This is a genomic window from Mesorhizobium sp. DCY119 (genome assembly GCF_003590645.1).
Classification (GTDB): Bacteria; Pseudomonadota; Alphaproteobacteria; order Rhizobiales; family Rhizobiaceae; genus Mesorhizobium_M.
Genome location: NZ_CP031834.1, coordinates 3,163,988 through 3,279,330 on the forward strand (window position 1 = coordinate 3,163,988; position 115,343 = coordinate 3,279,330).

Consider the following 115,343-nt stretch of genomic DNA (forward strand, 5'->3'; position numbering starts at 1 on the left):
GAAACAATCACGCAAGGAAAACTGCCATGCTCGAACAGTCGAACGAACTCGCCGCCTGGGATCGCGACCACTTCTTCCATCCCTCGACCCATATGGGCACCCATGCGCGCGGGGAATCGCCCCAGCGCGTGATTGCCGGCGGTGAAGGCGTCTACATCACCGACACCACGGGCAAGCGCAGCCTCGATGCCTTCGCCGGGCTCTACTGCGTCAATGTCGGCTATGGCCGCCAGAAGATCGCCGATGCGATCGCCGAGCAGGCAAAGAACCTCGCCTATTACCACGCCTATGTCGGCCACGGCACGGAAGCCTCGATCCGGCTTTCCAAGATGATCATCGACCGCGCGCCCGCCGGCATGAGCCGCGTCTATTTCGGCCTCTCCGGCTCGGACGCCAACGAAACCAACATCAAGCTGATCTGGTACTACAACAACGTGCTCGGCCGGCCGGAGAAGAAGAAAATCATCTCGCGCTGGCGCGGCTATCACGGCTCCGGCGTCATGACCGGCTCGCTCACGGGATTGGAACTCTTCCACAACGCCTTCGACCTGCCGCGCGCGCCGATCCTGCACACCGAAGCGCCATACTATTTCCGTCGCGCCGACCGTTCGATGAGCGAGGAGCAGTTCTCGCAGCACTGTGCTGACAAGCTCGAGGAAATGATCCTGGCCGAGGGACCGGAAACCGTTGCCGCCTTCATCGGCGAGCCGATCCTCGGCACCGGCGGCATCGTGCCGCCGCCCGCCGGCTACTGGCAGAAGATTCAGGCCGTGCTGAAGAAATATGACATCCTGCTGGTCGCCGACGAGGTCGTCACCGGTTTCGGCCGGCTCGGCACCATGTTCGGCTCCGACCATTACGGCATGAAGCCGGACCTCATCACCATCGCCAAGGGACTGACCTCGGCCTATGCGCCGCTGTCGGGCGTCATCGTCGCGGACAAGATGTGGCAGGTGCTCGTCCAGGGCTCGGACAAGCTCGGCGCGCTCGGCCACGGCTGGACCTATTCGGCGCATCCGATCTGCGCGGCTGCGGGTGTTGCCAATCTGGAACTCATCGACGAACTGGATCTGGTGACGAATGCCGGCGAAACCGGCGCTTATTTCCGCAAGGGCCTCACGGATGCTCTCGCCGGCCACAAGCATGTCGGCGAAGTGCGCGGCGACGGCATGCTGGCTGCGGTGGAATTCGTCGCCGACAAGGATGACCGGGTGTTCTTCGAAGCCTCGCAGAAGATAGGCCCGCAGGTCGCAACCGCCCTTGCCGAGCGCGGCGTCATCGGCCGCGCCATGCCGCAAGGCGACATCCTCGGCTTTGCGCCGCCGCTCTGCCTGACAAGGGAAGAGGCGGATAAGGTGATCGCCGCTGCTGCGGACGCGGTGAAGAGCGTGTTTGCGAATAACTAGTTCTTGAAAGCCAGCGCCGCCCCTCATCCGCCTGCCGGCACCTTCTCCCCGTAAACGGGGAGAAGAAGGAAGCGGAAGCGTCGCGGGCAGCCTTCCTCTCCCCGTCACTATACGGGGAGAGGATGCCGGCAGGCAGGTGAGGGGCAGCGCAAAAACCAATCAGGAAGCATCAACATGCCCACCACATCCTCCCTCCCCGCCACCATGCGCGCCGTGCTGCTCACCGGGCACGGTGGTCCTGAAAAGCTGGTCTATCGCGAGGACGTACCCGTTCCCGCCCCCGCTCCCGGCGAGGTGCTGATCGAGGTCACCGCCTGCGGCATGAACAACACCGACGTCTGGGTTCGTCAGGGCGCATACGGCACGGAGGAAGACGCCGGCGCGGTTTCCACATGGCGCCGGCAAGGCAATACGCTGACCTTCCCCCGCATCCAGGGAACCGACAGCGTCGGCAGGATCGTGGCGGTCGGTGACAGCGTTTCGCCCTCCCGCATCGGCGAGCGCGTGATGGTCGATTTCTCGATCTACAACCGCGACGACGATAGCCTCGCCGACATCGACTATATGGGCCACGGCCGCGACGGCGGTTATGCCGAGTATCAGGCACTGCCGGCGGAAAACGCCCATGTCGTTGACACGGCGATGACCGACATCGAGCTTGCCACCTTCTGCTGCGCCTATCTCACCGGCGAGCAGATGCTGGAGCGGGCCGGCCTGAAAGCCGGCGAGCGGGTGCTGGTCACCGGCGCGTCGGGCGGCGTCGGCTCGGGCATCGTCCAGCTTGCCCGCGCCCGCGGCGCCATTCCCTACGCGATCGTCGGCCCCGGCAAGGGACAGGCGGTCAAGGATATCGGCGCGGAGGCCGTCATCACGCGCGGCGCGCCCGACCTGATCGCGGCGGTGAACGAGGCGACCGGCGGCCAGCCCATCGATGTCGTGGCCGATCTCGTCGGCGGCGCGATCTTCAACGACCTCTTGCGCATCCTGCGCCCGGAAGGCCGCTACACCACGGCGGGTGCGATTGCCGGGCCGGTCGTGCAGCTCGATCTGCGCACCATGTATCTCAAGCAGCTTCAGCTGCACGGCTCCTCGCAGGGCACGCGCGGCGATTTCCGGCGGATCGTGCGCTACATCGAGCAGGGTCTGATCAAGCCGCTGGTCGGCGGCGTCTACAAGCTCTCCGACTTTCATCGCGCGCAGGCCGATTTCGTCGCCAAGGATTTCGTGGGCAAGCTCGTCGTCGTTCCCGACGCGAAAGCCGATTTCTGACGTAACTTTGGGGTTGAATCGCCTGATTTGCCTGCGTCTTTCGGCCATTCCCACCCGGTTGGGGCTTGAAGCCGGCGCAATCCGGTGTCACATCAGGGGCTTACGCGGCCGATGCTCCTTCGGCCATCCGCAAGCTCTAGGTTCTATCGATGGTCACCTATCTGGACGCCGCCACGGCCCCGTCACGAAACACCGGACAGATCCGCCTCTATGGCGCGGAGGCGTTCGAGGGTATGCGCAAGGCCTGCAACCTCACCGCGCGCTGCCTGGACGAGCTGGCATCGATGGTCGAGCCCGGACTGACCACCAACGCCATCGACCGCTTCGTCTTCGAATTCGGCATGGACAATGGCGCCCTGCCCGCGACGCTGAACTATCGCGGCTACACGAAATCCACCTGCACCTCGATCAATCACGTCGTCTGCCACGGCATTCCCGACGACAAGCCGCTGCGCGACGGCGATATCGTCAACATCGATGTGACCTACATTCTCGACGGCTGGCACGGCGATTCCAGCCGTATGTACCCGGTCGGCACCATCAAGCGCGCCGCCGAGCGCCTGCTCGAAGTCACCCATGAATGCCTGATGCGTGGCATCGACGCGGTCCGTCCCGGCGCGCGCACCGGCGCGATCGGCGCCGCCATCCAGACCTTTGCCGAGGCCGAGCGCTGCTCGGTCGTGCGCGATTTCTGCGGCCACGGCGTCGGCCAGCTTTTCCACGATGCGCCCAACATCCTGCATTACGGCAGCGTCAACGAAGGCGTCGAAATGCGCGAGGGCATGATCTTCACCATCGAGCCGATGATCAATCTCGGCCGCCCGCATGTGAAGGTCCTGTCCGACGGCTGGACCGCCGTCACCCGCGACCGCTCACTGTCGGCGCAGTACGAGCACACGGTCGGCGTCACCGCTACCGGCTGCGAAATTTTCACGCTGTCGCCCGCAGGACTCGACCGGCCCGGTTTGTCTTCCTAATATCTGCATGGGGTTTGCCGCTTCGTGCGGCTGCATGCGGGGAAATGCGGGCATGATCGACGACCGAGAGGACGAACGCGGTTTCTTTGCCGAGCAGCCGCCGAAATCTCTGAAATCCGCCAAGCCTATTGATGAGAAGCCGCATTATCTCGGCCATCGCCAGCGCCTGCGCGAACGGTTTCGCGAAGCCGGTCCATCGGCCCTTTCCGATTATGAGGTCCTGGAGCTGCTGCTTTTCCGCTGCATCCCGCGCGCGGATACGAAGGAACGCGCCAAGTCGCTGCTGAAGCGGTTCGGTTCGCTGGCCGAGGTCCTCGGCGCGCCTGAGCATCTGCTGCGCGAGGTCGAGGATATCGGCGAAGGCGCGGCCATGGACCTGAAGATCGTGGCGGCTGCCGCGCAGCGCATGGCGCGCGGTGAAATCAAAGGCCGCGAAGTTCTGTCATCGTGGAGCCAGGTGCTGGAATATTGCCGCGCCGCCATGGCGTTCGAGGAACGCGAGCAGTTCCGCATCCTGTTTCTCGACAAGAAGAACGCGCTGATCGCCGACGAGGTGCAGCAGACCGGCACTGTGGATCACACTCCGGTCTATCCGCGTGAGGTGGTGAAACGGGCACTGGAGCTGTCGGCGACGGCAATCGTCCTGATGCACAACTATCCCGTTCAATACCCCACGGGCATTGTGGGTCACGCGTGATACCGGACAGCCACGAAAATGATACATTTTCAATGATTTATGGGGATCTCGAGTAGATCGAAGTGGGATGATAAAGTACCACTTTCTCTCGAAACCAAGTCCGCTCAACGAAATTTATAATTTTTCACATATTAACAACGGCTTATACAGTATCTTTTATACGATCGAGGCTGCCACGACTTCCCCATAGTTGGCAGCGGCTAGCTATCGCTACGTTCGACCGGCGATGGCCATCGCGAATAAGCGTATTGCCGCCTCGACATCATCCTCGCGCGATGATCCTGACGCTGACACCTGGTCCCTATCTGCTGCAGGCGATGATCGCCGCTTGCCATGCCCGCGCTGTGACCGCCACTGACACTGACTGGATCGCCATCGCCGCCTATTACCAGGCACTTGCTCTGGCGGCACCGTCGCCAATCGTCGAGGTCAATCGGGCGGTGGCGGTCGGCATGGCGTTCGGACCAGCCCAGGGCCTCGCTATCGCCGACGCGCTGAGGGACGAGCCGCGATTGAAGGAAACGCATCTGCTGCCAACGGTACGCGGCGACCTTTTGGAGAAATTGGGGCAGATCGCGGACGCTCGCGCCGAGTTCCTCCATGCCGCCGAATTGACCGGCAATGACAGGGAGCGCGCTTTGTTGCTCGCCCGCGCCAATTCTACCCCCTTATAGCGTCTTCTCAAGTTGGTGCCACATGCCTGCTGTGAGCGTCATCATCGGCGCTTGACCCTAAACCATGGTTTAATCTTACGATTGCAATCCAACGACAATAGCGGAGGACTCGTGACATGCCTTTTGTAACCGCAGCGGACGGGACCGAAATCTTTTTCAAGGACTGGGGGCCCAAGGACGCGCAGCCTATCCACTTCCATCACGGCTGGCCGCTCAGCGCCGATGACTGGGACAACCAGATGCTGTTCTTCCTGAACGAAGGATATCGCGTCGTCGCGCACGATCGACGGGGGCATGGCCGTTCCAGCCAGGTAAGCGACGGACACGACATGGATCACTACGCGGCCGATGCTTCCGTGGTCGCGGAACATCTAGATCTCAGGAACGCGATCCATATCGGCCATTCCACCGGCGGCGGGCAGGTCGCGCGTTATGTCGCGCAGCATGGTCAGCCGCAGGGCCGCGTCGCCAAGGCGGTGCTGGTGAGTTCGGTCCCGCCGCTGATGCTCAAGACCGACGGTAATCCGGACGGCACCCCCGTGGAGGTGTTCGACGGCTTCCGCGCAGCGCTAGCGGCGAACCGCGCACAGTTCTTCATCGACGTCCCCGCGGGTCCGTTCTACGGCTACAACCGCCCCGATGCGAAGTCCTCGCAAGGCGTGATCGATAACTGGTGGCGTCAGGGCATGATGGGCAGCGCGAAGGCGCACTATGAAGGCATCAAGGCTTTTTCCGAAACCGACCAGACCGAGGATCTGAAGGCTATCACCGTGCCGGTCCTGGTCATGCAGGGTGATGACGATCAGGTCGTTCCCTACAAGTGCGCAGCGATCATGCAGGACAAATTGCTCCAGAACAGCACCCTGATCATCTATCCCGGCTTCTCGCACGGAATGCTCACGGTCAACGCGGACGTGGTCAACGCCGACATCCTCAAGTTCATTCGCGGATAATCGAACGAAGCAAGCGCCGGGCTCGCCCCTTTGACAATCCTGATCGCGGAGGTTCGTACAGGCCTCCGCGATCATGTTGAAAGCCCACACAATCCCGTAGCGCAAAGGTCGTCCGCGGACCTCATGCATTGGGCTGATCAAGTCGTTCACAATTCTGATTTGAGGAAACTCGCGTGGCTACAGACACTGGCGCTATCCCGACTACGATGGTCGCCATCGAAATCGACCGTCCCGGCGGCCCGGACGTCTTGAAGCCCGGCACGCGCCCAGTGCCCGTGCCGGCCTCTGACGAGATACTGATTCGTGTCGAGGCCGCTGGAATAAACGGTCCGGATGTTCTTCAGCGAAAGGGCCACTACAATCCGCCTCCCGGAGCCTCGGACATCCCCGGGTTGGAAATCGCGGGCCGCGTGGCGGCGATTGGCGGATCGGTGACCGCATTTGCCGTCGGCGATCTCGTCGCAGCGCTGGTCACGGGCGGCGGCTATGCCGATTATGCGATCGCGAACGAAAAGGTCACTTTCGCTGTTCCGAAAGGATTGAGCATCACCGAAGCGGCGGCGTTGCCTGAGACGTTCATGACCGTCTGGCTCAATCTGTGCGATCGTGGCGGCTTCAAAGCGGGCGAGTCCGTTCTGATCCATGGCGGCGCGTCGGGGATCGGCACCACGGCGACGATGCTGGCGCGCCAACTCGGCGCGTCCAAGATCATCACGACCGTTAGTTCGCCCGCACAGCAGGAGGCGAGCCTGCGTCTCGGCGCCGACGTCGCGGTCAATTATCTCGAAGAGGATTTCGTTGCCGTCGCCAAGAACGCGACAGGTGGCGCCGGCGTCGACATCATTCTGGACATCATCGCCGGCGACTATGTTGCACGCAACTATGACTCGGCGGCGATGAATGGCCGTATCATGCAAATCAGCGTCCTGAAGGGACCGGCCAAGGATCTCGATCTATGGCCAATGCTTTTTAAGCGCCTCACCCATTCCGGCACGACGCTGCGGTCCCGAAGCCACGACGACAAGAAGGCCATTCTCGACCAGCTCGAGCAGCACGTCTGGCCGCTGATCGCAAACGGTCTCGTCAAGCCGGAGATTTATCGCACGTTCGCGTTTGCCGACGCGGTGGAGGCGCACGCCCTGATCGACAGCGGTACGCATATCGGCAAGATCGTCTTGCTCAACCCACCTGCCTGATGGCGATGGAAAGCGGAGGGAGACGACCTCTTCACTGATCCTTTCATCGTCCTGCTGCCCATTGCGACGGGGTCTATGTTTCCCGGGCGCGTCCGAGAACCCATCGAACCGCGAAGTCGGTCAGATTGCCGAAAGGTGCGCGCAGCAGGTTGGCGAAGTTCCAGCGGCCCTGAACGAACACGCCCTTCGCATGGCTCATCGCACGGAAGCCTTCGATGCCGTGATAGGCACCCATCCCGCTGGGTCCGACACCGCCGAACGGCAGGTCGTCTTGTGCGATATGCAGCAAGGTATTGTTGATGCCGACGTTCCCGGACGTTGTGCGCGCCAGCAGCGCGGCGCGATCCGCGCCCTCGGGGCCGAAATAGTAGAGCGCGAGCGGCCGTGGCCGCGCATTCACGAAATCGATCACCTCGTCGATCGAGGAATAGGTGCGCACGGGCAGAAGCGGGCCAAAAATCTCCTCTTCCATGATCGCGCTGTCGTCGGGCGCGCCGATGACGAGCGTCGGCGCAATCGTCCTCGTCCGGCTGGCCGCAGAACCGGGGTTCTTCCCCGCCTCCACAATGCGCGCACCGTTCTTCCGCGCGCCCTCGATAAGATCCTGCAGGCGGTCGTAATGGCCGTCGCTGACGATCGAGCTATAGTCCTTGCCCGTCGGCCCATCGGGATAGGCATCCCCCACGGTGGCGTCGAAGAGCGCGACGAACGCTTCCAGATCATCGTGGTGAAGCAACAGGTAGTCGGGCGCGATGCAGGTCTGGCCGGCGTTCGCGAGTTTTCCGAACACGATGCTCTTGACTGTCCGCGGCGTCACCTCGCCACGCCCCACGATCGCGGGACTCTTCCCGCCGAGTTCTAGCGTCAACGGCACGAGGTTGTCGCTCGCCGCCTTCATCACAAGGCGTCCGACCTTGGTGCTACCCGTGAACAGCAGATGATCGAATGCCAGGCCACTGAAGGCGGCGCCCACCTCGGGCCCGCCAAGGACGACCGCCACCTCCTCGGGAGCGAAGGCGCCCGCGAGCATCTCCCGGATCACGTGGCTCGTGCGCGGCGTCAGCTCGGACGGCTTGAGCATGACGCGATTGCCGGCCGCCAGCGCGGTTGCCAGCGGGATCATCGTCAACGAAAACGGATAGTTCCAGGGCGCCATGACACCCACGACGCCCCTCGGCTGATATTCGACATGAGCGCGGCCAGCCTTGTACGAGATCGCGACATGCCGTCGCTCTGGCTTCATGAAGCGCTTCGTATTGCGCAGCAGATAGTCGATCGCCTGTACTGTGACGACGATCTCCATGATCTCGGTCTCATAGTGTGAGCGGTGCCCGAAATCGGCGCTGACCGCTTCGTTGAGCGCATTGCGGTGGGCGAGAATGGCAGCGCGCAACCGCCGGAGCCCGCCCTTTCGCGCCCGCGTGTCCGGTGCGCCGGCATGCAGGAACGCTTCACGCTGTCTGGCAAGGAGCGACGCCATGCCGGCGGTAGCCTCCTCCTCGCCGCTTCGGGCCAAGTTGACGGCGCTCATCATGCGAAACCGGGAGCGTTCAGGGGCACGGGCATGTTGAGCACCAGTTGGACATCGCGCACGACGTCGAGTTGCAATATCCGCGATGCGCCCAGTCCATTCAACAGGTCGGTCATCGGCCCGCTATGCCGCGTCAACGTCACCTCACGGGGCAACGTTTTTTGGGCGAAGGACAGCGTGTTCGACTGGACCGTCGTGGTGTGCCAGCGCCCGTCGACCTGATGCACCATCGTGCTGCGGCCCATGCGCGATTGTGATGGGACTTTAGTGAACTTCGGAAGCGGCGCCTCCAGCGTCAGGTCGGGCGAGCCGTCCGTTGCAGCGATGCTTGCACGGACGTCGGCGCCAATCTTGACCGAAATCCCGGTCAGCCATTTTGGCAGCTGATATCCGAACACCCCGCGCACGCGCGCGATCTCGGTCGTTACCGGCAATGCCAGCACATGCGCGTAGAAGCTGCGTCGCTTCAGCTGTCCCAGCAGGTCAGCAATGCTGGAACCGCCTGCGCCGGGGCGGCGGACGACCACCGCGATCGAGACCTCGTCGTAAGGGTCATTGTCGCAGACCGCGTAGGAAAAGAAGGTCAGCGCGACGAGCCCGCGTCCCGGCCACGCGCGCAGCGGTTCCAACGGCATAGGCAGCATTGCTTGCAAGCGTTCGAGCGGCGCCGTCATCAGCAACTGAATCGTGCTGGCGCGATAATAGAAATTGGGCGCCCAGATCGAGCCGACGCGCGATTCGACCTTCTGCTTGGGAATGCGCCGAAACCAGTCGATGTTGCCCGCAGTTGGGTCGCGCACCACCTCGTTGAGGTCAGGATTCGAGCGAAAGCGGTCATAATAGCCGCCTCTCGGCACCAACAGTTTCTGGTCGGCAAATTCGACCTCAGTGAACTCTTCGGCCATCATCCTACGCCTTTTGTGAGGTTGAACTGTGGTTGAGGGTCAAGCCGCGCGACCGGCGATCCATTGACGGTATTGCCTTGCCCAGCGCCTCGCCTCGAGCTGCGCGCCGACGAGCGCCCAGACCGGCGACACGTTCGGCGCCGTCCGGCGGCCCCGACTCAGCCGGGCGAGCTGGTAGCGCACGGCCGACATATGTGCCGATGACGCCAGTGGCTTGTTCTTCCACGTGATCGGTTTCAGCGATGGTGCATCGTCACCGCCCCGCCACCAGTGGTTCGGCAAGTCCGGCCGGATCGCGATCGCTGTGGCAATCCCGGCCATCGCCACACCGCTGTCGATCACCGCTTCCGCAACGGCACGGCGCCGGATGCCGCCCGTCACCATCAGCGGCATGGTCGCGACTCCGGCAATGTCACGCGCGAACTCGAGGAAATAGGCCTCACGGGCGAGCGTGCGCTCGTCGCGCGACGCGCCCATCATCGCCGGCGCCTCATAGCTGCCTCCCGACAGTTCGACGAGATCCACGCCGAGCGGCGCGAGCATCGTCACGACGGCTCGCGCGTCCTCGGGTGAGAAGCCACCGCGCTGGAAGTCGGCCGAGTTCAGTTTCACCGCCACCGCGAAGCTCGGCGAGACCGCGGCGCGAGCCGCGCGCACGATATCGAGCAGTAAGCGGGCACGGTTTTCCAGGCTGCCGCCCCATTGGTCGGTACGATGATTGGCGAGCGGCGACAGGAACTGGCTGAGCAAATATCCATGCGCGGCGTGGATTTCGACGCCGGTAAAACCGGCGCGTTCCGCTAGCGCTGCCGTCGTCGCGAACCGGCGCACGACATCAGCGATATCCTCAGCGCTCATCGCGCGCGGCATCGGGAACATGCCCGACTGCTTGCCGAGGTCGAGCGCGATCGCCGACGGGGCAACCGTCGGCTGCTGCATCGATGCCGGCATCTGGCGGCCAGGATGGTTGATCTGCATCCACACCTGCGCGCCTTTCGCCCGAGCGGCGTCAGCCCAGATGCGGAAACGGTCGATGTGCCGATCGTCCTCCAGCACAACGCCCGCGGGCCCCGTCATTGCGCGGGGGTCGACCATCACGTTGCCGGTAATGATGAGCCCTGCTCCGCCATCACCCCAGGCGCGATAGAGGCGGATCAACTCGTCGGACGGCGCGTGGTCCGCGTCCGCCATGTTTTCTTCCATCGCCGCCTTGGCGAGGCGGTTCGGAATAATCGCACCATTGGGCAGCGAGAGCGGTGAAAAAAGAGACATTGCCAAGCTCCGAAAAAATATGCTTGGCATGTCCATAACCTTTGAGTTAAGTTTAAGGTCAAGCATTTTTTTTGAAATCGGGCGACATATGAAAATCGGCGAACTGGCAGCACGGAGCGGACTTACCCAATCGCGCATCCGCTTCTACGAACGGATCGGGTTGCTAACGGCGGTCGACCGCCGCTCGAACGGCTATCGCGTCTATCCGTCCCAGGCGCTCGCCGTCCTTGAGGTCATCGCGACCGCGCAAGCGGCAGGATTCAGCCTCGACGAAATACGCACGTTGATGCCTGGCGATCTCGAACATTGGGACCATGATGCGCTAATGAAGACACTGCGCGGAAAGGTCGCCGACATCGGCCGGCTTATGGAACGCCTGGCGCGGACGAAGGCGCGGCTCGAAGGGCTGATCGTCGAGATCGAGGCGCGGCCGGACGACATCGACTGCGCGGCCAATGCGCGCCGGGTCATTTCGAGTCTGTTCGAGAGCGAGAGAGCAAAAGCTGCGAGCTAAAGCAGTTCCACTACCCTTTTTGCGGTGGCCTTGGCGGAGAACGGGTTCTGACCCGTCACGAGCCGGCCATCGACCTCTACGTACGACACGAACGGCAACAGCGCCTTGTGATAGTTGGCGCCACGCCGCTTCATCTCCGCCTCGGCATTGTAAGGCATGTATTTCGCCACGCCCGCCAACACCTCCTCGTTCCACGAGAAGCCGGTGATCCGCCTGCCGACGACTAGCCGTGCCCCGCCCGACAGCCGCGTATTGAGGAGACCACAATAGCCATGGCACACGGCTGAGACGACTCCGCCACGATCCCATATGGCGCGCGTTATCTCCTGCAGCCCCTCGCTGTCGGGAAAGTCCCACATCACCGCGTGGCCGCCGGTGAAGTAAATCGCGTCGAATTCGGCGGGGTTGATCTCGTCAGGCCGGGCAGTCGATGCCAGCCGCTCCTTCTTCGCGGGATCGCTTAGCCATGACTTCGCCGACGCGTCCAGCAGTGGCCATTTCAGGGCTCGCGGCTCCAACGGCGACTGACCGCCTTTCGGGCTGACGATTTGTTGCTCTAAGCCCTTCGCGGCGAACAGGTCCCAGGCGTGGGTCAGTTCCGAAAGCCAAAGCCCGGTCAGATGTGATGGATCATCATAGTGCGCCACGTTGCTGACAACGTGCAGGATACGCTTAGTCATATCGTGCCGCCCAAACTTACAGGCCCCACCGATAACCTTGAACCACAATTCAAGGTCAAGAGCGAAACGCTTGTATCCTCGTTTGACGAGTTCGATCGGTGAGGCCGCTCAAACTTGCCCCCGGATCATCAGTCAGCCTCGCGTCACATGAAACGACGCCACACTAGGTCGCTCGACTTTATCGAGTGCATCGCTCTTGAAAGGGAAATCGTGGAGGTGCCCGCGCGCATGCCTCTCCGGCATGCGAAGCACGGAGACATCATATGCACTTATCCGATCTTTCAACACGTTATGTCCGCACAGACGAAGCGGCGCTCTTCCTTGGATTGTCGCCGCGGACACTCGAAAAGCATCGCACCTATGGAACCGGTCCAACCTACCGAAAACTTGGCAGCCGGGTGGTCTACGCGCTCGAAGATCTGAAGGCATGGGCAGACCTGGGCACGACGGGATCAACGTCCGATCCAAACAGCCAAACGGCCCGCCCCGCCGCGCGGCGAGCAGGCGAGGTTCGCCGCAAGGCATAGCCATGCCGATCGAATTCCCGGGGCGCCTCGTATGCAAGGGTCCGCAAATCATTGGGCGGCTGCGTGCCGCGCCTGCATTTGTGCAACAGGCTGTTGCACAACTTATCATTCTACTCTGGAGATACCGTGTCTGGTCCTGCTTATCTGACCTGCGAAGAGGTCGTCGAACGCTATCGTAACAAGGTCAGCGACGGTACGTTGCGAAACTGGCGATGCAAGAGAATCGGGCCGTCATACATCAAGATCGGCAAGGCGATCTTATATCCTACAGACGAGCTCGATCGATGGGATCGGTCAAACTTGACCGCGTGCAGGCGCATATCGTTCGCGTCCGCCGCCGCAGATCAATCTGAGGCCGAAACCAACTGAGATGGGGGCTGGCCTCAGAACGTAACGACTGCTGTCTGCAGGCTCATCGGAGGTCAGCCCTTGTTCGTGCAGTGGCGATGGGTCATGAAAGTCATGCGTCAGCGTGTGAGTCCGGTCCCTTGCGGGACCGGCCGGGAAGCACCGGAATTTCCATTAATCGAGGCGAATTACATACCCCAATTAACGGCTCCACTCCCACCAGAGCTCGTTTTAACATGTTGATTAATTTTCTGATTTTCGAGAACGCCGATAGGTGCACAACCACCCATCCGGCGACCCGACACCGTCGCGAGCCGACATCGATATGACCAAGCTGATCATCGAATCGGCCAAGCCGCTCGGCATTGCCGTGCACGATCACATCATCATCGGCAAGAAGGGTCATGCCAGCATGAAAGGCCTGCTGCTGATCTGACGATCCGCGCGCTTACGGCAGCGGCACGCCGCAAGATGCCGCAATCTTGGTCAGGGCATCCCTGATACCGGTCAAGTTGAAGTCGGCCTCGCCGTTGCCCGACAGAAAGCTGATGCGCCAGACCGCCCGAAACCGGCTGGCGCCCAGAAGGCGGGCAACAGCCGCATCGCCGTCCGTGTAAAAACTGCGGTTTTGGAAGCCAAGCGTCCATTGCTCGGAAAATGCGCTGCCGTCGATGCGCAGGTCGAGATCGATGGCCTGCCGCCTGGAAAGAGACTCCCTAAGCTGGATCGACTGCGTCCAACCGGGGTTCGCGCCTGCACGGCAACCGATTGTGAAGACCGGGTGATACTCGATGACGCGCGAGGAATCCGTGCTCATCGTGTTGGTAGAGAACACCGATGCCGTGAACTGGCCATTGCTGCCGTTGCCAAAACGCCATCCATCCGCCAGTTGCGCTCGCGCGGTGGTGGCCGCAAGCGCCCAAACGGTGATGAAAAGCAGAAAAAGCACGATTTTCGCAGTTGCGCGTGACGTCATACTTTCCCGTCCCGGAACCATTGGAATGCAATAGCGGCGAATGCAGCGGCAATTTAGTAGTGCGACGTTTGAGCGCGAACAAGCGCCTGGACGTCTGACGGCTGCGGAATGATTGCACAGCAATCAGGTGGATTCCAGCCGCATCAATTTGTAAAGGTGGGTCTCTATGCGGCTGCGAAGTCAGCGCGAGTGTCCATGTAGACTGACGGACTCGGCTCGCTTTTCATCATCGCCTTTCGCCAAGCCTCTTGCTCAGCGTTTATCAGAGCTAACTCCCAAACACAGGCGATAACAGGCCTTTTGACTGTGTCGATGGGATCGGAGGCAGAATACAGCTTCCGATAGATATGCTGACAAAGCACCGAACCCTGTATCCACCAGTGAACCGAGATGGAAACACCAAGCTCGCCAGGATGAATGATCACAAAGCCCATGCCATTGTCGTCGCCCTCGTCCGCGACACGCGGCAGGACGTCCTGTCGCACGAATGACTGCGCAAGGGTTACCATGGCTTGGTCGATCTTCTTGTTATCTGCGACAAGGCCATAGATCTTAAGCTTGAGATCGCCGATGTCCCACTGGCCCAAATTTGAAACACCGCGAGGATGATAGATCTCGATTGTTTCAGAATTCATTGGTTCCACTCCATTCAGCTCAAAGAAAAAAGGCCGCTTGTCTTACCAGCGGCCTTTTTCATGACGTCCCGTAAGCGTCGCCTTATTCGGCGTCAGCTTCCTTGGCCTTCTTCTTGGGAGCGGCCTTTTTCTTCGGCTCTTCGGCAGCAGCCTCGTCGCCGGCCTTCTTGTCGTCAGCCTTCTTGGCGGACGCTTTCTTGGCCTTCTTTTCCGGCTTGGCTGCGCCTTCGTCCTCGTCGTCGGCCATCAGCTCTTCCTTGCTGACCTTCTGGTCAGTGACGGAGATCTGGGTCAGCAGATGGTCGATGACCTTCTCTTCGAACAGCGGCGCGCGCAGGGTCGTCAGCGCGTTGGCGTTGTTGCGATAGAAGTCGAAGACTTCCTGCTGCTGGTTGGCCGGATAGCGGCGCACGAACTCGAACAGCGCGCGCTGCAGTTCCTCGTCCGACACCTGCACGCCGGCCTTCTCGCCGATTTCAGCCAGAACGAGGCCGAGACGCACGCGGCGCTCTGCAAGACGCAGATACTCGGCGCGGGCTTCCTCTTCCGTCGTCTCTTCGTCGGCAAAGGTACGGCCGGCAGCGTCGAGATCGCGGTGGACCTGGTTCCAGATGTTTTCGAACTCGGCTTCGACGAGCTTGGACGGCGCTTCGAAGCTGTAGCTCTCATCGAGCTGGTCGAGCAGCTGGCGCTTGACCTTCTGGCGCGTCATCGTGCCGAATTGGCTTTCGATCTGGCCGCGGACGATCTCGCGCAGGCGCTCGAGCGACTCAAGGCCAAGGCTCTTGGCGGTCTCATCGTTGATCTCGAGATCGCCGGGCTTGCCGACTTCCTTGACGGTGACGTCGAAGGTGGCTTCCTTGCCGGCCAATTCAGGCGCGTTGTAGTTTTCCGGGAAGGTCACGGTCACGAGCTTCTCGTCACCGGCCTTGGCGCCGATCAGCTGATCCTCGAAGCCCGGAATGAATTCCTTGGAGCCGAGCACCAGCGGCTGGTCATTGCCGGTGCCGCCGTTGAACGGCGTGCCGTCGATCTTGCCGACATAGTCGATCGTGACGCGGTCGCCTTCTGCAGCCTTGCCGGTCTTGGGCTCATAGGTGCGGGAAGATTCGGCGATGCGCTTGACCTGATCGTCGATCTCGCCTTCCGGCACGTCGAAGACCTGGCGGGTTACGGCGATCTTGGAGAAATCCTTGATCTCGATCGCCGGGATGATTTCGTAGGAAAGCTGGAACTCGAAGTCCGCGCCGCCGGCGAGGATTTTTTCGGCTTCCTTCTCATCCTCGGTCATGGTGACTTCGGGCTGCATGGCAGCCTTTTCGCCACGATCGGAGATGATGGTGCGCGTCGAGTTCGACAGGATCTCGTTGACGACCTCGGCCATGAACGACTTGCCATAGACCTTGCGCAGGTGCTGCATCGGCACTTTTCCGGGACGGAAGCCGTTGATACGCACCTTGTTCTTGGCGTCCGAAAGCCGCTCGACGAGCTTGGCTTCCATATCGCCGGCCGGCACGGTCACCTTGATTTCGCGCTTAAGACCGGAATTGAGTGTTTCGGTAACCTGCATCATAAAACCTTTGTTTTCACGAAAGCGGCTGAACAAACGGCGTCCTGCCGCTCAGCCTGCCGGAATTCTCGTGCCGGGGGTATTCTTTGGGCGGGTGAAGCAATTCAACCGAGGTGGCTCGCGCCGCCGGCGGAAAGTGCTGTCAGTCCATTCCAAGAATGTGGGTAAGTCTTTGTTTTTCCTGCTTCTTACCACATTCGTCCGAAGCGGACCTTTGTAACCCGTCACATTTGACACGCCTTTTGTCACACACGGACTTATTTTTCAACTCTCTTCGCACGTAAGCCGGTTCATCGTTCAATCGCGACATTGACAGAATGATGGCCACGTGAGATTGCGGGCGCAATGCGGATGTGGCGGAACTGGTAGACGCCCTGGATTTAGGTTCCAGTGCCGAGAGGCGTGTAGGTTCGACTCCTATCATCCGCACCAGTTTTCCAGCGGCCTTGCTTCAATAAAGCGGCTCCGCATACAACTTCGTCTCTCCGTCCATCAGCGCCTTGATCTGCGGCGTGCCGTTTTTGTCGACTGCGGCGAGTATGCCGAAGCTGCGCACGCGCATGTCGCGCTCGATCGCCAGCCCCTCGCCTTCCGGCAGATAAAACCGTTCGATGCCGTAATCGACGCGAAGCGTGGCGTTCTCGTCCATGGTCCAGCTGGATGAAACCTCGCCACGCAGTTCCACTTCGCCGTCCGCTGGCGGCGTAGCCGGTGCCTTGCCGAGCGACGCCGAAGTCGCGTTCCAGAAACCGTCGGCGTCCTTTTTGACGCGCACGAAGATCGGCCCCGCCGCTGTCCACGACTGGCCGGCCGGGGCGTTGGCGACCAACTTCGCCGGAATGTTCGAAATATCGTAGCCGAGCCGGACATAGTCGCCGCGCAGCAGGTCGCGCGGATCGACGGGCTCGACCTTGAGCAACACTTCCTGCCCGTTGCGCAGGATCGCCGCGCGCGACGCGATGATCCATGACAGGAAACCGATCTGCACCAGCGCCAGCGCGAGCGCGGATATAAGAAGCCTGTTCTTGGGCATTACGCGGCTCCCTTCTGCTCAAGCAGCTTGCTCTTGACGCGCTTCTCGACCCTGATGATGAAGAGCGCGATGATGCCGAGCACGATGCCGGAGGCCAGGAACAGCCCGGCCGTGTCGAGCATCGTGCCCAACATGACGACATAGACGTAGCAGAGCTCCAAACCGAAGCCGGCATAGGCGACCCAGCGGAGCATGCGGCTTTCGCGTCCGGCCAGCAGCAGGGCTGCCGCAATGCCGGCGAAGGTCACGAGTGCTCCGATAGCCAGGCCCGGCGTCTTGTCGACCATTTCGGCCTGTACCAGCGCCAATCCAGTGAGGAAACCTATCAGGCAGTGCACCGGCAGCCTTCGCCCAAGCTGCGCGATCTTCTCGACGGGATCACGCAGATAGACCGCTGCCGCAAACAGTGCCGCCGAGACGATCGCCATGGCAGTTCCGATGCCGGCGACGTCGTCGTAATGCACCGCCAGCATGCCCCCATATAATATGAGTGACAACAAGATCAGGTGGCGCGTGGTGCGGCTTTGCGTCCAATAGGACACCAGCCAGAGTACCACCGCGATGGCCAGGTAGAAAAACGGAAACCGGCCCCCGTCCCAATATTCGACCTGGCTCAGCACCATCCATGCGATTGCGATGCCGGCGGCAGCGATGGTGAGCGGACCGGAACGCAGGGCGGCAGCCGCCAACGCGGTCCCGAGACACCAGGTCATCACGGCGGAGGCCTCGTCGCCGCTGAGATGATACATCTGCCCGATCAGCGCGATCGAGCCGCCGAAGGCCGCTGCCGCGATCAGCCACAGCGCTTCGGCAATGGCGTCGCTGCCGCGCAGCTTGAGCGCCGCACCGCCGATATAACCGCCCAGGATGATCGCAAACAGGCAGGCGACGCGGACCAGGCGTGGTATCGCCTCCCAGTTCGAAGCAACCAGGAGCAGGATCGCCGCACCCAGCAACAGGGCTGCCATAACCGTGAGAATGAAGCCGAAACTGAACAGGTTGCTTTCGTTCGCCTCGACATCGCGCGATAACGCCTCGGCCGTCTGGGCGTCGATCAGGTCGCTCTGCAGCCAACGGCCGATGTCCCGCTTCACCCGTGACGAATAACCAGCCAACGCAACTCTCCCGATAAAGCCTGCGACGAAAAGACCGCCGAACAAGCCGTTGTTGTCATGGCTTTTTTAAGATTTGGCCACATTTGCGCCGCAGCCACTAAAATCGATTAATGTTGCAATGCACAAAACGCATTGCTGCCATGCGCCGATAGCACTTTTAAAATGTAACAGCCGGACATATTTAGGCTTCGTAAACAGCGATAAAGAAAACGAACCAAAGACGAAACGAGCACTACGATGAACCTGATCCGCAACTACCGCAACTGGCGCCGCTACCGGGACACCGTCTCCGAGCTGAGCCGCCTTTCGAACCGCGAACTGACTGACCTCGGCATCAGCCGCAGCGACATTCCTTTCGTTGCCCGCAAGGCCGCCTAACTGATTTCGAGGCCGATTGTGGCCTCGGCACTACCAAGACGTAAAGAAAGCAAGAAAAAAGAAATGAACATCCTTCGCAACTACCGCAACTGGCGCCGCTACCGGGAAACCGTTTCCGAGCTGAGCCGCCTTTCGAACCGTGAGCTCTCGGACCTCGGCATCAACCGCGCCGAAATCCAGTCGGTCGCTCGCCGCTCGATCTAATCTAAGGAATTTCGTCGGCACCTACCTCCTCCCAGGTCCCGACGGATGCAGTCAGCTTTCACCTCCTCCCGATCGCTGACTGGCCAAAACGACACCCGCCGCACCTCCTCCCGCGGCGGGTGTTGTCTCCCAAAGGGCCTTCGCACCCTATAAACGGCGAAAAGAATTTCGTCGGCGCCTACCTCCTCCCAGGTTCCGATGAATACGGTCAGCCTTCACCTCCTCCCGATCGCTGACCGATCAAAACGACACCCGCCGCACCTCCTCCCGCGGCGGGTGTTGTCTCCCAAAGGGCCTTCGCACCCTCTAAACGGCGAAAAGAATTTCGTCGGCGCCTACCTCCTCCCAGGTTCCGATGAATACGGTCAGCATCTCCTCCTCCCGATCGCTGGCCGATCAAAACGACGCCCGCCGCACCTCCTCCCGCGGCGGGCGTTGTTGTTTTGACGGTATGCCGCGACCCATGTTTCGGCAGAGATTGATTTCCCCCGGCCATCGGCCTATTCCCCCAGCATGACAACAAAACAGCTCCATATCATCGGCGGCGGTCTCGCCGGTTCCGAAGCCGCCTGGCAGGCAGCACAGGCTGGCGTGCCTGTCGCGCTCCACGAAATGCGCCCCGTGCGCGGCACCGACGCGCACAAGACCGACAGTCTTGCCGAGCTCGTCTGCTCCAATTCCTTCCGCTCCGACGACGCGCAGGCCAATGCGGTCGGGCTGCTGCATGCCGAAATGCGGCTTGCCGGCTCGCTGATCATGAATTCTGCCGACCTGAACCAGGTGCCGGCCGGCGGGGCGCTGGCCGTCGACCGCGACGGATTCGCGGCAGCCGTAACGGCGAAGCTCGAAGCCCATCCGCTGATCACCATCGTCCGCGAAGAAGTCACCGGCCTGCCGCCCGAGGAATGGCAGCAGGCGATCATCGCCACCGGACCGCTGACGGCACCGTCGCTGGCCGAGGCGATTGCCGAAAAGACAGGCGCCGACGCGCTCGCCTTCTTCGACGCCATCGCCCCGATCGTGCATTTCGACACGATCGACATGAACACATGCTGGTTCCAGTCGCGCTATGACAAGGTCGGCCCCGGCGGCACCGGCAAGGACTACATCAACTGCCCGATGGACAAGGCGCAATACGAAGCCTTCATCCAGGCGCTGATCGATGGCGGCAAGACCGAGTTCAAGCAGTGGGAAGGCACGCCCTATTTCGACGGCTGCCTGCCGATCGAGGTGATGGCCGAGCGCGGCCCCGAGACCGCGCGCCACGGCCCGATGAAGCCGATGGGCCTCACCAATGCGCACAATCCGGACGTCAAGGCCTATGCCGTCGTGCAGCTGCGGCAGGACAATGCGCTGGGCACGCTCTACAACATGGTCGGCTTCCAGACCAAGCTGAAGCATGCCGAGCAGGTGCGCATCTTCCGCATGATCCCAGGACTGGAAAATGCCGATTTCGCCCGGCTCGGCGGCCTGCACCGCAACACCTACATCAATTCACCGACGCTGCTCGATGAAACGCTCCAGCTCAAGGGCCGCACCGGCCTGCGCTTTGCCGGACAGATCACCGGCTGCGAAGGCTATGTCGAATCCGCCGCCATCGGCCTGCTCGCCGGCCGTTTCGCCGCCGCCGAGCTTCTCGGCCAGCAGGTGTCACCACCGCCGGTCACCACCGCATTCGGCGCTCTGCTCAACCACATCACCGGCGGCCACATCGTCTCCGACGACGAGCCGGGAAAGCGCTCGTTCCAGCCGATGAACGTCAATTTCGGCCTGTTTCCGGCAGTCGAAGCGCCGAAATCCGAAGGCAAGCGCCTGCGCGGCAAGGACAAGATCGTCGCCAAACGCCACGCCATCACCTCGCGCGCGCTGGCCGATTGCCGCGATTGGCTCGGCATTGCGCCGGAAGCGCAAGCCGCCGAGTAAGCGGCCATGTACCGGGCAGCTGATCGGCGATTGCGGCCCGACCTGGCAGGATATTGGCGGCCCGGTCCTGACGGTGACACCCCTGCGCCGCCGAAGCTCCTTTCCATTCAGGCATGGGTCCCGGGTCCCGCATTCGCTCCGCTCATGCTGCGCCCGGGATGACGAAGGGAGGGACCGTCAACCCTGGCGATGGGCGGCGCCAACCATGAAGTTTCGTCATCCCGGAAACCGGAGCGAAGCGAAGGTTATCCGGGACCCATTCCGAGCATCGGCAAGCACGGCCCCGTCCTAATGTTGACGCGCGTTCTGCACCGCCGAAGCTCGTCTCCGTTCCGGCATGGATTCCCGACACTCTCCGCTCGTTCCTCGCTCACGAGGTCGAGAATGACGAATTGCATTTAGGCTTGCCGCTAATCTCAAGCGTTGGCCGCTTGGCGCTGGCGGTTTGGCGCTGGCGGTTTGACGTTGGCGGTTTGGCGTTGGCGTTTGGCGTTGACGGTTTGCGAAAGCAGCAAATAACAAGCTCGTCATCCCGGGCGCAGCATGAGCGAAGCGAATGCGAAGAACCCGGGGATCCATGCCGGAACACCTATGACGGCTGTCGCGGTGCAGAACTGCCGAAACTGAAACCAGCGGAAACTGTGGGAAAGATTTCCACCCAGTTTCCACTCAACCCATTGTTTCCATTCACTCCGAACATTTTTTCGCGCCCAATCTATCCCCCTCTTTCCAGCCTCCTCCATACTTGCCCTCGCAAATCCGCTTCCAAACGGGATCCCTGGTGCGCACCGGGTATCAGGGGGAAGCGTCGGCGTCCGGGCTGGTGACACAACGGTAGTGTTGCTGGGTGATGAGCCCCTAAGCCCGGGTCCTTAGCTACGGCTGGCCACGCGAATGTGGAGGCGACTGAGCGGGACAAGAGCGCTGGCGGGGCGCAATGGCTGCGCCACGAATTTACACTTAGGAAGGCAAGGCCTTTGCGCCCCGCATTCCCACCCTCGTAGAGGGAGTTCTTTGACAATGGCCAGATGCGAAAGCAGGCGTGGCGATGAATAGGTGCGTCCTTCGAGGCTCGCTACGCTCGCACCTCAGGATGAGGGAGGGTGTGCCGGCAACCCTCCATTCTGAAATGCGCTTACACCTCAGGGCCAGGATCTAACAGCATCAACCTCCCTCATCCTGAGGTGCGAGCGCAGCGAGCCTCGAAGGATGCACCCCAAGTTCACAACCCCGATCTCAAATCCGCGACATTGGGCGCCGGCAGTTTCAGGATTTGCCGCGCGGTATTAAAGACCGCATCGGCGATATGCGCATGACCTTCCGCGGTCGGATGAAACGGGCCGCCAAGGCAGGCTTCGATCAGGTCGAGCAGGCCCCATTGTCCGGTTGGCGGTGGCGAGCCGTTGGCTTTGTATTGCACGAAAAGGCAGATGTCGTTGAGGGTGCGGAACCAGCGCTCGCGCGGTGCATAGGCGCGCGTGTCGCGCAGCCGGTTGAAGCCGGTTTCGCGATTTTCGGCAAAGGGCTCGAAATCCGACCAGCGGTTTACCGGACTGGCGAAGTGATAATAGGGCAGCATCAGGTTCTCGGCCGCCGAGACATTGCCGTTGGCATCTCGCTTCTGCGCGCATATGCCATGCTTCGCGAACGGCTCGCGGTGGGCGTCGACGAAGTACCAGTTTCCGGCCCGCGCGGCGTCGCGGGTGGCCGGATAAAGAACCTCGTTGGCGAAGCGGCTGACCAGCCGCAATTCGGGCACGTCGATCGACAGCACGCCGCCGACATTGAACCCTTCGAGCCGCTCGCGCGGATCGCTTTCGCCACAAAGGCGGCCGTTTTCGTTGAACTCGACCTTGGGAAAGGCCGTCAGGACGATATTGGGCTTGCCGGCGTCCCCTTTGACGATCGGGATCGGCGCCAGCGCCTTGCGCAAGGCGGCAAAGCGCGCCGGCAATTCCTGCGCTCGCTCCTGCGCGCGGTCGATGCCATGCGCCTTGGTCAGTCGCGCGGCCAGGCGGATAAGGTCATTGCCCTGCGCCCTGGCGCGAATTTCCGTGTTGAGGTTGGCATAAGGCGGCCGCGTCTTGGTCAGGGTATCGACGATCAGCGGCGTGAAGCCGATATCGTTGCCGCCGATCGAGACGATCAGCAGGTCGACCGGCCGAAGGAATTTTCCGCTGGGGCAATCGAGCAGGCTTACGCTGCGCACCGGCCGGCCGTTCGGGGCGGTCACCGGCTGATCCAGCGAGATCGTGCGACGCGGAAGCCTGCGCATCAGGTCGTCGCTGCAGAGCTCGACCATCAGGCGGTCGACCTGGGGCATGTTGCGACGCAGCCGACCGCCGGCGGTGAAATAGCTGGGCTCGACAGTCTCGACGCCGGCATAAGGAAACAGAAAGCCCTCGGTCAGTTCCGCGCCCGAACAGGCAAAGCCGAGGAAGGTCACCGCCGAATGCTTGACGTCGCTAAGCGCGATCTCCAGAGCCGTGCGCAGATGGTAGCTATAGGCGGAACGGTGGCATTTGCGGTCGAGCCAGCCGGCCGGCCCGTTCTGGTAGCGCACCGGAAGCGAATAGGCAGCGTTCGAGCGTATTGCCTGGGTGTCGGGATCGTAAAGATAGGAGATGTTGAGCCCGGCCCGGCGCGAAAAGCGGTCGATCTCAACCGGCGTGTCGGGATTGCCCTCGCCCGAGGAATAGCTGTCGCCCATGCCGACGACCAGGCGGTCGCGTACCCATATCGGCTCATGCGAGACATTCGTGCCGTCGGGCAGTTGCACGGTCACCGCCACGCCGCGCTGCGCCTCGGGGACATCCGGCTCGAAGGGAATGCGTGTCTCGACATCCGCGGCGCAGGGCTTTTCCGCCGTGGCGACGAGCGCGCTACCGTCGATGAAGATCGCCCTCGCCGCCTGCCATTTGCATTGCCCCGACGGTGGTTCGGTCAGCGACAGGATGACGGTATGGCGCTGCGGCCTGACATAGTCGGTGCGCAGCGATGCGCCGAAACTGTCGCTCCTGCAGGAGGCGTGCCATTGCTGGCGGCTGTCCCAGCAGGTGGCGCGACGGCGGTTGATGTGATGCGCCCACCCCCGCTCCGGCCGGCCGGCACTGCGCGGATTGGCGTAAAGCGTCGAATCCTGGCTGTACCATTCGCGCAACCAGCGCGGATCGTTCAGCGAACGTTCGAGATCGGACACCGCGGTTGCCGACAGCGCGCCGCCATTGGCGGCCATGACATCGGCCATGGCCTCGCGCTGCATGTCGAAGTCGCGGGTTTCGATGAAGTAGCGGAACGGGTGGTCTACGCGCCAGTCGATTGCCGGCGCGGCGTGTACAGCGGTCGATATGGAGAAAAGCAAAGCAATAAGAACAAGACGAAGCATGCCACTATACCTCGCATATCGAAGATTATGTCTCCGATAAAAAGGAATAGAGGCGCTTTACCCTCATTTCAATCAGGTCGGCATCATTCTTGTGAGGTAACCGGAAGGCCGGGCTTTCCGGATTCACTGGGATGAAGACGGACATAATCCAGCTTCAGGTCCTGCGAAGTCTTGCGCGAACCGTCGTGGCTCCAGCCCGGCGGCTGGAACAGGTAGGAGAGGCGCTGGTGCAAGGTCAGGCCGGGTGCTGCGGCGTCGCGGAACATGCCAACCCATTCGTGGAACGCGACTTTCACCGGGTTGAACGTGCCGATATTCTTGACGATGCCATAGCGTGGCAGGTCCTCGGGCAATTCCTCGACGAAAGTCCCGAACATGCGGTCCCAGATGATCAGCGTGCCGGCGTAATTGGCATCGAGATAGCGCGGGTTGGTGGCGTGGTGGACGCGGTGGTGCGACGGCGTGTTGAAGATCATTTCGAACCAGCCCCACATCCTGCCGATCGTCTCGGTATGGATCCAGAACTGCCAGACAAGGTTGAAGCCGAAGACGAAGGCGATCACCGCCGGGTGGAAACCGAGCAGCACCAGCGGCACCTGCAAGATGAACATGCCGGTGAAAAGGCCGGTCCAGCTCTGCCTCAGCGCCGTGGAGAGGTTGTAGTGCTGGCTGGAATGATGGTTGACGTGCTCGGCCCAGACCCAGCGCACGCGGTGCGCTATGCGGTGGTACCAGTAGTAGCGCAGGTCATCGAGCAGGAACGCCGCCAGGAACACCCAGACCGAAAGGCCGAGATCAAAGAAGCGGAACTGCCAGACCCAGAGCAGCGCCGTGTAGGAAACGACACCGAGCAGGATGCCGGCGACGACATTGCCGGTGCCCATCATCAGGCTGGTCAGCGTATCGCGCGTCTCGAAAGCGCCCCTGGCCCTGCCCGTACGCACCAGCCAAAGCTCGATCAGGATGGCGACGACGAAGAAGGGAATCGCAAGCTGCGTAACCTGCGGGAAATCGTAATTTTCCATCAAGATGCTTCTCTCTTTGCAGGTTGCAGCACGTTGCGAACCGCGCTCGCATCGGTAGCGTCGGCGAAGGTGAAATCTCCGCCGGCCCAGGTGAAATCCTTGAGCCGGATCGACAAGCCTTTCGGGTCGGAACTCGTCAGCGAAACGACGTCGGATTGCGTCACGATGCGCGTCAGGAACTTGTCGCCGAAGCTCTGGACGATGCCGGTTCGGTCGCCGTCGAGTTCCAGAAACGCCGTCTTGCCATCGGCGGTCAGCCGAACGGTCCAGATTGTTTCTTCCGGAAAATCCTCGCCAAAGCGCCGTTTCGCGTCGTCAACGGCAGTGATCGACGAGCCCTTGCTGCCGCCGGTCAGATGGACGGCGAGAACACACAAAGCGATCCCGACAACCACGATGGCGACGAGTACAGGCAAGCTCATGGGCCGAAATTCTCCTCCCGACCGAAGCGTCCAGCTATCCGCGGCGGCGTCGCGAGAGAAATATCATAATTGACGTTTACGTCAAAGGAGTTTCATCACCAACCGCGCGTGGCACGGCGAAAGAGAATCCATTGCCGGCGCCAGGCCGAGATTTCCGACACCGACGTCAACGCTTTCGCGGGCGCTTTGCCGAGTTTCTGCAGATAATCGCCTGCCAGCGTAGCCGGCAGAAAGGCTGGCCGCAGCGTATCGGGAAGATCGCGCGCTCCACGCTCGAAGGTGGTGCGATGGTCTTGTGCAAGCGCGATCATCGCCTCAACCGCACGGGAAGCCCCTGCCCCACCGTCGCCTGTCAGGAACTCTTCCGGCGAAGAACCGGCGGCCGCGAGAATATCCTTCGGCACGAAGCACTGCCCGCGCGCGCGGTGGATCGGCATCAGGCGCAGGAGGCCGGTGATGGCCTGCGCGCAGCCGGCATGGCCTGCGAGTTCGGCGAATTTCGGCGCGGCTTGCGGATCGAGGATCATCGACGCAAGCTGGATAAGTGCTGCAGCCGTTTCGCCGCAATAGCCTTCGAGGTCGTTTCTCGACGGCATCGGATCGTCGTAGAGATCGAAAATCCGCGCATCGAGATAGTTCTGGAAGGCACTTTGCGGCAGACCGTAAGTCGCAATCGTGCCGACCAGCGCTTCGGCCACGGGATGACCTGACGCTGCTTCAACGGAGCCAGCAGCGATCACGTCGCGCCACCATTGCAGACGCACCTCTCCGGGCAGCGCTTCGCGGATGCGGTCGCGAACGCCGGCAATCTCCGCGTTGAAAGCATAAAGGGCAAAAAGACCGGTGCGGCTGGCTTCAGGCGCATAAAGCGCCGAGAGGTAACGATCCCGGTCGGCAGCGCGCACCGCCTCCATCACGATCTGGGCGTGATCACTCATGTCAATCGACGGCTATCAAAGCTGCTGCGACCGCGCGGTCTTCCGCGAGCAGCACATTGTAGGTCCGCACGGCAGCACCGGTAGACATCGGATCGGAGGAGATGCGCGCCTCTTTCAACGCCGCCTTGAGTGCGGCCGGCAAAGGCCGCAAATCCTTGCCCGTTCCGACCAGCAGGATTTCGACATCGCCGGCTTCCGAAAGAAGCCGCGCAAAATCTTCTGCTGTCAGCGCGTTCGGATCTGCCGGTTCCCAACCGTAAATGCCGGACGGAAGGCAAAGAATCGAGCCGCGATGCGACATGTCGGCAAAGCGAAAACCGCCGTTGCCATAGGCTTCGATCGGCGCGCGGCCGGGGAAATGTGCTTCTCGAATGAAGATGCCCGACATTGTTGCCTGCTTAAGAATTCGACGGCTGGGCCGTCCGCACGACATTGGTGTCGTTGTCGAACGTATCCGGGCGCGGCTTGAACAGGATCAACAATGGACCAGCGACAAAGATCGACGAGTAGGTGCCGAACACAACGCCGAAAATCAATGCCAGCGCGAAGGAGCTGATGATCTCGCCGCCGAAAAGATAAAGCGCAATCAGCGCCAGCAGCGTCGTCGCGCCCGTCAGGATAGTGCGCGACAAGGTCTGGTTCAGCGACAGGTCCACGACATCCCGGATCGACATCGTCCTGAACTTTGCCAGGTTTTCGCGAACGCGGTCATAGACCACGACGGTGTCGTTGATCGAATAGCCGATGATGGTGAGGATTGCAGCGATGCTGGCGAGGTTGAAGTCGATGCCGGTGATGACATAGAAGCCGATCATGGCGATGACGTCGTGAACCGTCGATATGACCGCGCCCAGGCCGAACTGCCATTTGAACCGTACCCAGATATAGATGAGCATCGCCGCCAGTGCTGCGAGTACAGCCAGGGCGCCGGCTTTTGCCAGTTCGTTCGAGACGTTCGGGCCGACAACCTCGACCCGGCGGAAGTCATAATCCTCGCCCACGGCAAGCCGCGCCTTTTCGACGGCGGACTGTTCGGCATTGTCGCCGCCGCCCTGCGCCGCGATCTTGACGAGGAGATCACGCGGCGATCCGAAGCCTTGCACCTGCACCTCGCCGAGATTGACCTCACCCAGGCGATCTCGCACGTCCGCCGCATCGGCTGAGCCGGTCTTGGCCCGCATCTCGATGACCGACCCGCCCAGGAAATCGACCCCGTAGTTCAAGTCCCTGGTCACGAACAGCACCGCGGTGCCGATCGACAGGATGGCCGAAAGAGCGAACGCATATTTGCGCATCTTCATGAACGGAATTCTGGTGTCGTCCGGCACGAATTTGACGATGCCGCGCGGGATTTCGGTCGGCCGTGTCCGGCGCAGCCAGAACGAGATCATCCAGCGCGTGAAGGTGAATGCAGTGAAGACAGTAGTGATGATGCCGACGGCCAGGGTGATGGCAAAGCCGCGCACCGCACCTGAGCCGAGGTAAAAGAGGATCGCCGCTGCAATGAGCGTGGTGACGTTGGCGTCGATGACGGTGGCCATGGCCCGCGAGAAGCCGGCATCGAGCGACTGCACGAGAGATTTTCCCTGCCGCCGTTCGTCCTTGACGCGCTCATAGATGAGAACGTTGGAATCGACCGCCATACCCATGGTGAGGATGATGCCGGCAATGCCGGGAATGGTCAGCGCCAGACCGAACAGCGAAAGTATCGCGATGATCAGCACGACATTGGCAATGAGCGCCAGATTAGCGATGACGCCCAGGCCGCCATATGCGACCACCATGAAGACCAGCACGAGGAGACCGCCGATCAAGGCGGCAGTTGCACCGGCCTTGATGGAATCCGTACCGAGGTTAGGGGCGACCGTTCGCTCCTCGACGATCGTCAGCGGAGCCGGGAAGGCACCGGCGCGCAGCAATGCTGCCAGATCGGCCGCGCTCTCAGCACTGAAATTTCCGGCAATCTGGCCGACACCGCCGAGAATGGGCTCCCTGATCTGCGGGGCGGAAATAACCTGATTGTCGAGAACGACGGCAAACAGCCGGCCTACATTCTGCTGGGTGGCCTCGCCAAAGCGCGCGGTACCCTCGGGATTCAACTGGAAGGAAACCACCGGCTCGCCGTCGGAGCGGCTGATAGCCTGGGCGTCGATCAGGCTTTCGCCCGACACCATAATGCGATCTTCAATCAGATAGGCAGCGGGCGGATCGTCGGGGGAATACATCACCGTCGAATTGGCCGGCGGCTGCCCCGAAATCGCGTCCTGCACCGGCATGGTCTGGTCGACCATCTGGAAGGTCAGCTTGGCGGTCTGCCCCAGGATCTCCTTCAGGCGTTGCGGATCCTGAAGGCCCGGGACCTGAACGAGGATACGGTTTGCGCCCTGCTGCTCGACGATCGGCGCGTTCGTGCCCAGTTCATTGACGCGGCGCGTGGCTACATCGACCGACTGCGCCAATGCCGCCTCCGCGCGGTAGTCGATACCGCCGTCAGTCAGTGTATAGCGCAAAACGCCGGGCTGGGGTTCGTCCTGGGTCAATTCCTGCGTCGAACCGGTGCCGAACATACCGGAAGACACCGGCTGCAGCAGCGAATCGAGCGCGGCCTTTGCCTTGTCGACCTCATTTGCCTCGCGGATGCTGACCTGCACGCTCTTGTCGGCTCCGGTCAGGCCGGTGTAGCCGATCTTGGCGTCGCGCAATTTTGTGCGGATATCGTCGCGGGTTACCGCAAGGCGCTCGTTGATGAGGTCTTTGCGGTCAAGCGCCAGGAGAATGTGCGAGCCGCCCTGAAGGTCGAGGCCCAGCGTCATCGCACGCTTTGGCAGCCAATCCGGCAGCGCATCGAGCGTTGCCTTCGAAAACAGATTTGGGGCCGCAAAAAGCAGCCCCAAAATCACAATGGCCCAGATAGAAATCGTCTTCCAGCGCGAGAAATAGAGCATTTTGCCTCGTCAGTTCAGACGACTCTGCAGCCGAGTCTCCTCGTCAGAGACTACTTCTTGGCGTTCTGGTTGGCGACAGGCTCACCCTTCACGCGCACATCGGCGATCGTCGAACGCAGCGCGGTCACTTTTGTGCCGTTGCCAAGATCGATTTCCAGCTCATTGTCGTCGATGACCTTGGTCACCTTGCCGATGAAGCCACCGCCGGTGATAACGGTATCGCCGCGGCGAACGGCAGCCAGCATCTCGCCGCGCTTCTTCAGCTGCGTACGCTGCGGACGGATGATCAGGAAATACATGATCACGAAGATCAGGACGAACGGCAGAACGCTGATCAACATGTCGGGGCTTGCGCCTGTGCCTGGCATAAAAAACTCCTGAAAATTATGGGAGGGCCACTACCCCAGCCCTTCGTGAAAGTTGGCGGGAATATAGTCGCTAAAGCCACCTTTGCAACCGCGTAAGCGCCTTCGGCAGCCGCTTTCCCGGTCTGTTTGAGCGTGTTAGAGCGTTCGCGACGTTGTTTGCCACGAATGCGGAATGCGAAATGACCGAAAATACCATCGAAACGCTCACCCAGAAGCTCGATCTTCTCATCGATGCTGTCAGCAAACTGGCGCCCCGCGCCGTGCCGCAGACGGACATCAATGAAGCCAACTGTTTTGTCTGGGCGGCCGATCCCGGCTTTCTGGAGCCGGTGCATCGCGTCAATCGCATCGACATCGGCCTGATCCGCGGCGTCGACCGCGTACGCGACATCCTGGTCGACAATACCGAGCGGTTTGCCGCCGGCCTGCCGGCCAACAACGTGCTGCTCTGGGGCGCGCGTGGCATGGGCAAATCGTCGCTGGTCAAATCGGTGCATGCCTCCATCAACGCCTCGCGCAAGAAGGACGCGCCGCTCAAGCTGATCGAAATCCACCGCGAAGACATCGACACGCTGCCGAAGCTGATGACGATCCTGAAGGCAGCCCCCTTCCGCTTCATCCTGTTTTGCGACGATCTCTCCTTCGACCACGACGACACGTCTTACAAGTCGCTGAAGGCCGCACTCGAGGGCGGTGTCGAAGGCCGCCCGGCCAATGTGATCTTCTATGCGACGTCGAATCGCCGGCACCTGCTGCCGCGCGATATGATCGACAATGAGCGCTCGACGGCGATCAATCCGTCCGAGGCCGTCGAGGAGAAGGTATCGCTTTCGGATCGCTTCGGCCTCTGGCTCGGCTTCCACAAATGCTCGCAGGATGAATATCTTGAGATGGTCGACGGTTATGTCCGCTACCACGACCTCAAGATCGAACCGGATCTCCTGCGTGCCGACGCGCTGGAATGGGCGACGACGCGCGGCAGCCGCTCCGGGCGCGTGGCCTGGCAATTCATTCAAGATCTCGCCGGCCGGCTTGGTCAGCCGCTGAAAGACTGAGCGTCTTCATGCGCTCATAGTCATTCCAGAATGCAAAAACCCGCCCCTGTCGGGGGCGGGCACAGATGATGGACCGGGATTCAGGGAGCCGGTAATCGTTTATTCGAGGAAGGTCGACGGATCGACCGGAGACGAGTTCTTGCGCACCTCGAAATGCAACCTCGGCGAGTCCGTGCTGCCGCTCATGCCCGAAAGCGCAAGCTCCTGGCCGCGCTTGACCTTCTCGCCGCGTGAAACCTTCAACTCGCTGGCGTGACCGTAGACGGTGACCAGTCCGTTCTCGTGCCGAACCAGAACGGTGTTGCCGAATTCCTTCAGCCCGTCGCCGGCATAGATGACGACGCCATTCTCGGCAGCCTTGACCGGCGTGCCCTCCGGCACCTGAATGTCGATGCCGTCGTTGGACTTTCCGCCGCCCTTGCCGAAAGCGGTGATGACGCGGCCACGAACTGGCCAGCGCATGCGGCCGATGCCCGTGGCATCCGGTGCAGCTGAATCATCCTGCTCGACCTGCTCGATAAGTTTTTCTTTCTTCGGCGGCGTGTAGGCCACAACCGTCGGAGCCGCCGCAGTCGACGGCTTCGAGGGTACGGTCGCGCCGGTAACGACGGGATCGGCAGCCTTCGGTGCGGGCGCCGCAGCAGCCACGGTGGCAGCACCGGCAGCCGGAATCTGTAGCGTCTGGCCGATGCGGATGGTGCCGTCCTGGAGACCATTAGCCGACTTCAGCGCAGCCGAACTCACACCCGTCTTGCGGGCGATCTTGCTCAGCGTGTCGCCTTCCTGAACCTTGTAGGTTCCGGGCGCCGTCGATGCCTTGGCGTCGTTGGCAGCCGTGGCGGTCGGCTGCGGCGCATTCTCGCCTTCCTTCAGCTTCGGCGTCTGCGGCAACACGCCGAGATTGCCCGCAGGCGCACCCGTCGGCACCGGCACCTTGTGGGCCGGAACGTCATACTTCGTGCCTGTCGAGGACCTGGCGTCCGCAACGTTCGGATTGCTGTCGGGTGCCGAAACCGGCGCCTTGCTGGAATAGACGTAGGTCGGGATGACCACCTTCTGGCCAGCCTGCAACCCGCCCTGCTCGGAAATGCCATTGACCTTCATCAACACATTGGCCGGCACGCCGAAGCGGCGCGAGAGATTGTAGACGGTCTCGCCTTCCTTGGCGGTGACCTGGGTGCCACCGGCACGCGACCAGCCTGCGACCTCTTCCTCGACGCTCGCCATGACCGGCTGCTTTGTCTGCGCGACGGTGCCTGTCACGGTCTGGTCTAGCGACCTTGCGGCAGCGACCGGAGCCAAAGCCGGAGCGGGGTTGGTGGCGCGCGGCGTGTTCATCGCAGCCTGCGTCGTCGGCGGCGGAGGCAATGGCTGGGAGGAAACCGGGGTCAGCGCGCCACGGGTGACCGATTCTGTCTGGGCGGGAGCAACTGGCGCTGCCGCCATCTGAGCATCGCCCGGATAAGGCTGGTTCTGCTGCCCGAGGATCTGGCGCTGATTTGGCGTCGAGGCGGTAAAGATGTCATCGACACCGCCGCCACCGAATCGCGAGACCTGGGCGCTGCAACCCGCCGCCATGCTCGCGACCAGGAATATGGCCGCACTGCGCGCCAGAGCGCGTTCGTTCTTGGCTAAAATACTGATTCGCATCGCAATAACCCGCGTATACTCGATACCCAACTGGTATGATTAAAGCGCGTTAATGTTACTGGTCGGTTAAGAGGCTGGAGAAGATAGTAAGAAATACGCGAACGTGAGAGCGACGAGTCAGATCACCGCCGCAACGCTGCGTGCGATCGGCTGAAGACGCACGATGCCGATATCCTCGCGCTCAAAGCGGCTGCCGAGCTTGGTCAGTTTGGCCATGACCTGCTCGTCCTCGTCAGGGCCGATCGGCGCGATCATGATGCCGCCGCTGGACAGCTGATCGACGAAGCTGCGCGGCAGGCCGTCGAACGAGGCCCAGACGACGATGCGATCGAACGGCCCCTCACCCGCCAGCCCGTTCGAGCCGTCGGCCTGACGCACGAACGCATTGGTGATGCCGAGCGCTTCAAAACGCTGGCGCGCCTGTTCGGTCAGCGTCTTGAAGCGATCCACCGTCACCACGCGCGCGGCAAGCCGCGACATGACGGCTGCGGTATAGCCGGAGCCGGTGCCGATCTCGAGAACGCGGCTGCCGGGCTCGATTGCAAGCGCTGCGATCACCGCTGCCTGCAGATCGGCGCCCTCGATCGTCTCACCGCATTCGATCGGCAGCGTCCGCTCCGACCAGGCGATGCTGTGCCACTGCGCGGAAATGAAGGCGTGGCGCGGCGTTGCCTCGAAGGCGGTGATCATGTCCTTGGGGACGATGCCGCGCCCGCGCAACCTCAGGAGAAATGCTGCAAAGCCTTCGCGGTCGTCGATGGAGTTCATGCCAGCGCCTTCGTCAACTGGTCGCGGATCTCATGGGCGGTAAGGTCGAGCTTCAGCGGCGTCACCGAAACGAATTTGCTGCGCACGGCGTGAACGTCGGTGCCTTCCTTCAATTCGGGTGGCTCGCGGCCGAAACGCAGCCAGAAATAGGGAAAGCCGCGCCCGTCCGCACGCTCGTCGATCCACAGGCTGTGGACTAGCTTGCCCTGGGTGGTGACGCGGGTCGCCTCGACTTCTTCGGGCGGGCAGTTTGGGAAATTCACATTCAGGAATGTGCCGTCCGGCAGGTCGATCTTGAGCAGCCGCTGCAGCAGCGCCGGCGCCAGCGCCTCGACCGTTTCCCACGGCACCAGCCGCGCGCCGTCCTGCACATTGTATGCCTGGCTAAGCGCAATGGAGCGAATGCCGAGCATCGTGCCCTCCATCGCCCCGGCCACCGTGCCCGAATAGGTCACGTCGTCGGCGAGATTGGCACCCGAATTGACACCGGAAAGGATCAGATCCGGCGGCTCGGGCATCACCTTGCGCACGCCCATGATGACGCAGTCCGTCGGTGTGCCGCGCACGGCGAAATGCTTTTCGCCGATTTTGCGCAGGCGAAGCGGCTCGGAGATCGACAGCGAGTGGGCAAAGCCGGACTGGTCCGTCTCCGGTGCGACCACCCAGACATCGTCGGACAGCGTGCGCGCTATGCGCTCGAGGCAGGCCAGACCTTCGGCGTGGATGCCATCATCATTGGTCAGGAGAATGCGCATAAGGGTCAGTTCGCCTCGATCTTGGCTGCGCCGCCCATGTAAGGACGCAGAACTTCAGGAATGGTTACGCTGCCATCCTCGTTCTGGTAATTTTCAAGCACCGCGATCAGCGCGCGACCGACAGCCGTGCCCGAACCGTTGAGCGTGTGGACGAAGCGCGTCGCCTTCTCGTCCTTGACGCGATAGCGGGCATCCATGCGCCGCGCCTGGAAATCGCCGCAGACCGAGCAGGACGAGATTTCGCGATAGGCGTTCTGGCCCGGCAGCCAGACCTCGATGTCGTAGGTCTTGCGCGCGCCGAACCCCATGTCGCCGGTGCACAGCGTGACGGTGCGGAACGGCAGTTCAAGGCGCTTCAGCACCTCCTCCGCGCATTGCGTCATGCGCTCATGCTCGGCAATCGAGCTGTCGGCATCGGTGATCGAGACCAGTTCGACCTTGTAGAACTGATGCTGGCGCAGCATGCCGCGCGTGTCGCGACCGGCCGAGCCGGCTTCCGAGCGGAAGCAAGGGGTCAACGCCGTCATGCGCAGCGGCAGTTTTTCCTGCGCCAGGATTTCCTCGCGGACGAGGTTGGTGAGCGGGACTTCGGCGGTGGGGATGAGGCCCAAGCGACCGTCGCCGTGAGGCACGAAAAAGAGGTCATCTTCGAACTTCGGCAGCTGATTGGTGCCGAACAGAACCTCGTCGCGAACCAGCAGTGGCGGGATTACCTCCTGATAGCCGTGCTCGGTCGTGTGCAGGTCGAGCATGAACTGGCCGATGGCGCGCTCGAGCCGCGCAAGCTTGCCCTTCAGCACTGTAAATCGGCTGCCTGAAAGCTTTGCGGCGCGCTCGAAATCCATCAGGCCGAGCGCCTCGCCGATCTCGAAATGCTCCTTCACCCAGTTCGGACGCTGCTTTATCGCGCCTACCTTGCGGACTTCGACATTGTCGTTTTCGTCAGCGCCGACCGGAACGTCATCAAACGGCACGTTGGGAATGACGGCCAGTGCATCTTCCAGCGCCTTGTCGAGTTCGCGCTCGCGCGCCTCGCCATTCTGGATGAAGCTCTTGATGTCGGCGACTTCAAGCTTGAGCTGTTCGGCAAGCACCGAATCGCCTGAGCGCATGGCGTTGCCGATTTCCTTCGACGCGGCGTTGCGGCGCTCCTGCCGGACCTGGAGTTCGCCAAGATGCGCGCGGCGCTGCTCGTCCTTCAACAGCAGATCATCGACGGTTGCCTGCGCCTCGTCCGAGGACCATGAGCGCTTCACCAGGGCGTCAACGAGGGCTTTCGGGTTCTCGCGAATCCATTTGATGTCAAGCATGTCAGAAGTCCGGTCGCAGTATGAGTTCTAGAGGCGGCCGCGACGGCGGATCGAAAGGCTGTCAGCTCGCGGCGGTACCGTCTCCAGTCCCACTCAATGGCGCTTTTTCGGCTACCGCTTCAGCGGCTTCCTTTTTCTCGCGCGCCACGCGTTCCTGTTCGCGATTCCGTTCGATCATCCGGGCGGTCCAGATTGAAATCTCGTAAAGAAGGATGGTGGGAAGGGCAAGACCGATCTGGCTGACCGGGTCGGGCGGGGTCAGCACCGCTGCCACGATGAAGGCCAGCACGATCGCCCATTTGCGCTTGTCGATCAGCGCCTGCGACGACAACAGCCCGACACGCACCATAAGCGTGGTGACGACCGGAAGCTGAAACACCAGGCCGAACGAAAAGATCAGCGTCATGATCAGGCTGAGATATTCCGAAACCTTCGGCAGAAGCGAAATCTGCACATGGTCGTCCGTGCCGGCCTGCTGCATGGCCAGGAAGAACCACATCACCATCGGGGTGAAGAAGAAGTAGACCAGCGATGCGCCCATCAGGAACAGGATGGGCGACGCGATCAGGAACGGCAAAAACGCACTGCGTTCGTTCTTGTAGAGGCCGGGAGCGACGAATTTGTAGATCTGGGCGGCAATAAGCGGAAAGGCGATGACCAGGCCGCCGAACATGGCCAACTTGATCTGCGTGAAGAAGAATTCCTGCGGCGCCGTATAGATCAGCTCGACCTTGTGCGGGTCGAGGCCGGCCCATGCGGTCGCCCATTTGAACGGGATGACCAGCAGGTTGAACAACTGCTTGGCGAAGAAGAAACAGCCGAGGAAGGCTACGAAAAACCCACCGATCGCCCAGATAAGGCGCGTGCGCAGTTCGATCAGATGCTCGATCAGCGGGGCCGATGACTTTTCGATTTCGTCTTCCGGTTCACTCACTTGGCAGTTCCCGCTGGTTTTTTCTTGGTCGTTGCCGGCTTGGCCGGACTTTTTGCCGTAGCCTTGGCGGGCTTGGCTGCGGCTGGTTTGGCTGCCGGCTGTTCAGCAGCAACCTTGCTTGCGGCTTTCGGCGCAGCAGCTTTGGCAGCGGGCTTGGCTGCCACCGGTGCTTTCACAGCCGCTTTCGGTGCTGCGGCAGCCTTGGCAGGCTTGGAGGCTGGCGCTGACTTGGCAGGCTTGGCGACAGGCGCGGGCTCCTGCGTTGTCGCTGGAAATACCGGCGCCGCAGTTGGCATCGCTTCAGGACCGGCAACGCCGGGCATGGTGGTCGCACCATTCTTCAACGGCTCGGCCGCATGCACCGCATCGGAAGCAGGTTCCGCCGCCGTGGAGGGCTTCGGCTTCATCGCCGCGTCGAGACCAGCACGCACATCCGACGCCGCCTTTTCGAACGGATTGAGCTGCTTCTTGATCTCGGCGGTCGGGTTCAGGCTGCGCAACTCATCGACGGACTTCTTGACGTCGTCGAGCTCGGCTTCTTTCAAAGCCTCGTTGAATTGCTTTTGGAAATCGCCCGCCATGGTGCGCAGTTTCGCCGTCGTTTTGCCGAACGTGCGCAGCATGCGCGGCAAATCCTTCGGCCCGACGACCACGATCATAACGACCGCGATCACCAGCATTTCGGTCCAGCCGATATCAAACATGACTATCCAACCTGACTAGCTGGGAAACGGTTCAGCTCTTGCTGGCCTTTTCCTTGGCTGCCTGGATGGTCTCGTCGGAGCGATGCTCCACGGTCCGGCCATCGACGGTCTTGACGCCTTCATCAGCGTCCTCGTCAGACATGCCTTTCTTGAAGCTCTTGATGCCCTTAGCCATGTCGCCCATCAGTTCCGGGATCTTGCCACGGCCAAACAGCAGCAGAACCACAACCAGCACGATGAGCCAGTGCCATATCGAAAACGAACCCATTGTAACTCTCTCTCGAACGATTTCCTGAGATTGATCTATGCGCTTTCGCGCTGCGTTTCAAACATAAGTACGTCAGACTTTCGCAAGGAAAGCCAGATGTCACGTGCTTTGGCAGACAAAGCGCCGCAGCGTATGCGGGCACGCACAGGCTTTTCAGCACCTGAGACGGCGAATTCCAGCAATTCCACAACGCCGAGGAAGCGGCGTGACAGGATTCTTGCCTCGATTTCACCTTCCGTTTCGCTGACGTCGAAGCCTGTCAGCCGCACCGCCACCGTCGCTTTCGCGCCTTCGGAGAGGTCCGGCGACGGAATCTTGCCCACCGGCGTGTCCACCGCACCATTCGCAACCCGGCCAGCGAAGACGTTAAGCTCGGAAAAGAATCCGGCTGCAAAGAGATTCGCAGGGCGGAGATAAAGCTCCTCGGCACGGCCGGATTGGACAAGGCGGCCGTCCCTGAGAAGCGCGATCCGGTCTGCCATGCGCATCGCTTCCTCGGCGTCATGCGTCACGACAATCGCGGTCGCACGGCTTTCGCGCAGGATCGCCAACGTTTCGGCGCGCACATTGTCCTTGAGGCGCGAATCGAGCCCGGAAAACGGCTCGTCCATCAAAAGCACCGCCGGACGTGGCGCCAAGGCGCGCGCCAGCGCCACACGCTGCTGTTCGCCACCGGACAGCACATGCGGATAAGAACCTGCGTAATGTTCCAGCCCGACGCGTGACAGCGCGATCAAAGCCTCGCGCCGCGCCTCTTCGCCCGAAAGCGCGGTCAGTCCAAAGCGGACATTGTCCAGGATGGTCAGATGCGGAAACAGCGCGAAATCCTGGAAGACAAGGCCGATCGAGCGTTTTTCCGGCGGCAGGAAGATCGACGGCCCCGCGATCTCGCGATCGTTGAGCAGAACGCGCCCGGTCGACTGGCTTTCGATCCCGGCCGCAATGCGAAGCAGCGTCGTCTTGCCAGAGCCGGAGGGTCCAAGCAGGCACAGAACCTCGCCCGGCTCAGCGGCGAGCGAAACGTCGCGCAGCGTCTCGGCTTCCGGCCCAAATGAATGGCAGATATTTTCGAAAGCAAGGCGCGCGGCAAAAGTGACACCCGCGGTCACCCGGCTTGCGGTCTGCGCTTCCCCATTCTTCACTTAAAACACAACCCTTGACCCAACCCGGCCCTGGTCAATCATCTGTAACCTTGGGTGTCAACAGCCCGAGCTCTTCAAGGTCGATATCGGTCAGCGGATCTTCGTCTTCGGTCAGCAGATCAAGATCGGATGGCGGAAGCGGGACAGAGAAATTCGACGGCATCCGGGCCGACAACAGCCCTGCTCCCTTCAGCTCTTCCATACCCGGCAGATCGCGGATTTCTTCGAGTGCGAAATGGTCGAGGAATTTTTCGGTGGTGCCATAGGTAACAGGCCGGCCGGGCGTGCGGCGACGACCGCGCATCCGCACCCACTCCGTTTCCATCAGCGTGTCGAGCGTGCCTTTCGAGGTTTCAACACCGCGGATGTCCTCGATCTCGGCCCGCGTCACCGGTTGATGATAGGCGATAATGGCCAGCACCTCGAGAGCGGCGCGCGACAGCTTCTTCTGCTGTATGGCGTCGCGGTTCATCAGGAAGGCCAGATCGCCGGCTGTCCGGAAAGCCCAGGCGTCGCCGACACGAACGAGGTTCACGCCGCGCCGCGCATAGATTTTCTGCAGTTCGGCCATTGCAGCACGAACGTCGACACCTTCAGGCAGACGTGCCGTAAGCTGCTTTTCGGTCACCGGCTCGGAGCTGGCGAAGACGATGGCCTCGGCCATGCGCGCAGCCTCCGCCAGAATCAGGCGCTCTGCCGGATTGCGTTCGGCCTCGGCCTCTTCATCAACCGTGAACGGGATCACCGTGGCATTTGCGCTGTCACTCATGGCGCACCTTCGATTGCTTTCTCGGCCGGCGCGCGGCTGCGCAGATAGAGCGGCGCGAAGGCATCCTGCTGCCGCATCTCTATATGCCCCTCGCGCACCAATTCCAGCGTGGCGGCAAAAGAGCTGGCGATGGCCGTAGCACGCTCCTCGGGAGTGGTCATGTATACGAGCAGGAACTGATCGAGCGCCGTCCAGTCCTTGAACGACCCGACCAGGCGGGTGAGGATGTCGCGCGCTTCCTTCAGCGACCAGACGCCACGCTTGGCGATCCGTACATTGGTAATCGCCTGCCGTTGCCGCTGGATGGCGTAGGCGGTCAACAGATCGTAGAGCGAGGCCGAATATTCGTTTTTCTTGTCAACGATGACCATTTCCGGCATGCCGCGCGCGAAAACGTCACGGCCAAGCCGGTTGCGATTGACGAGCCGCGAGGCCGCGTCCCGCATGGCTTCAAGCCGCTTGAGGCGAAATTGCAGGACAGCGGCAAGTTCCTCGCCGCTCTCGCCTTCGTCGCCGGGCTGCTTGGGAATGAGCAGCTTGGATTTCAGGAAAGCGAGCCAAGCCGCCATGACGAGATAGTCGGCGGCGAGTTCCAGCCGGATGGCCCGGGCGCTGTCGATGAATTTCAGATATTGCTCGGCCAGCGCCAGGATCGAGATGCGGGAGAGGTCGACCTTCTGGTTGCGCGCCAGATGCAAGAGGAGATCAAGCGGGCCTTCGAAGCCGGCAACGTCGACCTGCATCGCTGGTTCGCTGACGCCGCGTGAATCGTCGTTTTCCGCCCAGAGACGGTCCATCGGCGTGGCCTTCCCGGCCCGGCTCTCCAATGTCTCCGCCAATTCGGTGCCTTCTCTCCTTAAAATCGGCGGCGTCTATGCCACCGCTTCGAAATAGTTCGCAAACTCGGCCCGTATCTGCGCCTCGTCGGCTGCATCGCGCTCACGAATGTAGCTTAGCGCACGATCGGCGCGTTGCAGCGACTTTCCTGCAAGCGCCGTGGTGCGTGAAGCTATGCCCGTCATTTCTTCCATCACCCCATTGCAGTGAAGGACCAGATCGCATCCAGCCGCAAGGATCGAAGCGGCTTTGGACGGGAAATCCCCAGAAAGTGCCTTCATCGACGTATCGTCACTGACCAGCAGGCCGTCAAAACCGATCTCACCGCGCACGATCTCCCGGATTACCTTCGCGGAAGTGGTCGCGGGGCCATCAGGATCGATCGCCGAATAGACAACATGGGCGGTCATTGCGATCGGCAGATGACTTAGCGCCTTGAACGGGGCGAAATCATGGGCCCGCAATTCCTCGATCGGCGTATCGACGGTCGGCAGTTCGAAATGCGTATCCGAGAATGCCCGACCGTGCCCGGGAATGTGTTTCATCACCGGCAGAACGCCGCCGGAAAGCAGTCCTTCGGCCGCAGCCTTGCCCAATGCCATCACGCTTTGCGGCTCCTTGCCATAAGCGCGGGTACCGATGACATCGCTTGCACCCTCAATCGGTACATCCAGAACCGGCAGGCAGTCGGCCGTTATGCCGAGACGCAGGAGATCGAAGGCATGCAGCCGTGCCAGAAGCCAAGCCGCGCGCAGGCCTGCCTTGCGATCGCTCCTGTAGAGTGCGCCAAGGGCTGCACCGGCCGGATAATTGGGCGCGATCGGCGGGCGCAGACGTTGAACCCGGCCGCCTTCCTGATCGATGAAGACCGGCGCTTCCGGCCGACCAACGCTGTCACGCATGGAAGCGACCAGATCGCGAATCTGCTCCGGGTCGCCGATGTTGCGGGCAAACAGGATGAACCCCCAGGGGCGTTCATCGCCGTAAAAGCGAATTTCATCAGAAGTGAGCGTTTTCCCGGCACAGCCAAGGATCATGGATTTTGATTCGGTCATGGCCCTCAGATTAGAGCAACATGGGCTTCGAGGGAATCCATTCGAAATCGGCTATCGGCCCTGCGCAAAGCAAAACCGGCGCGAACATGTCGCGCCGGTTTTCATTCTCTTCGAATTTTGCCAGTTGCCTACTTCGAGACGAAGCAGTTGCCGCCAGCAGCCTTGTAGCTTTCGCAAAGCGAGATCGCTTCGTTACGGCTCGGTGCAGGCACGCGAACGCGCCAGAACGTACCCTTGCCGGCAATCTCGGCCTTGACGATGTTCGCCTGGTGGCCGTTGAGCACGCTGCCGTAGCGGCGCTGCAGGTCCTGATAGGACGACTGGGCGGCCGCTTCACTCGGCTGAGAGGCGATCTGCATGGACCATGCACCAGCCGCAGCAGCGCTTGCAGGAGCAAGGGCAGCAACCTGGTCGGCCTTCACTTCGCCAACAACATCGACCGGCTGGTCTGAAGGACGCGTCGGCGCGATCGCCACCGATTTCGGCGTGGTCGAGTTCTGCGGCTTGGCTGCAGCCTTCGGAGCGGCATTGGCTTCGGCCGGTACAGGCTCATTGAGCGACGCGGCAGGCTTGGTGGCAGGCACCGAAGCCGTGGTGGTTGCACCGACCGGATCGGTGACGCTCTCAGACGCCGTCGTTGCCGGATCGATCGCCGGCGCGGCAGGCGCCGGGTCCTCGCGTGGGACAAGCGTGCCGTCCGACTTCACGACCATCGTGCGCACCTTGCGTGGCGTGACTGCGGCCACTTCGGGGTTCTGGTCGCCACCGTTTTCCTGCATGATCTGCTGGATGCGATCCTCGGACTTGGCCATGGGAGCGGCGGCGTCGCCGTCGGTCTCGGATGCCATGTCCGTCTCGTCCAGCGCCGGCTCCGGATCCTGGGCGGCCATATCCATCGGCTCTTCAGCCGTCGTCACCAGCTTTTCCTGCGTCGGCGTAGCGCTGGAAGGCGTTCGCGAAACGGTGTCGTAGACCTTGTTGTCCTGGTTGGGCACAACCGTGCCGCCCGGATTTTCCGGCCTGATCTTTATCGGGCCGTCATCGGCCTTGACGAGCGCCGGCGCACCCGACCCGACATTGCTGCCCGACAGCGCATAGGCACCGATGGCGCCGATGACCGCGATTCCGCCGACAACGGCAGCGATGAGCATTCCACGCCGCTGCGGACGTTCTCTCTCACCAGCCGCGCCATAGGCAGCTGCCGACATCTCTTCATCAGCGTCAGGGTCATAATCGAAATCATCGAGATTGGGCTGCTGATACTGCCCCCGTCCCTGCGAACCCGAAAGCGCGCCAGTGTCGAAGGCAGGCTGGGTAGCAGCAGGCGCATAGGCGGTATGAGCAGCGGTTGCGCCAAGCGCGCCAGCTACGGCGGCCCCGGCAACGGCTGCAGTCTGATAGGGATGCCCCTGCGTCAGCGCATCCTCGTCGATCTGGAACTCACGCTCGAAATCGGCGGCGAAGTCGTCGGCATCGCCTGCAGCCTGCTGCGGCTGTGCTGGTTCCGGCGAATTCATGTCGTTGAGAAGGCTTGCGAACTCCGCGTCGATGTCGTCGTAAGCGGGGGCTGCCGGAACGTCTTCTTCGAAAGCCAGCTCCGGAATGTCGAGGTCTTCTGCGAGCGCAACCGCCTGCTCCGGCACGTCGATCGTTTCGATGTCCGGGATATCGTTGTAGCCGGCGGCGGGTGCTGCGAAGTCTTCGTCAGCCGCTTCCTCATAGTGCGCGACAACCGGCTGCGGTTCAGGCTCATGCCTGTTCCAGGAGCTTACCGGTCCGGTCGGCGTGAACTGAGCCGTCAGCGCGGCCAGATCGGCATAAGGATCATTAGGCTGGCTGGAAGCCGCGACTGCCGGCTCCTCGACCGGCGCATGCTCATCCTCGTCCAAAGCAAGGTCTACATCTTCAATCGAATTGGCGAATGCGGCGTCGAAGGCTTCATCGTCGAATTCGAGATCGATATCCGCTTCGGCTTCCGCGACAGGCTCGGCCTCATAGCCGGCTTCATCGGCGGGAGCCGCGTAGACCGGCTGACCGGTGCGATAATTGCTGAGCGAGTAAGGCGTGGAAACCACCGGCTGCGAAGCTTCGACGGAAGGCGTCTCGGCAAGCACGTCTTCGTCTGCGAGTTCCAGTTCGATTTCGTCGTCTACGTCCTGCGCAGCGACGGCATAGGCAGGCTCGTCGGCAACCGCATATGCTGGCTCTTCGGCAACGGCCTCTACGACCGGAGCCTCTTCGGCATGATGCGCCGGCGCATTGCCGAGAAGCGCATTCAGCTCGTCCTCAAGGCTCGGCCCACCCTCGTCTACGATGGAAACCGGCTCCTCGGGCTGCAAAGCGATCTCGAGTTCCCGATCAAGTTCCGGATCGATAGAACCGTGACCGGACGACTTCAGCGGCACGGCAGTGAAGTCCATGTCCACTTCAGCCAGGGCAGCGTCGAAATCATCGGCGAACGCTTCTTCCGAAGCGGCTGCGGCCACAGGCTGAGCGTATTCTTCCGTCGCCGCGGTCTCGTAAGCAGGTGCGGCTTCGTAGGCTGTCTCAACCTCGTCTTCATAGACAGCATGAGTGCCAGCATCGGCCGGCGACCATTCACCCTCAAGCGGCTGATCGTCTTCGAAAGAAGCGGCTGCCGCCTGGTCGAAAGGATCAACAGCGTCAGGCTGCTCGGCAGCAACTTCCACCGGAGTGAATTCGGCTGCGGGAGCATATTCACCTGCAGCTTCGTATTCACCTTCAGATTCATAATCCACGACGGGCTGCTGATCATCTGCCGGTTCATATTCGGCGGCCGTGACGGCCTGATATTCAGGCGACGCAGCCTCTTCAACGACGACTTCCGCGTGGGACCACTCGCCATCCAGAGACAGTTCGTCTTCCAACTCAGCGGCGACGGCATCGTCGAAGTTGCCTGCCTCTGGGGCGAGAGCCTCCAGCGGGGCAGCTTCGAAAGCGACCGTCGGCTCATATTCCGGCTGGACGGCAAAAGCAGGTTCGGCCTCCGAAGGCTGAGGCTCCAGAGCTTCGAACTCAGCAACCTCCAGTTCTCCAGACGAAACCTCGGGCTCGTAGGCCGCCGGGTCATCGGGCTGATAGGCCGTTTCCGTGCGATAGGCCGGCTGGAAAGCGTGCACATTGTCGTGCACGGAATCTTCCTGGGCGAACTCGCCCATCAGTTCCTTTTCCAGATCGATGCCGAAATCGTCCGCCTCGACACCTGCGACCGAAGAAGGCGCTGCCGCCGGTTCCTGCTGAACAGGTTGGCGCGGGTCAAATCCCATGATCCGGGTCAGTTCGGCGAACGGATCATCGTTCGACAACTGGTCCCGATCGGCGATTTTAAGCTGGGTTCTGTCTACCATACTCTTTCCCGATACTCGCACTATTCGGACGCAATGGGCGTCACGTAAGGTTGGGCCTTACCAGCGCAATGTGGGCAAATGGTGACAGGTTTTACCGCAAAACCTAGCGCATTTCGACGGGCGCATCAGCCCCGATCAACGCCAGGCCGGACGTCAAAACGTCCGCGACAGCCTGCACCAGCCCAAGTCTGGCATACGTCAATTGTCGGTCGTTAACCTTAACAAAACGTAAGTCCTGATTTTCCGTGCCTCGGTTCCAGTGTCCGTGGAAGCTGGAAGCCAGATCATACAAGTAAAATGCCAGTCTATGCGGCTCATGCGCAAGTGCTGCCGATTCGACGAGCCGGGGATATTCGGCGAGCTTTCTGATCAATCCGATCTCGCTCTCATCAGTCAGCCTTGCAGCCGATTCGGCAAGCGAAGCCCGGTCGAAAGCGCCCTCGCCCAACTGCTCCTTTGCCTGCCGGAACACGGAATGACAGCGCGCGGAAGCATATTGCACGTAGAAGACCGGATTGTCCTTGGACTGCTCAGTCACCTTGGCGAAGTCGAAGTCGAGCGGCGCATCGCTCTTGCGATAGAGCATCATGAACCGGATCGGGTCGCGCCCAACCTCCTCCACCACTTCCCGCAGGGTGATGAAGTCGCCCGAGCGCTTCGACATGCGCACCGGCTCGCCATCGCGGTAGAGCTTAACCAGCTGGCACAGAAGCGCGGTCAGCTTCAGCGAACCACCTGACAAAGCCTTGGCCAGCGCCTCCAGCCGCTTGACGTAGCCGCCGTGGTCAGCGCCGAGGATGAAGATCGTCTCATTGAAGCCGCGATCCAGCTTGTCCTTGAGGTAGGCAACATCGGCGGCAAAATAGGTGAACGCGCCGTCCGACTTGACCAGCGGCCGGTCGATATCGTCACCAACGTCGGTGGAACGGAACAAGGTCTGCTCGCGGTCTTCCCAGTCCTCAGGCTTCTGCCCCTTGGGCGGCGGCAGCTTGCCCTTGTAGACGTGGCCCTTGAGCTTCAGGTCGGTGATGGCGGAGCGTATGGCGGCGGCGTTGTTGGCGTGCAGCGTGCGCTCGGAGAAAAACACCTCGTGATGCACGTTCAGCAGGGCCAGATCCTCGCGGATCATCACCATCATGGCGTCGATCGTGCGGTCCTTGATGAGTGCGAGTGCCTCGTCCTCAGGCTTCTGCAGCAGGTCGCGGCCGAATTCCTTGGCCAGAGCCTGCCCCACCGGCACCAGATAGTCGCCCGGATAAAGGCCGGCCGGGATTTCCCCGACCTCGTCGCCCAAAGCCTCGCGGTAGCGCAGCATGGCCGAGCGCGCGAGCACATCGATCTGCGCGCCTGCGTCGTTGATGTAGTATTCCTTGGTCACATCATAACCGGCAAAGCCGAGCAGATTGGCCAGGGCATCGCCCACCACCGCGCCGCGGCAATGGCCGACATGCATCGGGCCGGTCGGGTTGGCCGATACATACTCGACATTGACCTTGATGCCCTTGCCGACCGTCGAGCGGCCATAATCGGCGCCGACACCCAGCAGGCTGGTCAGATGCGCCTGCCAGAAACCATCCGTCAGCCGCAGGTTGACGAAGCCAGGGCCGGCAACGTCAACAGCTGCAATATCCTTGTCCTGACGCAACGCCTCAGCGAGCTTTTCGGCCAGCGCGCGCGGGTTCTGCCCGGTCGGCTTGGCCAGTACCATCGCGGCATTGGTCGCCAGATCGCCATGCGTGGCATCGCGCGGCGGCTCTACGGCAATACGCGAGAGATCGGCTGGCTGGCCGTCTTTGTCTTTAAGATCAAGCGCTTCAACGATCTTTATGATCCGCTCGTTGAAATCGGCGAAGATATTCATGGATGGCTACTCTGGAAAATCGGCACTTTATGCCGGCTCAATGCCGGAAAACCGGTTCCGCCTAGCCCAAATCGGGCGTGCGGTCAAACAGCCGTCGGTGTTCCTTGATCGCATAAGTGTCCGTCATACCGGCCAGGAAATCGGCGACATGGCGCGCTTTTATGCGCTCGGCAGCACGATCGAGCCCCTCGCGCCAGCCGTCCGGCATCTCGCGTGGATCGGCAAAATAAGCGTCGAACAGCTCGCGCACGATCTGGTCGGCGCCCTCGCGCACCAGCATCACGTCCTTGTGGCGATAGATATTCTTGTAGAGAAACGCCTTCAGTTCCTTTTCCGCCGGTGCCATTTCGTCAGAGAACGTAGCAATGGCTGACTTGGCGGCATGAACGTCTTTGACACTTTGCGGCTTCAGCTCAGCCAGCCGCGCCGAGGCGGTCTTGATCACGTCCTCGACCATGATGGTTATCTGCCGCCGCATGAGTTCGTGCCCGGTGCGCGCCGGGTCGAGCGCCGGATAGCGTTCTCGCACCCCTTTCAGGATCGAGGCCGGCAGAGGCACCTCCTCCAGCATGTCGAGCGTCAGCAGCCCTGCCCGCAGGCCATCGTCGATGTCATGTGTGTTGTAGGCGATGTCGTCGGCAATCGCGGCGCATTGCGCCTCCAGGCTGGCGAACTTGTCCAGTTCGAGATCGTGGAGTTCCGAATAGTCGAGAATCGCCTGTGGCACCGCGCCTTTCAGGCCATGGCCCTTGGCGTCGGTCAGCGGGCCATTGTGCTTGACCAGCCCTTCCAACGTTTCCCATGTCAGGTTCAGCCCGTCGAACTCGGCGTAGCGCCTTTCCAGCCGCGTGACCACGCGCAGCGACTGGGCGTTGTGGTCAAAGCCACCCCAGGCCGCCATCTTCTCGTTCAGCGCGTCCTCGCCGGTGTGGCCGAAGGGCGTGTGGCCGAAATCATGGACCAGTGCCACCGCCTCGGCCAGATCCTCGTCGCAGCGCAAGGCGCGCGCCAGGGCCCGTGCTATCTGGGCCACCTCGATCGTGTGCGTGAGCCGCGTGCGATAGTGATCGCCTTCATGGGCGATGAACACCTGCGTCTTGTGCTTGAGACGCCGAAACGCCGTTGAATGGATTATCCTGTCGCGGTCGCGCTGGAACGGCGTGCGCGTCGGGCTCTCGACTTCATCGACAAATCGCCCGCGCGAAAGCGCCGGATCGCAGGCATAGGCAGCGCGCGGCCGATAGCCGAAACCGATGTCGCCTAGCTCGTTCGCCATTTTTGACTTGCCGCTGCTGGTTGACTTGCCCCTTCGCGCTTCATACCTATGGTAACAAGGCGAATGCAAGGTGACGCCAATGGGCGCAGATGCCAAGACTGCCATGAAGGGTGTAGACGTTTCCGAGGCCGCTGCGAAGCGGATTGCGAAGATCGTCGCCGGTGAACCGGGAAAGATCGCGCTACGCGTTTCCGTCGAAGGCGGTGGCTGCTCGGGTTTCTCCTACAAATTCGATCTGGTCGACGCGAAGAACGACGACGACATCGCCATCGAGAGAGACGGCGCGACGGTGCTGATCGACGACCTGTCTCTGGTCTATATGGGCGGGTCGGTGATCGACTTCGTCGACGACCTGATGGGCCAATCGTTCCAGATCAGGAACCCAAACGCCGTGGCGTCCTGCGGCTGCGGCACCAGTTTTTCCATTTAATCTGAACCAATGCCAGAATTGAAAAGGCTGCCAACTGGCAGCCTTTTCTTTTGATGACTATGCTTCCGCCGCCATTGCCGCCTCGCGGGCGTCAGCCTCGTTGCCCTTCACGCCGTTGAAGAAGGCGTTCAGCACAACGGCCGAGACCGAAGCCAGCAATATGCCGGATTCGACCAGCGGATGGATGTCGTGCGGCAGCCACATCTTGAAGTCCGGCGCGACCAGCGGGATCATCCCAAGACCTACCGAGACCGCGACTATGAACAGGTTGTTGCGCGTCGTCTTGAAATCCACTGCCGCCAGGATGCGGATGCCGGTCGCAGCCACCATCCCGAACATGACGAGTCCTGCCCCGCCGAGCACGAAGGTCGGGAGTGCTTCCACCAGCGCGCCCATCTTCGGCACGAGACCGAGCACCATCAGGATGATGCCGCCGGCCACGCAGACGAAACGGCTTTTCACGCCGGTAACGCCGACCAGCCCGACATTCTGCGAGAAGCTGGTATAGGGGAAGGTGTTGAACAGGCCGCCGATGACAGTGCCGAGCCCGTCGGTGCGCAGTCCGGCCGAAAGCATCGGCTGGCTGATCTTGCGGCCCGTCATCTCGCCCAGCGCCAGGAACATGCCGGTCGATTCGATCATCACGACGATCATCACCAGTGTCATGGTGAGGATGAGGATCGGATCGAAGATCGGCATGCCGAAGCGCAAAGGCGTCACCAGTTCAAACCAGCCGGCGGAAGCGACCTTCTCGAAATGCATCATGCCGAGTGCGGCGGTGATGACACCCCCGACGATGATGCCGAGCAGCACCGCGATGTTTGCCAGAAAGCCCCTGCCGAATTTGGCGATCAACAGGATCGAAAATAACACGATCGCCGAGATCACAATGTTGGAGACCGGCGCATAGGCAGCATTCGGAACCGTTGCCGCAAGCGACAGGCCGGCAGGCATCGGAGGCAAGGTCGAGCCGGCAGCCGATGCCGCGTCCGAAATCGACTTCAGCCACGCCGCATGTTCGGGTGAAACCAGTTTCGGCGCTGTCGGCCCGACCGGATTGCCGAAAATCCAGTTGATGCCGATGCGCATCAGCGAAGCACCGATGACGACGATGATCGTGCCCGTCACCACTGGCGGAAAGAACCGCAGCATGCGGCTGACCAGCGGCGCAATCACAATGCCAACGATGCCGGCGCCGATGATCGCGCCGAAAATCATGCGCGCTCCGTCTGTGCCGGGATTGGCGCCTGCCATAGCCACCATCGGACCGACCGAGGCAAAGGTGACGCCCATCATGACCGGCAGCTTGATGCCGAACCACTGCGTCGCGCCGAATGACTGGATGATGGTGACAAGGCCGCAGACGAACAGATCGGCGGAAATCAGAAAGGCCACCTGCTCCGGGTCGAGCTTGAGCGCCCTGCCGATGATCAGTGGGACAGCGATTGCGCCGGCATACATGACCAGCACGTGCTGGATTCCGAGCGCGAACAAACGCGGCGCCGGCAGCACCTCGTCCACAGAATGTGGAACTGAAGACATGGCATTATTCCCCTTGTTTCGTTATCCGGACCTGAGAATGCCGAAGAGGACCGGTTTCCTTCTGATGAAGGATGGTGCAGGATCGTCTGCAATCGGCGCGTGCGCCATCAAGAACTATTTGAAATTCTCGCGTGATTTTCATGAAAATCGTTACCTGGAACATCAACGGCATCAAGGCTCGCATCGGCAACCTGCTGGTGTGGCTGAAGGATAGCGATCCCGACATCGTCTGCCTGCAGGAGATAAAGTCGGTCGACGACCAGTTTCCGCGCTCCGAAATCGAGGCGCTTGGTTATCACGTCGAAACGCATGGCCAGAAAGGCTTCAACGGCGTCGCCATCCTGTCCAAGCTGCGTTTCGATGAGGTCAATCGCGGCCTGCCCGGCGACGATAGCGACGAACAGGCGCGCTTCATCGAAGGCGTGTTCTCGACCGACAAGGGTGTGCTGCGCGTCGTCTCGCTCTATCTGCCCAACGGCAATCCCATCGACACCGAAAAATTCCCCTACAAGCTGTCGTGGATGGCGCGGCTCGAGAAATGGGCTGGGGAACGCCTGCTCCTCGAGGAGCCGTTGCTTCTGTGCGGCGACTACAATGTCATTCCCGAACCGATCGACGCCCGCAATCCCGAGGCATGGCTCGGCGATGCGCTGTTCCAGCCCGAAACCCGTCAGGCCTTCAGGCGGCTCCTCAACCTCGGCTTCACCGAGGCCACTCGCGCCGTGACCGACGCGCCCGATACCTACACATTCTGGGACTACCAGGCCGGCGCCTGGCAGAAGAACAACGGCATCCGCATCGATTTCCTGCTGATGTCGCCCGAAGCCGCCAACCGCTTCTCTTCCGCCTCGATCGAAAAGCATGTCCGGGCATGGGAAAAGCCGTCCGACCATGTGCCGGTGGCAGCCGAATTGGCGCTCCAGCCAGCCTGACCATTCCCTTTGTGGCGTTGGGTTTCGGCAAGTGCTAATATGCGGCGATGCAGTTGCCACGCGCATGCCTGCTTTCAGCCGCGATACTCGCTTCGTCGCTGACTGCGGCTTTGGCTGATTGCCAGTGCCTCGCCAATGGCAAGGTCTATCATCATGGCGAACTGGCCTGCCTGAAACTGCCCAACGGCAATCAGCTGGCGCGCTGCGACATGGTTCTCAACAACTCGGCCTGGAAGAAAGTCTCGGATGGTTGCCCGCAAGCAGAGCTTCTGAACCTGTCCACGCCCGCTGGGTCAATTTCACAGCCGCCGGAGAGTTTTGGCGAGCACCGCGCGCTGCCTCTTACGCAGCCTTCGGCATCTACGGACGCGAACGGCTAGCGCCCGTTACTGCTGCCCGGTATCACCCTTGGTGAGAATATCCTCGGCGAGCGCAATCGCGGTGCGGCGATCCGATTCACCGGAAAGCGCGAACGCCTCTTCCTGCATGCCGCGAATCCACGGCTGATCGGCAGGCGCTGCGCGCTGGAGTGCAGCCGTCATCATCGCAAGCCCGCGCACGACCTTGCCCGACTGGAACAGCAGGTTGCCGAGCGTCGCCTGCGCGCCGGCATGGCCCTTTTCGGCGGCAAGCTGGAACCAGCGCCCGGCCTGACGCACGCTGGCCTTCACGCCGCCCTCGCCCTTCAGGAACATCTTGCCCATTTCGAACTGGGCGTTGGGATTGCGATAGTTGGCGGCGGCGCGCATGAAATATTCCTGCGCCGCAACCTTGTTCGCCTTTATCGGGCTGCCCGGGATGCCCTTCTGCAGATAGTTGCCGAGCGCGACCAGCGCGTCCGAAACATAGCTTTCCTCGGGGCTGCCGGGCTCGACGTCCTGCTCGACGATCTCGCTGAAGAACTTGAACGCCTCGAAATCGTTGCGGTCGACGCCGTCACCCTCGGCATACATGCGCGCAAGCTTCCAGCTGGCGCCGATCTGGCCGTTTTCGGCAGCATAGCGATAGGCCTCGACGGCCTGGTCCTTGTGGCCGCTCTTGTAGGCCGAGAAGCCGAACTGGAACACTGCCCACGGGCTGGACTGGGCCTTCACCGCGCCGTTGTCATCAAAAACCTTGTCGTCGAACGCCATCGCGCCCCCGGCGGTGCCGAAGGTCGTTGCGGCTACGATGGCCAACAGGATGGTTGTTCTCACGACGTCAGATGTCAGCATAGCAGTGTGTTTCTTTCGCGCCGCCCGGATGGGTCACGGCGCCATAGCGTGCCGAGCCTACCGTTTGCGCATATTTCCAGATCGCGCCGGACTGATAGTCGGTCTCGCGCGGTTTCCATTTCTTCGCCCGGGCGGCCAATTCCTCATCGGAGAGCGCCACATCGAGACTGCCGTTCACGGCGTCGATGGTGATGATGTCGCCATCGACGAGAAGGCCGATTGGGCCTCCGATTGCAGCCTCCGGACCGACATGGCCGATGCAGAAGCCGCGCGTCGCGCCCGAAAAGCGCCCGTCGGTAATCAGGGCAACCTTGCCGCCCATGCCTTGTCCATAAAGCGCGGCTGTCGTCGACAGCATCTCGCGCATGCCGGGCCCGCCTTTCGGGCCTTCATAGCGGATGACGAGAACCTCGCCTTCCTTGTAGCTGCGATGGGTCACCGCCTCGAAGCATTCTTCTTCCGAGTCGAAGCACCGCGCCGGACCGGAGAATTTCAGCTCCGACATGCCCGCCACCTTCACGATCGCACCTTCAGGCGCCAAATTGCCCTTCAGGCCGACAACGCCGCCAGTCACCGTGATCGGCTTGTTGGCCGGATGAACCACGTCCTGACTGTCGTTCCAGGCAACATGTTCCATATTTTCGGCCAAAGTGCGGCCAGTCACGGTCATGCAATCGCCATGCAGATAGCCGTGGTCGAGAAGCGTCTTCATAAGCAGAGGAATGCCGCCAGCCTCGAACATGTCCTTGGCGACATATTTTCCGCCGGGCTTCAGATCGGCGATGTAGGGCGTCTTCTTGAAGATCTCGGCGACATCGAACAGGTCGAACTCGATGCCGGCCTCATGGGCGATCGCCGGCAGATGCAGCGCGCCGTTGGTCGAGCCGCCGGTGGCCGAAACCACGGCTGCCGCATTTTCCAGCGCCTTGCGCGTGACGATGTCGCGCGGGCGAATGTTCCTGGCGATCAGTTCCATGACCTTTTCGCCCGAGGCGAAGTTGAAACGGTCGCGCATTTCGTAAGGCGCCGGCGCACCGCAGGAGTATGGCAGCGCAAGGCCGATCGCCTCGGCCACCGTCGCCATGGTGTTGGCGGTGAATTGCGCTCCGCAGGAGCCGGCCGACGGACATGCCGCCTGCTCGACCTCCAGCAGATCGTCATCCGAGATCGCGCCGACCGAATGCTGGCCGACCGCCTCGAAAACGTCCTGAACGGTGATCTGGCGGCCGCGATAGCTGCCGGGAAGGATCGAGCCGCCATAGATGAAGACCGAGGGCACGTTGAGCCGCACCATCGCCATCATCATGCCCGGCAGCGACTTGTCGCAGCCGGCAAGGCCGACGAGCGCGTCATAGCAATGGCCGCGCATGGTGAGTTCGACGCTGTCGGCAATGACATCTCGCGAAACGAGCGAGGCCTTCATGCCTTGATGGCCCATGGCGATGCCGTCGGTGACGGTGATGGTGCAGAATTCGCGCGGCGTGCCGTTGGCAGCCGCGACGCCCTTCTTGACCACCTGCGCCTGGCGCATCAACGAAATATTGCAGGGGGCAGCCTCGTTCCAGCAGCTTGCGACGCCGACCAGAGGCTGGGCAATCTCCTTCTGCGAAAGGCCCATCGCATAGAGATATGACCGATGCGGCGCGCGCGCCGGCCCTTCGGTCACATAGCGACTTGGCAGTTTCGCTTTCGAGGTTACCTTTGCGTCCATTCCTGTCCTTGCCGCCCCAGCGCGGTTTCTCCGCACAGCTTCTAATATGCTGCCCGAAGACACCTCTGAGGTGCTCCGGGTTTATGGCGGGAACTAGGCGAATTGTGCCCGGCCCGTTGTAGCCCAATGCTTCACCGGAGAGTGTTGCAGAAACATCACAAACGGTATGACGTCGTTAACCATGCCGCGGCCCCCACCAGCATCAAAAAGCCGGCAGAGCTTGCGCTTGCCGGCTTAAGAATTTTCCTCATCCAAAACAAAAAAGCCGGGCATGCGCCCGGCTCTTTCGATCATTGTTTCCAATGAGTTACCATTTGACTTTCAACGAGGCCGAGATGGCACTGACAAGATCGTTGTCGAAGTCGTAGGTGACCTCTTCGCCATAGTTGATGCCGTTTGAGGTCACAGGGCCGGCAGAACCGCTGGTTAGAATGCCCAGGGCACCGGCAAGGCGCAGTTCGACGTTCTGGGTCGGCGTGTAGGCGACGCCACCGCCGAAGGTCCAGGTGTCAGTCTGGGCACTGAGGCCGGTCGTGGTTCCACGATCCCAGGTGATGCTACCCGCTGCACTCCACTGATCGTTGAACTTGTGGCCGATGCCGCCGGAAACCGTCCAGCCATCGCGATAGAGCAAATCAAGCGAGGTCGCGACAAACGGGCTGCCTGGGAAGCAAAGCGAAGCACTGACGCCAACAGGGCAGAGATCAACTGTCTGCAAGCGGCTCCAGTTGACCCATTTCACAGAGCCGAAAGCGAGCCAATCCGGTGCGATGCCCGACTGAACTTTGAATTCAACCGATTCCGGCATCGTTGCTGAGCCGTATATATCCGTCACACGACCAAGAAGCGGGTTGGTCGGGCTGATAAAGCCGGGAATCTGCGTCAAATCCAGCGTTCCCGAAAGACCGTCCAGCTTCACTGCCGAGTTGTAGACCAGGCTTGCGCGGAAGGCGATTTCCTGAATTTCGTAAGCCGCACCGATGCGCCAGCCAACACCGCTATCCTCGAGATCGAGACGGCCGACGCCATTGCCGAAAGCCGTGGTACCGGTAATCGTTGGAACGGGAGCAACCAAACGTTCCTTGAAACCGCTGACTTCCTGATAGAAGACACCGCCAAGCACGCGGAATTGGCCCTTACCGGCATCCATTTTGTAAGAGCAGGTCGCAGCGTAGTTGTCGCTGTCAATCTTCGTCTCGATGTTGTCGTTCGCGCCCATCCAGTTGGCCCCCGGATTGGAATGCGCACCCCAGGGCTGCGAATAGTCGGCCATACAGTCGATGGACTCGCCGATGCCAGCCTTGAAGCCGATACGCGGCACCCAGTAATCCTCGGTTTCGCTGACGTCGTTCGTCGCGCCACCGCCGATACCATTGGATCCGATGCCGTTAGCCGGGTTGATATCGCGCACATTGTTGAGCTTACGATCGGGCATGACATACGTGCCGGAAACTTCGCCGGTGAACCGCGAAGTATCGAAAAGAAGATCGATGTTGTAGCCCCCGCGCTCGAGGCCACCAGCGCTCGCCGATCCTACGATCGCGAGCATCAAAGAGCCGGCTCCGAGGACCGATTTCAGTAGCGCTTTTTTCATCAGGTATTCCTCCCCAAGAAGTACGTGAAACAAGCTAGAACTATTTCCCTCAGCAGGCGCAACCACGTTTTTACACGTGAACCTTTCGAGGGAGGTTAAGGCTTACGTAAAAGGAAGGTGACCATCCACAAAAAGGCTTAAAACAGCCTCGTTTTGTGGGAATTTTTTCACAAAATGGGGTCGAAACCGGCTAAAAACGCTCGAAATCGAGGCTTTTCGGCCCCATATTGCCAAATTGTAACATTATGGCAACAAGAGGGCAAAAAGTGGCAAAGATGTGAAAACATGACGCTGCGTTATGCCCCATTTCGGGGCAGATGCCGCCTCAGGCGGCATCCAGGAATCAGCCTCCGAAGTGCCCTTACCCTGCGTCACGAACGCGCGCCAAAGCGACGTTCAGCTTCTCCTGCGCCTCCTGAAATTCGACAAGCTTTTCGCGCTCGGCCGCCACCACTTCGGCAGCCGCGTTGGCGACGAATTTCTCGTTGGCGAGCTTCTTGTGGATGCGCGCGACCTCCTCGGTCACCTTGGCCAGTTCCTTCTGCAGGCGGGCGGCTTCGGCTTCGAGATTGATCAGGCTGCCGAGCGGCAGGCAGGCGGTGGCCTCGCCGATGACGATCTGCGCCGAACCCTTGGGCGCTGCCTCCTCATGGCTCACCGCACCGACGCGCGCCAGCCGCTTGATCGCCGAATCGTGACGCTCCAGCCTCGCCTTCGTCGTGTCATTGGCCCCGACGATCACCAGCGGTGCGATCGCCGCCGGCGGCACGTTCATTTCCGACCGCACCGAGCGGATGCCCGAGACGAGATCGACCAGCCAGTTGGTCTCGGCTGCAGCTTCGGCGTCCTCGAATTCCGGCGACGGCCATGCAGCCAGGCACAGAAGCGTCGGCCGCTCCTGCCCTTCGCCCGCCGTATGCGCCCACAGTTCCTCCGTCATGAACGGCATGAAGGGGTGCAGCAGCTTGTAGATCTCGTCGAGTACGAAGGCAGCGACCGCGCGGCTCTCGACCTTGGCGGCCTCGTCCTCGCCCATGAAGACGGGCTTCAGCAGTTCCAGATACCAGTCGCAGAACAGGTTCCAGACGAACTTGTAGGCCGCTCCGGCCGCCTCGTTGAAGCGATAGGAGGCGATGCCGTCGGTGACCTCGCGGGTGGCGCGGGAAAGCTCGGTGAGTATCCAGCGGTTGACGGTGAGCTTGGCATCCTGAAGCCAGAATTCGTCGTTGCGGGCAACGCCGTTCATTTCGGCGAAGCGCGTGGCGTTCCACAGCTTGGTGCCAAAATTGCGGTAGCCGGCGATGCGGGCCGGGTCGAGCTTCACATCCCTGCCCTGCGCCGCCATGATCGACAGCGTGAAACGCAGCGCATCGGCGCCGTATTCGTCGATCAGTTCGAGCGGGTCGATGACGTTGCCCTTCGACTTCGACATCTTGGCACCGTTCTTGTCACGCACCAGCGCGTGGACATAGACGGTGTGGAACGGCTCCTCTTCCATGAAATGGAGGCCCATCATCATCATGCGGGCGACCCAGAAGAAGATGATGTCGAAGCCGGTGACCAGAACGTCGGTCTGGTAATAGGTCTTCAGCTCCGGCGTCTCATCCGGCCAGCCGAGCGTGGAGAACGGCCACAGGGCCGACGAGAACCAGGTGTCGAGCACGTCCTCGTCGCGGGTCAGGATTTCGCCCGGCTTGAAGTTTTCAAGCTTGTCCTCGACCCAGCCCTTCCAGGGGCCTTCCAGCGCCAGGTAATATTCGATCGCAGCGCCCAGCGCTTCCTCTTCGGTCTTCTCGACGAAGACGCGGCCATCAGGGCCGTACCAGGCCGGGATCTGATGACCCCACCAGAGCTGGCGCGAAATGCACCAGGGCTGGATGTTCTCCATCCAGTCGAAATAGGTCTTTTCCCAGTTCTTCGGCACGAAATTGGTGCGGCCTTCGCGCACCGAGGCGATCGCCGGCTTGGCCATTTCGGCCGCGTTGACGTACCACTGGTCCGTCAGGAACGGCTCGATCGGCACACCGCCGCGGTCGCCATGCGGCACGGTGTGGCGATGCGGCTCGATCTTGTCGAGGAAGCCGCCCGCCTCCATCATCTCGACGACCTTCTTGCGCGCGGTGAAGCGGTCCTGTCCGTGCAGCGCCTCGATGGTGGCGGCAAGCTCGGGCGTTGAATCAAGACCTTCGAGGAAGTCCTCATTATCCCTGAGGTTTACCGCCGCTTCGATGGTCAGGATGTTGATCGCGCGCAGCTTGTGACGCTTGCCAACCTCGAAGTCGTTGAAGTCGTGCGCCGGTGTGATCTTGACCGCGCCTGTGCCCTTCTCCGGATCGGAATATTCGTCGGCGACGACCGGGATTTTGCGCCCGACCAGCGGAAGAATAACGTTCTTGCCGACGAGCTTGCTGAAGCGCTCATCTTCGGGATGAACGGCGACGGCCGTGTCGCCAAGCATGGTCTCCGGGCGTGTCGTAGCCACCGTGACATAGGTCGCGGGGTTTTCCGGGTCGTAGGCAACGCCTTCGACGGGGTAGCGGAAGTGCCAGAGATTGCCGTTGACCTCGTGCTGCTCGACTTCCAGGTCGGAAATAGCGGTCAGCAATTTCGGGTCCCAGTTCACAAGGCGCTTGTCCTTGTAGATCAGGCCTTGCTTGTAGAGCGTGACGAAGACTTCGAGCACGGCCTTGGACAAGCCCTCGTCCATGGTGAAGCGTTCGCGCGACCAGTCGGCGGAAGCGCCGAGGCGCTTCAACTGGTTGAAGATCGCGCCGCCGGATTCGGCTTTCCACTCCCAGACCTTTTCGATGAACTCCTCGCGGCCGATGTCGCGGCGATGGATCTGCTTTTCCATCAACTGGCGCTCGACCACCATCTGCGTGGCGATGCCGGCATGGTCCATGCCCGGCTGCCACAAAACGTTCTTGCCGCGCATGCGCTCGAAGCGCACCAGAATGTCCTGGAGCGTGTTGTTGAGCGCGTGACCCATATGCAGCGAGCCAGTCACATTCGGCGGCGGAATGACGATGGTGAAGGCTTCCGCACCCGGCTTCGAGCCGGCCCCGGCGCGGAACGCGTCGGCCTCCTCCCAGCGTTTGGCGATTTTCGGCTCGACGGTTTTTGCGTCGTAGGTCTTCTCAAGCATGGGAAAGTGATCCGATTTGTCCGGAAATAGGTTGTCCCGGTGTAAATCGGAAGGGGCATTGCGAGTCAACAGTGGGCTGAGGCTTACCTCCCCCTTGAGGGGAGGTCGCCGCGCAGCGGCGGGTGGGGTCGCCACTGCTCGACGTTCGTTTGCGTCGAGCGCTGCCGAGATGACCCCACCCGCTTCCTTCGCTTCGCTCAGTCCGCGACCTCCCCTCAAGGGGGAGGTGGACGCTGGCACACTTCATCTTCGCCACGCCCGGTTTTCACCGTCTGGCCATTGTCAAAGATCGGGAAGCGGGGCGCTTGGCCGTGCCTTCCTAATGTTTAGTACGTGGCGCGACTTCCGCGCCCCGCTCGGTGTCTGTCCCGAAGTCGGCCGGTCACAACGCCCGCTCCATGTACATTCCATGGACAAGACGCCGCGGGTTCTCCGCATGGTTTTGGGCAGAGGCATTTGCGCCGTGCTCGTTCCACGCCGGCCTGTGTCGGGCCCTCGGGTCCCTGGCTACCACACCAGGGCGGGAGGTCACCGCCACTCCCCCTTGATCCCGGTTCCAGACCCGGTCCCGCAGGAGCGATGCGGGGATTATGCGGGAAGTGTCTTGGGGTGGGGAAAGATCGGGCGTGAAAAAATGTTCAAAGTGAAGGAAAACAATTGGTTAGCAGGAAATCTGGCGAAAATCTTTCCTACAGGCCCGGAGGATCACCCAGACATGTTGTGGTTCCCGCTCATGGACTCGAACCACGATTCACGCCGTCAAAGGGCGGTGTCCTACCATTAGACGAAGCGGGATAAGATCGGCTTCAGTCAGTCAAAGGCGATGGCGCATCGATCGATTAGATGCTTGATCTTTCCGGCAAATGCAATGGCGCGGTTATGCCCCGCGCGCGACGCGCTCGATTTCCTCGCGCACGAGGCGTTCGACCAGCGTCGGCAGGTTGTTGTCGAGCCAATCCTGCAGCATGGGCCGCATCATCTCCTCGGCCATTTCGTCGAAGGTCTTGCGGCTTCTGGCGGCAAAGGCTTCCGACAACTCGCCGAACGCGGCTGCAACCTGACGGCCGGCATGCTCGGAAATGATCGCCGGACGGGCGATATCGGGTGCGGCGGAGACAGTCTCGGGCTTCGATGTCGAAACCGGCTCATAGGCACTGTACGACGGCGAAGGCGATTGAACTGCGGGCGCAACAGATTGCTCCACCGTAAGCTCGTCCAGAGCCGCGTCCAGTTCGTCTTCGTAATTCGGCTGCGATGCGGCGGCTTGAGGTGCTTCGGCCGCTTGCGGCGCATTCCACTCAGGCTCTGCCAGAACCGGCGTCTCAGCCGGCGCTTCGCTCACTTCGGGCTCAGCATAGGCAACAGCCACAGACTCGGCGGGCTGCTGTTCAATTTCTTTGTCCTGCGGCGCTTCATCCGCGATCTGCGCCTGCACCTCGGCCATGGACAGCGGTTTGGGCTCGGGAACCGCACGAGCCGCGCGCAGTTCGGCGCGAAACGCATCGACCTCAATCACCGCATTGTCGACGGGGGCTAGATCGATGTCGTCTCCAAGCGCTGCCATCTCGTCGGCGCTCTTTCGGACGGTGTCGCTGTCTTCGATTATCCTGCGGATGGAAGCCAGAATCTCTTCCATCGAAGGTTCGCGCTGTACGCTGCTTGCCTGTGCCATCGTCACATCCGCCGCCCTTGTGACCAAAATTAACGATTCCATTGGCTTAGGCCGCAGGAATTCGAATCAACGGTTAGGGTAGCGGACGGATCGACCTTGGAGAATCCCCAAAGTCGACGCCCAGGCGATTTCAACAGGATAGACAGCGCCGGAATCGAAAGAGGCGCCGCAAGGGCGCCTCTCGAAAACCGGCAGGAACCGGAATGGAACGATAATCAGCGGCCGTCCGGCGTGCGCAGGCCGATCCACTTGTCCTTGACGGCCTTGTAGTGCTCTTCCGGCTTGTACTCGGTGACCTGAAGGCCGAGCCGCTTGGCGTAAAGCTGGCCGGTGGCCTGCAGAATGCCGTAGCTCGCGACGACAACCTGATTTTCGGAGTTGGCCTGATTGATCTGTGCGTTGATGACGTCCTGCTGGGCATCGAGCACGTCCAGCGTCGTGCGCTGGCCGACATTGCGCTCCTCGATGACGCCGTTCAGCGCAAGCTGGGCAGCGGCGATGGCCGAACGGTTTGCGGCGACGCTTTCCTGAGCGGCAATGTAGGAGGTCCAGGCTGACGTTACCGCCGCGCGGACCTGATCGCGGAACACATCGACCTGGATGCGGGCCTGGCCCAGCGATTCCTTGCCCTGCCGCACCAGAGCCGACGTACGGCCGCCGGAGTAGATCGGAACAGTAATCGAAGCACCGATCTGCGCGGTGTCGCTATTGGTCGTGCTGTCGCCGTTCAGCCCGGTCCCCGAAAGGATGCCGGTGGTATGATTGTAGCTGTGCGAAACGCCCGCCGACGCCGAAATCTGCGGCAGCAGCGCGCCTTCGGCCGATTTCACCGAGAAGCCGGCGGCGTCGACAAGATGCTCCGCCGACAGGATTGCCGGATGCTGGGCCGAGGCCTGGCCGAACGCCTGGTCGAGGCTCTTGGGCAGCATTTTCGAAAGCGGCGAAGCAGCCTTCAGCTTGCCCGGTTCATCACCAACGATCTGGCGATAGGTCGCGGCACTCGCCGCTGCCTGGGCGCGCGCCGAGGCCAGCTGAGCCTCGGCCAGCGAGCGCGCGGCATCGGCCTGCGCAACGTCGGTACGCGTGCCCTCGCCGACATCGAAGCGGGACTTGGCAGCACGTACCTGTTCGGCCAGGAATTTGAGGTTCTGCTCGCGCAGCACGGCGATCTGGCGATCGCGGATGACGTCCATATAGGCCTGTGCGGCGCTGAACAGCGTGTTCATCTCGGTGTTGCGCAGGTTTTCCTGGGAGGCGAACACTTGCGATTCGGCGGCTGCGACATTGTTCTTGGTCTGAAAGCCGTCGAACAATGTCTGGCTGATCGTGATGCCGAAGCTGGCGGTCGACTGCCTGTTGACGTCCCTCGTCGAGGCGTAACCGAGGCTCGATGAGCCCTGGACGATCGGGCGGTAACCCGACTTGGCGATCGCCACGCCCTCGTCCGTAACGCGCAGGCCGGCGCGGCTCGAATTCATCGAGGAATTGAACTGATAGGCCTTGGAAAGTGCGCCGAGAATGGTTTCGGCGGAAGCGGCTATCGGAGACAGCGCGGTGGCCGACAAAAATACGGCAGTGAAAATGCCTTTGCGTATAAACGACACGACTATTCCCTCATTCGTTTCTGCGGGCGTCACATCGGTCAATTCAGGCATTGCGCCTTACCAACACGATCCGACTCACGCCCCCTGCCAAATACCCACACGAATACGCACAGGACTCAGCAACGATGGTCCAAACACTAAGCCACCACGATGTCGCGACAGTCGCAAGACTTTCCGGCTCAAAATTCGAATGCGCGGATGCGTTCGAATCCCGGCAGTGGCCGAATTGCCGCATTAAATGCACGTCGGCCGCCAACAATGCCAGTAGTCTTTAAAAACAGACGGGCGATGCCGGCATTGCCCTGCCCTTCCACGACAACGAGTCGGCCACCCTCTTTCAGCTGATCGAACAGCATCTGGGGGATCTCTTCGACCGCTCCGCCGACGAAAATCACGTCATAAGGCGCCTCGGCGCCATGGCCTTGGTTCAACGCGCCCTGGACGACGACGACATTGTCGTAGCCGAGATTTGCCAGCGTCGATGTCGCGCTCTGCGCGAGCGCCGGGTCGCTTTCCAGTGCGATGACCGAGCTGGCCAGGCGCGACAGAACCGCCGACGAATAGCCGGTGCCGCAACCGACATCGAGAACGAAGTCGCTCGGGTGGATTTCGGCGAGCTGCGCCAGCTTGGCGAAGGGCGAAGCCTGCATCAGGTAACGCGCCGGCTGGCCGGAAGCGGGAGCGGCGATCTCGATATGCTCGTCGATGTAAGCGAGGTTGCGGCGGTTGGCGCCGACGAAGGCTTCGCGCGGCACCGACAGCATGGCGTCGAGCAGAGCCTGGTCGGTCACGTCGGTGGTGCGGACCTGGCCGTCGACCATCTTCACGCGCTGTTCGGAAAAATCAGTGTCCATGCCCAAAACAACCCGTCTCGGCGCAAGCTTGCGCGTTTCACTTCGCGTGAACGCTGTAGCCGCGTATGGCGGCCGGTGTGGCAGATTGGAGGCCTCGCCCGGAATCGAACCGGGGTGCAAGGATTTGCAGTCCTCTGCGTAACCACTCCGCCACGAGGCCTCGCCGCTGCCGGCGTTCTACGCCGCTTCAATAGGTTGCGGGCAAATTGCCGTCAAGCGAGGAAGGTTCATTCCGAACAAAATCCTCTGCGGCATTCTGAATAAGAGTTTAGCGGCTCTCAGTGCGAGGTATCGGACAGGCCGGTGCGCGCGCCGAGCGAGAGCAGGACACTATCGCGGCGGCAACCAGCCGATACGCGATGTCCGATCAGAAGCTGTAAATTCCGATTTCGTCCGACCGGAACAGGTCGAGCGCTGCTTTTTGATCGGAATCGTCCTGATCGCCCTTGGCGTCTTCGCCGGTTAGTTTCTTGAGCGCCTTGTCCAGCTTGGCGCTGTCCTCCCCGGCGGGGTCCAGAATCGCCTTGATGAGACCCCATAGGGAGATACCGAGCTTATCCAGCCCCAAATTCTTTTCGATCTCGGCAATGGCCTCGTCACTGCCGGGCTGCACCTTCAACTCCAGGAACGCCCGCTTGATCGCGGTGCCATAGGCAGCCGACGAATCGAAATCGGCCATTTCAATTCCCAATGCCTGCCCCGCGCGCTCGTAGAGCCGGACCTTCATCTTTTCGGTATCGACGTAGTGCACGCTGAAGTAGGATTCGGAAATTCTGGCCTGGGCCAGCGAAATCGCGCTGCGCCCGCCGGATGTCTGAGTGTTCGAGACACCTCCGGTAATGGCCAGAACGTCATGCGCGGTCGATGGCTTGTCGGCAGCCGACTGCGTCTGCGGTGTGGATTGCTGCAATATCTGCAAGGCAACGCTGCTGTTCGATAAGGTCGGAGACATCGCCAAGGCCCATGGGCGCGCTCGTTCCTCATGACACGATGCACCGAAAAAGACGAGCCAAGGCTTCATGCCTCAAGCGCAATCGATTAACTTTTGACGCCGAAATGCTGAAATTTCCTTAAAGCGCCTCAACCTGGCGTGGAAAGCAGAGATCAGCCGCCCCACAGTAAGGTTGAACGCCTCAATCGAATGAAGAGAAAGATCAGGCCTTGAAACCGGTAATCCTAATTCTGCTCGCCCTTGCCCTGTGCGGCTGCGGCGCAGCCAAGGCGGTTCGCGATACCGCCGGCAAATTCGACGAATATGGCTGCATGTCGCGCGAGTTCAAAGGCCAGCCGAGCTGCCAGCAGCAGGAGCCATGAGGCCGGCAGCGCAAGCGGAACATTCTTTGTTTCAATGTGTCTAATTTAATAGCGGCAATCGGCCGCGCCGCTCAAGGATAAGGGAGGGACAAGAAAAGGGGGAGCGATGGAAATCTCCTACGACGACGTCGGCAAGACGAAAACCGCAAGAACCGTGCTGGTAAACGGCCGTAAAATACGGGTCGACCGCCAGGCAGTGGAGATATGGAAGGAAAATCCGGAGGCGCTATTCAATCTGGTCTGGAATGCCGACAAACGAGAGTTTTGCCTTTCCGGACCGATAGAATGAAGGCTTGGCGCACGATCCTGCTGCCTGACCCTCGGCGCTAACCTGGAAAGATCGAATCGAAGACGAAAAGCGGCACGCCGGGTTTCAGCGCGAGCGGTTGTTGCGCCGCCGCTCCCACCAGACGATGCCGCGGCGGCGATAACGCCTGACCAGCGCGAATTCGTAGGACAGCACCAGAAGCCCGAGCGGGACCATCCAGAAGCCGAGAATCGGCAGGAAGCCGAGCAGGCCTAGAAAAGTCAGCCCCACGCCGATCGCCACGCGCTTGTTGCGCGACTGCGGCATTTTTATTTCGCGGCCAAACACGGTTATCACGCGCCTGGGCGTCTTGCTCGACTGGTTCGCCTGCTCTGTCATGGGTCGTTTGCCGTCTTCCATATCCACCGAAATCCCGGCCGGAAGCCCACATATGAGGCTTTCCGTCGCAATTGCGAGGCGCCGGGCATATTATTCCATGAAAAATGCAGATTGGCGCTTTGCAAAGCTGAATTTGGTTTGCTATAGGCACCCTCGTTCAAACGAGCCGCTGTTCCCCGGTAGCTCAGTGGTAGAGCAACCGGCTGTTAACCGGTTGGTCGCTGGTTCGAATCCGGCCCGGGGAGCCACTTTCTTCATATAATTGTTGAAACTACCCAGGCTTCGCAGAATCCCGATGCGGCTACCTGCTGCTTAAGGTGATCAATCTCATGATATCGCCGGTGATTCTCGATAAGGGTGCAAACTCGCCTATGGGAATCGACCTTGCCGCTTTGGGCTCAGCCTGCACCGATAGCGTTTTAGTCGTACGTGAATCCTGCGGCATATGACAGGATTCGGGCAGCAGGCGCCCTGCCCCCGAATCCCGTCTTTGCTCTAGCTTAAGAGTTTGGGGCCGATCACTGGTATCGAATTGGCCGGTGATCCGCACATTAAGGCTTCCTCGGCCCTTGGCGAACAAGGCCGTTGAAAGTCTTGACCGGTAGAGTTGCTCTGGCATCCAGAAATAGCAGCACCCGCTGCAAGCATTACACAGATCGCAAGCCGTTGCATTTGCCATCCTCAGTGTATTCATGCCCCCTGGACCATCATCACCGCACAAATCCAAAAGACAAGCTTTCGCTGCGGACCGGCGGCTCCATGGTTAATTTTCTTAACGATTGCGGCCTAGAATCTGCCATAGAGATTTCGGCTCAACTGAAAGCATCGTGACGGTCCGGCCATGCAAGCACTTGTCTTCCTGCTCTGCGCCTGCGTTTCGCTCGAACCCGCCTATGTGGTGATCGATGGTGACACATTCGTGCTGGCCGGCGAACGCATACGCATCGCCAATATCGATGCGCCGGCACTGCAGGCAGCCGGATGCAAGGCCGAAAACCAGCTTGGCGAACGGGCCAAGCGGCAGCTGGAAAGCCTTCTGGTTACCGGCTTCATCACGGTCAATCGCGGCGATCCCGCCACCGGTCGCCTCAAGGGCCCGGATGGCGACACGCTGGCAACCGTGTCGATCGACGGAGCCGATGTCGGCGAGATGATGATCGAGGCCGGCGCCGCGCGCAAAGCGAATGCCGGATCGGCGAGACCTGCCGTGTTGCAGGCCTCATCCTCGAACGAGGCCTGCGTTCAGGCTACCGCCGGGCGCTGACCTCAGGCAGCCTTGTCCCACTCCGGCGCGAGGCCGGGCGGGCTGACGATACGTCCATCGGGACGGGCGAGCGCGCTGATTGCCGCCATCTCCTCGGCGCTCAAGGCGAAGTCGAAGATGGCAAGGTTTTCGGCCGCACGCTCTTCACCCACCGTCTTCGAAAGCGCGATCACGCCGTCCTGTTGAACAAGCCAGCGCAGCACCACCTGCGCAACCGACTTGCCATGCCTTGACGCGATGTCCTTGAGCAGCACATCCGAAAACACCTTGCCGTCGGCCATGCCGTAGTAGCCCGTGACCGAAAGTCCGGACTTGCGGGCAGCGTCGATCACGACGCTCTGGTCGATATAGGGATGGATTTCGATCTGGTTGGTGACCGGCGGCGCCTCCGACAGGCGCACCGCCTCGGCCATCAGGGCGGTGTTGAAGTTCGACACGCCTATGTGGCGCACCTTGCCCGCCTTCTTCACCTCGTTCAGCGAGGCGATCTGCTCGGCGAGCGGCACCGCGTCGTTGGGCCAGTGGAGCAGAAGCAGGTCGACATAATCCGTCTTCAGCTTCTTCAGGCTCTCGTCGACCGAGGTCAGGAAAGCCGAGCGGGCATAATTGTCGACCCACACCTTAGTGGTCAGGAACACGTCGCCGCGCGGGACGCCGGAACTGGCAATCCCCTGCCCGACCTCGGCCTCATTACCGTAGATCTGGGCGGTATCGATGTGCCGGAAGCCAAGCTTCAGCGCATGCAGCACCATGCGAAGCGTGTCGCCCCCCGGCATCCTGAATGTGCCGAAACCGAGCGCCGGGATGGTGGCACCGTTGGCGGTGACGTTGTGCATTGTTTTTCTCCATATTCTATGTGCCGCGGCGAACGCGGGCGAATGTGCCTGGACCGGGAGACCCACGGATGGGTTCGGCAGAACGAGCGTCGAAAGGACTTCGCAGCCACCACAAGACGGCAGGCCCGTCCTGGTTCAATATGGTGCCGCCGGCCGGCGAGATAACTGGCATCGAAGGACAAACGGCTTTGAATTGAATTCACCAGTCGGCGCGACTATCCGCTGGCGCATGAGCAGAGCCATGTCACACCCTACGTTTAACCACCCATTTGGGGGTGCCATCGCCTCGCCATTCATGCAAAGTCACGCTGGCAATAGTTACGAATCCCATTGGGCAATGGGCGCATTTATGCAGGGGGCAAGGGGTGGCTTCTCCAACTCAGAATTACGTGCCGGTGACGGCAGTCAATCCGGCTGCGACCGGCAGCGGCATCTATCTGGTTTATGGCTCTAAATGGGGCGTTGGGCTCGGTACCGGCGTCACGCTGACCTATAGCTTCCCAATGGGAACGGCCTCTCACATCACATACTACTCCTCTAAGAACGAATGGAATGCATGGTCACCGCTTTTTAGCGGCGAAATGGCGGCAGTGCGCGACGCCCTGGCGGTGTGGTCGAGTTTCGCGAACGTCAAGTTCGTCCAGGTGGCCGACAATTCATCGACGGTCGGGGAACTGCGCTTCGCTTACACAGACAACATCAGCGCTACTGCCGCCGCCCACGCCTATATGCCCGTCGATCATCCTTCTGCAGGCGACGTCTGGTTCAATTGGGACAACTTCAACAACCCCTATCAGACTACAGTTCCGCGCGGGACAGGTGACTACCACACGATCCTGCATGAGATAGGGCACGCGCTGGGGCTGAAGCACTCCTTCGATAGCCCGAACGCCATTCCAGCCAATCTGGACAATTATTTCTATACGATCATGAGCTACACGGCTTCGCCCTGGTCGGCCAAGAATAACAGTTCCGCGTCCTTCTACCCGACCACGCCGATGTATTACGATCTTCTGGCGATCCAGGCGCTTTACGGAAAAAACACGACCGTCAACAGCGGCAACACGACCTACACCTTCAATGACGGCACATATTACTGGCAGGCCATCAATGACAGCGGTGGCCGCGACACCATCGTGTATAACGGTTCCGAAAACAGCTCGATCAATCTGAATCCCGGCGCATTCAGCGCGCTGAGCGAGACGATAACCTTCAACGGCGGATCCTCGCGATCGACCGTGACGATCGGGCCGGGTGTCGTCATAGAAGACGCCCGCGGCGGAAGCGGCAACGATACGCTGATCGGAAACGGGGTAGCCAACTATCTGCGCGGCGAAGCTGGCAATGATCGTCTTGTCGGCGGCGCAGGTAATGACACGCTGGACGGCGGCAGCGGCGATGACGTGCTCGAGGGCGGTGTCGGAGACGATATCTACATCGTCTCTTCTGTCGGTGACCGAACGACAGAAGCTGCCGGAGCCGGTACCGATACCGTCAGGTCGTCCATAAGCTGGACGCTTGCGGCGAATATCGAACGGTTGGAATTGCTGGGCACAGCCAATCTGAACGGCAACGGCAACGGTCTTGCCAATACGCTGATCGGCAATTCCGGCAACAACGTTCTCAACGGCGGGGCCGGCAACGACTACATGGCCGGCGGCGCGGGCAACGATATCTATTATGTATCGTCGACCGGAGACCAAACGATCGAGGCTGCAGGTGGCGGCAGCGACACCGTCAGATCGTCCATAAGCTGGACGCTTGCAGCGAATGTCGAACGGCTGGAGTTGCTGGGCACGGGCAATCTGAACGGCACCGGCAACACTCTTGCCAATACGCTGGTCGGCAATTCCGGCAACAACATTCTCAACGGCGGCGCCGGCAACGACTATATGGCCGGTGGCGCGGGCAACGATATCTACTACGTGTCCTCGGCCGGCGATCAAACGATCGAGGCCGCCGGTGGCGGCAGCGACATTGTCAGATCGTCCATAAGCTGGACGCTTGCAGCGAATGTCGAACGGCTGGAGTTGCTCGGTACGGGCAATCTGAACGGCACCGGCAACGGTCTTGCCAATACGCTGGTGGGCAATTCCGGCAGCAACGTTCTCAACGGCGGGGCCGGAAACGACTACATAGTGGGCGGAGGGGGTAATGATCGGCTGATTGGCGGGGCTGGAAACGACACGTTTTTCTTCAACGTCGCGCCCGGATCGACCAACATCGACACGATCAGCGACTACAACGTTGTCCAGGACACGATAAGACTGGAGAATGCGGTGTTTACGGGCCTTGCGACGGGCTGGCTGCTCGCGGGCGCATTCAATGTCGGATCGGCGGCCAAGGACGCGAGCGACCGCATCATCTACAACAAGACGACAGGCGACCTCCTGTTCGACAAGGATGGCATTGGCGGTGCCGCGGCGATCAAGTTCGCCTCGCTCTCGGCAGGTCTTGCGATGACCGCAAGCGACTTCTTTATCGTGTAGGATCGTATAGGCCGGCTGCGCGGCGAAGCCAGCCATTCCGGGGATGTTCACGCTTTTGACGACCGTTTTGCCTGTGCACAACCTGCCGGCGATACGGCAGTTTCCTAAAATCCAATCATTTTCCTTCGCGGTTTTGAAAGTATCCTGCGCCACCCTTGCGATGGGGGCGAATGGAGGATCATGTTGCGATCGGATTTCGCCGCTGTAAGGCATCACCTGGAAAAGGCGCAGACCTATCTGCGCGGCAGTGACCAGGACAGCCGAAAGATGAACGAGGCCATCGAGATCCTGGTCGAGGCGGCACTTGCCGCCGAGTACAGGGCACCGAAGGGCGAGGTCATCGCGTTTCCGCTCAAGCGATCGAGCCCTCGGTAACAATTTGTTCACCACGTTTGCCTAGCTTGGCAACGTGGGGCGCTGGTATTGCGTAGCCCCGCCAGTTTCTCCCCTCACACCGCTCATCTGGTGCATTTCGCGCGGATCGTCGCGAGTTTCCGGTGCTGCTGATTGAGCCGGCCTCCCCCGCTCTTCGATCATGGACGCAATTCGGCCGCTTGCGTCCGATAAGTGCAAGCCGTTAGATTCCTGGGTGATTCTCGCCTGCCCCCGGCGGAACCTGAAATGCCCCTGGGGGTTGGATGCTGCTGGATTTGGACAATTCTTTCGACGGTATAGCCCGCAGGATAATCGCCCTTCGCAACGACGGGGATTCCTACAGCGCCTCGCTCGCCGACATGCTGGAGGCGATGCTCCACTCGGTAGACCTCCTCGACGAGGCCGTCAGGATAACGGCAAAACCCGCCAGCCTGGCGCTGCTCGACAAAATTGCCCTGCGGGCCTGACGGGATTGGATGGCTGTCAGCGCATGATCGCCAACTATAGCGCACGCGCATTCTCACACAGATTTGAGCGTGGTTTTGCGCCATTTCGGCACCTGGCCCAACCTCGGGGGGTTGCCAGCGGGCCAAAAGCGGCGACATAGGCTGCGAACCGTGTAAACTCGGCGCAGTTGTCCCATGCAGCCTTTTCAATCAGCCCTCGTATCCTGGAAAATTCCTTGAATCGCACAATCCCGCTTATCCTCGCGGTCGCCCTGTTCATGGAAAACATGGATTCGACGGTCATCGCCACATCGCTGCCGGCAATCGCAACCGACATCGGCACCAGCCCTATCGCACTGAAACTGGCGCTTACCGCCTATCTCGTTTCGCTCGCCGTGTTCATTCCGGTCAGCGGCTGGATGGCCGACCGCTTTGGCGCAAAGAACGTCTTTCGCGCCGCAATCGCCGTCTTCGTCATCGGCTCGGTCGCCTGCGCGGTGTCCAATTCGCTGGCCGCTTTCGTGGTATCGCGCTTCCTGCAAGGCATGGGCGGCGCGATGATGACGCCGGTGGGCAGGCTCGTGCTGGTGCGCGCGACGCCGAAGAACGAACTCGTTGCCGCAATGTCATGGCTCACCATTCCAGCGCTGGTGGGGCCGCTGGTCGGCCCGCCCGTCGGCGGCTTCATAACCACCTATTTCACCTGGCACTGGATTTTCCTGATCAATGTGCCGATCGGCGTGATCGGGATGTGGCTCGCGACGCGCTTCCTGCCGGAGACCGAGTCGGCAGGCGCGCCGCCGCTGGATACAGCCGGCTTCATTCTCAGCGGCCTGGCGGCATCCGGCGTGGTCTTCGGCCTCTCGGTGGTCAGCCTGCCTGCCCTGCCCCCGAGCGTTGGCATAGCGACGCTCATCGTCGGGCTGATATCGGGCGTGATCTACCTCCTGCATGCGCGCCGCAAGCAGAACCCGCTGCTGGCGCTATCGCTTTTCCGCAGCCAGGTGTTCCGGTCCGCCGTGCTGGGCGGCAGCCTGTTTCGCATCGGCATCGGCGCGGTGCCGTTCCTGCTGCCGCTGATGTTCCAGATCGGCTTCGGCATGACGCCCTTCCAGTCCGGCATGATCACCTTCGTCTCGGCGATTGGCGCGATCGGCATGAAGCTGGTGACTGCCTGGCTGTTCAGGGCAGCCGGCTTCCGCCGGGTGCTGGTCGCGGGCTCGCTGGTTTCGGCGGCCACGATTGCCATCAACGGGTTTTTCACACCCGAGACGCCCTATGCGCTGATGCTTGGAATGCTGCTGATGGGCGGCTTCATCCGCTCGATGTTCTTCACCGGCGTCAATGCGCTTGCCTATGCCGAGGTTTCCGACGCCGACACCAGCAAGGCAACACCGCTCACCGCCGTTGCGCAGCAGATCAGCGTGGCGCTGGGCGTGGCGCTGGCCGGCGGCATACTGGAAGTCTCGACGCAGCTGCATGGCGGCCCGCTGACGCTGGCCGACTTCCACATCGCGTTCTTCATCGTTGCCGCCGTCTCCGCCGTCGCCTCGCTGTCCTTCCTGCGGCTCGCGCCGGATGCCGGCAACGCCGTGTCAGGACATGGCGGACGAACCGCCAAGGCAATCGAAGCGGTGCCGCCGCAAGGCTGAGCCGCTGAGGCGGATTAGCGACTACTCTTCGTCCGGAGCCGCCCGGCCTTTGAAGTCTTTGGCGAGCAGATAAAGCTCGGCCGATTCCTCACGCGAGGCCGGCGGCTTGACGTGATGAACCGAGCGGAAATTCTGCTTGAGCTGCGTCAGCAGAGTGGATTCCGTGCCGCCCTGAAAGGTCTTGGCTAGAAAATGCCCGCCCGGCTTCAGCACCGAAATTGCGAAATCGGCCGCCACCTCGCACAGATGCATGGTGCGGATGTGGTCGGTGCGGCGGTGTCCGGTCGTGGGAGCAGCCATGTCGGACAGCACCAGATCAGGCTCGCCGCCAAGGGTCTCTATGAGCTTGGCCGGAGCGTCATCGTCGAGAAAATCCATCATCAGCACCGGCGCGCCCGGCACTGCGTCCATGCCGAGATAATCGATGCCGACGACATGCGGGTGTTCCGCCGTCGATTTGGTGCGGGCAGCCGAGACCTGGCACCAGCCGCCGGGGGCAGCACCCAGATCGATGACCCGCATGCCCGGTTTCAGCAGATGGTGGCGGTCGTCGATCTCGATCAGCTTGTAGGCGGCGCGGGAGCGGTAGCCGTCAGCCTTGGAGCGCTGAACGTAGGGATCGTTCATGTGGCGTTCGAGCCAGCGGCGCGACGATTCCTTCAGGCCGCTCTTCTTCTTGATGCGCGTTTTCAGGACGCGTATGCCGCCGGGGCCGGATTTGCCGGGTTTTTTTGGGCCAGTCATTGCCGTGGTCCGTTTCGCCAGTTGCGCCGCCAGACACCGTCCTCGGCCATAAGTTCGCTCAATATGCCTTCGCGCAGGCCCCTGTCGGCCACACGCAGCCGCTCCGACGGCCAGACGCGGCGGATGGCTTCCAGAATGGCGCAGCCGGCCAGCACCAGATCGGCGCGGTCCGCGCCGATGCAGGCATTGGCCACGCGCGCCTGAAAATCCCAGCCGAGCAGCTTTTCGATCATGCGGTCGACGCTGGCATTGTCCATCCAGAGCCCATCGACGCGGCGGCGGTCGTAGCGCTCAAGCCCGAGATGGACGCCGGCAAGCGTGGTGACCGTGCCGGAGGTTCCGAGCAGGTGAAAGCGCGAACCTTCCATCAAATGGTTGATGCGGTCGCGGCCTTCGAAGGCCGACAGCATCCCGGTCACATCCGCCACCATGGCATCGAAAATCTCGGGCGTAACGTGTCGCCCACCGAAGCGCTCGGCAAGCGAAACGACGCCGACCGGCAGCGAGGTCCATGAAACGATGTGGTTGGCGAGGCGCGGCGACCGCTGCTTGGAAAGGTCGATCAACGCGATTTCAGACGAGCCGCCACCGATGTCGAACAGCACCACGCCGTCCGTGTCGCGCTCGACCAGCGAGCCGCAGCCGGAAACAGCGAGCCGTGCTTCGGTCTGGCGGTCGATGATTTCGAGCTTGAGTCCCGCCTCGACCTCGACCCGCTCAAGAAACTCCACGCCATTGGCAGCCGAGCGGCAGGCTTCGGTGGCGATCAGCCGGGCACGCCTGACCTTGCGGCTGCGCAGCTTGTCGGCGCAGATCTTCAGGGCCTCCACGGCGCGGTCCATAGCGGCATCCGACAGACGGCCGCTGGCCGTCAGCCCCTCGCCCAGCCGCACGATGCGCGAAAAGGCATCGACGACACGAAACTGGCCGGGGCGGCCGGGAACAGCCACGAGCAGGCGGCAATTGTTGGTGCCGAGATCAAGTGCTGCAAAAACCGGCAGTTCCGCATTGAAATGCCTGTCCGGCGCATTTGGTCGCCTGTCCACCATCGGGGCGGCAGCGACTGCCGGATTCTGCGCCGCGACCGGCGCGCTTGGCGCTCCCGGCGAAGCCTTGCCGGCAGCGTCGGGCTTTACGCCGTCACGCGCAAAAACCTTGCGGCCGCGCTTGCGCTTGCGGCGTTTCTTGCCTTTTCCTGGCTGCTGCGGTGCATCGGCCCTCGCATTCCCGTTGCCGGATCGAGGGCCCGGCGCCCGGTTTTCCCGGTTGGCCGGCGGGTTGCCTGCGCCGCTATCCGGCGACCGCAACCCCCTGTACGCGCCCGCATCCGGCGCCTCTGCGCCGGGTTCGCGGTCTTCCACGTCGAATGTCCTTTTTGCGCCGCGCGAACCTGAAACGGACGCCGCACACGCTTTTCAATTTTTCAGTTGGAACAACGATAGCAGCGCGGCGACCAATCACCAAGGGTAGCCGGAGGAATTTTAGCCGGGCGACGACTTGCCGCCACGTTGACGGTTGAACAGCCGGCTTCGATAAGGCATTGCTGAAAGACGTTACCGCGAAGCGTGGCCGGTTCTGGCGCGCTCCCCCACGAAGACGCCACGAAAGGACACTCGCTGCGCATGGCCGGAACGCGATGAAGCTGAAATCTTACATTTGGCCGATAATCGGACTATGCGCGGTCGGCTTTTCCGTCTGGCTGCTGTATCACGAACTGCGGGGAATATCGGTCGAGGATGTCGGCGACGGGCTGGCCGCAATTCCCCTGCACGGCTGGATACTTGCGGGCCTCAGTTCCATCGTCGCCTACGCAGCCCTTGCCGGCTACGACCACATCGCGCTGATGCATCTGGGCAAGAAGGTTTCCTTCGCCTTCATCACCGTCTGCTCCTTCACCACCTATGCGCTGTCGCACAATATCGGCGGCTCCGTGCTTTCGGGCGCCGTGATCCGCTACCGGGCCTATGCCACGAAAGGGCTGAGCGGCCAGGAAGTCGGCATTCTCGTGGCGCTGTGTTCATTCACCTTCGCGCTCGGCGCGCTGCTGCTTGGAGCCGTCCTGCTCCTGTCCGAGCCGGAAGTGCTGGAGCGATTCGTCGACATCCTGCCCATCTCGGCATCGCGGATGACGGGCGGCCTGATCCTGGCGCTCATCGGCCTCTATATCTTCGGCAGCTGGCTTGGGCTGAAGCCGCTGCAGCTTGGGCGGCTGCAAATCCACTATCCACGCCTGCCGATCGTGGCGCGGCAGCTGATCATCGGGCCGATGGAACTGATGGCGGCAGCCGCGATCATCTATTTTGCCCTGCCCGAGCAGGGAAACCCCGGCTATTTCATCATTCTCGGCGTTTTCGTGATCTCGTTCTCCGTGGCGCTGCTGTCGCATGCGCCCGGCGGGCTCGGCGTGCTGGAAATCGTCTTCCTCGCCGGGCTATCGGACATGAACCCGGCGGCCGTGCTGGCGGCACTGCTGGTGTTCCGCCTGTTCTACCTGATCATCCCGCTGATACTGGCGCTGGTGGTGGTGCTGGTGTTCGAGAAATCGCAGTTCGCGCGGCGGGAGTGAAGCTGAAGGCTCGAGCGCGAGTCATAAGAACCTCGCGCTCTAACTCTCCGCCAATGGCTCACCAGCGCGGCGAAAACAGCCGCCAGTTGGTGTCCTGATAGCACAGGCCGGCCTCAAAAGGCCTGTCCCGGCAGATGCCGGCCGGTTGCTGCTGCGGCACCGGTGCGGTCTGGCAGCCGGCAAGCACGGCGACAGCGCCCAACAAGGTCCACACCACTAAGCTTCGCGTCATCGCCTGATTCTCCATTTTCATCCGAACCTAACATGTAGGTCGAGGAGGTGAAGCGCCAAGGGTTGGAGTTTGGCGGGAACAGGTTTCGAATGGGTGAAGTGAATTGAAGTAACTGCCTTCCTCGCCCCGGCCCTGCTCGACTGCAACGACGATGTTGTCAGTCCAATTGTTAAGAACGAGAGTTCGAAGGCGGCAGCAGTATGACGAGCTCGGTGACACCGAGCCCGATGCTACAATGCCCGAGTGAGAGACTGTTTGAACATGAGCAGCAGAGGCAGCGCACGAAACCAACCGATGGAGGTGTAGATTTCGAGGTTACAAGGCATCCGATGACCCTCGTGCGCAGCGAATCCGACGCTCCCAGAATTGTCGCAAGAAAAAAGTCCCAATGCCACAAAACGAGTCAGAGAATAATTGAGTGCTTCATCCGCAATGCCAAAATCAGATGGCTTCAAGCGTATAGAGTCTTTTCTTGGCTCCGCAAGATCGAGCTTGAATAGGTAATCCAGAGCATTTTTATCCTCCGGTTCAAGTTTGCTTATCGCGTTTGTGATGATCCGTGTGATCCCTATTGTTTGCTGGCGTGGATCAACAGCATTCGCTATGTAGACGGCCCACATTTCCTGAAGACCATCATCGCTTTCCAGCGACAAGGCTTCGATCAAGGGAACAGCTGCACGGTGCTCAATTTCGAGAAACGCTATATCAAGTCCTAAGGCTTCAAGATGACTTTGGGTCTTTACGGCAACTGAGGCGCGATTGCGTATTCTAAAGCCCTTCGCCGAATCCGCCGCCGCGCCAGCTATTGCATTGATTGCTTCACTGAACGTTTCCGCCAAATAGCGTGCGCCTTTTTCACTGGCGTCAATCGCTTTGCCTGCAGTTTTTGCTATCTCGGTCGCTGCTTTGAACCCTTCATCCCCAGTCATACCCATCAACCTCCCGTTAGCTCACATGGTCGCAGATGCGATAGGGACTGCCAAGATGCAGCGTTGCAGGGTCTACAAAACCCATGTGGAACACTCATTAGCTGCAACACAGAGCATTCTCTAATGGCGGCTAAGGCCTGAAATATAAGGATACAAGATATTTGGCTGGGGAACCTGGATTCGAACCAGGACTAACGGAGTCAGAGTCCCTCGCCTCTGTCTGATTTAACTGAGCTTTTTCTCCGAATGCGGAGAAATGGCGGCATGTATTTTCAATGGCTTAGCGGCATTTTTCCGACCGCATCTGAGGCCCTGTAATGGACGGGCCGCGCTATTCAATCCTCCCTGCCGACGCTGTTTTTGACAGCCGCCTTTCGCGTCTCGGACTGCATGTCTTGGCCGCGCTCGGGGCGCATTCGGACAACAACGGCTGGTGCATCGTTAGGCAGAAAACGCTTGCAGAGAAGATCGGCGGAAGCCGTGAAAACGTGGCACGGGCAATCAATGAACTCGTCGGATTGGGGTATGTGCGCAAGCGTGACCGCTTCGGAAAGAACGGCGCGAGACTTGCCAGCCTCTACCAAGTCGCAATGGATCGCGAGCCAACAGAGGTTGAACTAGACGACGCAATCACGGCTGAGGAATGCGGACAGGGTGCCGGTATATCGGCAGGGGTATGTGACGTAGGCGTCACAGGGGGGTGTGATGTAGGCATCACAGGGGGTGTGACGCCAGCGTCACACCATACTACGTATAACGACCCTTTATTAGAACGACCTAAGTCCCCTAACGGGGACAAGCGCGCTGGCGCGCGCAAGCCCTCTCGTTTTTCGAGAGGTAGGGGGAAAGAACAGCCCCTCACCCGAGTCGACAACCCGATGATCGCCGCCCTTGATGAGTTCTTTTCGTCATGACCAAAGCAAATGTTGTCGCCACTATTGTACCGAAAGCCTCAACTGAGATCAGAGACATCTTGTCGATGCTCTTCGCCAACTATGACACTCCGTTCGGACAGGGAGGCGAGTCGACCAGGGCCAAAGTGCAGGCCTACGTCTGGGCAGTTGAAGGCAAGCCGCTCGATCTCGTCGAGCGTGTGGTAAAGGATTTCGTGACCGGCAAGGTCGATCGTTCCGCTTCAAAGCGCTCGAAGCTTCCGACCTCTGAAGAGTTCGCAGCGCAGATCCGGATCCGGGAAGCAGAGAGCGGCGAAGTACAGGCTATGGCCTCGAGCTCCTATGCGCCACCCGCTGGACCGCTCTGGGGCGTCAAGGTAATCGCGATGCTCCTGAAGGGACCAGACAAGGACATGCTTCGTCCTTCTGCCTTCATGGCTGCTGAGATCGCCAAGGGCGGTGTATCCGGCGAGCGGTATCGCCTTCAGCATCAAGCAAACAACGGTTTCCGACGCGTGAACCTAATCTTCCAAGCCGCTGCCGATGCAAGGGGCTGCCTGGTTGAGGAAAAGCTGCACGCTCACATTGCGTTGATGGAACCGGTCCCAGTGACTGGTGACGTGTTCGCAGCATGGCGAGATGAGTTTGCCAGGCGCGGCTGGCCATGGCTTCCAGACATGGGAAAGCAGCGCGTCGTCTATCTCCCAAAAGGTGGGCCGGCCGGGTTTGCCTCGATCGAGGCGGAGCTATGAGGGGGCGGGTCAAAAGCTTGGAGGGCCAAGGGCCCGGACCGGTGGGTATCGAAGCGCGCGTCGCCGCAAAATTGTCAGATTATTTTTTTGCGAGGGCTATCTTGTTTTTGAAAAACAGGTTATCTGTTTCGTCGGCTCGAACAAATGGCGTCAGCGGCTGGAACGCGGCGCAGGGCGACGATCCACCTTCGAAGGCACCGGCCACCACACCGGGCAGCGAAGCAGAAAACCTAAGATGGTTTTGATGGCTTTTGCTTATTGAAGGTGGACAGCGTGATGACTTCCAAATTTTATTCGAATGGCGAAACGCGTGTGCACCATGCGCGACCATGTCCCTTAGATTTCCGAATTTTGGCCGGCAAAATCAAACTCACGGGATATGCGCTCCAATGGGCTGTAACCGATGATACCGGAATTTATTTCGACGCTACTGCTCGTAGCGTTAGTGATCTTCCGTCCCATGAGTATCCGCTCATTCGTTCCCATCACGCGGGCGAAGTAATTGGATCGTGCATTTTGGAAGCCGATTCCGAAGGCCTATTCGTCTCGGCCATCATCGATCACGAACCTGGCGGCGATGTCGCCAGCCAAATCGAGAATGGTCGCATCGGGGGCTTTTCAGCGGACGTGATTGTGCCACCTGGCGGATTGCGACGAGGCGCAGTTGGGCCCGTCGCCGCAGAGCAATGGGAAATTGGTGCAGTTAGCCTTGTAGACATCCGGCGGCCAACTCTGCGCGCTGGAGCACAGAAAGGCGCCTTGCTTCTGACTTCAAAGGCAGAGCTTGTCGACACTCTTCGAGCTGCCGGCATTTCCCGCGCAGCAGCCGAGCGTGTCGCGGCCGGTGGATGGAACGCTCTCGAAACGGCAGTAGCGCCTACCGTTCCCTCCCTCATCAACGCCATCGAAAATCTCAAACAGTCACTCAAGGAGTCGAACCGATGACCGATATGAATATTCTTGCCAGGTCGATCGAAACACTAAATTCAACGGTGTCGCAAAAGTTTTCCGGTATCGAAGATCGTATTGCCGCTGCCGAAAAGAGGCTTGGCAACATTGTGATTCCTGCCAAATCCCGTCAGGCTAATATCGAATACCCTCGGAGCATGAGGGCGGACGGCGTCCACGGTGCAGAAACCAGTGCTGCCGACTTGGAGCACGCAGCAATTGGTCGCTTCGTAAGGACCGGCGACGGCAGTAGCCTGGCGTCGCTCGGCGCCGAAGGGTCTGGTATGGAGCTTACGGCCGGCATGTCGGTTGGCTCCGATCCGGATGGCGGCTACACCGTCGTTCCCGTCTTGAGTGGCGTTATACAAAGACGCACTTTCGACATATCGCCTCTCGGCAGACTGGCTCGACGCGAGACGATCGATACAGGAGATTCATTCGAGGAACCGATTGATCCCTCTGATATCGGTGCGGAATGGGTGGGAGAAAAATCAGAAAGGCCACCTCTCGATACCGCAAGGTTGCGATATCTGAAGGTGCCCGTGAATGAGATCTACACAAACCAACCGGTGACACAACGGCTGCTCGATGACGGTCGATTTGATATCGGCGGATGGCTGGAAGGCAAGATTTCCGACAAGTTCGCTCGCACCGAGGGTGCCGCATATATCAATGGCAATGGTATCGAGAAGCCTCAGGGCTTACTTTTCAGACCGACATCCCCTGACACAGACGGCGATCGCGACTACTTCACGATCCAGCACATCAACACGGGGGTCGGCGGCGGATTTGCATTGGCCAACGCAGGAACGGGCGTCAGCCCCGCGGATGTCTTGATAGACACGGTCTACAGCCTACGCGCTCCATATCGGCCAAACGCTCGCTGGCTGATGAACATGGCAACCGCCGGCGTTGTTCGCAAACTGAAGGACAGCGAGGGTCGATTTGTATGGGCTGATGCACGTGATGGCCAGCCAGCAACATTACTAGGCTTTCCTGTCGAGTTCGATGAGGAAATGCCGGATATCGATGTGGATTCACGATCGATTGCTTTTGGCGATTTCCAGCAGGCTTACATCATCGTCGATAAGCCCGGGGTACGCCTTCTAACGGACCCTTACACCATGAAGCCTCACGTTCTCTTCTACGCTTACCGTCGAGTTGGCGGCCAGGTCCAGAACGGTGAAGCCGTCAAGGTTGTGCGTTTCGCCGCCTCCGGTTGAGGTGGTCTAATTCGGCGGCGCGCGATGGTGCGCTGACGACGCGGCGGCATTGGCCGGCAATCCAGTGCCGCCGCATCCTTACTGATCGCCTTTTCGGAACATGGGTGGGAACGTGAACAATCACATCAGGATGCGAAACCAGCGGCTGGGACTGGAAAGCAGCACGTCGCCTCTCGCACACGTCGCTCATGTGGGCTTTCTGGAGGGCCTGATCTTTTATGCGGTGACGGCAGCACTGCCTAGCCTTCCGAACTGGGCACTTAGTACACTGGCTAGCGGCATAACCGCCCTCGCCATGACCGCATGCATTGCTGGTTTCAACGTGCTGCCATGACGGCCATCAATGTGCTAATCACTGAGAACGCCGCGCATGTGCTTACGGACGGATTGTGCGCCGCCCCAGGCCTGGGGCCGATCGCGGTCCCGAAGGTAATTCCTCTGCCGCATCTGCGCATGGCAGTCGCGACGAGAGGGCCGGCCGAACTCTTGCAGGTTATGTTGCCGATTATCTCTGCGGCGCCGTCTTTCAAAGACCTGGTGGAGTTCTTCCGCAACGATTTTCGGGCATTGACGAAGCTGCAGCATCCAAACTGGCCGGCAGGCATTTTCAAGCGGGATTTCGATATCGTGATAGCAGGTTGGTCAAAATCCGGGCCGGCCGCGTTTCTAATCACGAGCAGCGTGGGGCACGGTATTCCGACATGGGAACCGTTCTTCTTCGGTAATTTCCTCTGCACGCCTAAGGTTTCAGACGACGCTTTCGAAGCCTTCCACGCCTCGCCGGATCCTCTGCGAGATTTTATCGGCGTGCTTGACTATCAGGCCGCAAGAGAGCCGGCGGTCGGCGGCTTCGCTCAGTTGACCACGATCACTTCGGACGAAATCAGCACGAGAATCCTGAAGAGGTATCCGCCAAAGGAAATCGTGCGCGCTTCAGCTTTTCAAAGCGCCTCTCGACCGATCGAACTAAGCGGAGCGCTCAAGAAGGCGATAGCGAAATTATAGACTACGCTGGCGGATACACGAACAGCGCGTCAGCACGTGGACTTTGGTAATGTTCCAAGTTGGCCCAAATCGCCCAGTTGACCATTGGAGCCATGTAACCGGAACCCTGCCCTACAAGCTTCCCGGTCGACAAGTTGAAATTGATGGCGTTGTTGGAAAAACTTGGCGCTGGGCTAAATCGCATAATCGTCCCATCGTTGTCGAAATGGATCGCCGTCCGTGGCGTGGCTGGAGCCTTCCCTCCCGGTGCAGTTTCTGGGCCGGGGCGCTCTTCCAGCAACCAGTCAATGCTGTAAGAAAGGCAGCGGTCTGTTGAAGAGCCCTCATACCATGTGAGTGGTGTCTGAAAATCAGGGCTGCTTATAAACCCATAGAGGGGGTCACCGTCGCGAGTATGCCCCAACATTAGCACCAGGGAAGAGCCGCTCACGGAACTGAAAGACAACCGAAAAAGCTCACCGGGTAGCAGGTCACCAGCGCGCTTGTGTGTGAGATTTAAAAGAGTTTTCACTTCTACCTTATCCTACGTCCGTTGAGCTTTTGGCACTAATTTCACCTGCGATGGCTCCCAGTGCTTTGGTCAACTCGTCTGCCGCTCTTTGCTTTTCGAGGGCTTGGAGGTCTTCCTCAAGTATCGATATAATCGCAGCGCGGACGATCGGAAAATATCTCCGGCAAGTGTCTTCGTCTAATTCATGAATTCCTTTGCTTAATATCCCATAGGCGGCTTTGTGTTTAACCAAAGCGTCCGGAAGAATGTCCCTCAATGCCCCAATCTTCTCTACGATTCGCATCGTGGAAAAACCTTCGACCTCTCCGTTTTTCTCTACATATCTTTGGTAATGAGTAGAAATCAAACGTTCGAATATCCGGCGCAAGTAAACGAAAGAGCCGATACCAATTCCATGGCTGGCCAACCCTCCTGCTCTATGCAACTCCCTGTAGTATCCCTTCTCTAAGACAGGTCTAAACCGTTCTATATCGGATCCTGCGATATCCTCCATAGAAGGGAACTGACCAATTTTACAAACAACTTCCCCATCTGAGTAAAAAATGTACTGATAGAGGTGATCAGCACGCTGGCAAATCAAATCCGCCATAAATGTCCCTGTGGTCGGCAAATTGCCGTGCCCCATTAGGGCCAATCTGATAGCATCGGGTTCTTCTCGAATTGTTTTAAACGTGCTTTCCTTCTTGCAGGAAACGCAATAGCAATCTACTTGAAAATTACTGTAAAAAAATTCATAAATCTCTTTCCTGTCGTCATTTGAAAATTTAATTTCCGAATATAATGGAAGATTTATAATTAGGTTCTTTAGATCGTCTTCTATAGATAATTTCGGCTTTGTCTTATCGGCATTTGTTGTCATTTCCTACCCCGTTTCCCTTAAGCGTTTTTACCTTTTCTTTCCCTTTCGGTGAATTAGACTTTCAACCAGCTGAGAATCCGGATCTGCCGTTGCGGAAGCCGTGATTTCGGCGTCTTCCTCGTCGGTCATGGCTTCCAGATTGGCCTTTGCCTGCGCTAGCGCCTCGTCTCTGGTGCGCACCTTCCTCAGCCTCACGCCTGGCCCTTCGCCGTTCTCGTCGACGAAGATCACTCCCGCCGTTTCCAACGCTCGGCGAATTGCGATGAGAGCTTCTTCAGATCCGCCAAACTTTTCGGTTTCATAGTTGGAAATAGTGTTTCGGTGCACGCCTGCCGCCTTGGCGAGATTCGCGAGCGACCAATTTAATGCCGCTCTTGCCATCCTAACTTGTGCAGGCTTCACAACTGCGTTTCCTTATGATAAATGCACAAGTGAAAGTATCACAAGTGCTGGAGAAAACCAATGCCGAACGCACGTGTTGCGGCAGCCGCCGAAGGCTTGCCCGAAACTGAACATGACGATTCACTCCGCTCTAACCGTCCTTCCAACGAAACGGGGAAAGCACTCGGTATTCTGGGGGTATGGAAGGCGGCGTTGTCGTCAACTGGACGTGCCGATGGAAATGACATGGCGCGGGCTGTGGAGCCCGATCAGGAACCCATGGAGAGATTTATGAATCAGCACGTTTCCCGTCGTTCGGTGGTCGCAGCATCTGCTTCGGCTGCGATGGCCTTACCGCTCTCGGCCGCCGCAACCTCATATGCGCTTGCTGAAACGGCCGCAGATCAGGAATGGGAGAAAGTTGAGCGCGATAGTGCCTTGGGAATGAGTGCATCTGGTCGTAAGCCCGCGGCGGCTGTCGATCCGGTTTTCGAAGCGATCCGCGTGTATCGGAAGTCTAGAGCCAATTGGTTTCGTCTCTGCGAGGCGAAATGGAAAGCCGAGGCAGCCCATTGGGATATTCATGGCCGCCGGCCATTGGCACTCGTCGCATGGGATCACTATTCGGCGATAGGAGCGTCAGAAGTTGATGCATATCGCGACCGGCTATTGGCGTCCGGAAGACGCAATCCCACCCAAGTAGAGGCTGAGTATGCGGCCACAGTCGAAAAGCTCGCAGTCAAACGCAGGGAAATAGATGAGTGGGATAAAAAGACTGGAATGACACCCGTCTATCGTCGTAATCGCCGCGCGCTGCGTGAGATGCGCGCCGATGCAGAACGCATGGCCGCAACAATTCCAACAACTCCCGCGGGCGCCGCAGCTCTCATAAAAATAGCTGTTGCGGATATCAAGGAAGGCGAAGGACCTGCTTGGCCTTGGCGCGCTGTGATCACAGCCACGAGGGCGTTGAAACGAATGACCGTGCAACTTCCGGCCGATTCTGAGGGCAGCGGTCTCGTCTCAAAAAAGTTGATTGATTTAATTTCAAAACACCGGGAGGCATATCAGACCTACATGGCTGTTGTGCACTTGGATGACAGCGCCGAATTGGGACGCGATCCAACGCCACGCGAAACAAGGATCTGCGGAAAGGCTTCCGCTGCTGAAGAGCGCTCTCTGAATCGCTTGTGTTCATATGTTTGCAAGGACACAGCCGAAGTGCGGGCCAAGGCCCGCTACATGAAGGAATGTCTTGATATTCATACGCTTTCTGACGATCAAATGGAAATAGCTCTGAAGGCCGCGGGGGAAACATGGCTGTGAACGCTCGGCTTAAGTCAACCACGTTTATGCCGGTGACGCCCGCAACTCGACAGCGCATCGAGGCGACTATAGACCAACTCGTAGCGCTGCTCGATGAGATCGACAGTGGGGAATTTCCACGGCTTGACGAGAAAGAGCCCAACGAAATTATCGACGATTGGTGCGCATGAGAGGGTGTGCACACGTGCCCGCCCAGGGGGTCTGCAAATTTGCGGACCCTTCTCAAGATTCCCGTTGGAAATCTTGAAGCGAGCAAACATTCGCCTGCCCTGACGACGGCGAATTTAGCCACCAAGTTTTACCCCGAGGCGAATTGACCTGCTTTAACAAAACAGGTAGAGCTGTTGTAGAAAAACAGCGAGAGGTTCTTATGTTCACAATTGCAGAGGCAGCCAAGGCGGCAGGGACGAATTCCGCGACGGTGCGCACATGGATACACAATTCAAAATTCTGGTTCGAAGACCATGAAATCGAACGTGCCGAGACGAACGGCCAGGCACACAAAATCACCTTTGAAGGTGCCATGCGGCTGGCGCTCATGGCGAAACTCACACTGTCGGGTGTGGCCGCAGATCGTGCCTTTCAGCATGTTCTCAAGTTTTTCGATGCTGGTGATTGGCATTGCGCTGATAAGCCGGCCAGAGCGCCGGGATCCCTTTACGAAGCGGGCGAGACACTAATCGTTGGCTATGCCGGGGAAGATGAAGCTAGGATCGTCAATGCGCCGTTAGATGCCACGCTGGCATCCGTATTGGACTTAAGCAAGCCTGCTGCATTCGTCATCCACATGAACAGCCTCAGGCGTCTTATGCTGGATTCTCTCGCTCAATCTTAATCGGCCATCGCAGTCGGGTCGGGGCCGAAAGGCTACTTCGGTGAGTGAAATCATCGAGATTGTGGAAATGAACACTCCAGCGGCCGTTCGGGCCAACCGAGCAAACCAAGTGGCTCTCAAACCGTTCGTTTTCGATCAGCATGAAGGAAAGCGCCACGCGCCCGCATCAATCTGATGAAAGGCCTAACCATGGCTGGTACACCGGTCCTTTTTAAAATCGCCGACTTAGCCCGTGCCGTCAAAGGTGCGCGCAAAGGTGGCATGGATGTCGGTCGCGCAGAAATCGACCCTTCAACGGGTAGAATCGTTTTGGTTGCAGCGGGGAAAACGCCGGATCCTCAGAATGATCTCGACAATTGGTTAGATCGCCATGCGCGTTCGTCTTAAAGGCCTCAACAGCAAGACAAAGACGCTCGCGGACGGAAGCGTTGTCACCTATCACTATGCGTGGAAGGGTGGGCCGCGCCTTCCCGGGAAGATAGGCGACTCCGAGTTCATGGCGGCCTACAACGCGGCGGTGGCACGCAAAGTGCAGCCTCGCCAGGGTATGCTGCTTTCTGTCCTCAACGGCTTTCAATCCAGCTCAGATTGGGACGATTTGGCTCCTCGGACCCAAAGCGATTACGTCAAGCTAATCAAAGTGATCGAGAAGAAGTTCGGCGATTTTCCGCTATCCGGCATGAGCGATCGGCGGACACGCGGTATCTTCATGGAGTGGCGCGACGAGCGCGCCAAGGCCTCACGACGCCAAGCTGACTATGGTTGGCAGGTTCTCGCCCGCATATTGTCCTGGGCGTATGGGCGTGGCCTTGTAAGCGCCAATCCCTGCGAGAAGGGCGGCCGGCTCTATCGTGGGTCTCGTGCTGAACATGTCTGGACTGACGCCGATGAGGCTGCATTCCTCGCCAGCGCACCCCGACACCTGCATCTCCCGCTTATCCTCGCGCTGTGGACAGGGCAGAGACAAGGCGACCTGTTGCGTCTTACCTGGCAGCAATACGACGGCAAGGTAATTCGCCTTCAGCAATCCAAGACTGGAACGCGCGTCCTCATACCTGTCGGCGCGCCGCTGAAGGCCGCCTTGGACATCAAACGTGGCAAGGCGGGGCAGATACTGCTCAACAGCGACGGCGATCCTTGGACCGCAGACGGCTTTCGTTCGTCGTGGCGCAAAGCGTGTGCGTCCGCTGGTGTCGTCGGCGTGACGTTCAACGATCTTCGAGGCACAGCCGTGACCCGGCTTGCAAAGGTGGAAGCCTCTGTTCCTCAGATCGCAACAATCACCGGCCACAGCCTGCGGGACGTGCACGCGATTCTCGATTCCAATTACCTGCACCGCGACCCGGCAATGGCAGAGGCTGCGATTAGAAAGCTCGAAACGAGAACGAAAATTCCCGACCGGGCGTCCGACTGACCTGAAATGTTCTAATGATGAAATCGAAAAAGCTCAATGAAATCAAATGGCTGGGGAACCTGGATTCGAACCAGGACTAACGGAGTCAGAGTCCGTGGGTCTACCGTTAACCTATTCCCCAAAAGCGAGATATTTCAATCGCTTGGCTGAAAGAGCCGGTTTGGTGCGACGCACCGTTTTGCCCCGGTCAGGCAAAACCCGCTCCCTTTCGGTGGCGCCTTTTAGCACATCCGCCCCATCGATCAAGCCCTCGATTGCGCTGCATCGAAAGAATGATGTGGCTCGCCGCAGGCGCCTGGATGTCGACGTTCCAGCCTATGCTTTCTCGGCCAGCCATGTGCCTTGCGCCGTGCGTTTCAGGCGGGGCGACGCGATCGCGCCGTGGATATGCGCGACGACGGATGCGTCGTGCTGGCCAAGCGCGGCGCGCCAGTTGTTGCCCTGAAGCATGGCGACGACCGCTGCCACCGGCTCGATGCCGGCCTTTCGCAACAGGCGCAGCACGGCCAGCATCGACGTGCCGGAACTCACCACATCGTCGACCACGACCACCCGCCTGCCCTGCAGCAGCGGCAGGATGCGCGGATCGACATAGATGCGCTTGGCATGGGCCGGGCTGGTGATCGAGCTCATCGGCTCGGAGAGCGCGTCGTCGTACCAGAACTTTCGCGAGGTTCCCAAGGCGACCATGCGGGCGTGGCCGAGCCGCCGCGCGACGCCATTGGCCAGCGGCAGGCCGAGCGTCGGCACGCCGATGACGGCTTCCGGCGCATAGGCGGACGCCAGTGCCGCCATTGCGTCGGCAAGCGCGTCCTCCACGGCAAAGCTCGCCTGGTTGACGATGAGCGAGGCCACCGCCTTGTCCTCGCCACCGGGCAGCACGCGAATGGGCAGCGCGATCTGGCGGCCGTCGGGCAGCGTTGCGGGATAAAGGTCCGCGAAGCCGTCTTGCGGGTTCGTTTCGAAAGTTCCGGCGGGATAGACGGTCTGCCAGAATTCATGCGGGGCAAGTGGCAAAATGGGTCTTTCTGTTGCAGAAGGAAGAGGCGGCGAAGCTGGCCCTGCGCGCCGCGAGGATTCGCAAAGGCGGGCCGGACGGAGTTTTACGGTGAAGACAGCGGGCAGCCAAGACGATCATGCGGAATTCGAGATGCTGGCAGCCTTGCGGCGCGACATCCATGCCAATCCCGAGCTGGGCTTCGAGGAAGTCCGCACTGGCGGCATCGTCCAGAAGATGCTGGCCGAGGCCGGCATTGCGGTTCAGGCGGGTCTCGGCAAGACCGGGGTCGTCGGCACGCTGAAGCTTGGCGACGGGTCGCGGCGGATCGCGCTGCGCGCCGACATGGACGCTCTGGCCATGCTAGAGACCGCCGAGGAGCGCGATTACAAGTCGACCACGCCCGGCAAGATGCATGCCTGCGGCCATGACGGCCACACGGTGATGCTGCTGGGGGCGGCACGCGAGCTGGCGCGGCGCAAGCGCTTTTCCGGCACCGTGCATTTTATCTTCCAGCCGGCCGAAGAAGGGCGCGGCGGGGCGAAGGCGATGATCGAGGATGGGTTCTTCAAGAAGTTTCCGGTCGATGCTGTCTATGGGCTGCACAACATGCCGGGCATCGCTACCGACAGCATGGCGGTGGTGGCCGGGCCGCAGCTTGCCTCGTCCGACCGCTGGATGGCGACGTTTCGCGGTGTCGGCACGCATGGCGCCAAACCGCATCTCGGCCGTGACGCGATGACGGCGGCCGGCCAGTTCCTGACGTCGCTGCACACCATCGTGGCGCGGCGCGTCGACCCGCTGCAGCCGGCAGTGGTCAGCGCCTGCGCGATCGAGGGCGGCAGCTTCGAGGCGCTGAACGTCATTCCCGACACGGTGAAAATCGGCGGCACCTCGCGCGCCTATTCGGCTGCGGTGCGCGACCAGATCGAAGCGGAGATCGGCGCGCTGGCACAGGGTTCGGCGCAGCTTTTCGGCATCGAGGCCGACTATCGCTACATCCGCCAGATGCCGCCGGTGGTGAACGACCGCGATGCGACACGGCGGGCGCTGGCGGCGGCGCAAAGCGCGCTTGGAGCCGAGAAGGTGATGACCGAGTTCCCGCCCTCCACCGCCGGCGACGATTTTGCGATGTTCAGCCAGGAAGTGCCGGGCGCCTATGTCTGGCTCGGCAACGGTCCCGCGGAGGATGGCGCGCTGCACCACAACAGCCGGTATGATTTCAACGATGCGGCGATACCTGCGGGGGTGCGGTTCTGGACAAAGCTGGTAGAGCAGGAGTTGGCGGGGGTGTAGGGGTGTTGGCGGAGGTGCTCATGTTCGGGCAGGATTAGCCTTCATCGTTCTCGCTGGAATAGCCCCTCTCCGTCTCGGCTACGCCGAGCCACCTCTCCCCGCAAGCGGGGCGAGGAACCCAGGTTCTGCGCGGCTGCGACATTTCAGGACTTGGGTTCCTCGCCCCCGCAAAGCGGGGGAGAGGTGGCTCGGCGAAGCCGAGACGGAGAGGGGGAGCGCGCCGCTAGCCCATTACTCGCTCAGCCTACCAGCCTCTCAAACAGCAGCTTCAACGCCCCTTCCCCATCGACCTTCATCGCGACGGAAATCGCAGCACCCTTCTCATCGATCGTCATCGCGCCCGCATCGCGTGTCGCACCCGTATCGACCGCGATTTTCAGCGTCTCACAGCCGAACAGGCTTTCATCCAGCGCCAGAAGCATGACGCAGGGGTCATGCAGCGGACGGCTTTCGCCGCCGGTGGTGGACTGGAAATAGGCGTCGATGAGTTCGCCGGAGGACTTTGCAGCCGGCACGCCGGTGGCCTGAAGGGCTGCGGTGTAATCGCGGGTGGCGCGCACCTTGCGCGTCACGTCGAGCGGGATAAGCGTGAAGTTGAGACCGGCTGCAAAAACGATTTCCGCCGCTTCCGGGTCGGCGGCAATGTTGAACTCGGCGCGCGGGCCGATGTTGCCGGGCTCATGCACCGCCCCGCCCATGGCAATGACGCGGCCGATGCGCTTTGCCGATGCCGGGTGATCCTGCACCAGGCGCGCGATGTTGGTGAGCGGGCCGAGCGCGAGGATGTCGAGCGAACCGGCGGGCAGTTCGTCCAGCAGTTTCGCCAGCCAAGCCGGCGCATCGTTGCCTGCCACCGGGGCCAATGGCTCGGGAAACGCCACGCCGCCGAGGCCGTCATTGCCGTGGATTTCGGTGGTGTCGAAACCTTTTCGCGACAGCGGCCCGGCAGCGCCCGAAACGACCGGAATATCGGCGCGGCCCTCAAGCGCCAGGATGCGCCCGGCATTGCGCGTCGTGGTGGCGATGCCGATATTGCCGGCCACCGTCGTGATGCCCCTGATGTCGAATTCCGCCGATTTCAGCGCGAGCAGGATCGCCACCGCATCGTCTATGCCGGGGTCGGTGTCGATGACGACGGTGCGGGCGGGAGCGGTTGGCATAAGGGCGCGGCCTTTCGTTTCAGGGTCGATTCGAATATGGCTTCGCTTCCCATTTTCGGGTCAGGTAAAGCAAGCTGAAATGCTTGACCCAGACATATCGAGTGAGTTTGAAATTGTCCGAAACGTCCCGCCTTCCCGACGATCTGCTGATCAATGCCGCCGATGAAATCCGCATCCGGCAGGACCTCGTGCTGGTGGCGCTGGGCAAGCGCGAGGCCGACCGCGTGGTGCGTGTCGGGCGACTGCTCGATGTCCATACCGGAACGTGGATGGAGGATTGCGAGGTTGCGATCCGTGGCCGCCGCATCGCCTATGTTGGGCCGGCAGGCACCTTTGCCGGCACGGCGCGCGAGACGACCGACCGCACGCATCTTTCGGCCGTTCCCGGCTTCGGCGAAATCCACAAGCATATCGAAAGCTCGCATCTGACGCCCGAGCATGAGGCAGCACTCGTCATGCCGCGCGGCAACACCTGGACCTGCGAGGCAAGCCACGAATTCTCCAACGTCAACGGGCCGAAGAACCTGGAATTCTGGCTGACCGCACGGCTCGCCGGCTCGCCAATGAAGATTTTCCCGCTGCCCGGGTCAGCCGTGCCGCCCACGGCTTACGAATGGGGCGGCGGTCATTTCGGCTATGCCGAGCAGGCCGGCTTTCTCGCGCAAAGCGCGATGGTCGCCGGGCTGGACGAGGTGATGGACTGGCCGGCGGTCTGGAACCCGCAGAACCCTTCCTATGAGCGGCTGTGGGGCATGATCCAGGCGACATTCGAGCAGCGCGGCGTGGTCGAGGGCCATGGCGCGGGCCTGCGCGACCTGCCCGAGATCAACGCCTTTGCCGCCGCCGGCCTGTCCTCCGACCATGAGGCGTGGACGCCGCAGGAGGCGTGGGACAAGCTGCGGCGCGGCATTTTCATCGAAATCCGCCCGCATTCCATGCCCGACATCATCGGCGGGCTCCTGGAGCGCGGTTTGCGCGATTGGAGCCAGGTGGCTTTCGCCACCGACGACCGCAGCGCCTCCGACACGCTGAAGATGGGCGCGACCGACCACAATGTGCGCCTTGCCATCGAAAGCGGGCTGACGCCGGAGATCGCGTATCAATGCGTGTCGATCAATCCGGCACGGCACATGCGGCTGACGCCCTTCGTGGGAAGCATCGCGCCGGGGCGGTTCGCCGATCTGGTGCTGCTGGACGATGCGGCGACCGTTTCGATTGCCGAGGTCTGGGCTGATGGCGATCAGGTATCGCAGGCAAAGAATTTCACTGGTCATTTGCCGGCTATCGACTGGCCGGACTGGGCGACGAAGACGGTCAATATCGAGCGGCAGATGACGGCGGATGATTTTGCCATTCCAGCAGAGGCCGGTCGCGACGCGATGCAGGCGGCGCTGCTGCGGCCGTTCCACTGGGACGACAATTTCATCACGACCGAACTGCCGGTGGCCAATGGCGCGGTGCAGCGCGACACTGCGCGCAACATCACCAAGTTCTCCGTCGTCGACCGCTTTTCCGGCGAGGGCAAGGTGGCAAAGATGTTCTGGCTGGGCTGCGGCCCGAAGACGCCGGACACAGCCGTCGGCTGCACGGTGGCCCATGACAAACACAATATCTGGGTCGTCGGCTCGTCGGATGCCGCGATGGCGGAAGTCGTCAATCGCATCCGCGACAATCAGGGCGGCTGGGCGCTGGTGACCGACGGCAAGGTCGTGGCCGATGTGCGCTACGAGGTCGGCGGGTTGATGACGAACCGGACGGCTGAAGCACTCGATGCCGAGATGCAGGCTCTTTATGTAGAAGCGGAGAAGATCGAATGGCTCTATGAGCCAACGTTTTCGCCACGCTGGTTCCCCGGCTTTCCCGAGCGGCTGCAGTTTGCGACGCTGACCTGCGCGCCGTGGCGCTGGGTGCTGGTGGCGCCGACGGACGCCGTGCCGCAGGGGTTTGTCAACGTGCAGACGGGAGAGAGCCACAAGGTGGTGTGGTGAGGTTTGGTTTCGGGGTGCGTCCTTCGAGGCTCGCCCGTTGAGGTTGGTGGCACACCTTCACGGTTTTGCGGGCTCGCACCTCAGGATGAGGGCGGTGGGGTGCCGTTCTCAGATTCTGGAACGTTGGCGAACTTCGCCTAACACTATCGAAGCATCAGCCGAATCTGGCACGTGAATAGCGCGACCTCCCTCATCCTGAGGTGCGAGCCCGCAGAGCGCCGTCTGTTAGCCATGCATTGGATGGGCGAGCCTCGAACACCTCAGGATGAGGGCGGTGGGGTGCCGTCTTCATACTCTGGAGCGTTGGCGGATTTCGCCTAACACTATCGAAGCGTCAGCAGAATCTGGCACGTGAATAGCGCGACCTCCCTCATCCTGAGGTGCGAGCCCGCAAGGCGCCGTCTGTTAGCCGCGCATTTGAAGGGGCGAGCCTCGAAGGACACACCCCTTTAGCATCAATCCTGCTCCGCAAACGCCGCCAGTATCCGCGCCCAGGACCGGATGCCCTTGCGGTAGCTCGACAGGTCGTATTTCTCGTTCGGGCTGTGGATGCGGTTGTCGAAGCGGGCGAAGCCGATGAGCAGCGAATCCATGCCGAGCTTGCGCTTGAATTCGCCGAGGATCGGGATCGAGCCGCCGGTGCCGGCGATCGCCGCCTCGCGCTCCCACTCCACTGTGAGTGCGCCCAGCGCCTTTTGCAGCAACGCGCCATCGATCGGCATGACGGTGGCGGGGCTGGCGCCGTGGTCGAGGAACTCGACCTTGCAGTCTTCCGGCACGCGCGCCCGGACATGGGCGTGGAAGGCAGCGCGGATTTTCTCGGGGTCCTGGCCCGCCACCAGACGGAACGACAGCTTTGCCTTTGCGCTTGCCGGGATGACGGTCTTAAAACCTTCGTCGGTGTAGCCGCCGATGATGCCGTGGATTTCGCAGGTCGGCCGGGCCCATACCTGCTCGAGAATCGAGCGGCCCTTTTCGCCGGCGGGGATGCTGAGGCCGACATTGCCGAGGAAACCTTTTTCGTCGAAAGGCAGGCGCTGCCACTGCGCCTTCACGGCTGCCGGCAGTTCTTCGACGCCGTCATAAAAACCTTCGACGGCGACGCCGCCGTCCGGCGTGCGCAGGCTGGAGATGATGTCGGATAGGACCTGAAGCGCATTGCGCGCGGCATTGCCGTAGATGCCGGAATGGAGGTCGCGGTCGGCGCAGGTGATCTCGATCTCTTCCTTCAGCACGCCGCGCAGCATGGTGGTGACGGCCGGCGTCTCGGCGTCCCACATGTCGGTGTCGCAGACCAGCACGACATCGGCCTTGAGTTCTTCACCGGTCTTTTCAAGGAAGGGCGCGAGGCTCGGGCTCGAAATTTCTTCCTCGCCTTCGAACAGTGTCGAAACCCGGATCGGCAGCTTGCCGGTAACAGCCTTCCATGCGCGGCATGCCTCGACGAAGGTCAGCAACTGGCCTTTGTCGTCGGAAGCGCCGCGCGCGACGATGTGGGTGTCGCCATTGGGCTGCGGCACCAGCCTGGGCTCGAATGGGTCGGAGTTCCACAGCGACAGCGGATCGACCGGCTGGACGTCGTAGTGGCCGTAGAACAGGACATGCGGCCCCTCGCCCGAGCGATCATGCCCGACAACCATCGGATGGCGCGCGGTGTCGCGGACGGAGGCGTCGAAGCCGAGGCCGGAAAGTTCCTTCGCCAGCCAATCGGCGGCGCGGCGGCAGTCGGCGGCGTAGGCCGGGTCGGTCGAGACGGACGGAATGCGGATCAGCTCGAACAGCCGCTCAAGGCTGGCGTCGATATTGGCGTCGATGGTTTCGAGCACCTTGTTGAGATGGTTTTCAGCGTCGTTCTTGCTCACAGCTTTGTCCTGTCGTTGCTTCGCTGCGGCTCAGCCGGCAGCATCAATACGGGCCATCTCGGCCTTGAAGGCGCTGGCGACCTGAAGCGCGTCGCGCAGCACTTTCTTGCGCTCAAGGCTCAGCACTTCGCGACCGCGCATCAGCCATTGGCCGGCCACCATCACGTCGCGCACATCGGTCGGCATGGTGGCAAAGACCAGTGTCGAATAGATGTCGTAGATCGGCTGCATGCGGGGGGCCGAGAGATCGATGCGGATAAGGTCGGCCTTCTTGCCGGGTTCCAGCGAGCCGATTTTTTCGTGCAGCCCGAGCACCTTCGCGCCTTCGATGGTCGCCATGCGGATGACCTCGACGGAGGGCATCGGCTTGCGGCTATGGCCAAGCAATTTCTGGAACATCGACACCGGCGCGAACTGCGAGAACAGGTCGAGCGTGTTGCCGCTCATCGGGCCGTCGGTGGCGATGCCGACGGGAATGCCGGCCTTGCGCATCGCTTCGACCGGCGCGATGCCCCTGCCCGCCTTGCCATTGGAGCGCGCATTGTGGGCGACGCAGACCCGGGCGTGCGCCATCTTTTCCATGTCGCTGTCGTTGACATAGAGGCAGTGCGCGCAGATCAGGCCCTTGCGCAGAAGACCGGCCTTCTCGACCGCTTCGACGGGGCGCAGGCCGCCGAGCTTCGCGGCCCAGGCCATCTCGGCGTCGGTTTCTGCCAGATGCATCTGCACCGGGATACCGGGATGATCGTCGGCCCAGCGCGCGACGCGCTCCATGACCGCCATGCCGGTGGAATAAGGCGCATGCGGCGCGATGGAGGGAATGATGCGGTCGTGGCCGGAGAATTCCGCCACCAGTTGCTCGACGAGGGCAAAACCTTCGTCGAAACTGTTGTGGTCAGGCGGATCGAAATCGGCGAGCGTCTGGCCAAGCACGCCGCGGATGCCGGCCTTGTCGACCACACGGCCGACTTCGGTTTCGAAGTAGTACATGTCGGCAACGGTGGTGACGCCGCCCCCGATCAGTTCGAGCGCTGCGAGCGCGGTGCCGGCACGCACCGCCTCCGGCCGCACGAATTTGCGCTCCAGCGGCAGGATGTAGCGGTAGAGCCGGTCGTCAACGTCTTCGCCCAGCCCGCGGAACAGGCTCATGGCCATGTGGCAGTGCGGGTTGACCATGCCCGGCATGATCAGGTCGCCGTCGGTGTCGATGATTTCGGCGCCGGGGATTTGCGGTGCCGGGCCGGACCCGACCGCCTTGATTGCGTCGCCCTCGATGTGGACATAGCCGCGCTCGATGACGGGCATGTCCGGCGAGCAAGGGAGGATGAGGGCGTTGGTGATGAGGACAGACATGAAACGTCCTCAGATCATTCCGGCTTCAGCACGCAGCACTGGTCCGGCACAGGCACCAGCTTGGCGGCGCTGCCGGGTTCCTGCGGCGTGGAAAGCGCGCCATTGGCGACGAGCGTGCCGGCGGCGGTTTCGCTATGGTACTGATAGGCGCGGCCGAGATAGGTTCTCAAGCCAAGCGTCGCGGGAATGCCTTGCGCCTTGGGATCAGTGGTGACGGCGAGACCGTCGGCGCGGGCGGCGAGGACGAAATCGTCGGGGATGGCGCCGAAGCGGTCCTGCGACAGCGTGAGCGTCGAGCCGTCGCGGGTCTGCGCGGTGACACTCGCCCCGTCGCGCTTGGTGACTTTCAGCGGCACGAGATTCTCGAAGCCGACGAAGCGGGCGACGAAGGCGTTGGCCGGGCGCTGGTAGAGCGTCTCGGGCGTGCCGAGCTGCATGATGCGGCCGGCATTCATGATGGCGACGCGGTCGGAGATCGAGAACGCCTCTTCCTGATCGTGGGTGACATAGACCGAGGTGGTGCCGTTGGCGCGCTGCAGCTGGCGTATCTCGACGCGCATGTCGACGCGCAGCTTGGCGTCTAGGTTGGACAGCGGCTCGTCGAACATCAGCAGCGGCGGCTCTATAACCAGCGCGCGGGCGAGCGCGACGCGCTGCTTCTGCCCGCCCGACAATGCGCCGGGAAGCCGGTCTGCGAGCTGGGAAAGCCCGACGCGCTCCAGCATCGCCTTGGCGCGCTTTTCGCGCTCGGACGATGCCACGCCGCGCTGCTTCAGCCCGAAGCCGACATTGTCGAGCACCGACAGATGCGGGAACAGCGCGTAGTTCTGGAAGACGAGGCCGATGTCGCGCTTGTAGGCAGGCAGCCGCGTCAGATCCTTGCCGCCAAGCGTGATCGTGCCGGAGGTGGGCTGGAGGAAGCCGGCGACGAGGCGCAGGGTCGTCGTCTTGCCACAGCCGGACGCGCCGAGCAGCGAGACGAGCTCGCCGCTGCCGACGGACAGCGACAGGTCCTCCAGCACCTTGGTCGTGCCATAGTGGGCGGTGAGGTTTTGTACGGTCAGAGCCTGGGTCATGGTTTCATTTCGCAAGGAAGGTAAGGCCGAGCGTGCGCTCGACGATCGCCATGACGGCGACGGTGAGGAACATCAGCAACACCGACACCGACGCAATCGTCGGATCGAAGAACTGCTCGACATGGGCGAGGATCTGGATCGGCAGCGTCGAGATGCCGGGGCCGGTCAGGAACAGCGACGTCGAGACGTCGTTGATCGAGGTGATGAAAGCCAGGATGAAGGCCGCGATCACGCCCGAGCGGACATTGGGCAGCACGATGGTGAAGAAGGTTTTCAGCGGCCGGCTGCCGAGGCTGATCGCCGCTTCCTCGATCGAGAAATCGAAGGAAGCGAGGCTCGCCGAGATGACGCGGACGCAATAGGGCAGGACCAGAAGCGTGTGGCCGATGAGCAGCGTCAGGAAGATCGGCGCGCTGGCGCCGACCGCGACCGACTTGAGCAGCGAGAAACCGAGGACGATTTCCGGCACCAGAATGGGCAGCACGAAGACGGTGGAGAGCCATGTCGGCAGCTGGATGCGGTAGCGGTTGAGCGCATAGGCAGCCGGAATGCCGATCAGGAGGGCCAGTCCGGTGGCCAGAATGGCAAGCTGAAGGCTGGTGACAATGGTGCGCCGGAAGGCACTGATTTCAAAGATGTTCTCGAACCAGCGCAGCGACAGGCCCTGCGGCGGAAAGGTCAGGTAGGTCGTGTCGCTGACGGAGGCGCCGAGCACGATAATCAGCGGCCCGGTCAGGAAGATGTAGACCAGGATCGTGAACAGGATGAGCAGTGGATTGATGCGTGTGGTCATCATGTCGCCATCGGGTTGAGACGCCGCGCGACGCGGCTCATGGCCAGCACGACGGTGACCGTTATCACCACCATGATCGCGGCGATGGTGGAGGCGCCGACCCAGTCGAAGGAGACCATGGCGCGCTGATACATCAGTGTGCCCATGACCATCTGGCGCTCGCCGCCGAGCAGTTGCGGCGTGGCATACGAGGTGAAGGAGCCAGTGAAGACCAGCACCGCGCCGACGATCAGACCGGGCACAGCCAGGGGCAGGATGACCTGCCGGAACGTGCCGGCCGGCGTCGCACCCAGCGAGGCGGAAGCCTGCACGACATCCTCGGGAATGTTTTCGAGCACGCCGACCAGCGTCAGGATCATCAGCGGCACGAAGAGGTAGACCATCGCGACGATGACCGAGCCTTGGGTGTAGAGCATCGCGAACGGCTCGGACGTCACGCCGATACCGATCAGGAAGCTGTTGAGGATGCCGTTCTTGCCGAGGATGATCAGCCAGGCGAAGGAGCGCACGACGACGCCGGTGAGCAGCGGGAAGACCGCGGCGATGATGAGAAGGCTTTTCAGCCTGCCGGGTGATTTCGACACGACATAGGCGGTGAGGAAACCGACGACCAGCGAAATAGCGGTGGTGGCCAGCGATATTTCGAGCGTGCGCCACAGGACGCTGCGGCGGAAACCGCTGCCGAAGAAGGATGTGTAAGGCGAGAAGATTCCGGCCGTCTCGCCGAATGTCGTGCCGATGGTGGCGATCACCGGCAGCACGAGGAAGACCAGAACGACCAGCGTCGCGGGCGCGGCGAGCCACCATCCGGCATAGCGTTTCAGCATGGAAGTCAGATCTCTTTCGTCATTGTCGAGCAGCACTTGGGCTCGAAAACCGATTGCATAAGGTCTGCTACCCTTCCTTGATCCGCCAAGAAAGGGGCAAAACGCCGCAAAAGGCTTGGTGCAGCATATTGAGCAGGGCAATCGTATATGGCGCAGCCAACCCCCACTCCGTCTCGGCTTCGCCGAGCCACCTCTCCCCCTCAAAAGGGGAGAGGAAGGGAGCCAGCCTTGCGGACGGCATTTCCTCTCCCCCGTCGATCGGGGGAGAGGTGGCTCGGCGAAGCCGAGACGGAGTGGGGGTCGAATTTCATATGCGACCGCCCTTGGGCCGGCACTTACATCCCGAAGACTTCGTTCCAGCGGTCGACCCAATCGGTCTTGGCGGCGTTGAGCTTTTCGTAGTCCACCGGCTTCAGCGAGGCGATCATGTCGGCGCCGTAGGTCCAGAGCTTGGCCTGTTCCGGGGTCAGTTTGACCGAGGTAACGACCGGCGCATCGACGCCGTTTTCGGCAGTCTTTTGCTGAACTTCCGGCGACAGGATGAAGTTGATGAACTCGTGCGCAAGATCGACATTGGCAGCACCCTTGGGGATGTTGACCGTGTTCAGCGTCGCGATCGCACCGTCGGACAGATCGGCCCAGACTGCGGTCGGGACGGCTGCCTGGATCTGCGCGAGGGTAAAGTCCTGGGCGACTGCGGCGCTGATTTCGCCGGTCGAGAACAGGTTCACCAGTTCGGAACCGGTGTTGTAGTTCTTCACCACATTGGGCTTCAGCTCCTCGACGGCCTTGAAGGCGGCGTCGCTGTCGGCGAAGGGATCGACACCGGCATGGGCGCCGGCGATCATCACCGCCATCGGGCCGGCGGTCGTGGTGATGCCGGGCAGCGAAAGCTGGCTCTTGAAGTCTTCCTTCCACAGATCGTTCCACGAGGTGATCGGCGTCTTCACCTTGGCGGAATCGTAGATCACGCCGACGCGGCCGATCGTGTAGGCCGGGCCGAAGTCCCCTTGCGGCGCCTTGGCCATGTCGTAGATGCCTGCGAGATTTGGCAGCTTCGCCTTGTCGACCGGCTGGAAAAGGCCTTCGGCAATGCCGATCTGCGAATAGGCGTCGGTGAAATAGGCGACATCGACGCCCTCGCCGCCGCGGATCTTGATCTTGTTGAGGCGGTCGGCGTTGTTGCCGGTCTCGAACACGATCTCGCAGCCGCATTTCTCCTTGAACGGCTTGATGATGTACTCATCCAGCTTGTCGCCGTTGAACCCCCACCAGGAAATCGTCAGCGTCTTGGACTGCGCCCAGGCCGGCGCACTGGCAATCGATGCCGCCAGGCAAGCCGCAGCAGCCATGACGATGGTTTGAACTCTTTTCACTTTGACGCCTCTTGTTGTTTTGATCCCGGCGGTTTCTACAGCCGCACCGCATGGCGAGGAAGCCTATTTTCGCATCAGGAAACAGGCAAGGCCAAAGATTGTGCATTGCACATCATTATCGAGCGGCGGGAAAAGCCGAGAGCTATTCGAAGGCGTAGGTGAAGCCCTCGTCGGATGCGCCGACGGTGACCTTGGCCAGCTTTTCGCCGTCGATCGACCGGTTCAGCACACCACGGCTCATGCTTGGCAAAAGCGTGTTGGTCAGGATCGCATCGATCATGCGGCCGCCCGATTCGATCTCGGTGCAGCGCGCCTTGATCATTTCCATCACGCCGTCGCCGATGACCAGTTCGGCGTCGTGGCTGGCGCGCAGCCGTCGGGCGATCTTGGCAAACTGGATGCGCGTTATCGCCTCGATCATCGAGCCGGACAGCGGATAGTAGGGAATGGTGACGACACGGCCCAGGAATGCCGCCGGAAAGACTTTCAGCAGCGGTGCGCGCAGCGATGCGTCGAGGTCTTCGATGGCCTCGCGCTTCTGGCCGCCCTCCGTCTTATGCATGATGACTTCGGAGCCTACATTGGAGGTCAGCAAGATCAGCGTGTTGCGGAAATCGATCCGCCGCCCCTCGCTGTCGTCCATCATGCCCTTGTCAAAGACCTGGAAGAAGATTTCGTGGACGTCCGGATGGGCCTTCTCGACCTCGTCGAGCAGGATCACCGAATAGGGGCGCCGACGCACGGCTTCTGTGAGGATGCCGCCCTTGCCGTAGCCGACATAGCCGGGAGGCGCACCCTTGAGTGTCGAGACGGTATGCGCTTCCTGAAACTCCGACATGTTGATGGAAATGAGGTTCTGCTCGCCGCCGTAGAGTGTCTCGGCAAGGGCAAGTGCCGTCTCGGTCTTGCCGACGCCGGAGGGGCCGCACAGCAGGAAGACGCCGACCGGCTTTTCCGGTGCGCCGAGGCCGGCGCGGCTGATCTGCACGCGCTTGGCGATCATCTCCATGGCATGATCCTGCCCAACGACGCGCTCGGCCAGCACGCCGGCCAGACGCAGCGCCTTCTCGGTCTGGCTGGTCAGCATCCGCCCGGTCGGGATGCCGGTCCAGTCCTGCACGACCGAAGCAACCGCATTGCGGTCGACGGAGAGCAGGATCAGCGGGGTTTCGCCCTGCATTTCAGCCAGCTCGGCCATGAGGCCCTTGAGGCGGGTCAGATCAGCGGTGTTGGCGGGTGGCGCGGCCTCGGCTTCCGGCGGCAGTTCCGCGACGATCGGAGCGTCCTCTGCACTTGCCGGAGCTTCAGCGCCGACCAGTTCGGCAACGGGCTGCTTAGCGACTTCCTCTTCGGCAGGAGTCTCCTGGCCCGTCGTGACGGCATCAAGCGGAACGCCCTCGCCGCGCAGCTTTGCGCGAACCTCCAGGATATCGGCAACAACGGTCTTTTCGCGTTCCCAACGCGCCTCGGCGGCAGCCAGGGCGGCGTCGGTTTCCTCGATGCCCGTGTCGACACGCGCCTGCCTGTCGACGGCATCGATGCCGATCGCGGTTTCGCGGCCAATGATGCCTTTTTCCACTTCCAGCGCCTGGCGGCGGCGCATCAGATCTTCCACCTCGGCAGGCCGCGAATGCTGCGAGATCGCGACGCGGGCGCAGGCCGTATCGAGCAGGCTCACCGCCTTGTCGGGAAGCTGGCGGGCCGGGATGTAGCGGTGCGAAAGCTGCACCGCCGTCTCGATCGCCTCATCGAGTATCTGCACCTGATGGTGCTTTTCCAGCGTGCCGGCAACGCCGCGCAGCATCAGGATGGCAGCGGCCTCGTCGGGCTCGTCGACCTTTACCGTCTGGAAGCGGCGGGTGAGTGCGGGGTCCTTCTCGATATGCTGCTTGTATTCGGCCCAGGTGGTCGCGGCGATGGTGCGCAGTTCGCCGCGCGCCAGTGCAGGCTTCAGCAGGTTCGCGGCGTCACCCGTGCCGGCGGCACCGCCTGCCCCGATCAGCGTGTGGGCCTCGTCGATGAACAGGATCACCGGCGTCTCGGAGGACTGTACTTCGTCAATGACAGCCTTGAGCCGTTTCTCGAACTCGCCCTTGACGCTGGCGCCGGCCTGCATCAGGCCGATATCGAGCATGCGCAGGCTGACATTCTGCAGCATCGGCGGCACGTCGCCCTCGGCGATGCGCAGCGCAAAGCCCTCGACCACCGCCGTCTTGCCGACGCCGGCCTCGCCAGTCAGGATCGGGTTGTTCTGGCGGCGGCGCATCAGGATATCGACGATCTGGCGGATCTCGGGATCGCGGCCGACCACGGCATCGAGCTTGCCTTCGCGGGCCCTTGCGGTCAGGTCGGTCGAATATTTGGCAAGTGCTGAATCGCCCCCCGGCGCGCGCCGAAGAGGTGCGGCCTCGGCGACCGGTGCGGGACCAGCCGCCTCGAGCGAGCCGGACACCACATCGTCCAGGCGCGCGATGACGCCGTCGGCATCGATCTTGTCGAACTCCGGGCTGATCTTGGACAGAAGCCCGTCGAGAACGGGTGTCTTCAGCGCGGCCAGGATCACATAGGCGCCGCGAACCTCATCCGCGCCGAACTCGATCGACGCCAGGTTCCAGGCCTCCTGGATGGCGTGGAAGATGTGGTCGGAGAACTCCTCGATCGAGGTTGCGCCATAGGGCAGCTTGTCGATGGCACGAGACATGTCGGCGGCCAGGCGGCTCGCATCGACGCCAGCGTCGGCAAGGATGAGTTGCACGTCCGCCCGATCCGACAACACAAGTTGCTCGATCCAGTGGACAAGTTCCACATAAGGATTGCCGCGGAGCTTTGCTGCATCCGCCGCTGCCTTGAAGGCGCGCACACAGGTCGGATTGAGTTTTCCGACCAATTCCTTGCGCTTGAAACCTTGCGATGACTTGCGTTGCTGCATGACGGCTCCGATACGACTGGTTCCTATCGTTTGTGCGTCTCTTCAAAACGTCATCACATGAATAAGAAGTACGTTTCCCCTGATTGTGCGAGTTTACAAAGCTTTGGGAAAATCGTGACTTCCCAATCAACGCCTCAAAACTGAAGCCGATAGCCATAATTGCATATCTGTTGTGGCAAGTGTGATATTTGTCATATTCATGCAAACAGAGGAAAAGTAAATTTCCTTAGTCATGAAATCAAGATGCTGAAAGCTTTGTAGGATAACTGCCTGATTTGTGGTAAATCTAGGCTCCGTTCGGTGACGGAATCCACCGATGGTGGTGAAGATGATTGATTTATCTTCCTGGTTGAGTCCGCTGGACGGAGAAAGTCCTTCCGGGGAGAGTCTGCGTAATAACAGGGACTTCCATGAACTGGAACGTCTCATGCAGCCGCAAATCGAAGTGGCGCGCGATGAACGCAACAACCCGTCCTCCCGAACAGAAATTCCACCCGACTGGTCGGCAGTACTTGAGAAGGCAGAAGAACTGCGCACGCAGGGACGTGATCTGCGGCTTCTGGTCTTTGTTACACGGGCGCTGACCAATCTTTACGGACTGGCCGGGCTGAAGGACGGCCTGACGCTGATTGCCGGCACCTTCGACGCACATTGGGAGACGATGCACCCCGAATTGCGGCCGGATGCGCCTCCGCGCGATGCAGCACTCAGGCGCATCAACGCCCTCATGCAGTTGCAGAACGACCAGGACGGGCCGCTGGGCGACCTGCGGCGGATGACGATGTTCGAGCCGCGCGGCGGCCTCGGCCCGATTACGGGCCGTGACCTCGAGCTAGGCACGCTGGACGGCCGGGCGATGCTGAAGGAAGCCGCCTCCGGATTGAACGACGCGGAGAAGACCGAGCTTGCCAACAGGCACGACCAGCTCGTGGACCGCGTGCGCAAGGGATGCCTGACGCAGTTCGACAATGCGCCTGCCGAAATGACGGAGATGCTCGGCAACGCCCGCGAGGCGGTGGCCGCACTCTATGCCGTCGAAGTGGCGCTCAATGCACGCCTGGGTGACGGCAATGTCGCCATTGCCGATCTGAAAAAGTTCCTCGAGCGCGTTCTTGCCACGCTGGAGCGCGGCGCGACCGGCCAGACGGCGACAGGCGCGAGCAACCCCGCCGAGGCGGCACCCGAGATCCAGCAGCCGGTCACCAACGGGCATGCTGCGCCGATTTACAACGGAACAACGAGCACCGGAACCATGGGCGTCTTTCCCGATCGCCTCACGTCGCGAGAAGACGTGCTGAAGTGCCTCGATCTCATCGTCGCCTTCTACGACCGCACCGAGCCATCGAGCCCGATCCCGCATCTGGCGCGACGGGTCCGGCGAATGGTGCCGATGGATTTCGTGGAACTGATGGAGGACCTCGCCCCCTCCGGCCTCAAGGAATTCCGGCTTCTCGCCGGCGAACCCGAAAACAGAAAAACCGCCCAAAAGGACGAAAGGTGACCGACGATGAGCGAAAGCAAAGCCAAGGTGATCGAACGAAATCGGGCGCCCCGCGTCCAGATTTCCTATGACGTCGAAACATATGGAAGCCCGACAACCGTCGAACTGCCGGTGGTCATGGGTGTGATGGCCGATCTTTCCGGCGCATCGCAAACGCCGGAGGCGCAGAAGTCGGTTCTGGACCGCACTTTCGTCGAGACCGACGCAAACCGCTTCAAGCGCTTCATGGAAGCGCTCGGACCCAGGGTGAAAGCGCGGGTTCCCAACAAGCTGCCCCAGCCCGAAGGCCAGGAGCGCGACGAGGAACTGCCGATCGATCTCACCTTCACCAGCATGGGCGACTTCGCCCCCGACAAGATCGCCGAGCAGGTTCCGCAACTGGCTGAAATCCTGAAGATGCGGCGCCAGCTCGAGGAGCTTCTGGGCTTCATGGACGGGCGTGTCGACGCTGAAAAACGCATCGCCCAGATGCTGAACAACGAACCGCTGCTCGGGCAGATCGCCGAACAGGCGCTGAGCGACAGTGACAAGGCGGAGGGCTGAGCCATGGCCGAGCAGGAAAAAGTCGCCGCGAACGGCGCAGCCGAGGCGGAAGCCGTAGACCTGGGTGAGTTCAGCGAACTTCTGGAAAAGGATTTTCGCGTCAAGAAGGACGACAGCGAGAAACTGCAGGGTCTGGTCCGCAATCTGGCGCTTGCCGCCCGCTCGCGCTCCGAGACGACCGCGATCTCGTCCAATGCGATCAAGTCGATCAAGTCGCTCATCGCCGGCATCGACAAGATGCTGACGATCCAGATGAACGAAATCCTCCACGCGCCGGAAGTGCGCGAAATGGAGGGGACCTGGCGCGGCCTCTGGTATCTGATCAACAATACCGAGACGGATCAGAAACTGAAGATCCGGGTGATGAACATCTCCAAGCAGCAACTGGCCGAAACGCTCGAAGACTACGAAGGCCAGATGTGGGACCAGAGCCCGATCTTCAAGAAGATCTACACCGAAGAATATTCGATGCTCGGTGGCGCGCCCTATACCTATCTGATGGGGGCCTACGAGTTCTCGAACCATCCGCAGGATGTCGGGCTGCTGCGCAATCTGTCTGGCATCTGCGCCTCTGCGCATACGCCTTTCATTGCCGCAGCCTCACCCCGCCTGTTCCGCATGGACAGCTGGCAGGAACTGCCCAATCCGCAGGACCTCCAGATGATCGTCTCCAATCCGGCCTACGCGTCGTGGCAGTCGCTGCGCGAGAGCGAGGATTCGCGATACATCGGGCTGACCATGCCGCGCGTTTTGGCGCGGCTGCCCTATGGCGCGGAGACGGTGCCGGTGAAGGGCTTCTCCTTCGAGGAGGAGGTCGAGAAAGACCACAACAAATATGTCTGGATGAATGCCGCCTTCCCGATGAGCGTCAACATCAACCGCAGCCACAAGCTGTTTGGCTGGGGCACGCAGATACGCGGCGTGGAAAACGGCGGCACGGTCATCAACCTGCCGGTGCACACCTTCCCGACCGACGACGGCTCGGTCGCTATGAAATGCCCGACTGAAGTCGCGATCGACGACCGGCGCGAGGCGGAGCTCGCCAAGCTCGGCCTGATGCCGATCCTGCATCGCAAGAACACCGACCTGGCTTCGTTCATCGGTGCGCATTCGCTGCAGGATGACGAAACGCGGGCCGGCCGGCTGGTCGATCCCGATGCCCAGTCAAATGAGCGGCTGAGCGCCAACCTGCCCTATCTGTTCCCGGTTTCGCGCTTCGCGCACTACCTCAAGGCGATCGCGCGCGACAAGGTCGGCTCGTTCAAGGAGCGGTCCGACATGCAGATTTGGCTGACCGAGTGGATCAACCGCTATGTGCTGGCCAACCCGGCCTTCGCCGACGACAAGGCCCGCGCCAAGCGCCCGCTCGCCGCCGCCGAGGTGCAGGTGGACAGCGTCGAAGGCCGACCGGGCTACTACGCGGCCCGCTTCTATCTACGCCCGCACTATCAGTTGGAAGGCATCAACGCCTCGCTCCGGCTCGTCTCCGAGCTGCCTTCCGTCAAGCAGTAATCATTTGAGCACGATGGAGAACGGAAATGAAACTGGATGGTTTTCTCAAGGTTCCCGACATCAAAGGCCCCAGTGGCCGCGAGGGGCACAGCGACGAAATAGAAATACACGGGATGGAATACGGCATGGTCGCGCCGCATGATCCCAACTCGCTATCGCGCCGTGGCCGCGTGGCCCTCGGCGTCATCAAGTTCATCAAGCACTACGACCAGTCCTCGCCCTATCTGAAGCAGGCGCTGTTCAAGAACAAGAAGCTGGACGAGGTGAAATTCTCGGCCCGCCGGACCATCGAGGAAAAGAGCAGCGACTACCTGGTGATCACGCTGACCGATGCCTCGGTGATCGCATACGACATGAAGCCCAGCGAGCTTGAGCCCGACCTGCTCGAGGAAATCGTCGGTTTTGCCTACAAGAAGATCAAGTTCGAATACGAGGAAGGCAAGCACTCGGCCGAAATGGACGTCAGTGTCGGCGTTTGATCTCCACGACGACTTTCCGGTAGCGAGATGAGCAAGAGCCGCAGCCCTACTCAGGCAAGACGCGAGGCGGTCCAACCTTCACTTTGGGACCGCCTCGTCAATGATTTGCCGGGCGTGAACTCCGACATCGACGGGCTTCAGCAGGCCGTTCGGACCGAGATCGGATCGGATCGGGTTGATGTTCTGCTCGAAGGCGGAGCGCGGACGATCGAGGCGGACGCCGCGCTGACGAAGGACCAGAAGCGAAGCCTGCATCGCCTGATCTTCCAGAACCAGCGGCGCATGGAACTGGAAACCCGCGGTATCGTGGTTTCGGCGGAGGTTCTGCGCGAGGCGGTGCGGCGCGACATCGAGGCGCTGTTCAACACCGAGCGCTTCGAGGCAACGCCGCTGCTCACCGCTTTCGAGGCCGACCAGCTCGGCGACGATCCGCCGTCGCTGGACGACTTTCCCGAGGTGCGGCGCAGCGTGGTCAATTACGGCGTGCCGTCCTTTTCGGGCCGTTCCGCCCGCGATTTCGACCGTGAGGCGCTGGCGCGGGAAATCCGCAGCGTGCTTGCGGCATTCGAGCCGCGGCTGAAGGAAAGCGCGACGAAGGTCACCGTCAACAGCGGCGACAAGAGCGTGGGGCTCTCCATCGAAATCGACGCGGTGCTGATGATGTCGCCGACGCCCGAACGGATGCGCCTGCGAACGATGATCGACCTCGACAATGGCTCGGCACGGACCGATTTGAAGGATGTCTGACAATGGACAGGGTCTTCCTGGAATATTACGAGGAGGAACTGACCCACATCCGCGCGCTCGCAACCGAGTTCGCGGACATGCATCCGGCCGTTGCCCGCAACCTGTCGCTCGATACGGTGCCCTGCCCCGACCCTTATGTGGAGCGGCTGCTTGATGGCGTCGCCTTTCTCGCGGCACGCACCAGGCTGAAGGTCGATGCGGAGCGCGCGCGGTTTTCCCGCAGCGTGCTCGAGGTGCTGTATCCCGATCTGGTTGCCTCAACGCCTGCGACAGCGATCGTGGTGCTGAAGCCGGGACAGCAGGTCCAGACCATGCTCGCCGGCCATGTCGTGAAACGCGGCACGCGGCTGGTATCGGGCCTGCAACCCGGCCTGTCGACGCGCTGCACCTACACCACCGCGCAGGATGTGACGCTGTGGCCGCTGGCGATCACCTCGATCGGCTATATTCAGGATCGAAGCGCGCTGGCAGCGGCCGGCATCGCGCCGGTCAACGGCGTCGGCGGCGAAGCAGCGCTGCGGCTGACCTTTGCGCGCACAGGCAAGGGCAAGCTCAACGAGTTGGCGCTCGACCGGCTCGACCTCTACTTTTCCGAACGCACGAAAGCGCCGCTTCTCTTCGATACGCTGTTCGGCAGCTGCGTTGGCGTCGCGGCCCGCCCTGAAGGCCGGGACCACCGGCCCTCGCCCTTGCCGGCGCTGGAAATGATCGGCATTCGCGACGACGAGGCGCTGATGCCGCGCACGCGCCCGACCTTCGAGGGTTATCGGTTGCTGCGGGAATATTTCGTCATGCCCGAGCGGTTCCATTTCGCGCGCATCGACGGGCTGCAACGCGTCGTGCGGCAATGCGAGGCCGGGCTTGAAGTCATTTTCCTGCTGCGGCGGCCAGTGCCGGAACTTGCCGATCTGACGCCCGGAGATTTCGAGCTTTTCGCGACACCGATCATCAATCTCTTCGAGCGCGAGTGCAATGTGATCGAGCTCGACAAGCGCCGCACGCGGCAGGTGCTGCACGCCGACCGCACGCGGCCGCGCGATTTCGAGATATACCGCCCGATCCGGGTCGAGGATGCCGATGTCGAGGGCCCTGACGCGGACATTCCGGCGCTGTTCAGCCTGGGACAGAACCGTGGCAGCGGCTGGGTCTACTCGACCGAACGACGTCCGCGCCGAGCGACCGAGGACGAAAGACGCCAGGGCCAGACCCGCACCTCCTATGCCGGCGACGATGTATTCCTGGCGATTTCGCGGCCTGCAGGCACCGAGCCGGGCCGGCCGCTGAAGCGCGTCGATATCGCGGCACTGTGCACCAATCGCGACCTGCCGATCCTTGACGACACGCCGACGCTGACGCTCGAAAGCGGCGATCCGGTCGAGGCGGTGAAGCTGCTCGGCTCGATGCGCCCGCCACGCGCCGCCATTCCCGCCACGCTGCCAGCGGGTGCGGCTGGCGAATCCCGCGCCGACGATCTGGCATGGCGGCTGGTCGCGCAGCTCTCGCTCAACTTCCTCAGTCTTGCCGAAGAAGGCCGCGGCGCCGAGCCGCTGCACGCACTGCTCGATCTCTATGCCGATCGCGGCGATCCGGGACTGGCGCGGCATGTGCGCTCGATCACCCGCGTCGAAACGCGCCCGGTGGTCGAGCGGCTGCCGATCGACGGGCCGATGTGTTTCGGCCGCGGCACGGAGGTGACGCTTCATATCGATCAGTCTGTGCTGGCGGGACAAAGTGCGCTGCTGCTTTCGGCACTGCTTTCGCAGCTATTCGCCCGCCATGCCGCGATCAACGCATTCGTGCGCACCCGCACACGGCTGACCCGGAAACAGGAGGATGTGCCATGGCCGATGACGCCCGGCAGTCGCTGCCTGATCTAGGCACGATCACGCCCCCCGATGAGACCTACGATTTCTTCGAACTGCTGCGGCAGCTTGAGGGCGACGGCCGGCTGTTCGGTCACTCCGGCAGGCCGGATCATGAACCGGCGCGGCTCGGCCAGCATGTGCGGCTCGATTTTGCGTTGAGCGATGTGGTGGCGGTTCGCCAGCCGGTGGACAATTCCCCTGCCCGCGTCACGGTCGCCAATCTGGGATTGATGGGGCCGGAAGGCCCGCTGCCGATCCACCTGACGCGCTGGGTGCTCGACCGGCTGTCGCAGCGCTGGTTCGCGGGTGCTGCGGCGCGCGAAACCAGCGACACGACCTTCGTCGATTTCGCCAACATCCTGCAGCACCGGATGATCGCGCTGTTCTACCGGGCGTGGGCGGACGCGCATCCGGCAGTGCAGGTCGAGCGCAAGGTCGGCGGCCGCGTGCGTTCCATGCTGGAGACGCTGTCCGGCATCGGTCTGCCCGGCATGCTCGGACCAAAATCTTCAGAACTCTATGCGGTCAAGCTGCGCCAAGCCCCAGCGCTCGCCCATCAGGTGGAAGGCCCGGAGCGCCTGACGCAGTTCCTGGCCGAGGCGCTTAACGTATCGGTCCAGCTCAAGGAATTCGTCGGCGTCTGGACCGCTGTTCCCGCTAAGCTGCAGACCCGGCTTGGCAGCGCCTATGCCGCTCTCTGCCGTGGGGCGACGATCGGGCCACGGATATTCCAGCGGCAAAGCCGTATCGAGCTTCGCGTCGGACCGGTTGCGTTGGCGGATTACGAGGCGTTCCTGCCCGGCGGCAAGCGGCTGGAGCTTCTGCGGACGGCCGTCCGCGAACTGGTCGGCGACGTGCTCGATGTCGATGTGCGCATCGTTCTCGCGCGCCAGGAGATCCCAGCGGCCAAGCTCGGAACGGCGCGGCTCGCCCGCACCACATGGCTGCCGCAAAAGAGCGAGCGCGCCGACGCGGAGGACCTGCTGATGCGGGTCGCGGTTGGCTGGCGGCCAGAAATGGCGGAGGCGGCATGAGCCTCATTCTCACACTTGAGCAAGGACCGCGGCCCCAGGCAATGCGCCAGGCCAGCCTGCAGGACGGCGAACTGGTGATCGGCCGCAGCACCGAGGCGGATTGGCGCCTGGACGACCCCGACATGTTCGTTTCGCGCGCCCATTGCACGATTGCGAGCGGCCCGGACGGCTATACCGTGACCGACACGTCGAGCAGCGGCTTGTTCGTCGACGATGCCCACGGCCCGCTGGGTGCCGGCAATTCGACAGCCTTGCGCCACGGCATGCGGCTGCGTCTGGGTGACTACGTGCTGCGTGTCGACCTTCAGGATGCCGCCACGGCCCAGCCTTCTCCCTTCGCCTCCCCCGCAGCCGCCTCGCGGGCGCCGGTAGCCATCGACCGCGACGACTTCTTTTCCGCCCGCGTGGAGGAAGAGCCGAAGCGGCAAAGGCCGGCCGATCTGCCAAACCCGTTCGAGCATCCAGAGCCGGGCGCATACCATGCGTCGGAACGTTCGGAAGTCAGGCTGCGGTCTTCGCCGGCTTTCGACGACCCGTTCAGCATGGATCCCGTCGCCACGCCGAAACCCGACGAGGAAAAAAGCGACGGTTTTGAGGGAAACAGCCCGTTTTTCGGAGGGCCGGTTTCGGGAACGAGGCTTGAGCCGCAGAGCACACCGGCCGAGCGGCAGCCGGCGCCCAGGCCCGCACCAGTCCAGAAGCCGGCGGCTGCTCCATCCGACAGCGCGCTTCGCGAAGCTTTCCTGCGCGGCATGGGGTTGAACGCTGCCGCGCTGCCAACGAATGACGCCATTGCCGAGATGGAAGAGTTCGGCCGCGAATACCGGCTGATGATGGACGGGCTGATGCAGCTTCTGCGCAAGCGCGCCGAGGAGAAAGGCAATGCCCGTATCGCCCAGACCGTGGTGCAGGCGTCCGGCGTCAACCCGCTCAAATTCCTGCCGACCGTGGAGGACGCGCTGGAGACGCTGATTGCCGAAAGCAGCCCGGGGTTTCTGCCCGCCGATGCCGCGATCAAGGACGCAGTGCGCGATCTCGCCCATCACCATGTCAGCGCCTGGCGCGGCATACAGGGCGCGCTGCGGCACATGATCGACCGCTTCGATCCGGCCACGATCGAAGCGGAACTCAAATCGCATTCGAAGGCGGACGTGCTCCTGGCCGGCGGTCGCCGCGCCAAGCTCTGGGACCTCTATCTGCAACGCCACCGCGAGATCGCCACGAACGCCGAGACGCGTTTCATGGGCGAGATCGGCGCCGATTTCCGCAACGCTTACGAACAGGAGTAGTGCATGATCCACCGACGCGGTTTTCTCATCGCAATTGGCGCGACTGGCCTTTCAGCCTGCGTCGGCGCACCCAAACCAGCCATGGTCACCGTGGCCCTGAAGGGCGAAGCGGGCATGAACAAAGGGCCTGACGGCACCGATCGCCCGGTCACCGTGCTGATCCTGCGGCTGAAGAGCCTCGGAGCGTTCAATTCGGCCGACTATTTCGCCCTGCAGGGCGATCCGTCTGCCGCGCTTGGTGCCGATCTCGTCGGGCTAGACCGGATTGCGGTTGCTCCGGGCGCAAGCACGTCCAAGACAATCGGCTTCGAGCCGGAAGCGCCTTACATGGGCGTCGTCGCGCTTGTGAGAGAACCGGATGGGCGCAACTGGCGCGCCTCGTCGCCGGTCAATCCGAAATCCAAGGTAACGAAGAATGTGACGCTCGGCCCGGGCGGCCTGTCGCTCGGCTGACGGAGAGAAACGCATGAGCGATTCCAACAGGGTGCTTTGGTCCGAGGGTCTGTTTCTTCGCACACAGCACTTCCAGCAGCAGGACCGCCACACCGAGGACATGCTGCGTGGCGCGTTGCAAGCCGGCCGGTTGCAGACATACGGCTTCCGGTCGTTGACGCTTGACGAGTCGATGCTGGAGGCCGGGCGGATCGCGATCCTGTCGGCGCGCGGGATACTGCCCGACGGCACGCCCTTCGCCATTCCGGAGACGATGGACGCGCCGACGCCGCTGGCAATCACGCCCGAAACGGGCGCAGGCGCGGTTCTGCTTGCCCTGCCGCTGGAACCGCCAGGCGGGGCAAGCTTCGATCCTGCCCATGCCGAGCCGACCGGCGCGCGTTATCGCGGTCGCATCGAGTGGGTGCGTGATGCCGTGCATGGCGGTGCGGATGCCGAGGAAGTCGAGATCGCCCGGCCGCAATCGCTGCTGCTCGCCCCGACTTCTGCGGTTGGCGGCTATACGGCGATGCCGGTCGCCGAAATACAGGGGTTGCGCGCCGATGGCGGGATATCGCTGGTCGAAAATTTCCTGCCGCCTGCATTGGTGACCGACGCGGTGCCCTGGTATTCGCAACTGCTTCAGGAGGTTATCACCGGTCTCGACCGCATCGCAGACGCGCATGGCAAGATGGTGCTGGGTGGACCGGGACGCAGTGTCGAAAACCTGCTGGTGCTCAACCTCGCCAACGAGGCGCGGCCACGGCTGGCGCATATGCTGGCGCAGGAGCTGTTTCATCCGGCCGAGCTGTTTCTGGAACTCGCAGGGCTCGCCGGACGCATGGCGACCTATGGTTCGGGCTCGCGGCGGCTGACCGAACTGCCGATCTACGATCATATGGCACCCGGCCCCGCCTTCTCCGCGCTTGCCGATACGCTGCGCTCGCTGATCCTCAGCCTGCGCTATGTCGAGCCGAAGTCGCGGGCCCTGCCCGTCATGCGGCACGCAACCAACGTCTGGAAGATCCGCATCGACAATCCGAAGGTGCTGACCGCCAGCCGCATCGTGGTGCGGGTGGGTTCGGAACTGTCGGACGAACAGTTGCGCAAGATTTTCGTCAATCAGGTGACAGTGGGTTCGGCCGACGAATTCGAGGCGCTGTGGAAATCGCGCCTGCCGGGTATCCCGCTCAAACCCCTGCATTCGCAGCCGCGCGAAATTCCCTATGACGGCGACCGGCTTTGCCTGGAACTCGACCAGCGCAGCGAACACTGGGCCTCGCTTCTCGACGCGCCGGGCTTCGTCATCGGGGTTTCCGGCGTGCTGCCAAGCGAGCCGCAGGTCGACTGCTATTCGGTGAACAGGTGAGGCGATGAGCAGGGACGATCCATTCGGCCTCTCCGACGATCGCGATCGCACCCGCATCCGCCTTGTCGCGGCACCGCCGCCCGTGCGGCAATACCCGGTTCCACCGCCCGGCGCGCCGCTGAAGCGGACAAGGGCGCATCCCAATGCGCTCATCAACGCGTTTGCGCCGCTGCTGGAATTCGCGCCTGAAATGGAAAACGCGCTGCCGCCGGAAAACCCGGAGGCATTGCGCACGCGGCTGCTGGAAGAACTCGTGACGGCGCGCGACGCCGCCATTGCCGGCGGCTCCTCGCTGGCGCGCGCGGATGCGGCGGCATGGTCGGTCGCAGCATTGCTCGACGATCTCGCGCTCAACACGCCCTGGGGCGGCGCCAGTGCCTGGCCGCGCCAGCCGCTCGTGGTGATGCTGCGCGGCGACGTCGATGCCGGCACGCAGTTCTTTGCGCGGCTGGAAGAGCTCGAGCGCCATCCCAACCGCGACCGCGAACTGCTTGAATTGCAATATCAATGCCTGTCGCTCGGCTTTCGCGGCAAGTATCGCGTGCCGGGCCGTGCCGGCGACCGCTCGATCAGCGCCGTGCGCGCATCGGCCGCCCGCTTCCTGCGCAATGCGGATGCCGAGACCGCGCCGCTTTCACCGCACTGGAGAGGTGTGATCGCGGCGGATGAGCCGTCGCGTTTCATCGTGCCTATCTGGGTTCTGGGGGCAATCGCAGTGGTGCTTGCAACGGCAATGCATATCGGGCTTTCGATGCGATTGAGCGGTGAAGCTGAAAAGCTCACCACGCTTGTCGGTGCCCTGCCTCCCTTCGAGCGCGCGGCAATCGTGCGGGCGCCGCGCGAACAGCCCGCACCCGCGGCCGAGCCGGTCGGTGTCGGGCTGCTGCCGGAATTCCAGGCTGCTGCCCCCGCCAATCTGGCTCAGGCGCTGAAGGGGCGCGAAAATGTTTCGCTGACCACGCTGATCATCCAGAGCACCAATCCGGAAGTGTTCCAGTCGTCCCGCGCCCAGCTCACCGACGGGTTCGAGCCACTGATCGCCTCGCTTGCCCGCGTGATCCAGGACAACCAGGAGCTGGTCGGCGATATCCTCGTCGTCGGCCATACCGACAGCGTGCCGCTCCAGTCGAGCAATCCGCTTTCGACGAACCAGCGCCTGTCCGAGGCGCGCGCCGTGACGATCGCCAACATACTGATCGAGAACGGCGTGCCGCGCGAACGCATCCGTGCCGAGGGCCGCGCCGCGACCAAACCCGTTGCCGACAACAAGACGCGCGCCGGCCGCGCGGCGAACCGGCGCGTTGAAGTGCTGATCGAGAAGAGGATGTAGCATGTTCATATTGCGCCTCCTCTGGGCTGTCCTGACTTCGCGCTGGCTCTGGACCCTGATCGGCCTGTCGCTGCTGTCGCTGCTGATCTGGGTGTTCGGCCCGATCGTCAGCATCGGCGACAGTGCGCCTTTCGCGTCTGAGACCGTGCGGATGGCGCTGATCGCGCTGCTGGTGATCCTGTGGCTCGTCTGGCTGATCCTCGCCCAGCGCCGCGCCATCCGCGCCAACCGCCTGTTCGTGGCCGAGATCGCCGCCCCGGTGGAAAAGCCGCTCAGTGCCGGAGACCAAAGCGTCGCTGCGGTCGGGGCTAAATTCCAGGACATCATGAACGAGCTGAAGCGGCGCAAGCTCGGTGGGCGCAAGTTCCTGCGCGAAATGCCGTGGTATGTCATCATCGGCCCGCCTGCGACCGGCAAGACCACGGCGCTGCGCCAATCCGGGCTGAACTTCCCGATCGACCTGACCGACGATCTGCAAGGCGTTGGCGGCACGCGCAATTGCGACTGGTTCTTTGCCGAGAACTCGGTGCTGATCGACACCGCCGGCCGCTATGTCCAGCAGGAAAGCCAGCCCGATGTCGATGCCACCGAATGGCTCGGCTTCCTCGACCTCCTGAAGAAGCATCGCGGGCAGCGCGCGCTGAACGGCGTCATACTGGCGCTTTCGGTCGATGCGCTCTCGGAGGACGATGCGGCGCTGAAGGCGCATGGACGCAAGCTACGCAAGCGGCTGATGGAATTGCAGGAGCGGCTGCAAATCCGCCTGCCGGTCTACCTGATGCTGACCAAGGCGGACCTCATCAAAGGTTTTGAGGCCTTCTTCGGCGGCATGTCGACCGCCGACCGTGAGCAGGTCTGGGGTGCGACCTTCGCACCCGGCGTGCGCGTCGATGGCAACGAGGTGGCCAAGGAACTCTCGGCGCTTTCGACCGAGCTCGAACGCCGCATGATCCCGCGCATGGAAAGCGAGGAAAGCTTAGCCGTGCGTGCCGAAATATTCCGCTTTCCGGCACAGGTGGAAAGCCTGTCGGAGCCGATCCGCGTGCTTGTCGAGACCATCTTTGGCGAAAGCCGCTACGAGGACAGCGCCTGGCTGCGCGGCATCTACTTTACCTCGGCCACCCAGGAAGGCGCGCCGATCGACCGGCTGACGGCAGCGCTGACATCCTCGTTTGGCCTGCCTGCGCCGAGAATGGCGCAAGCTCAGCGTATCGACCGACGCAGTTTTTTCCTGAAGAACCTGCTGACCGAAGTGATCTTCAAGGAGGCCGGGCTCGGTATATTCGATCCGGCGGCGATAAGGCGGCGCGCCTGGATATGGCGCGGAGCAGCGGCCGCTGCGACGGCAGCCGTGTTGATCGCCGGGGCCTTTTCCATATTCTCCTATCGCAACAACAGCGTGGCGATTGCCGCTCAGGCAAACCAGCTCGAAGGACTGCAACCGCTGTTGACCCAGATTGCGACGCAGCCGGCACCTGTGGACCCTCTCGATCTGAACGACGCGCTCACGGCAGTGAACCGGGTCGCCGATGCGCGAACCGCTGTGCCCGGCGGCGTGCAGGAACTGATCGGACCAACGGCGGCCGTAGAACTCACCCGCGCCCAGACCGACGCCTATGATCATACGCT

Annotated in this window: 102 protein-coding genes, 5 tRNA genes and 2 pseudogenes (2 of these 109 running past the window's edge); 50 read left to right on the forward strand and 59 right to left on the reverse strand. The window is 61.4% G+C overall.

Annotated features, from left to right (window positions below; translation table 11 throughout):
- From DZG07_RS15480 to DZG07_RS15515, 8 genes and pseudogenes are all read left to right on the forward strand, one after another.
- A protein-coding gene (locus tag DZG07_RS15480; protein ID WP_119818402.1) for an NAD-dependent succinate-semialdehyde dehydrogenase crosses the window boundary here: on the forward strand, positions 1-2 show a 2-nt sliver of it. 1,492 nt of this gene lie to the left of the window's left edge; a 2-nt sliver of its 1,494-nt coding sequence is all that appears in the window; its start codon lies beyond the left edge, outside the window; the stop codon is cut by the window's left edge — 2 of its three bases fall inside, at positions 1-2.
- A gap of 24 nt (positions 3-26) precedes the next feature.
- Complete coding sequence (locus tag DZG07_RS15485) at positions 27-1,406, forward strand: aspartate aminotransferase family protein (protein ID WP_119818404.1); 1,380 nt, start codon at positions 27-29, stop codon at positions 1,404-1,406.
- 174 nt (positions 1,407-1,580) lie between these two features.
- Positions 1,581-2,675 (forward strand): alcohol dehydrogenase family protein, encoded by a 1,095-nt coding sequence (locus DZG07_RS15490; protein ID WP_119818406.1) that lies wholly within the window; start codon positions 1,581-1,583, stop codon positions 2,673-2,675.
- 149 nt (positions 2,676-2,824) lie between these two features.
- Positions 2,825-3,652, forward strand: a complete 828-nt coding sequence (gene map, locus DZG07_RS15495; RefSeq protein WP_119818408.1) for a type I methionyl aminopeptidase — start codon at positions 2,825-2,827, stop codon at positions 3,650-3,652.
- Between the two features lie 52 nt (positions 3,653-3,704).
- Positions 3,705-4,349 (forward strand): DNA repair protein RadC, encoded by a 645-nt coding sequence (radC, locus tag DZG07_RS15500; RefSeq protein WP_119821774.1) that lies wholly within the window; start codon positions 3,705-3,707, stop codon positions 4,347-4,349.
- Between the two features lie 269 nt (positions 4,350-4,618).
- Positions 4,619-5,023, forward strand: a pseudogene (locus DZG07_RS15505) (RNA polymerase subunit sigma-24); the annotation flags it as partial.
- Between the two features lie 116 nt (positions 5,024-5,139).
- Complete coding sequence (locus tag DZG07_RS15510) at positions 5,140-5,976, forward strand: alpha/beta hydrolase (protein WP_119818410.1); 837 nt, start codon at positions 5,140-5,142, stop codon at positions 5,974-5,976.
- A gap of 206 nt (positions 5,977-6,182) precedes the next feature.
- Positions 6,183-7,172 carry an NAD(P)H-quinone oxidoreductase gene (locus DZG07_RS15515; RefSeq protein WP_119818412.1) on the forward strand — a complete coding sequence of 330 codons (990 nt, stop codon included), beginning with the start codon at positions 6,183-6,185 and terminating at the stop codon, positions 7,170-7,172.
- A gap of 73 nt (positions 7,173-7,245) precedes the next feature.
- Here DZG07_RS15515 and DZG07_RS15520 read toward each other — a convergent pair whose 3' ends face one another.
- From DZG07_RS15520 to DZG07_RS15530, 3 genes are read right to left on the reverse strand one after another with little or no spacing between them, the layout of a single operon-like run.
- Positions 7,246-8,652, reverse strand: coding sequence for a coniferyl aldehyde dehydrogenase (locus DZG07_RS15520; protein ID WP_119821776.1), 1,407 nt, complete (start codon positions 8,650-8,652; stop codon positions 7,246-7,248).
- A gap of 50 nt (positions 8,653-8,702) precedes the next feature.
- The gene (locus DZG07_RS15525; protein ID WP_119821778.1) at positions 8,703-9,608 is read right to left on the reverse strand and encodes an acetoacetate decarboxylase family protein; all 906 of its coding nucleotides are present in this window, start codon (positions 9,606-9,608) and stop codon (positions 8,703-8,705) included.
- A 39-nt stretch (positions 9,609-9,647) separates the two neighbouring features.
- Positions 9,648-10,880, reverse strand: a complete 1,233-nt coding sequence (locus tag DZG07_RS15530) for an NADH:flavin oxidoreductase/NADH oxidase family protein (RefSeq protein WP_119818413.1) — start codon at positions 10,878-10,880, stop codon at positions 9,648-9,650.
- Positions 10,881-10,968: 88 nt separating this feature from the next.
- Between DZG07_RS15530 and DZG07_RS15535 the strand changes: the two genes are divergently transcribed.
- Positions 10,969-11,394, forward strand: a complete 426-nt coding sequence (locus DZG07_RS15535) for a MerR family transcriptional regulator (RefSeq protein ID WP_119818415.1) — start codon at positions 10,969-10,971, stop codon at positions 11,392-11,394.
- Here the strand turns inward: DZG07_RS15535 and DZG07_RS15540 are convergent.
- Positions 11,391-12,074, reverse strand: coding sequence for a type 1 glutamine amidotransferase domain-containing protein (locus tag DZG07_RS15540; protein ID WP_119818418.1), 684 nt, complete (start codon positions 12,072-12,074; stop codon positions 11,391-11,393). The two genes, DZG07_RS15535 and DZG07_RS15540, sit on opposite strands and share 4 nt — an antisense overlap.
- 263 nt (positions 12,075-12,337) lie before the next feature.
- On the opposite strand from DZG07_RS15540, the gene DZG07_RS15545 reads away from it, so the two are divergent.
- The 3 genes and pseudogenes from DZG07_RS15545 to DZG07_RS15555 all read left to right on the forward strand — a co-directional run.
- The gene (locus DZG07_RS15545; RefSeq protein ID WP_119818421.1) at positions 12,338-12,601 is read left to right on the forward strand and encodes a helix-turn-helix domain-containing protein; all 264 of its coding nucleotides are present in this window, start codon (positions 12,338-12,340) and stop codon (positions 12,599-12,601) included.
- Between the two features lie 126 nt (positions 12,602-12,727).
- Complete coding sequence (locus DZG07_RS24220; RefSeq protein WP_119821780.1) at positions 12,728-12,970, forward strand: helix-turn-helix domain-containing protein; 243 nt, start codon at positions 12,728-12,730, stop codon at positions 12,968-12,970.
- Between the two features lie 253 nt (positions 12,971-13,223).
- A pseudogene (locus DZG07_RS15555) lies at positions 13,224-13,385 on the forward strand (JAB domain-containing protein); the annotation flags it as partial.
- A 12-nt stretch (positions 13,386-13,397) separates the two neighbouring features.
- Here the strand turns inward: DZG07_RS15555 and DZG07_RS15560 are convergent.
- From DZG07_RS15560 to tig, 3 genes are all read right to left on the reverse strand, one after another.
- Entirely contained in the window at positions 13,398-13,925 is a 528-nt protein-coding gene (locus tag DZG07_RS15560; RefSeq protein WP_119818424.1) for a hypothetical protein, read from the reverse strand.
- A gap of 164 nt (positions 13,926-14,089) precedes the next feature.
- Positions 14,090-14,560, reverse strand: coding sequence for a hypothetical protein (locus DZG07_RS15565; protein ID WP_119818427.1), 471 nt, complete (start codon positions 14,558-14,560; stop codon positions 14,090-14,092).
- Positions 14,561-14,642: 82 nt separating this feature from the next.
- Entirely contained in the window at positions 14,643-16,130 is a 1,488-nt protein-coding gene (gene tig / locus DZG07_RS15570; RefSeq protein WP_091918865.1) for a trigger factor, read from the reverse strand.
- Between the two features lie 347 nt (positions 16,131-16,477).
- On the opposite strand from tig, the gene DZG07_RS15575 reads away from it, so the two are divergent.
- Positions 16,478-16,562 (forward strand) — tRNA-Leu (locus DZG07_RS15575).
- Between the two features lie 19 nt (positions 16,563-16,581).
- Here the strand turns inward: DZG07_RS15575 and DZG07_RS15580 are convergent.
- Together DZG07_RS15580 and DZG07_RS15585 are read right to left on the reverse strand one after the other, a co-directional pair.
- The gene (locus DZG07_RS15580) at positions 16,582-17,163 is read right to left on the reverse strand and encodes a GDYXXLXY domain-containing protein (protein ID WP_119818430.1); all 582 of its coding nucleotides are present in this window, start codon (positions 17,161-17,163) and stop codon (positions 16,582-16,584) included.
- Positions 17,163-18,278: a DUF2157 domain-containing protein gene (locus DZG07_RS15585; protein WP_119821782.1), complete on the reverse strand. Its 1,116-nt coding sequence runs from the start codon at positions 18,276-18,278 to the stop codon at positions 17,163-17,165. Before DZG07_RS15585 ends, DZG07_RS15580 begins: the two co-directional genes overlap by 1 nt.
- A 237-nt stretch (positions 18,279-18,515) precedes the next feature.
- On the opposite strand from DZG07_RS15585, the gene DZG07_RS15590 reads away from it, so the two are divergent.
- The 3 genes from DZG07_RS15590 to trmFO all read left to right on the forward strand — a co-directional run bounded on the left by DZG07_RS15590 (position 18,516) and on the right by trmFO (position 20,783).
- A complete protein-coding gene (locus DZG07_RS15590) occupies positions 18,516-18,656 on the forward strand; it encodes a DUF1127 domain-containing protein (RefSeq protein ID WP_091918859.1) in 141 nt (46 codons plus the stop codon).
- A 63-nt stretch (positions 18,657-18,719) separates the two neighbouring features.
- Positions 18,720-18,860 carry a DUF1127 domain-containing protein gene (locus DZG07_RS15595; protein WP_091918858.1) on the forward strand — a complete coding sequence of 47 codons (141 nt, stop codon included), beginning with the start codon at positions 18,720-18,722 and terminating at the stop codon, positions 18,858-18,860.
- A gap of 513 nt (positions 18,861-19,373) precedes the next feature.
- Positions 19,374-20,783 (forward strand): methylenetetrahydrofolate--tRNA-(uracil(54)-C(5))-methyltransferase (FADH(2)-oxidizing) TrmFO, encoded by a 1,410-nt coding sequence (gene trmFO, locus DZG07_RS15600; RefSeq protein ID WP_119818432.1) that lies wholly within the window; start codon positions 19,374-19,376, stop codon positions 20,781-20,783.
- A 1,222-nt stretch (positions 20,784-22,005) separates the two neighbouring features.
- Here the strand turns inward: trmFO and DZG07_RS15605 are convergent.
- The 7 genes from DZG07_RS15605 to yajC all read right to left on the reverse strand — a co-directional run bounded on the left by DZG07_RS15605 (position 22,006) and on the right by yajC (position 29,866).
- Positions 22,006-24,168 (reverse strand): hypothetical protein, encoded by a 2,163-nt coding sequence (locus tag DZG07_RS15605; RefSeq protein WP_119818435.1) that lies wholly within the window; start codon positions 24,166-24,168, stop codon positions 22,006-22,008.
- Between the two features lie 83 nt (positions 24,169-24,251).
- A complete protein-coding gene (locus DZG07_RS15610; protein ID WP_197716861.1) occupies positions 24,252-25,193 on the reverse strand; it encodes a sterol desaturase family protein in 942 nt (313 codons plus the stop codon).
- A complete protein-coding gene (locus DZG07_RS15615; RefSeq protein WP_119818441.1) occupies positions 25,193-25,615 on the reverse strand; it encodes a hypothetical protein in 423 nt (140 codons plus the stop codon). Before DZG07_RS15615 ends, DZG07_RS15610 begins: the two co-directional genes overlap by 1 nt.
- A gap of 95 nt (positions 25,616-25,710) precedes the next feature.
- Positions 25,711-26,553, reverse strand: a complete 843-nt coding sequence (locus DZG07_RS15620) for a phytoene/squalene synthase family protein (protein WP_119818444.1) — start codon at positions 26,551-26,553, stop codon at positions 25,711-25,713.
- A gap of 1 nt (position 26,554) precedes the next feature.
- Positions 26,555-26,941 carry an Mth938-like domain-containing protein gene (locus tag DZG07_RS15625; protein WP_119818447.1) on the reverse strand — a complete coding sequence of 129 codons (387 nt, stop codon included), beginning with the start codon at positions 26,939-26,941 and terminating at the stop codon, positions 26,555-26,557.
- A 10-nt stretch (positions 26,942-26,951) separates the two neighbouring features.
- On the reverse strand, positions 26,952-29,498 hold the full coding sequence (gene secDF, locus DZG07_RS15630; RefSeq protein WP_119818450.1) for a protein translocase subunit SecDF: 2,547 nt from the start codon (positions 29,496-29,498) through the stop codon (positions 26,952-26,954).
- Between the two features lie 50 nt (positions 29,499-29,548).
- Entirely contained in the window at positions 29,549-29,866 is a 318-nt protein-coding gene (gene yajC, locus DZG07_RS15635; protein ID WP_091911793.1) for a preprotein translocase subunit YajC, read from the reverse strand.
- Positions 29,867-30,045: 179 nt separating this feature from the next.
- Between yajC and DZG07_RS15640 the strand changes: the two genes are divergently transcribed.
- Positions 30,046-30,921: an ATP-binding protein gene (locus tag DZG07_RS15640; RefSeq protein ID WP_119821784.1), complete on the forward strand. Its 876-nt coding sequence runs from the start codon at positions 30,046-30,048 to the stop codon at positions 30,919-30,921.
- A gap of 99 nt (positions 30,922-31,020) precedes the next feature.
- Here DZG07_RS15640 and DZG07_RS15645 read toward each other — a convergent pair whose 3' ends face one another.
- The 14 genes from DZG07_RS15645 to DZG07_RS15710 form a co-directional block, all read right to left on the reverse strand.
- Positions 31,021-32,571: a LysM peptidoglycan-binding domain-containing M23 family metallopeptidase gene (locus tag DZG07_RS15645; protein WP_119818453.1), complete on the reverse strand. Its 1,551-nt coding sequence runs from the start codon at positions 32,569-32,571 to the stop codon at positions 31,021-31,023.
- A 117-nt stretch (positions 32,572-32,688) separates the two neighbouring features.
- Positions 32,689-33,339, reverse strand: a complete 651-nt coding sequence (locus DZG07_RS15650) for a protein-L-isoaspartate(D-aspartate) O-methyltransferase (RefSeq protein WP_091911799.1) — start codon at positions 33,337-33,339, stop codon at positions 32,689-32,691.
- Positions 33,336-34,094: a 5'/3'-nucleotidase SurE gene (surE, locus tag DZG07_RS15655; protein WP_091911801.1), complete on the reverse strand. Its 759-nt coding sequence runs from the start codon at positions 34,092-34,094 to the stop codon at positions 33,336-33,338. The genes DZG07_RS15650 and surE overlap by 4 nt, the downstream gene beginning before the upstream one ends.
- A 5-nt stretch (positions 34,095-34,099) precedes the next feature.
- A complete protein-coding gene (gene serS, locus DZG07_RS15660) occupies positions 34,100-35,404 on the reverse strand; it encodes a serine--tRNA ligase (RefSeq protein ID WP_119818456.1) in 1,305 nt (434 codons plus the stop codon).
- Positions 35,405-35,465: 61 nt separating this feature from the next.
- Positions 35,466-36,338 carry a twin-arginine translocase subunit TatC gene (tatC, locus tag DZG07_RS15665; RefSeq protein WP_091911805.1) on the reverse strand — a complete coding sequence of 291 codons (873 nt, stop codon included), beginning with the start codon at positions 36,336-36,338 and terminating at the stop codon, positions 35,466-35,468.
- Positions 36,335-37,042, reverse strand: a complete 708-nt coding sequence (tatB, locus tag DZG07_RS15670; RefSeq protein ID WP_119818458.1) for a Sec-independent protein translocase protein TatB — start codon at positions 37,040-37,042, stop codon at positions 36,335-36,337. Before tatB ends, tatC begins: the two co-directional genes overlap by 4 nt.
- Positions 37,043-37,073: 31 nt before the next feature.
- Positions 37,074-37,310 carry a twin-arginine translocase TatA/TatE family subunit gene (locus DZG07_RS15675; protein WP_091911809.1) on the reverse strand — a complete coding sequence of 79 codons (237 nt, stop codon included), beginning with the start codon at positions 37,308-37,310 and terminating at the stop codon, positions 37,074-37,076.
- A gap of 35 nt (positions 37,311-37,345) precedes the next feature.
- On the reverse strand, positions 37,346-38,452 hold the full coding sequence (locus tag DZG07_RS15680; protein ID WP_119818461.1) for an ABC transporter ATP-binding protein: 1,107 nt from the start codon (positions 38,450-38,452) through the stop codon (positions 37,346-37,348).
- Positions 38,453-38,486: 34 nt separating this feature from the next.
- Positions 38,487-39,221 (reverse strand): SMC-Scp complex subunit ScpB, encoded by a 735-nt coding sequence (gene scpB / locus DZG07_RS15685; protein ID WP_119818464.1) that lies wholly within the window; start codon positions 39,219-39,221, stop codon positions 38,487-38,489.
- A complete protein-coding gene (locus DZG07_RS15690) occupies positions 39,218-40,018 on the reverse strand; it encodes a ScpA family protein (RefSeq protein ID WP_091911815.1) in 801 nt (266 codons plus the stop codon). Before DZG07_RS15690 ends, scpB begins: the two co-directional genes overlap by 4 nt.
- 75 nt (positions 40,019-40,093) lie before the next feature.
- Positions 40,094-41,113 (reverse strand): beta-N-acetylhexosaminidase, encoded by a 1,020-nt coding sequence (nagZ, locus tag DZG07_RS15695; protein WP_119818467.1) that lies wholly within the window; start codon positions 41,111-41,113, stop codon positions 40,094-40,096.
- A gap of 128 nt (positions 41,114-41,241) precedes the next feature.
- Positions 41,242-44,481 (reverse strand): SPOR domain-containing protein, encoded by a 3,240-nt coding sequence (locus DZG07_RS15700; protein WP_119818470.1) that lies wholly within the window; start codon positions 44,479-44,481, stop codon positions 41,242-41,244.
- A gap of 103 nt (positions 44,482-44,584) precedes the next feature.
- Positions 44,585-46,342, reverse strand: coding sequence for an arginine--tRNA ligase (argS, locus tag DZG07_RS15705; RefSeq protein ID WP_119818473.1), 1,758 nt, complete (start codon positions 46,340-46,342; stop codon positions 44,585-44,587).
- 61 nt (positions 46,343-46,403) lie between these two features.
- Positions 46,404-47,618 (reverse strand): deoxyguanosinetriphosphate triphosphohydrolase, encoded by a 1,215-nt coding sequence (locus DZG07_RS15710; RefSeq protein WP_119818476.1) that lies wholly within the window; start codon positions 47,616-47,618, stop codon positions 46,404-46,406.
- 79 nt (positions 47,619-47,697) lie between these two features.
- Between DZG07_RS15710 and erpA the strand changes: the two genes are divergently transcribed.
- A complete protein-coding gene (gene erpA / locus DZG07_RS15715) occupies positions 47,698-48,048 on the forward strand; it encodes an iron-sulfur cluster insertion protein ErpA (protein ID WP_091911824.1) in 351 nt (116 codons plus the stop codon).
- A 57-nt stretch (positions 48,049-48,105) separates the two neighbouring features.
- On the opposite strand, the gene DZG07_RS15720 is transcribed toward erpA, so the two are convergent.
- On the reverse strand, positions 48,106-49,590 hold the full coding sequence (locus DZG07_RS15720; RefSeq protein WP_119818479.1) for a nucleobase:cation symporter-2 family protein: 1,485 nt from the start codon (positions 49,588-49,590) through the stop codon (positions 48,106-48,108).
- A 140-nt stretch (positions 49,591-49,730) separates the two neighbouring features.
- On the opposite strand from DZG07_RS15720, the gene xth reads away from it, so the two are divergent.
- Both xth and DZG07_RS24110 read left to right on the forward strand, forming a co-directional pair.
- Positions 49,731-50,522 (forward strand): exodeoxyribonuclease III, encoded by a 792-nt coding sequence (xth, locus tag DZG07_RS15725; protein ID WP_091912250.1) that lies wholly within the window; start codon positions 49,731-49,733, stop codon positions 50,520-50,522.
- A 53-nt stretch (positions 50,523-50,575) separates the two neighbouring features.
- Positions 50,576-50,902 (forward strand): hypothetical protein, encoded by a 327-nt coding sequence (locus tag DZG07_RS24110; protein WP_197716862.1) that lies wholly within the window; start codon positions 50,576-50,578, stop codon positions 50,900-50,902.
- A 6-nt stretch (positions 50,903-50,908) separates the two neighbouring features.
- Here DZG07_RS24110 and DZG07_RS15735 read toward each other — a convergent pair whose 3' ends face one another.
- The 10 genes from DZG07_RS15735 to DZG07_RS15785 form a co-directional block, all read right to left on the reverse strand.
- A complete protein-coding gene (locus DZG07_RS15735) occupies positions 50,909-51,736 on the reverse strand; it encodes a tetratricopeptide repeat protein (protein WP_119818481.1) in 828 nt (275 codons plus the stop codon).
- On the reverse strand, positions 51,723-53,447 hold the full coding sequence (gene ilvD, locus DZG07_RS15740; RefSeq protein ID WP_119818483.1) for a dihydroxy-acid dehydratase: 1,725 nt from the start codon (positions 53,445-53,447) through the stop codon (positions 51,723-51,725). Before ilvD ends, DZG07_RS15735 begins: the two co-directional genes overlap by 14 nt.
- Before the next feature lie 307 nt (positions 53,448-53,754).
- The gene (locus DZG07_RS15750; RefSeq protein ID WP_091911834.1) at positions 53,755-55,041 is read right to left on the reverse strand and encodes an OmpP1/FadL family transporter; all 1,287 of its coding nucleotides are present in this window, start codon (positions 55,039-55,041) and stop codon (positions 53,755-53,757) included.
- A gap of 361 nt (positions 55,042-55,402) precedes the next feature.
- Complete coding sequence (locus DZG07_RS15755) at positions 55,403-58,186, reverse strand: valine--tRNA ligase (RefSeq protein ID WP_119818489.1); 2,784 nt, start codon at positions 58,184-58,186, stop codon at positions 55,403-55,405.
- Positions 58,187-58,907: 721 nt separating this feature from the next.
- A tRNA-Gln gene (locus DZG07_RS15760) sits at positions 58,908-58,981 on the reverse strand.
- Positions 58,982-59,063: 82 nt separating this feature from the next.
- A complete protein-coding gene (locus DZG07_RS15765) occupies positions 59,064-59,858 on the reverse strand; it encodes a DUF2497 domain-containing protein (RefSeq protein ID WP_119818491.1) in 795 nt (264 codons plus the stop codon).
- 215 nt (positions 59,859-60,073) lie between these two features.
- Entirely contained in the window at positions 60,074-61,462 is a 1,389-nt protein-coding gene (locus DZG07_RS15770) for a TolC family outer membrane protein (protein WP_091912252.1), read from the reverse strand.
- Positions 61,463-61,641: 179 nt separating this feature from the next.
- A complete protein-coding gene (locus DZG07_RS15775; RefSeq protein WP_119818496.1) occupies positions 61,642-62,316 on the reverse strand; it encodes a protein-L-isoaspartate O-methyltransferase in 675 nt (224 codons plus the stop codon).
- An 86-nt stretch (positions 62,317-62,402) separates the two neighbouring features.
- A tRNA-Cys gene (locus DZG07_RS15780) sits at positions 62,403-62,476 on the reverse strand.
- Positions 62,477-62,683: 207 nt separating this feature from the next.
- On the reverse strand, positions 62,684-63,268 hold the full coding sequence (locus tag DZG07_RS15785; protein WP_119920273.1) for a hypothetical protein: 585 nt from the start codon (positions 63,266-63,268) through the stop codon (positions 62,684-62,686).
- 209 nt (positions 63,269-63,477) lie between these two features.
- Here DZG07_RS15785 and DZG07_RS23900 point away from each other — a divergent pair, with 209 nt between their 5' ends.
- Positions 63,478-63,630, forward strand: a complete 153-nt coding sequence (locus DZG07_RS23900; RefSeq protein WP_162931634.1) for a hypothetical protein — start codon at positions 63,478-63,480, stop codon at positions 63,628-63,630.
- 106 nt (positions 63,631-63,736) lie between these two features.
- Complete coding sequence (locus DZG07_RS15790) at positions 63,737-63,919, forward strand: hypothetical protein (RefSeq protein WP_119818502.1); 183 nt, start codon at positions 63,737-63,739, stop codon at positions 63,917-63,919.
- An 84-nt stretch (positions 63,920-64,003) separates the two neighbouring features.
- Here the strand turns inward: DZG07_RS15790 and DZG07_RS15795 are convergent, their stop codons facing one another.
- On the reverse strand, positions 64,004-64,276 hold the full coding sequence (locus DZG07_RS15795; RefSeq protein WP_091911843.1) for a hypothetical protein: 273 nt from the start codon (positions 64,274-64,276) through the stop codon (positions 64,004-64,006).
- A 173-nt stretch (positions 64,277-64,449) separates the two neighbouring features.
- Between DZG07_RS15795 and DZG07_RS15800 the strand changes: the two genes are divergently transcribed.
- A tRNA-Asn gene (locus DZG07_RS15800) sits at positions 64,450-64,524 on the forward strand.
- Positions 64,525-65,117: 593 nt separating this feature from the next.
- Positions 65,118-65,540 carry a thermonuclease family protein gene (locus DZG07_RS15805; protein ID WP_091911845.1) on the forward strand — a complete coding sequence of 141 codons (423 nt, stop codon included), beginning with the start codon at positions 65,118-65,120 and terminating at the stop codon, positions 65,538-65,540.
- A 2-nt stretch (positions 65,541-65,542) separates the two neighbouring features.
- Here DZG07_RS15805 and DZG07_RS15810 read toward each other — a convergent pair whose 3' ends face one another.
- Entirely contained in the window at positions 65,543-66,376 is an 834-nt protein-coding gene (locus tag DZG07_RS15810; protein WP_119818505.1) for an aldo/keto reductase, read from the reverse strand.
- Positions 66,377-66,741: 365 nt separating this feature from the next.
- Between DZG07_RS15810 and DZG07_RS24355 the strand changes: the two genes are divergently transcribed.
- The 4 genes from DZG07_RS24355 (at position 66,742) to DZG07_RS15830 (ending at position 71,338) form a co-directional block, all read left to right on the forward strand.
- Positions 66,742-68,865, forward strand: coding sequence for a M10 family metallopeptidase (locus tag DZG07_RS24355; RefSeq protein WP_133304747.1), 2,124 nt, complete (start codon positions 66,742-66,744; stop codon positions 68,863-68,865).
- Positions 68,866-69,045: 180 nt separating this feature from the next.
- On the forward strand, positions 69,046-69,240 hold the full coding sequence (locus tag DZG07_RS15820; protein WP_244537792.1) for a hypothetical protein: 195 nt from the start codon (positions 69,046-69,048) through the stop codon (positions 69,238-69,240).
- A 263-nt stretch (positions 69,241-69,503) separates the two neighbouring features.
- Positions 69,504-69,707 (forward strand): hypothetical protein, encoded by a 204-nt coding sequence (locus DZG07_RS15825; RefSeq protein ID WP_091911852.1) that lies wholly within the window; start codon positions 69,504-69,506, stop codon positions 69,705-69,707.
- Between the two features lie 203 nt (positions 69,708-69,910).
- Positions 69,911-71,338, forward strand: a complete 1,428-nt coding sequence (locus DZG07_RS15830) for a DHA2 family efflux MFS transporter permease subunit (protein WP_280141828.1) — start codon at positions 69,911-69,913, stop codon at positions 71,336-71,338.
- Between the two features lie 21 nt (positions 71,339-71,359).
- Here DZG07_RS15830 and DZG07_RS15835 read toward each other — a convergent pair whose 3' ends face one another.
- Both DZG07_RS15835 and DZG07_RS15840 read right to left on the reverse strand, forming a co-directional pair.
- A complete protein-coding gene (locus tag DZG07_RS15835; protein WP_091911855.1) occupies positions 71,360-72,082 on the reverse strand; it encodes an RlmE family RNA methyltransferase in 723 nt (240 codons plus the stop codon).
- Positions 72,079-73,443 (reverse strand): Ppx/GppA phosphatase family protein, encoded by a 1,365-nt coding sequence (locus tag DZG07_RS15840; RefSeq protein ID WP_119818510.1) that lies wholly within the window; start codon positions 73,441-73,443, stop codon positions 72,079-72,081. Before DZG07_RS15840 ends, DZG07_RS15835 begins: the two co-directional genes overlap by 4 nt.
- A 275-nt stretch (positions 73,444-73,718) precedes the next feature.
- Between DZG07_RS15840 and DZG07_RS15845 the strand changes: the two genes are divergently transcribed.
- The gene (locus DZG07_RS15845; RefSeq protein WP_091911859.1) at positions 73,719-74,648 is read left to right on the forward strand and encodes a YbhN family protein; all 930 of its coding nucleotides are present in this window, start codon (positions 73,719-73,721) and stop codon (positions 74,646-74,648) included.
- Positions 74,649-74,706: 58 nt separating this feature from the next.
- Here the strand turns inward: DZG07_RS15845 and DZG07_RS23905 are convergent, their stop codons facing one another.
- Entirely contained in the window at positions 74,707-74,880 is a 174-nt protein-coding gene (locus DZG07_RS23905) for a hypothetical protein (RefSeq protein WP_162931635.1), read from the reverse strand.
- Between the two features lie 230 nt (positions 74,881-75,110).
- Complete coding sequence (locus tag DZG07_RS15850) at positions 75,111-75,809, reverse strand: hypothetical protein (protein ID WP_133304748.1); 699 nt, start codon at positions 75,807-75,809, stop codon at positions 75,111-75,113.
- Between the two features lie 910 nt (positions 75,810-76,719).
- Here DZG07_RS15850 and DZG07_RS15860 point away from each other — a divergent pair.
- The 4 genes from DZG07_RS15860 (at position 76,720) to DZG07_RS15875 (ending at position 80,630) form a co-directional block, all read left to right on the forward strand.
- Complete coding sequence (locus DZG07_RS15860) at positions 76,720-77,454, forward strand: hypothetical protein (protein ID WP_119818518.1); 735 nt, start codon at positions 76,720-76,722, stop codon at positions 77,452-77,454.
- Between the two features lie 276 nt (positions 77,455-77,730).
- Positions 77,731-78,399 (forward strand): hypothetical protein, encoded by a 669-nt coding sequence (locus DZG07_RS23910; RefSeq protein ID WP_133304750.1) that lies wholly within the window; start codon positions 77,731-77,733, stop codon positions 78,397-78,399.
- Positions 78,396-79,625: a phage major capsid protein gene (locus tag DZG07_RS15865; RefSeq protein ID WP_162931636.1), complete on the forward strand. Its 1,230-nt coding sequence runs from the start codon at positions 78,396-78,398 to the stop codon at positions 79,623-79,625. The genes DZG07_RS23910 and DZG07_RS15865 overlap by 4 nt, the downstream gene beginning before the upstream one ends.
- A gap of 330 nt (positions 79,626-79,955) precedes the next feature.
- The gene (locus DZG07_RS15875) at positions 79,956-80,630 is read left to right on the forward strand and encodes a hypothetical protein (protein ID WP_119818527.1); all 675 of its coding nucleotides are present in this window, start codon (positions 79,956-79,958) and stop codon (positions 80,628-80,630) included.
- A 518-nt stretch (positions 80,631-81,148) separates the two neighbouring features.
- On the opposite strand, the gene DZG07_RS15880 is transcribed toward DZG07_RS15875, so the two are convergent.
- Both DZG07_RS15880 and DZG07_RS24430 read right to left on the reverse strand, forming a co-directional pair.
- On the reverse strand, positions 81,149-82,000 hold the full coding sequence (locus DZG07_RS15880) for a hypothetical protein (RefSeq protein WP_119920276.1): 852 nt from the start codon (positions 81,998-82,000) through the stop codon (positions 81,149-81,151).
- Between the two features lie 27 nt (positions 82,001-82,027).
- Positions 82,028-82,402: a helix-turn-helix transcriptional regulator gene (locus tag DZG07_RS24430; RefSeq protein WP_348626381.1), complete on the reverse strand. Its 375-nt coding sequence runs from the start codon at positions 82,400-82,402 to the stop codon at positions 82,028-82,030.
- A 60-nt stretch (positions 82,403-82,462) separates the two neighbouring features.
- Here DZG07_RS24430 and DZG07_RS15890 point away from each other — a divergent pair, with 60 nt between their 5' ends.
- The 3 genes from DZG07_RS15890 to DZG07_RS15905 all read left to right on the forward strand — a co-directional run bounded on the left by DZG07_RS15890 (position 82,463) and on the right by DZG07_RS15905 (position 85,956).
- Positions 82,463-83,707, forward strand: coding sequence for a hypothetical protein (locus DZG07_RS15890; RefSeq protein WP_133304753.1), 1,245 nt, complete (start codon positions 82,463-82,465; stop codon positions 83,705-83,707).
- A 370-nt stretch (positions 83,708-84,077) separates the two neighbouring features.
- Positions 84,078-84,542 carry a hypothetical protein gene (locus DZG07_RS15900; protein ID WP_119818538.1) on the forward strand — a complete coding sequence of 155 codons (465 nt, stop codon included), beginning with the start codon at positions 84,078-84,080 and terminating at the stop codon, positions 84,540-84,542.
- A gap of 370 nt (positions 84,543-84,912) precedes the next feature.
- Positions 84,913-85,956 (forward strand): tyrosine-type recombinase/integrase, encoded by a 1,044-nt coding sequence (locus DZG07_RS15905; protein ID WP_119818540.1) that lies wholly within the window; start codon positions 84,913-84,915, stop codon positions 85,954-85,956.
- Positions 85,957-86,003: 47 nt separating this feature from the next.
- Here the strand turns inward: DZG07_RS15905 and DZG07_RS15910 are convergent.
- Positions 86,004-86,077 (reverse strand) — tRNA-Gln (locus tag DZG07_RS15910).
- Positions 86,078-86,271: 194 nt separating this feature from the next.
- On the reverse strand, positions 86,272-86,973 hold the full coding sequence (locus tag DZG07_RS15915; protein ID WP_119818543.1) for a phosphoribosyltransferase: 702 nt from the start codon (positions 86,971-86,973) through the stop codon (positions 86,272-86,274).
- A gap of 133 nt (positions 86,974-87,106) precedes the next feature.
- Here DZG07_RS15915 and DZG07_RS15920 point away from each other — a divergent pair, with 133 nt between their 5' ends.
- Positions 87,107-88,249 (forward strand): M20 aminoacylase family protein, encoded by a 1,143-nt coding sequence (locus tag DZG07_RS15920; RefSeq protein WP_119821788.1) that lies wholly within the window; start codon positions 87,107-87,109, stop codon positions 88,247-88,249.
- Between the two features lie 239 nt (positions 88,250-88,488).
- Here the strand turns inward: DZG07_RS15920 and DZG07_RS15925 are convergent, their stop codons facing one another.
- Positions 88,489-89,409: a nucleoside hydrolase gene (locus tag DZG07_RS15925; RefSeq protein WP_119818546.1), complete on the reverse strand. Its 921-nt coding sequence runs from the start codon at positions 89,407-89,409 to the stop codon at positions 88,489-88,491.
- 113 nt (positions 89,410-89,522) lie between these two features.
- On the opposite strand from DZG07_RS15925, the gene DZG07_RS15930 reads away from it, so the two are divergent.
- Positions 89,523-91,397, forward strand: coding sequence for an adenine deaminase C-terminal domain-containing protein (locus DZG07_RS15930; protein ID WP_119818549.1), 1,875 nt, complete (start codon positions 89,523-89,525; stop codon positions 91,395-91,397).
- A gap of 455 nt (positions 91,398-91,852) precedes the next feature.
- Here the strand turns inward: DZG07_RS15930 and DZG07_RS15935 are convergent, their stop codons facing one another.
- From DZG07_RS15935 to tssH, 7 genes are all read right to left on the reverse strand, one after another.
- Complete coding sequence (locus tag DZG07_RS15935) at positions 91,853-93,259, reverse strand: M20/M25/M40 family metallo-hydrolase (protein WP_119818552.1); 1,407 nt, start codon at positions 93,257-93,259, stop codon at positions 91,853-91,855.
- 30 nt (positions 93,260-93,289) lie between these two features.
- A complete protein-coding gene (locus tag DZG07_RS15940; RefSeq protein WP_119818555.1) occupies positions 93,290-94,612 on the reverse strand; it encodes an amidohydrolase in 1,323 nt (440 codons plus the stop codon).
- Positions 94,613-94,626: 14 nt separating this feature from the next.
- Positions 94,627-95,688, reverse strand: a complete 1,062-nt coding sequence (locus DZG07_RS15945; protein WP_119818558.1) for an ABC transporter ATP-binding protein — start codon at positions 95,686-95,688, stop codon at positions 94,627-94,629.
- Between the two features lie 4 nt (positions 95,689-95,692).
- Entirely contained in the window at positions 95,693-96,484 is a 792-nt protein-coding gene (locus tag DZG07_RS15950; protein ID WP_091911898.1) for an ABC transporter permease, read from the reverse strand.
- Entirely contained in the window at positions 96,481-97,305 is an 825-nt protein-coding gene (locus DZG07_RS15955) for an ABC transporter permease (protein ID WP_091912264.1), read from the reverse strand. The genes DZG07_RS15950 and DZG07_RS15955 overlap by 4 nt, the downstream gene beginning before the upstream one ends.
- 338 nt (positions 97,306-97,643) lie before the next feature.
- Positions 97,644-98,660, reverse strand: a complete 1,017-nt coding sequence (locus DZG07_RS15960) for an ABC transporter substrate-binding protein (protein ID WP_091911900.1) — start codon at positions 98,658-98,660, stop codon at positions 97,644-97,646.
- A 166-nt stretch (positions 98,661-98,826) separates the two neighbouring features.
- Entirely contained in the window at positions 98,827-101,613 is a 2,787-nt protein-coding gene (gene tssH / locus DZG07_RS15965; protein WP_119818561.1) for a type VI secretion system ATPase TssH, read from the reverse strand.
- Positions 101,614-101,941: 328 nt separating this feature from the next.
- Between tssH and tssA the strand changes: the two genes are divergently transcribed.
- The 12 genes in view from tssA to tssM are tightly spaced (at most 27 nt apart) and all read left to right on the forward strand, a layout consistent with a single transcriptional unit that may run on beyond the window.
- Positions 101,942-103,114: a type VI secretion system protein TssA gene (gene tssA, locus DZG07_RS15970; protein WP_091912265.1), complete on the forward strand. Its 1,173-nt coding sequence runs from the start codon at positions 101,942-101,944 to the stop codon at positions 103,112-103,114.
- A gap of 6 nt (positions 103,115-103,120) precedes the next feature.
- A complete protein-coding gene (gene tssB, locus DZG07_RS15975) occupies positions 103,121-103,657 on the forward strand; it encodes a type VI secretion system contractile sheath small subunit (RefSeq protein WP_091911904.1) in 537 nt (178 codons plus the stop codon).
- A 3-nt stretch (positions 103,658-103,660) separates the two neighbouring features.
- Positions 103,661-105,169 carry a type VI secretion system contractile sheath large subunit gene (gene tssC, locus DZG07_RS15980; protein ID WP_091911906.1) on the forward strand — a complete coding sequence of 503 codons (1,509 nt, stop codon included), beginning with the start codon at positions 103,661-103,663 and terminating at the stop codon, positions 105,167-105,169.
- A 26-nt stretch (positions 105,170-105,195) separates the two neighbouring features.
- On the forward strand, positions 105,196-105,648 hold the full coding sequence (gene tssD / locus DZG07_RS15985) for a type VI secretion system tube protein TssD (RefSeq protein ID WP_091911908.1): 453 nt from the start codon (positions 105,196-105,198) through the stop codon (positions 105,646-105,648).
- Between the two features lie 27 nt (positions 105,649-105,675).
- Positions 105,676-106,395, forward strand: coding sequence for a type VI secretion system baseplate subunit TssE (tssE, locus tag DZG07_RS15990; RefSeq protein ID WP_119818564.1), 720 nt, complete (start codon positions 105,676-105,678; stop codon positions 106,393-106,395).
- Positions 106,396-106,397: 2 nt separating this feature from the next.
- Positions 106,398-108,272 carry a type VI secretion system baseplate subunit TssF gene (gene tssF, locus DZG07_RS15995; protein ID WP_119818566.1) on the forward strand — a complete coding sequence of 625 codons (1,875 nt, stop codon included), beginning with the start codon at positions 106,398-106,400 and terminating at the stop codon, positions 108,270-108,272.
- On the forward strand, positions 108,236-109,294 hold the full coding sequence (gene tssG / locus DZG07_RS16000) for a type VI secretion system baseplate subunit TssG (protein ID WP_119818569.1): 1,059 nt from the start codon (positions 108,236-108,238) through the stop codon (positions 109,292-109,294). Before tssF ends, tssG begins: the two co-directional genes overlap by 37 nt.
- A complete protein-coding gene (tagH, locus tag DZG07_RS16005) occupies positions 109,291-110,583 on the forward strand; it encodes a type VI secretion system-associated FHA domain protein TagH (RefSeq protein WP_119818572.1) in 1,293 nt (430 codons plus the stop codon). The genes tssG and tagH overlap by 4 nt, the downstream gene beginning before the upstream one ends.
- 3 nt (positions 110,584-110,586) lie before the next feature.
- Positions 110,587-111,036: a type VI secretion system lipoprotein TssJ gene (gene tssJ, locus DZG07_RS16010; protein ID WP_091911918.1), complete on the forward strand. Its 450-nt coding sequence runs from the start codon at positions 110,587-110,589 to the stop codon at positions 111,034-111,036.
- A gap of 13 nt (positions 111,037-111,049) precedes the next feature.
- Complete coding sequence (gene tssK / locus DZG07_RS16015; protein WP_091911920.1) at positions 111,050-112,384, forward strand: type VI secretion system baseplate subunit TssK; 1,335 nt, start codon at positions 111,050-111,052, stop codon at positions 112,382-112,384.
- 4 nt (positions 112,385-112,388) lie between these two features.
- A complete protein-coding gene (icmH, locus tag DZG07_RS16020; protein ID WP_119818575.1) occupies positions 112,389-113,714 on the forward strand; it encodes a type IVB secretion system protein IcmH/DotU in 1,326 nt (441 codons plus the stop codon).
- 1 nt (position 113,715) lies between these two features.
- A protein-coding gene (tssM, locus tag DZG07_RS16025; protein ID WP_119818578.1) for a type VI secretion system membrane subunit TssM crosses the window boundary here: on the forward strand, positions 113,716-115,343 show its 5' portion. 1,903 nt of this gene lie beyond the right edge of the window; only the first 1,628 of its 3,531 coding nucleotides appear in the window; it begins with the start codon at positions 113,716-113,718; the stop codon falls past the right edge of the window.

Coding starts and splice junctions, on each gene's coding strand:
- DZG07_RS15515 (WP_119818412.1), top strand. CDS start 6,183: ATGGTCGCCATCGAAATCGACCGTCCCGGCGGCCCGGACGTCTTGAAG.
- DZG07_RS15615 (WP_119818441.1), bottom strand. CDS start 25,615: ATGAGCTTGCCTGTACTCGTCGCCATCGTGGTTGTCGGGATCGCTTTG.
- DZG07_RS15520 (WP_119821776.1), bottom strand. CDS start 8,652: ATGGCGTCGCTCCTTGCCAGACAGCGTGAAGCGTTCCTGCATGCCGGC.
- icmH (WP_119818575.1), top strand. CDS start 112,389: ATGAGCAGGGACGATCCATTCGGCCTCTCCGACGATCGCGATCGCACC.
- DZG07_RS15825 (WP_091911852.1), top strand. CDS start 69,504: ATGCTGCTGGATTTGGACAATTCTTTCGACGGTATAGCCCGCAGGATA.
- DZG07_RS15925 (WP_119818546.1), bottom strand. CDS start 89,409: ATGCCAACCGCTCCCGCCCGCACCGTCGTCATCGACACCGACCCCGGC.
- DZG07_RS15690 (WP_091911815.1), bottom strand. CDS start 40,018: ATGGACCGTCTCTGGGCGGAAAACGACGATTCACGCGGCGTCAGCGAA.
- DZG07_RS15820 (WP_244537792.1), top strand. CDS start 69,046: ATGTTGCGATCGGATTTCGCCGCTGTAAGGCATCACCTGGAAAAGGCG.
- DZG07_RS15700 (WP_119818470.1), bottom strand. CDS start 44,481: ATGGTAGACAGAACCCAGCTTAAAATCGCCGATCGGGACCAGTTGTCG.
- argS (WP_119818473.1), bottom strand. CDS start 46,342: ATGAATATCTTCGCCGATTTCAACGAGCGGATCATAAAGATCGTTGAA.
- DZG07_RS15795 (WP_091911843.1), bottom strand. CDS start 64,276: ATGACAGAGCAGGCGAACCAGTCGAGCAAGACGCCCAGGCGCGTGATA.
- DZG07_RS23910 (WP_133304750.1), top strand. CDS start 77,731: ATGACTTCCAAATTTTATTCGAATGGCGAAACGCGTGTGCACCATGCG.
- trmFO (WP_119818432.1), top strand. CDS start 19,374: ATGACAACAAAACAGCTCCATATCATCGGCGGCGGTCTCGCCGGTTCC.
- DZG07_RS15645 (WP_119818453.1), bottom strand. CDS start 32,571: ATGCGAATCAGTATTTTAGCCAAGAACGAACGCGCTCTGGCGCGCAGT.
- DZG07_RS15765 (WP_119818491.1), bottom strand. CDS start 59,858: ATGGCACAGGCAAGCAGCGTACAGCGCGAACCTTCGATGGAAGAGATT.
- DZG07_RS15775 (WP_119818496.1), bottom strand. CDS start 62,316: ATGGACACTGATTTTTCCGAACAGCGCGTGAAGATGGTCGACGGCCAG.
- tssF (WP_119818566.1), top strand. CDS start 106,398: ATGGACAGGGTCTTCCTGGAATATTACGAGGAGGAACTGACCCACATC.
- DZG07_RS15675 (WP_091911809.1), bottom strand. CDS start 37,310: ATGGGTTCGTTTTCGATATGGCACTGGCTCATCGTGCTGGTTGTGGTT.
- DZG07_RS15945 (WP_119818558.1), bottom strand. CDS start 95,688: ATGACCCAGGCTCTGACCGTACAAAACCTCACCGCCCACTATGGCACG.
- scpB (WP_119818464.1), bottom strand. CDS start 39,221: ATGAGTGACAGCGCAAATGCCACGGTGATCCCGTTCACGGTTGATGAA.
- DZG07_RS15835 (WP_091911855.1), bottom strand. CDS start 72,082: ATGACTGGCCCAAAAAAACCCGGCAAATCCGGCCCCGGCGGCATACGC.
- tssH (WP_119818561.1), bottom strand. CDS start 101,613: ATGCAGCAACGCAAGTCATCGCAAGGTTTCAAGCGCAAGGAATTGGTC.
- nagZ (WP_119818467.1), bottom strand. CDS start 41,113: ATGACCGAATCAAAATCCATGATCCTTGGCTGTGCCGGGAAAACGCTC.
- tssK (WP_091911920.1), top strand. CDS start 111,050: ATGAGCGATTCCAACAGGGTGCTTTGGTCCGAGGGTCTGTTTCTTCGC.
- DZG07_RS15605 (WP_119818435.1), bottom strand. CDS start 24,168: ATGCTTCGTCTTGTTCTTATTGCTTTGCTTTTCTCCATATCGACCGCT.
- DZG07_RS15530 (WP_119818413.1), bottom strand. CDS start 10,880: ATGTCTCTTTTTTCACCGCTCTCGCTGCCCAATGGTGCGATTATTCCG.
- DZG07_RS15565 (WP_119818427.1), bottom strand. CDS start 14,560: ATGAATTCTGAAACAATCGAGATCTATCATCCTCGCGGTGTTTCAAAT.
- tssE (WP_119818564.1), top strand. CDS start 105,676: ATGAGCAAGAGCCGCAGCCCTACTCAGGCAAGACGCGAGGCGGTCCAA.
- DZG07_RS15940 (WP_119818555.1), bottom strand. CDS start 94,612: ATGTCTGTCCTCATCACCAACGCCCTCATCCTCCCTTGCTCGCCGGAC.
- xth (WP_091912250.1), top strand. CDS start 49,731: ATGAAAATCGTTACCTGGAACATCAACGGCATCAAGGCTCGCATCGGC.
- serS (WP_119818456.1), bottom strand. CDS start 35,404: ATGCTTGACATCAAATGGATTCGCGAGAACCCGAAAGCCCTCGTTGAC.
- DZG07_RS15625 (WP_119818447.1), bottom strand. CDS start 26,941: ATGTCGGGCATCTTCATTCGAGAAGCACATTTCCCCGGCCGCGCGCCG.
- DZG07_RS15545 (WP_119818421.1), top strand. CDS start 12,338: ATGCACTTATCCGATCTTTCAACACGTTATGTCCGCACAGACGAAGCG.
- tig (WP_091918865.1), bottom strand. CDS start 16,130: ATGCAGGTTACCGAAACACTCAATTCCGGTCTTAAGCGCGAAATCAAG.
- tssG (WP_119818569.1), top strand. CDS start 108,236: ATGGCCGATGACGCCCGGCAGTCGCTGCCTGATCTAGGCACGATCACG.
- tssB (WP_091911904.1), top strand. CDS start 103,121: ATGAGCGAAAGCAAAGCCAAGGTGATCGAACGAAATCGGGCGCCCCGC.
- DZG07_RS15860 (WP_119818518.1), top strand. CDS start 76,720: ATGACCAAAGCAAATGTTGTCGCCACTATTGTACCGAAAGCCTCAACT.
- DZG07_RS15755 (WP_119818489.1), bottom strand. CDS start 58,186: ATGCTTGAGAAGACCTACGACGCAAAAACCGTCGAGCCGAAAATCGCC.
- tagH (WP_119818572.1), top strand. CDS start 109,291: ATGAGCCTCATTCTCACACTTGAGCAAGGACCGCGGCCCCAGGCAATG.
- DZG07_RS15805 (WP_091911845.1), top strand. CDS start 65,118: ATGCAAGCACTTGTCTTCCTGCTCTGCGCCTGCGTTTCGCTCGAACCC.
- DZG07_RS15510 (WP_119818410.1), top strand. CDS start 5,140: ATGCCTTTTGTAACCGCAGCGGACGGGACCGAAATCTTTTTCAAGGAC.
- DZG07_RS15865 (WP_162931636.1), top strand. CDS start 78,396: ATGACCGATATGAATATTCTTGCCAGGTCGATCGAAACACTAAATTCA.
- DZG07_RS15595 (WP_091918858.1), top strand. CDS start 18,720: ATGAACATCCTTCGCAACTACCGCAACTGGCGCCGCTACCGGGAAACC.
- DZG07_RS15540 (WP_119818418.1), bottom strand. CDS start 12,074: ATGACTAAGCGTATCCTGCACGTTGTCAGCAACGTGGCGCACTATGAT.
- DZG07_RS15920 (WP_119821788.1), top strand. CDS start 87,107: ATGCTGGCAGCCTTGCGGCGCGACATCCATGCCAATCCCGAGCTGGGC.
- tssA (WP_091912265.1), top strand. CDS start 101,942: ATGATTGATTTATCTTCCTGGTTGAGTCCGCTGGACGGAGAAAGTCCT.
- DZG07_RS15620 (WP_119818444.1), bottom strand. CDS start 26,553: ATGAGTGATCACGCCCAGATCGTGATGGAGGCGGTGCGCGCTGCCGAC.
- DZG07_RS15535 (WP_119818415.1), top strand. CDS start 10,969: ATGAAAATCGGCGAACTGGCAGCACGGAGCGGACTTACCCAATCGCGC.
- DZG07_RS15810 (WP_119818505.1), bottom strand. CDS start 66,376: ATGCACAACGTCACCGCCAACGGTGCCACCATCCCGGCGCTCGGTTTC.
- DZG07_RS15875 (WP_119818527.1), top strand. CDS start 79,956: ATGACGGCCATCAATGTGCTAATCACTGAGAACGCCGCGCATGTGCTT.
- DZG07_RS15525 (WP_119821778.1), bottom strand. CDS start 9,608: ATGGCCGAAGAGTTCACTGAGGTCGAATTTGCCGACCAGAAACTGTTG.
- DZG07_RS15720 (WP_119818479.1), bottom strand. CDS start 49,590: ATGTCTTCAGTTCCACATTCTGTGGACGAGGTGCTGCCGGCGCCGCGT.
- secDF (WP_119818450.1), bottom strand. CDS start 29,498: ATGCTCTATTTCTCGCGCTGGAAGACGATTTCTATCTGGGCCATTGTG.
- DZG07_RS15590 (WP_091918859.1), top strand. CDS start 18,516: ATGAACCTGATCCGCAACTACCGCAACTGGCGCCGCTACCGGGACACC.
- surE (WP_091911801.1), bottom strand. CDS start 34,094: ATGCGCATTCTCCTGACCAATGATGATGGCATCCACGCCGAAGGTCTG.
- DZG07_RS15735 (WP_119818481.1), bottom strand. CDS start 51,736: ATGCTGACATCTGACGTCGTGAGAACAACCATCCTGTTGGCCATCGTA.
- DZG07_RS15640 (WP_119821784.1), top strand. CDS start 30,046: ATGACCGAAAATACCATCGAAACGCTCACCCAGAAGCTCGATCTTCTC.
- DZG07_RS15650 (WP_091911799.1), bottom strand. CDS start 33,339: ATGAACTCCATCGACGACCGCGAAGGCTTTGCAGCATTTCTCCTGAGG.
- DZG07_RS15880 (WP_119920276.1), bottom strand. CDS start 82,000: ATGACAACAAATGCCGATAAGACAAAGCCGAAATTATCTATAGAAGAC.
- DZG07_RS15890 (WP_133304753.1), top strand. CDS start 82,463: ATGCCGAACGCACGTGTTGCGGCAGCCGCCGAAGGCTTGCCCGAAACT.
- DZG07_RS15485 (WP_119818404.1), top strand. CDS start 27: ATGCTCGAACAGTCGAACGAACTCGCCGCCTGGGATCGCGACCACTTC.
- DZG07_RS15785 (WP_119920273.1), bottom strand. CDS start 63,268: ATGTCTCCGACCTTATCGAACAGCAGCGTTGCCTTGCAGATATTGCAG.
- DZG07_RS15580 (WP_119818430.1), bottom strand. CDS start 17,163: ATGCCCAAGAACAGGCTTCTTATATCCGCGCTCGCGCTGGCGCTGGTG.
- DZG07_RS15490 (WP_119818406.1), top strand. CDS start 1,581: ATGCCCACCACATCCTCCCTCCCCGCCACCATGCGCGCCGTGCTGCTC.
- tssD (WP_091911908.1), top strand. CDS start 105,196: ATGAAACTGGATGGTTTTCTCAAGGTTCCCGACATCAAAGGCCCCAGT.
- tssJ (WP_091911918.1), top strand. CDS start 110,587: ATGATCCACCGACGCGGTTTTCTCATCGCAATTGGCGCGACTGGCCTT.
- DZG07_RS15610 (WP_197716861.1), bottom strand. CDS start 25,193: ATGGAAAATTACGATTTCCCGCAGGTTACGCAGCTTGCGATTCCCTTC.
- DZG07_RS15850 (WP_133304748.1), bottom strand. CDS start 75,809: ATGACTGGGGATGAAGGGTTCAAAGCAGCGACCGAGATAGCAAAAACT.
- radC (WP_119821774.1), top strand. CDS start 3,705: ATGATCGACGACCGAGAGGACGAACGCGGTTTCTTTGCCGAGCAGCCG.
- DZG07_RS15845 (WP_091911859.1), top strand. CDS start 73,719: ATGAAGCTGAAATCTTACATTTGGCCGATAATCGGACTATGCGCGGTC.
- ilvD (WP_119818483.1), bottom strand. CDS start 53,447: ATGGACGCAAAGGTAACCTCGAAAGCGAAACTGCCAAGTCGCTATGTG.
- erpA (WP_091911824.1), top strand. CDS start 47,698: ATGGGCGCAGATGCCAAGACTGCCATGAAGGGTGTAGACGTTTCCGAG.
- DZG07_RS23905 (WP_162931635.1), bottom strand. CDS start 74,880: ATGACGCGAAGCTTAGTGGTGTGGACCTTGTTGGGCGCTGTCGCCGTG.
- DZG07_RS15905 (WP_119818540.1), top strand. CDS start 84,913: ATGCGCGTTCGTCTTAAAGGCCTCAACAGCAAGACAAAGACGCTCGCG.
- DZG07_RS15950 (WP_091911898.1), bottom strand. CDS start 96,484: ATGATGACCACACGCATCAATCCACTGCTCATCCTGTTCACGATCCTG.
- map (WP_119818408.1), top strand. CDS start 2,825: ATGGTCACCTATCTGGACGCCGCCACGGCCCCGTCACGAAACACCGGA.
- tssC (WP_091911906.1), top strand. CDS start 103,661: ATGGCCGAGCAGGAAAAAGTCGCCGCGAACGGCGCAGCCGAGGCGGAA.
- DZG07_RS15960 (WP_091911900.1), bottom strand. CDS start 98,660: ATGGCTGCTGCGGCTTGCCTGGCGGCATCGATTGCCAGTGCGCCGGCC.
- DZG07_RS15750 (WP_091911834.1), bottom strand. CDS start 55,041: ATGAAAAAAGCGCTACTGAAATCGGTCCTCGGAGCCGGCTCTTTGATG.
- DZG07_RS15710 (WP_119818476.1), bottom strand. CDS start 47,618: ATGGCGAACGAGCTAGGCGACATCGGTTTCGGCTATCGGCCGCGCGCT.
- DZG07_RS15900 (WP_119818538.1), top strand. CDS start 84,078: ATGTTCACAATTGCAGAGGCAGCCAAGGCGGCAGGGACGAATTCCGCG.
- tatB (WP_119818458.1), bottom strand. CDS start 37,042: ATGTTTGATATCGGCTGGACCGAAATGCTGGTGATCGCGGTCGTTATG.
- DZG07_RS15790 (WP_119818502.1), top strand. CDS start 63,737: ATGGAAATCTCCTACGACGACGTCGGCAAGACGAAAACCGCAAGAACC.
- yajC (WP_091911793.1), bottom strand. CDS start 29,866: ATGCCAGGCACAGGCGCAAGCCCCGACATGTTGATCAGCGTTCTGCCG.
- DZG07_RS15560 (WP_119818424.1), bottom strand. CDS start 13,925: ATGACGTCACGCGCAACTGCGAAAATCGTGCTTTTTCTGCTTTTCATC.